Origin of the sequence: Pseudomonas sp. 13B_2.1_Bac1 (genome assembly GCF_025466155.1) — a bacterium.
GTDB lineage: Bacteria > Pseudomonadota > Gammaproteobacteria > Pseudomonadales > Pseudomonadaceae > Aquipseudomonas > Aquipseudomonas aylmerensis.
Window position 1 is genome coordinate 1 of sequence record NZ_JANLOH010000005.1, and the last position, 112,466, is coordinate 112,466.

Consider the following 112,466-nt stretch of genomic DNA (forward strand, 5'->3'; position numbering starts at 1 on the left):
GAGGTGCCGAGTGTTGGGGCAAGAGCCCTTTTGGTTACTTTTGGCTGGGCCGGCATTCCGGGCTTTTCCAAAAGTGACCCGCCGTAAGGGCGGAACCATAGGCGGCCGTTACCCAAATAACGGATATGCCCCCACAACCGATTTGACTCCCCTCCCACCCCCATGCTCTCCTACACACCTTGTTTCGGGTGCCCTTCACAGGGTGAAACGGGAAACCGGTGAGTCATCACATGACGAGTCCGGTGCTGCCCCCGCAACGGTAAGCGAGCGAAGTGTCAGATCCACTGTGCCATGGGCATGGGAAGGCGACGCTTTCAGGACTCCCAAGGAGCCCCCTCGCAAGCCCGGAGACCGGCCCGAAAAAATCAGATAACAAACCCGCGGTGGGCGGGCGCTGTTCAGAACCCTGCGTGCCTGGCTCGCGGGGTTTTCATGCGCTCGTTTCACCCTGACACCCAGAAGGGACGCGCCATGTCGATCATCAGCAGCACCTCGCACACCGCCAGCAGCTCCGCCACCCTGAGCCAACGCCTGACCGCCGCCATCGGCGCATCGATTCTCGGCGCGTGCCTGGTGTATTTCGCCGGTTTCTCGCACATCGAAGCAGTGCACAACGCTGCCCACGATACCCGCCACAGCGCTGCGTTCCCGTGCCACTGAGACCTGCCGACATGATCAAGCGTATTGCGCAAACCGCAGGTTTCACCGGCCTCCTGGCCGCCCTGCTGCTGACCCTGCTGCAAAGTTTCTGGGTAGCTCCGTTGATTTTGCAGGCGGAAACGTTCGAAAACGCCCCGGCCACTACTGAAGTGGCACATCAACATGCCGACGGCGCCGCCGCCCACAGCCACGACGCCGAGGCCTGGGAGCCGGAAGACGGCTGGCAACGGGTGCTCTCCACCACCGGCGGCAACCTGGTTGTTGCCGTGGGTTTTGCCCTGATGCTCGCCGGCCTCTACACCTTGCGCGCGCCTACTCGCACCGCTCAAGGCCTGCTGTGGGGCCTGGCCGGTTATGCGACCTTCGTACTGGCACCGACCCTGGGCCTGCCGCCTGAGCTGCCAGGCACCGCCGCTGCCGATCTCGCACAACGACAGATCTGGTGGATCGGCACCGCGGCCTCGACGGCGGCCGGCATTGCGCTGATCGTGTTCGGTCGCAACTGGCTGCTGAAAATCCTCGGCGTGGCGATCCTGGCGGTGCCACACGTAATCGGCGCACCGCAGCCGGAAGTGCATTCGATGCTGGCCCCGGAAGCCCTGGAAGCGCAGTTCAAGATCGCTTCGCAGCTGACCAACGTGGCGTTCTGGCTGGCCCTGGGTCTGATCAGCGCCTGGCTGTTCCGCCGCAACCGCGACGATCAATACTCGGCATGACCCTGGTGGTCGGCCTGGGCTGCCAGCGCGGCTGTGAGGTTCACACCCTGCTGGACCTGCTGGACAGCGCCCTCGCCGAAGGGGGGATCGAGCGCCAGCGCATCACTGCGCTGGCAAGCATCGACCGCAGGCAGGATGAACCGGGCCTGGTCGCCCTGTCCCGCCTGCTCGAGCTGCCGCTGCAGTGCTTCAGCGCCGACCAACTGGCGGTGTATGAAAACCGGCTGAGCCACAAATCAGCCGTCGCGTTCGCCCACACGGGCTGTCATGGCGTCGCCGAAAGCGCCGCCCTGGCCCTCGCCGAACACCTCGCCAGCGGCCCTGCCCGCCTGCTGATCACCCGCCGAAAAAACGCCCAGGCGACCTTTGCATTGGCCTGCGCAGGCTAAAACCCCGATAATTGCCTGCCCTGAACATGAACAATGTTCATACACGCCCGCTTTTAAACAGGAAATACCATGACCGTCTACTTTATCGGCGCAGGCCCTGGCGATCCGGAATTGATCACCGTCAAAGGCCAGCGGCTGATCCGCAGTTGCCCGGTGATTATCTATGCCGGCTCGCTGGTGCCGGCGGCGGTATTGGAAGGCCATCAGGCGCAGCAGGTGGTCAACAGCGCCGAACTGCACCTGGAACAGATCATCGACCTGATCAAGGCCGCCCATGCCAATGGCCTGGATGTGGCGCGGGTACACTCCGGTGACCCAAGCCTGTATGGCGCGATCGGCGAGCAGATCCGCTATTTGCGCGAACTGGGCATTCCGTTTCAGATCATCCCCGGCGTGACCGCGGTGGCGGCGTGTGCAGCGCTGCTGGAGACCGAATTGACCCTGCCGGACATTGCGCAGAGCGTCATCCTGACCCGCTACGCCGACAAAACCAGCATGCCCGCCGGCGAAGCGTTTGACAGCCTGGCGCAACACGGCACGACCATGGCGATTCACCTGGGGGTCAATCATCTGGAGAAGATCGTCGCGCAACTGCTGCCGCACTATGGCGCCGATTGCCCGATTGCCGTGGTGCACCGGGCGACCTGGCCGGATCAGGATTGGGCGCTGGGAACGTTGAGTGACATTGCAGAAAAGGTCGCCGCCAAGGGCTTCAGGCGTACCGCGTTGATTGTGGTGGGCCGGGTGCTGGCCAGTGATAGTTTCAGCGAGTCGTCGCTGTACCGGGCTGGGCATGCACACCTTTATCGGCCTTAATGCTAAACCTCATAAATCACATATAAGACACTGATTTAACTGAATAAATATAGATAAGAAATGTGGGAGCGGGCTTGCTCGCGAATGCGCTGTGTCAGTCAACTAATTGAGTGACTGGGGCACCGCATTCGCGAGCAAGCCCGCTCCCACTCTTGATCTGATTTGTCAGATATATAGCCTAAACCATTGAATTCAAAGCATAAAAAAACGGCGCTCACGGGGCGCCGTTTTTTTGTTCGCAGTGAACGCCTTACTCAGTAGTAGGCGTTTTCTTTCTGCGTGTGGTCAGTCACGTCGCGTACACCCTTGAGCTCTGGAATACGTTCCAGCAGGGTGCGCTCGATGCCTTCGCGCAGGGTCACGTCCGCCTGGCCGCAGCCCTGGCAGCCGCCGCCGAATTTCAATACGGCGATACCGTCTTCCACTACATCGATCAAGCTGACCTGACCGCCGTGGCTGGCCAGCCCCGGGTTGATCTCGGTCTGCAGGTAGTAGTTGATGCGCTCGTTGACCGGGCTGTCAGCATTGACGTTCGGCACCTTGGCGTTCGGCGCCTTGATAGTCAGCTGGCCGCCCATACGGTCGGTCGCGTAGTCGACCACGGCGTCGTCGAGGAAGGCTTCGCTGAAGGCGTCGATGTACGCGGTGAAGCTTTTCAGCCCCAGCGCGGTGTCTTCAGGTTTCTCTTCCCCAGGCTTGCAGTAGGCAATGCAAGTCTCGGCGTATTGGGTGCCGGGCTGGGTAATAAAGACGCGGATACCGATACCCGGGGTGTTCTGCTTGGACAGCAGGTCGGCCAGGTAATCGTGGGCGGCGTCGGTAATGGTTATGGCAGTCATGGAAACTCCTCACAGGCTTGAGGGCAGTTTACGCCAAATCATTACAGAGGTACAAAGTCCTAGTATTTTTGTCGGGATAAATTTGACCGTTGGTCGCCATCGAACCAGCCCTTGAGCAGGCGATAACTGCCCTTTTCCAGCCAGCGGTAGCTGCCCAGGGCACCCAGGCCGATGATCACCACGCACACCGCCAGCACGGCATACGGGTTCAGGCCGTAGCGCTGGGCGGCGTAACCACCGGCGGACAACACCAGCACGTGCAGCAGATACACCGAATAGGAATAGTCCCCCAGCACTTTAAGCAATCGATTGTCCGCAAAGAAGCGCTCCAGCGCCATGCACGCCACCACCAGCACCGCGCTGGGCAGGCCCCAGGTCAGCGCCCGTGGCGAAGCCGGCCAATGGTAGATAGCCAGCAGCGCGGCGGCGACGCCCAGCAACGGCAGCCACACGCCGGGACGAATCCAGCCCTTGCGGTAGAGCATGCCAATGCCGATGCCCATCAGGAACTCGACCACGATATCCGAGCGGTAGAACTCGCTGATCCAGCCGAATGACGTCCAGGCCTCGCACACCGCGAACAACAGCGCCGCGACCACCAGCAATCGCCACTGCCGACGGAACAGCAGCGCCCAGGCGAACAGCAGGTAGAAGAGCATTTCGTAGTTCAGCGTCCAGCCCACGTTAAGCGTCGGGTACACCCCATAGCCGCCGGGGTTCTCGGAAGGGATAAAGAACAACGACATCAGCACATGGGCCGCATCGACGCTCTGATCCGGCAGCATTGGCCGGGCAACTACCACCAGCAAGGCCATCAGCAAGGTGTAGAACCAATAGGCCGGCACGATGCGCAACAGGCGGTAGAGCAGGAATCGCCAGGGCGGCAGGTCCTTGTCCTGGGTGGACAGGAAGATCACCAGGCCGCTGATCACGAAAAACACGTCCACGCCCGCCGCGCCCTTTTCCACAAACAGCCGGCCCAGGGCGGTGTCCGCCTTGAAGCCGAAGAAAATCTGCATGAAGTGGTGCCCCACCACTGTCCAGGCCGCCAGAGCGCGCAGCGCCTGTACCGAGATCAACATTGTCCGCCACCCTTCCCAACACCGATGCCTGAAGTTGGGACCATGGCGGGCGGACAAAGGTCGATCAAAGATTCTCGTAGCGGTTCATATCCAGCACACCCTCTTCCACCGGCGTGGTTTCGTGGATGTAGCGCGACAGGTCATGGAAGTACTGCCAGAACAACGGATGGCTGCGGCGCACGCCCCAGCGGTCGACAATCTTCTCAAAGCGGTTGGCGTCCTTGGCCCGCTCCATTTCGGCGACGAACTCGGGGACTTCCTGCGCAGGAATGTTAAACATGAAGTTCGGGTAGCTGCTGAGCACGCCGGGGTAGATGGTCACAGTGTCCAGGCCCGGCTGATAGCGGTAGGCCTCACCCAGCAGGAACGCCACGTTACTGTGCGCGCGGTTGCGCAACATGCTGTAGACCACGCGCTTGCCGCGGGTGGTCTCGATCCGCAGCATCGTCGCCTCAGGCAACTGGTCGATGACCTTGAGCCCGGCTGCCGGGCGCGCCGTCAGGCGGCTCAGGGCCTGCTCGGCATCCTGCAGCGCCGGGTCGATCCCGTCACGCGAGCAAAAGGCGCCGTCACAACGGTTGATCGGGTCCGGGCTGGCATTCAGGTCGCCATATCGCGCGAGCAACTGGTTGGCAAAGTCACGCTTGGGGTCCCTGGCATCCAGGTGCAGGCCGGTGGGCGTGTCGTCGTCGATGGCCTCGTAGTCCAGCCACAACTTGAGCTTGCCGCTGTTCTGGTACCAGTCGTCGAGGAAATCCTCGCGACTGTCGGCCGGCATCAGGCGCAGGAAGTTCTGCTCGGCGCCGTTGCGGATCAAGTCGAAGTACAGGCGGGTCTGGGCCTGGTGCGACACATTGCCGAACACATCGAAGTTCACCGCCAATTGGTAATAGGTGCGTTCCAGCAGCGGGTAGTCGAACAGCCACATCGTCTGCGGCACCTCACCGATCAGGCCCTTGGTCACCGAGGCGCTGTCGAAGTGGCGGAAGATACTCAGCAAGGCATTGTCATTGCCGGCCCACAGGCTCGACCAACTCGGCGGCGGCAGATCGGCGTAACTGTCACGGCGCAAGGCCTCGTATTCATTGCGTTTGTCGCGGTAGGCCAGCCACAGGCTCAGCACGCTGCCGACGTCATCGTTCTGCCCCGGCATCGCCAGCAGCGGCGTGGCCTGGCCGCGATAACGCGCATCGGTGATGTACAGGTCGTGCTCAGGGTCCTGGAACAGGGCCCAGAAGTTGTCGCGGATCACGTCCGTGGCGATCTGCCCACGGCACACCGGCCCGCGAATGAAGGTGCGCACGAAGTATTCGGCGTTATCGAGCATGAACTGGTAGCGCGCCTTGGCCGGGATCGCCTCGAAGGTTTCGAACGGGTTGGCACGCCGGCCCGGCCCGTAACCCGGCAAGGCGTCGACCTGCCAGTTGCCGGCGTAGAACAACTCCTTGATCCGCGCCATCTTCGCCGCGCTGAACGGGTAAGTGATGTGGGTTTTATGCACGATCACGCCCTGCACTGGCCACAACCGGTAGTAGACCTGAGTGCCGGGGTCGTCATTCGGGCGGCGCGTGGCGATCAGGTCGATGGGCTGGCCGCTTGGCGTGCGCGAACGCACCCATTGGAAGAAATGCCCCGGCTCGCCGTTCTCGAAATAGATGTGCGCGAGGAACAGATGTTCGAACAACCAGCGCGCCACCAGGCTTTCACGGGCGCCCGGTTGGTTGAAGAGGTTTTCCCACTGCTGCACCTGCAGCGCTTCCCTGGCGCTGGGCGCCAGGCCCTGCTCGTCAATCGGCGCGCCGGAGGCCAGCCAGCGTTGCAGGGTCTGGTATTGCTGGTCGGTCAGGCCGGTGACGGCCAGCGGCATGCCTTCCTTGGGATGGGCGCCGGCATACGCGTTGAACTCGCCAGGCATTGCGCACATGTTCTCGCGGTTCAGGCCCAGCACGATGTCTTCGGGCAACTTGGCATTCGGCTGCAGCGGCGCGTTATGCCCCAGCTCCAGCATGCGCGCCATCAGTGCGGCCTGGCTGCCCTGGGCATCGAGTACCGAATAGAAGCCCTTCTGCTGCCAGGCCTGCTTGCCGAAGGCGTCGTAGAACAATCGGGTCGTCGGCGTGGCCTGGCTGCGTTCGCCGTCGTACACCGGCACTTTGGTAGCCCCGCGCGCCGCGCCCTCGGCGCTGCCCAGGTTCAACTGGCAGGCGGAGTCGTAGCAGGCATGGCAGGCCACGCATTTCTCGGTGAAGATCGGTTGGATGTCGCGGGTATAAGAGATCGCCGGAGCGGGACCTTCTGCCGTGGCAGTACTGGCTATCAAGGCCAGGACGGCGCTGACGATAAGACGAAGTGACATGTATCCGGTCCCGATTCAATGCGTGCGCTGAAAAATTGCAGACCAGTCTACCGATGTCGACGCGCCATCAACGTGAGCGATATTCATGCAAAAACCTTGCATGCTCTAAAAGCGCACAGGTTTGCTATGATCCACGCCCTCCGTAATGCCTGAACTAGAGTAGTCCCATGCCCGATCGTAGCGCTCGCCTGCACGCCCTTCACCAAGCCCTCAAGGAACGCATCCTGATCCTCGACGGCGGCATGGGCACGATGATCCAGAGCTATAAGCTCGAAGAGCAGGACTACCGTGGCAAGCGCTTCGCCGATTGGCCAAGCGACGTCAAGGGCAACAACGACCTGCTGGTGATCACCCGTCCGGACGTGATCGGCGGCATCGAAAAAGCCTACCTGGATGCCGGTGCCGACATCCTCGAAACCAACACCTTCAACGCCACGCGCATTTCCATGGCCGACTACGGCATGGAAGAACTGGCCTACGAATTGAACGTGGAAGGCGCACGCCTGGCGCGCAAGATCGCCGACGCCAAGACCCTGGAAAACCCGGCCAAGCCGCGTTTCGTCGCCGGCGTGCTCGGCCCTACCAGCCGCACCTGCTCGCTGTCGCCGGACGTGAACAACCCCGGCTATCGCAACGTGACCTTCGATGAACTGGTGGAGAACTACACCGAGGCCACCAAGGGCCTGATCGAAGGTGGCGCCGACCTGATCCTGATCGAGACCATCTTCGACACCCTCAACGCCAAGGCCGCGATCTTCGCCGTGCAAGGCGTGTTCGAGGAGTTGAATGTCGAGCTGCCGATCATGATCTCCGGCACCATCACCGACGCCTCCGGCCGTACTCTGTCGGGCCAGACCACCGAAGCGTTCTGGAACTCCGTGGCCCATGCCAAGCCGCTGTCCGTCGGCCTCAACTGCGCCTTGGGTGCCAGCGAGCTGCGCCCGTACCTGGAGGAGCTGTCGAACAAGGCCAACACCCATGTGTCCGCGCACCCCAACGCCGGCCTGCCCAACGAATTCGGCGAGTACGACGAACTGCCGTCGCAAACCGCCAAAGTCATCGAGGAATTCGCCCAGAGCGGCTTCCTGAATATCGTCGGCGGCTGCTGCGGCACCACGCCGGGCCATATCGAAGCCATCGCCAAGGCCGTGGCCGGGTATGCGCCGCGCGTGATCCCGGACATTCCCAAGGCCTGCCGCCTGTCGGGCCTGGAGCCGTTCACGATTGATCGCAGCTCGCTGTTCGTCAACGTCGGCGAGCGGACCAACATCACCGGTTCCGCGCGCTTTGCCCGCCTGATCCGTGAAGACAACTACACCGAGGCCCTGGAAGTCGCCCTGCAGCAGGTCGAAGCCGGCGCCCAGGTGATCGACATCAACATGGACGAAGGCATGCTGGATTCGAAGAAGGCCATGGTGACCTTCCTCAATCTGATTGCCGGCGAACCGGACATTTCCCGCGTACCGATCATGATCGACTCCTCGAAGTGGGAAGTCATCGAGGCTGGCCTCAAGTGCATCCAGGGCAAGGGCATCGTCAACTCGATCAGCATGAAGGAAGGCGTCGAGCAGTTCATTCACCACGCCAAGCTGTGCAAGCGCTACGGCGCGGCAGTGGTGGTGATGGCGTTCGACGAAGCCGGCCAGGCCGACACCGAGGCGCGCAAGAAAGAAATCTGCAAACGCTCCTACGACATCCTGGTGAATGAAGTCGGCTTCCCGCCGGAAGACATCATCTTCGACCCGAACATCTTCGCGGTCGCCACCGGTATCGAGGAGCACAACAACTACGCCGTCGACTTCATCAACGCCTGTGCCTATATCCGCGACGAGCTGCCGTACGCGCTGACCTCCGGCGGCGTGTCCAACGTGTCGTTCTCGTTCCGCGGCAACAACCCGGTGCGCGAGGCAATCCACTCGGTGTTCCTGCTGTATGCGATCCGCAACGGCCTGACCATGGGGATCGTCAACGCCGGCCAGTTGGAGATCTACGACCAGATCCCGACCGAGCTGCGCGACGCCGTGGAAGACGTGGTGCTCAACCGCACCCCGGAAGGCACCGATGCCCTCCTCGCCATTGCCGACAAGTACAAGGGTGACGGCAGCGTCAAGGAAGCCGAGACCGAGGAATGGCGTGGCTGGGACGTCAACAAGCGCCTGGAACACGCACTGGTCAAGGGCATCACCACCCACATCGTCGAAGACACCGAGGAATCTCGCCAGTCGTTCGCGCGCCCCATCGAGGTGATCGAAGGCCCGTTGATGTCCGGCATGAACATCGTCGGCGACCTGTTCGGCGCCGGCAAAATGTTCCTGCCCCAGGTGGTCAAGTCCGCGCGCGTGATGAAGCAGGCCGTGGCCCACCTGATCCCGTTCATCGAGCTGGAAAAAGGCGACAAGCCGGAAGCCAAGGGCAAGATCCTGATGGCGACGGTGAAGGGCGACGTGCACGACATCGGCAAGAACATCGTCGGCGTGGTCCTCGGTTGCAACGGCTATGACATTGTCGACCTGGGCGTGATGGTGCCGGCGGAGAAGATCCTGCAGGTGGCCAAGGAGCAGAAGTGCGACATCATCGGGCTCTCGGGCCTGATCACGCCGTCCCTGGACGAGATGGTCCACGTGGCCCGCGAGATGCAGCGCCAGGACTTCTACCTGCCGCTGATGATCGGCGGCGCGACCACTTCCAAGGCGCACACGGCGGTGAAGATCGAACCCAAGTACAGCAACGATGCGGTGATCTACGTGACCGACGCCTCGCGCGCGGTGGGCGTGGCCACGCAGCTGCTGTCCAAGGAGCTGAAGGCCGGCTTCGTCGAGAAGACCCGCCTGGAATACATCGACGTGCGTGAGCGCACCTCCAACCGCAGCGCGCGCACCGAACGCCTGAGCTACCCGGCAGCCATCGCCAAGAAGCCGCAGTTCGACTGGGCAACCTACACGCCGGTGAAGCCGACCTTTACCGGCTCCAGGGTGCTGGACAATATCGACCTCAAGGTGCTGGCCGAGTACATCGACTGGACCCCTTTCTTTATCTCCTGGGACCTGGCCGGCAAATTCCCGCGCATCCTCGACGATGAAGTGGTCGGCGAAGCCGCCACCGCGCTGTATGCCGATGCCCAGGAAATGCTCAAGAAGCTGATCGACGAAAAGCTCATCAGCGCACGTGCGGTGTTCGGCTTCTGGCCGACCAACCAGGTGCAGGACGATGACCTGGAAGTCTACGGTGATGACGGCCAGCCGATCGCCCGGCTGCACCACCTGCGCCAGCAGATCATCAAGACCGACGGCAAGCCGAACTTCTCCCTGGCCGACTTCGTCGCACCCAAGGACAGCGGCGTCACCGACTACATCGGTGGCTTCATCACCACCGCCGGCATCGGCGCCGAAGAAGTGGCCAAGGCCTACCAGGACGCGGGAGACGACTATAACTCGATCATGGTCAAGGCCCTCGCCGACCGCCTCGCCGAAGCCTGCGCCGAGTGGCTGCACCAGCAGGTGCGTAAAGAGCACTGGGGGTATGCCAAGGACGAGCAACTGGATAACGAGGCGCTGATCAAGGAGCAGTACAGCGGCATCCGCCCTGCCCCCGGCTACCCGGCCTGCCCGGATCACACCGAGAAAGCCCAGCTGTTCCAACTGCTCGACCCCGAGGCCCGCGAAATGCACGCCGGGCGCAGCGGTGTGTTCCTCACCGAGCACTACGCGATGTTCCCGGCGGCGGCGGTCAGCGGTTGGTACTTCGCCCACCCGCAGGCGCAGTATTTTGCCGTGGGCAAGATCGACAAGGACCAGGTCAGCAGCTACACCGCACGCAAAGGCCAGGACCTGGCCGTGACCGAGCGCTGGTTGGCCCCTAACCTGGGCTACGACAACTGACGCCTGGGGGATTGTCTATGCTGTCCCTCACACACCTTGTGTCGAGGGATGTATGGACGATCCAGCCAACAACAAGCCGCCAACCTTCTGGCAGATGCTCCACAGCGTGATGGCGGCCGCCTTTGGCGTGCAGAGCGGCAAGAACCGCGCCCGCGACTTCACCCACGGCAAGCCCAGCCACTTTGTGATCCTGGGCATTCTGTTCACGGCGGTGTTTGCGCTGACGCTGTTTGGCATCGTGCAACTGGTGCTGCACGTGGCGGGCGTGTAAACCCAACCTGTCTGCAGGAGCTGGCAAGCCAGCTCTTACAGGGGTCTGTATCTATTACTACTGGTGGCTGACCCAGAACACGGCAGTGCCAACCACCAGGATTATCAAGAACAGAATGGCCCAGGCGTCCACGGTACTGTCGGGTTTACGGGCTTTTGTCGAATTGCTCATCGCATCGCCTCTTGTCGGTTTTATAGGTGATCACGTTCAGACACGATCACAGTAAAGTCGACTATTGCCCGCATGACAAATGTGGGTATCGCGATAACCGTTCTCATTAGTCATTTTGGTTATTTGCATATACTCAAACATCACTTTTGCGCATAAACGCAAACTGGTATCGTGCGCCGGCTCCGTTGGGAGTGCGCGGCCGTGCGCGCAGATTTGCCGAGAACAGGACCTATATGTACGTATACGACGAATACGATCAGCGCATCATCGAGGACCGCGTCAAGCAGTTCCGTGATCAGACCCGACGCTACCTAGCAGGTGAACTGAGCGAAGAAGAGTTCCGCCCTCTGCGCCTGCAAAATGGCCTTTATGTTCAGCGCTTTGCGCCGATGTTGCGAGTTGCCGTGCCCTACGGCCAGTTGACCTCGCGCCAGATGCGCATGATGGCCAAGATTGCCCGCGACTTCGACAAAGGCTATGCCCACATCAGTACCCGCCAGAACGTGCAGTTCAACTGGCCGGCGCTGGAAGATGTGCCGGACATCCTGGCCGAACTGGCGACCGTGCAGATGCACGCCATTCAGACCAGCGGTAACTGCCTGCGCAACGTGACCACCGACCAGTTTGCCGGCGTTGCCGCCGACGAGCTGATCGACCCACGCCCCTGGTGTGAAATCGTCCGCCAATGGACGACGTTCCACCCAGAATTCGCCTACCTGCCGCGCAAGTTCAAGATCGCCATCAATGGCTCGACTTCGGACCGCGCGGCCATCGAAGTCCACGACATCGGCCTGGAGCCGGTGTACAACACCGCCGGCGAGCTGGGCTTCCGCGTGCTGGTGGGCGGTGGCCTCGGCCGGACCCCGGTGGTCGGTGCGTTCATCAACGAATTCCTGCCGTGGCAGGACCTGTTGAGCTACCTCGACGCGATCCTGCGGGTCTACAACCGCTATGGCCGTCGTGACAACAAGTACAAGGCCCGGATCAAGATCCTGGTCAAGGCGCTGACCCCTGAGGTATTCGCCCAGAAAGTCGACGCCGAGATGGAACACCTGCGCGGCGGCCAGACCACCCTGACCGAAGCCGAAGTACACCGTGTGGCCAAGCACTTCGTCGACCCCGAGTACAAGGCCCTGAGCAATCAGGACGCCGAGCTCGCCGCGCTCGACCAGCAGCACCCAGGCTTTGCCCGCTGGCGCACCCGCAACACCCTGGCGCACAAACGTCCTGGCTATGTAGCCGTGACCCTGTCGCTGAAACCGACCGGCGTTGCCCCGGGCGATATCACCGACAAACAGCTGGACGCCGTCGCCGACCTGGCCGATCGCTACAGCTTCGGTCAGCTGCGTACTTCCCACGAGCAGAACATCATTCTCGCGGACGTTGAACAGAGCCAACTGTTCACCCTGTGGGGCGAGCTGCGCGAAGGCGGTTTCGCCACGCCGAACATCGGCCTGCTGACCGACATCATCTGCTGCCCGGGCGGCGACTTCTGCTCCCTGGCCAACGCCAAGTCGATCCCGATCGCCGAATCGATCCAGCGCCGCTTCGACGACCTGGACTACCTGTTCGACATCGGCGAGCTGGACTTGAACATCTCCGGTTGCATGAACGCCTGTGGTCACCACCACGTCGGCCACATCGGCATCCTGGGCGTGGACAAGAAAGGCGAAGAATTCTACCAAGTGTCCCTGGGTGGCAGCGCCAGCCGCGATGCGAGCCTGGGCAAGATCCTCGGCCCGTCCTTCGCCCAGGAAGCCATGCCCGAGGTGATCGGCAAGCTGATCGACGTGTACATCGAACAGCGCACCGAAGATGAGCGTTTCATCGACACCTACCAGCGCATCGGCATTGACCTGTTCAAGGAGCGCGTCTATGCAGCGAATCATTAAGAACAACGAAGTCGTCGACGAAACCTGGCACCTGCTGCCCAAGGACGCGAGCTTCGATGGCATTTCCAACTGCGACGACCTGATCGTGCCGCTGGCCCTGTGGCGCGAACACGGTCACGCCCTCAAGGCCCGCGACGGCGGCCTGGGTGTGTGGCTGGACGCCGATGAAGAAGCCGAGGAAATCGGCGAAGACGTGGCGCACTTCCAGGTTATCGCCCTGAACTTCCCGGCCTTCACCGATGGTCGCAACTACTCCAATGCCCGCCTGTTGCGTGACCGCTACGGTTACAAGGGCGAGCTGCGGGCGATTGGCGACGTGCTGCGCGACCAGCTGTTCTACCTGCACCGCTGCGGCTTCGATGCCTTCGCCTTGCGCGCCGACAAAGACCCGTACGAAGCACTGGAAAGCCTCAAGGATTTCTCGGTGACGTACCAGGCTGCAACGGATGAACCGCTGCCGCTGTTCCGTCGCCGCTGAGTCTGCACAAATGAAAAAGCCCTGGCATGCCAGGGCTTTTTTTATGCGTTGAGTTTGATCGACGCCAGCACCTGTTTCTGCCCCATCGAACACGGCACACCTTCCGGTTGCGCGCGTACCGCGTCGATCACCCCGAGTAGCTGCGCCTTGCTGTGCGCCAGTTGCGTCTGCATCACTTCAATCTGCTCGACCTTGCGCTCGAGCGCCTTGATCAACTCGTCGCGCTTGTGCTCGCCGGGGGCCGGCATCAGCGCCTTGAGTTCCTGCAAGGTGAAGCCGGCCTGCTGGGCGCTCTGAATCAAGCGCAGCGTCTGCAAGGCCTCCGGTGCATAGCGGCGATAGCCATTGGCCTGGCGCCCCACCTGGCTGATCAGCCCTTCGGCTTCATAGAAACGGATACGCGACGCCGCCAGCCCGCTCTGTTTGGCCAACTCACCAATATTCATCGACACTGCCTGCTTGACATTAAAGTTAACTTTAAGCTTAGCCTGAGGCCTCCCCTGCTCAGGAGTCAACCCATGTCACCCTTTGAACCCTTGCAACTGCCCAACGGCCAAGTCATCGCCAACCGTATCGCCAAGGCCGCGATGGAAGAGAATATGGCGGATGCCCAACAGGCCCCGTCCCGCGAATTGAAGCAGTTGTACAAGACCTGGGCAGACGGCGAACCGGGCCTGCTGCTGACCGGCAACGTGATGATCGACCGCCACGCCATGACTGGCCCCGGCGGCGTGGCCCTCGAAGACGAACAGCACCTGGACAGCTTTCGCGAATGGGCCGATGTGGCCCGCGCCAAGGGCGTGCATTTCTGGGTGCAGCTCAGCCATCCGGGCCGCCAGACCATGGCCAACCTGGGCCAGCAGGCAATAGCGCCTTCCGCCGTCGCCCTTGACCTGGGCGGCTTTTCCAAGATGTTCGCCAAGCCCAGGGCCATGACGGAGGAGGATATCCAGGACGTGATCAAGCGCTTCGCCACCAGCGCCCGCCTGGCTGAAAAAGCCGGCTTTACCGGGGTACAGATTCACGGCGCGCATGGCTACTTGATCAGCCAGTTTCTGTCGCCGCTGAGCAATCGGCGCACCGACCGTTGGGGTGGTTCGCTGGAGAACCGTGCGCGCCTGCTGCTGGAGGTGATCCACGCAGTGCGCGCCAACGTCAGCGCGTCATTTTGCGTAGCAGTCAAACTCAATTCGGCGGACTTCCAGCGCGGCGGCTTCGACGAGGCCGACGCGCGCGCCGTGATCGAGATGCTCAACCCGCTGCCCATCGACCTGCTCGAGCTGTCCGGCGGCAGCTATGAAGCACCGGCCATGCAGGGCGAGGCACGCGACGGCCGCACCCTGGCGCGTGAAGCCTACTTCCTGGCCTTCGCCAGCGAAGTGGCCGCCATCGCCACGATGCCGGTAATGGTCACCGGTGGTATCCGCCGCCTGCCCATCGTGCAACAAGTGCTCGACAGCGGCATCGCCATGGCCGGCATCGCCACCGCGCTGACCCTGGAGCCGCAACTGATCAAGCACTGGCGCGAAGGCCGCGACCTCAACCCGCAACTGCAACCTATCGACTGGAAGCGCAAACCCCTGGCCGCCCTCGCCATCCTCGCCGTGGTGCGCTACCAGATGCGCCGCCTGAGCCGTGGGCACCGGCCCAATCCCAAGGTGATCGCATGGACGGCGCTGGTCCGCGACCAGTGGTTTATCGCGCGGCGTACCCGGCAATACCGTGCGGCCATGACGCAATCTTCACATTAAGCGCGGAGCATTCGCCGTGATCGAACTGTCCCCTATTGATCAGCAATTTTTAACCTCACTGACGATTGGAGTTCTTCATGGCGAAAATCAACCTGGCCCAGCAATTGGCGACCACCCTTGAACAGGCGGGCATCAAGCGCATCTGGGGCCTGACCGGCGACAGCCTCAATGGCCTCACCGACGCCCTGCGCACCATGGACAGCATCGAGTGGATGCACGTGCGCCACGAAGAAGTGGCCGCCTTCGCCGCCGGTGCCGAGGCCGCCGCCACCGGTGAACTGACCGTGTGCGCCGGCAGCTGTGGGCCGGGCAACCTGCACTTGATCAATGGCCTGTTCGACTGCCATCGCAACCATGTGCCGGTACTGGCGATTGCGGCGCAGATCCCTTCGTCCGAGATCGGCCTGAACTACTTCCAGGAAACCCATCCCCAGGAGTTGTTCAAGGAGTGCAGCCACTTCATCGAGCTGGTCACCAACCCCGAGCAGATGCCGCACGTGCTGCACCGCGCCATGCGCTCGGCGATCCTCAATCGCGGCGTGGCGGTGGTGGTGATTCCGGGGGATGTGTCGCTGCTGGAGGTCGAAGACAAACTCAAGCCCTGGCCGGCCCTGCACGCACCGCGCACCCTGCCGGCGGAACAGGACCTGCAGCGCTTGACCGAAATCCTCGAGAGCAGCGAGAAAGTCACCCTGCTGTGCGGCAGTGGCTGCGCCGGTGCCCACGATCAGGTGGTCGCCCTGGCTGACGCCCTGGGTGCCCCAGTGGTGCACGCCCTGCGCGGCAAGGAGCACGTGGAATGGGACAACCCGTTCGACGTGGGCATGACCGGCCTGATCGGCTTCAGCTCCGGTTACCACGCCATGCTCGACTGCGACACGCTGATCATGCTCGGCACCGACTTCCCGTATCGCCAGTTCTACCCGACTGACGCGAAGATCATCCAGGTCGACCGCAACCCGCAGGCGCTGGGCCGTCGTGCCACGCTGGACCTGGGCATCGCCGCCGACGTCAGCGAGACCCTCGACGCGTTGCTGCCACGCCTGACCCGCAAGACCGATCGCAGCTTCCTCGAGACTTCCCTGAAGCACTACGAGAAAGCCCGCCAGGGGCTGGATGACCTCGCGCAACCGTCGAAGGCCAATCGACCGATTCACCCGCAGTACGTCGCGCGCCTGCTCAGTGAACTGGCCGATGACGATGCCATCTTCACCGCCGACGTCGGCTCGCCGACCGTGTGGGCCGCACGCTACTTGAAGATGAACGGCCGGCGCCGGCTGATCGGCTCGTTCAACCATGGTTCCATGGCCAATGCCATGCCCCAGGCCATCGGTGCCCAGGCGGCATTCCCCGGGCGGCAAGTGATTTCGATGTCGGGTGACGGCGGCTTTGCCATGTTGATGGGGGATTTCATCTCGTTGGCACAGCTGCAGTTGCCGGTCAAAGTCATCGTGTTCGATAACTCATCCCTGGGTTTTGTCGCCATGGAAATGAAGGCCGCCGGCTACCTGGATGCCGGCACCGAGTTGAAAAACCCGGACTTCGCGGCGATGTCCAACGCCATGGGCATCCTCGGCATTCGCGTGGAGCAATCCGAAGACCTGGAACCGGCCCTGCGTCGCGCCCTGGCCCATGATGGCCCGGTGCTGGTGGATGTGGTCACCGCGACCCAGGAACTGGTGATGCCGCCAACCATCAAGCTCGAGCAGGCCAAGGGCTTCAGCCTGTATATGCTCAAGGCGGTGATGAGCGGGCGCGGCGATGAAGTGATCGAACTGGCGCGCACCAACTGGCTGCGATAAAGCCGGCTGGGCGGGGAGCGGGCGTGCCCACTCCCCCGTTTGGCTCGGCTTATCGGCTCAGGCTGTCTGTTTTTCTACCCACTGGCCGTAGGCATCAATAAAGGCCTGCAGGAACGGTTTGGTCTTGTCCGAGACCTTGCCGGACTCATCGAACACGCTGCCCGCGCCCCCCAGGTAGGCCTCCGGTTGCTGCATGCACGGCACATTGAGGAACACCAGCGACTGACGCAGGTGGTGGTTGGCGCCAAACCCACCAATCGCACCCGGCGACACGCTGATGATGGCGCCCGGCTTGCCGCTCCAGGCACTTTGGCCGTATGGGCGCGAACCCACGTCAATTGCATTCTTCAACGGGGCGGGCACGGAGCGGTTGTACTCCGGTGTCACAAACAGCACCGCGTCGGATGAGCGTACTTGCTGACGGAAAGTACTGTACGCTGCCGGCGGCGCAGCACCGTCGATGTCTTCGTTGTAGAGCGGCAAATCGCCAATTTCCACAATGTTCAACTTCAGGTTGGCAGGGGCCAGTTCGGCCAATGCCAGGGCGACCTTGCGGTTGATCGAGTCTTTTCTCAAGCTGCCAACCAGGACGGCAATCGTGTAGACCTTGCTCATTGGGGGTTCCCGACGTCTGACTAAAGGAGCTTGTAGTTATAGAGTCTTCGCGGCGTGTTCACCAGAAGGTTTTGATAATCCTCCAGGCGTTTGTCTCGCAGTCCAATGCGTAGGAAGTGTCTGAAAAGGTCAGCGAATAGTATTTTTTTTCCATAGGTAAACTACCCCGCTCTATGACGGTCTACACCACCGCAAATCGAGTGTTTATCTCCAGAGGTTCTAAACAGATGGCAGCAGTACTAGTCGGACAGTTTCATGCCAGAGACGCAGAAGGACGTGTGTACTCGGTGCATGAGTTCCAGGAATCCAACCCGGCGCAAGGCGACCTGGCTGGCTCGGCACCCACCACCACCTACAAGCTGGCCATTGGCGACCGTGTAGAAAAACTGGAAGGCGATGAGTTCAAGCTGATCCAGTCGGGGACCATCATCGTGCGCGAATCGCAGACCACCCTCGCTTCATAAGCCTGATCCCCCGAACGTACCCGCTCAGTCCCGGCCATTGACGGCATTGACTGGGCCGGGCGATCACGGCCGACGGATCTCGGTGATTTCCAGCCCCGGCTCCCCGTCGACCTGCTTGAGCGTCACCATCAACCTCCCCCGCTCGCCCTCCACCGCATACATCAGGCGCGTGTAGCCCGGCGAGTTGTACGCGGGATACGCCACCACCTGCCTGACCAGCGTCATGTCCAGCACCGTACCCACCTGCGCGCCCACCTGTTCCTCGGCACGGATAAACGCCTCCAGGGCAAGGTTTTGCGCGGTGATTTCGTCATGATTGCTGAAGAGATAAGCGGCCACGCCCCCTACGGTCACCAGGACCAGCAGTGGCTTGGCCGTTACCCCGAGGAATATCGAGGGCAAACGCATATGAGACCAGACCTGTTTTTGTTGTGTGTGCCGGTCACCGGCTTTGGTCGTTGTCGATCAGACGAGCCATTCTAATCAGGTCGATGGGTAATGCCAGATGATTTACTGGTCGCCGTAGGTAATATCCTTGTTCTCACCCACGCCGCCCAGTGTGCGGTCCTTGCCGAACGAAAACAGATCGAACGGCGTTCGCGTCTGGGTGGGCGGGAAGTGGTACTGATAGGCAACGCCCCAGGGATCGCTCAGCAGGTCTTCGTCGACATAGGGCCCCTTCCATTTCGTCTCGCCCGCCGGCTGCGCGGCCAGGGCCTCAAGGCCCTCGCTGTCAGTCGGGTAGCGGCCGGTGTCCTGGTGGAACCGCTCGACGGCTTCACCGAGCGTGGCCACCTGGGTCTTGGCCGTGGAAATTTCCGTCAGCGCCACATCGCCGAACAATCGCGGGCCCACGGCAAGTGCGAGCAAGCCAATGATGACGAGTGCCACCAACACCGCCCACCGGGTAAAGCCGTGTTGGCGCTGAAGGGTATAGACCCTGGTACTTCCCGGCATGGTAAGGCTCTCCGTCATCGCGCGATTGAACACTCTTTATACAGCCTGCTGGTTGCAGTTGCGTGCATGATTAACGGTAGTCGACGCCAATCAACGCCCCAGCTCTTTTTTGCCCACCCATTGAATCCCCGTCCTCCTGACCCTAGACTCCGGCCATGCGTTTACGTCATATCGAAGTGATTCAGGCCATCTTGCAGACCGGACACCTCGGCACGGCCGCCGAATGGTTGCAACTGCCTGTGGGCGATGTAGAGGCGACGCTCAAGGATGCCGAGCAGCAAGTGGGTTTCATGTTGTTCGCCAGCGTGCGCGGGCGCTTGCAAGCGACCCGCGAGACCCTGGAGCTGCAGGTCGAAATGGCCCACCTGCAGGAAGCGCTGGAACCGGTGCAACGCCTGGCCAGCCGTTTGAAACACCATCACGCTCCGACCTTGCGCGCCCTCTGCACTCCGCCGCTGGCCAACCAATTGTTGCCACACAGCATTGCAGTGCTGCGCCGACGCTTCCAGGACACACCGTGCAACCTCTCCAGCCAGCCGACGCGGGACATCGTCAGGAGCCTGCTGCTGCATGAAGCCGACGTCGGCTTGAGCCTGCATGACCCGCAGCACCCGCAAATCCACTGCAGCGTGCTGGCCCAAGGCAAGCTGCAACTGCTGGCGCCCCATGGCTGGCTCAAGCCCAAGCAAAAGTACATTGCGCTGCAGGACCTGGCCGGCCAATCGATGATCGGGCTGGAAGGACAAGACCCGCTCAGCCGTCTGCTGGACGCCAAGCTGCAAGCCTTGCGCCCGCTGCCGGTGGTGCAGACACGGGTGCAGACTTACCAGATGATGCGCAGCATGGTGGAAGCCGGCGAAGGCCTGGCGATTGTCGACCCCTTCACCGCGTTCGGTGCGCGCGAGGCCGGGCTGGATGCCTGCCCGGTGTCGCCGCCGATCATGGTCAACCTGTATGCGCTGACCCTCAAGGAGGGCGTGGCCTCACCGGCCCTGAATGCGTTGCTGGAGATCGTCACGCAAAAGGCTGAGGGCCTGCTCGCCAGCGACACCAAACCCCTCGCCCCTACACCTTGAACAACCGATACCAGAAAATCGCCACTTCGCGGGTCTGCGGATCAATGCCGCGATAGCGCAGGTGGTCGATCCCGCCCATCACATAGCCGCAACGCTCATACAAACGGCAGGCCCCCAGGTTGTTGTTCTGGGTTTCGAGCATCATGCCCGGCAGGTTTTTCTTGCGGCTCCAGAACTGCGCCACATCCAGCAACGCCTTGGCCACTCCATGGCGTCGCGCGGGCAACGCCACCGCCAACTCGTCCACGTGGGCAAAGCCGTTCCAGTTGGTACTGATCACGATATGCCCGACCGCCCGATCATCCAGGTACGCCATGAAGATCGCACTGTCCGGCGCATCGCGAAAACTGGCGAATTCCTCCGGGTCGATGCCATAGCACTTGCGGTACGGTACGATGCGCTCCACGGGCCATTGATCGACCCGCTTGCCCATCTGCGGCTCACCGTAGGCAACGACCTCGAAGCTGAAGTCATTGCCCCACACGTAGGCATCAAAGCCTTCGTCGGCGACCCGTACACTGAGCCCCGGATACTTCGGGTTCATTACAGCTTGCATAAACATTCTTAACCCTTGATGCAATCGACGGTGTAACAACGACCACTGCCGTCGTCTTCGTGTTGCAATCCATGAACATCGGCGACAAAACCGGGAAAACTGCTATCGAACGTCCGGGCAAAGGCCAGGTAGTCAATGATCGATCGCGTCGACTCGGTAAAGCGCTCGCCCGGCATGATCAGCGGGATGCCGGGCGGATAAGGCACCAGCATCACCGCGGCTATGCGCCCTGGCAACGCATCGATAGACACCGCTTCCACCTCGCCCCTGACCAGTTGGTCGTAGGCGTGCGCCGGTTTCATCGCGATTTCCGGTAAAACCGTGTACATCCGTTTGAGGTGCTTGGCGGTCGCGTTGCTACGGTAGCAGCTATGCAACTGATCGCACAGGTCGCGCAGGCCGAGGCCCTGATAGCGCAACGTGCCCTGTGCGAACACCGATGGCAAACAACTGGCCAGGCTGGCATTGGCGTCGTAGTTGCGCTTGAACTCCAGCAACTCGGTGAGCAAGGTACTCCATTTACCCTTGGTGATGCCCATCGAAAACAGCACCAGGAAGGAATACAACCCGGTCTTTTCCACCACCAGCCCACGTTCCCAGAGGAATTTACTGACCACCGCCGCAGGAATGCCGCAGTCGCTGAGGGCGCCACCGGTGTTGAGTCCCGGCATCACCAGGGTGACTTTGATCGGGTCCAGCAGCACGTAGTCCTCAGCCACATCGCCGAAGCCGTGCCAATCATCCTGCGGCTGCAACAGCCAATCCGCCGTCGCCACGCGGTCGATACCGGCCACCGAGGGCGGTTGCCAGATGGAAAACCACCAGTCCTCAGCGGCAATGTGCTGGCGCAGATTGGCCAGCGCGCGACGAAAGCTCAGGGCCTCGTCGAACATTTCCTGCAGCAGCGAACGCCCGGCGGGGCCTTCCATCATCGCCGAGGCCACGTCCAGCGAGGCGATGATGCTGTACTGCGGCGAGGTGGAAATATGCATCATGAACGCTTCGTTGAACCGATCACGGTCCAGCTGGCGGGCGCCACCGTCCTGCACATGGATCATCGAGGCCTGGCTGAACGCCGCCAACAGCTTGTGCGTTGAGTGGGTGGTGAACACCAGCGGGCTGTCCGGGGTCCGCGAGGTGCCCATGCCATAGCGGCCGGCGAAGAACTCGTGGAAGGCGGCGTAGGCGTACCAGGCCTCGTCAAAGTGCAGCACCTCGACACTGTTGCCCAATTGCTGCTTGATCAGCTCGGCGTTGTAGCACAGCCCGTCATAGGTGGAGTTGGTCACCACCGCCAGCTTGACCTTCGCCGGTCGACCACGGGCCAACGGGCTGGCCTCGATCTTGGCACGGATCGATTCCGGGCTGAATTCACTCAGGGGGATCGGGCCGATAATCCCCAGTTCGTTGCGTTCCGGGCACAGGTACAGCGGGATGGCACCGGTCATGATGATCGAATGCAACACCGACTTGTGGCAATTGCGGTCCACCAACACCAGGTCGTCACGCCCGACCATGGAGTGCCAGACGATCTTGTTGGCGGTCGACGTGCCGTTGATCACGAAGAACGTGTGATCGGCGCCAAAGTTGCGCGCGGCGCGGGCTTCGGCTTCGGCCAGCGGCCCGGTGTGATCGAGCAGCGAGCCCAGTTCGGGCACCGAGACCGACAAGTCCGAGCGCAGGGTGTTCTCGCCAAAGAACTGATGAAACGCCTGCCCCACCGGGCTCTTGCGATAAGCCACGCCGCCGCCATGACCGGGGGTATGCCAGGAATAATTGGAGTCGGCGGTGTGCTGCACCAGCGCCTTGAAAAACGGCGGCAACAGGCCGTCCAGGTAAGTGCGTGCCGCACGCGCCACTTGGCGGGCGAGAAACGGCACGGTGTCTTCGAACAGGTAAAGAATGCCACGCAGTTGGTTGAGTTCGCTCATGGCATCGGCCGGTGCGTTCTCCAGGGTGACTTGCTCGCCCAGGGCAAAGATCGGCAGGTTCGGCGCACGCACCCGCGCGAGGCGGATCAGCTCGACCATGTTCTGCAGCAGGTGGGTGTTTTCGCCGGCGCCTTCAGCGGCAATCAGCATGCACGCCAGGCCGTGATGGGTAGAGGCCACTAGCCGGCCTTCGGCGTAGTCCACCGCGGAAAAGATACTGAAGCCCTCTTGCTCCAACTCCCCGGCGATGCCTCGAACCCGATCACCGGCAACGGTGTCGGCCTTGATGTCACGGTGCACGATCAGCACTGGGAACTTCAGGTCTTTGTACATGGGTGCGGGCAGTCCTGAGGGCTATGCACTCAGGGTAGAAGCTTGCGGGCAATGGCGCGAATGAAGATTTTGAAAGCGATGCACATCACCTGCAGCCGCCGGCTTGCCGCCGATAGCGTCGAGCCAGCCGCGTTATCCATGGCTGATACATCGCTATCGCCGGCAAGCGGGCTCCCACAGGGGAACCGGTTATTGCTGGGTCAGTTGGGTCCACAACGCCGGCGCGCCCGCCGACTTGGCAATCGCTTCCAGGCGCGCGGCATGCTCGGCCAGGTCTTGCTCGCTGGCGCGGATGATCGTGGTGGGCTTGCGGTCCGCCGGCAGGCGACGGATCTCCGAAGGCCGGTTGCCCGAGCCTTCCGCCGAACCGCTGCCATCGGACGCGTTCCCTGCCAGGGACAGGCTGGTTTGCCCGCCCGTCATGGTCAGGTAAACGTCGGCGAGAATCTCGGAGTCGAGCAAGGCGCCGTGGAGTTCACGGCCGGAGTTGTCGACGCCGTAACGCTTGCACAACGCATCGAGGCTGTTGCGCTGGCCGGGGTGACGCTCGCGGGCCATCATCAAGGTGTCGAGGATCGAGCAGTGCTGGGAAATGTCCGCGCGATCCATCTGCCCCATCAGGGCAAATTCGTTATTGATGAAGCCGACGTCGAACGCCGCGTTATGGATGATCAGCTGGGCGCCGTTGATGAAGTCGAAGAACTCGTCCGCCACTTCGGCGAATCGCGGCTTGCCCTTGAGGAACTCGTCGGTGATGCCGTGGACGCCGATCGCGCCTTCGTCACTGTCGCGATCCGGTTGCAGGTAGACGTGGAAGTGGCGACCGGTAAGGCGGCGACCCATCAGTTCGACACAGCCGATTTCAATGATCCGGTGGCCGTCGGTCACCGGCATGCCGGTGGTTTCGGTATCGAGTACAACAGATCGGATGGCCATCAGGGTTCAGCTCTCAACGGTGTGGTGTGAATCAAAGGGCGCGATGTTAACACGTCAGCCGGCTTCAACTTTGCTTGTAGCCGCGCACTTCATCCACGCCCCGGTTGGCCAGTTGGTCGGCGCGCTCGTTGCCCGGATGGCCGATGTGACCGCGCACCCATTTCCAGGTGATGTCATGGCGGTTGCATTGCTCATCGAGCAGTTGCCACAGGTCGGCATTCTTCACCGGTTCCTTGGCCGCGGTTTTCCAGCCACGCTTCTTCCAGTTGACCATCCACTCGTTGATGCCCTTCATCACGTATTGCGAGTCGGTCACCAGCAGCACGTTGCAGCGGCGCTTGAGTTCTTCGAGGCCGCGAATCGCGCCCATCAGTTCCATGCGGTTGTTGGTGGTGTTGGCTTCGCCGCCCCACAACTCCTTCTCCACGCCCTTGCACACCAGCAACGCGCCCCAGCCGCCAGGGCCGGGGTTGCCCTTGCAGGCACCATCAGTGAAGAGTTCTACGCTATCGGTCATCGGTTGCTCGGTCTGAAATCAAAAAAGTTTTACGGTTCGCTTTGCTTGCGGTTGACCTTGGCCATCGGCATCGGCACCAGCTTGCCCATGGACTGGCGTGGTACCTGGCGCACGGGACGCAGCCCGACCACGATCTTGCGTGCCACCAATAAATAGAAGCCGCCGCCAGACAACTGCCAGGCACCTGCGCGGCGTTCCCAGCCGGCCAGGCGGCCTTGCCACTTGGCGGACGCAAGCGGCGGACGATAGCACCCGAAGCGGCGTTTCTCCAGCGCGAAGCCCAGCAGGTTCAGCCAGTCGCCGACCCGCGACGGCGAGATGCAGCGTGCCTGGCGCAAGCCGTCATGGGCGAACACATGGCGCAGGCCCCAACTGCTCCAGGGGTTGATGCCGACAATCAGCAAATGGCCACCAGGGCGCACACTGCTCGCCGCTTCGCGCAACAAACCGTGGGGCGACAGGCAGAAATCCAGGCCGTGCTGCAACACCACCACATCGGCGGCGTGCTCGCTCAACGGCCAGGCCTGCTCTTCGCAGACGATCTCCACGCCCGGCAACGGCGCCCCCAGGCGCACGTTGCGTTGCACCTGCGGCGCGGCAGGCGGTGTCTGGGCCGACGGGCCGTAGTGCACCAGGTAGCCGCCAAAGAACCGGCCCAACTCGTCTTCGAGCATGCGCCGCTCTTCATCCAGCAGAAATTGCCCGATCGGCCCGGACAGCCATTCGCGGGCGGCGCTGATCAGTGCCAGCCACTCAGGATCGGCCTGGGCGAACGCTTTATCAGTCATTGCATTCTCCAACTCGCCTAGACGTTCTAAGATGCACCAATGTGTTCAGCTTGGCGAATCGAAGAATGATACAGATCAGTGCCCTGCCCGCCTTCACCGATAACTACATCTGGGTGTTACAAGACCCCCAGACCAACCGCTGCGCCGTGGTCGACCCCGGCGATGCCGCGCCCGTGCTGGCCTGGCTCAAGCAGAACCCGGACTGGACCCTCAGCGACATCCTGGTCACCCACCATCACCATGATCATGTCGGCGGTGTCGAGCAACTCAAAAGCGCGACGGGTGCCAAGGTCTACGGCCCGGCGAACGAAAACATCCCGGCGCGCGATGTCGCCCTGCAGGATAACGACCGTATCAACGTGCTCGCCTGGGATTTCGACGTGTACGCCGTGCCCGGCCACACCCTGGGCCATATCGCCTTTTATCACCAGGGCGTGCTGCTGTGTGGCGACACCCTGTTCGCCGCCGGTTGCGGGCGCCTGTTCGAAGGTACGCCGGAGCAGATGCACACTTCGCTGCAACGCTTGGCCGCCCTGCCCGCCGACACGCGGGTGTATTGCACGCACGAATACACACAAAGCAACCTGAAGTTCGCCCAGGCGGTGGAACCGGACAACGCCGATATCGCCAAACGCGTGGAAAACGTCCGCCAACTGCGTGACCGCGGCGAGATGACGCTGCCGTCCAACCTGGCCCTGGAGAAACTCACCAACCCCTTTTTGCGTACCGCTGAAACATCCGTTAAACAAAAAGCGGACGAACGGAATGGCCGCGACAACCGCACTGGGGCCGAGGTGTTTGCTAGCTTGAGGGCTTGGAAAGATAAGTTCTAACGGGATGCAATCTGATACGCAATTTCTGAATGGTTGACCGGAACCAAAGTGCTTTCTAGAATCGCCCGACATTTTTGCCCGGAACTTACTTCCAGCCAATGTCGTCATCTATTCGTAAATCCAACCATTCAGACGCATTGACCCGCCTGGCTCAAGCCGTGGCGGTGGCCGTGTCCGCGACTCTGGCGGGCTGCCAATCGACAAATTTCGCTGCACAATCCACCGTGCAACCCAAACCCAATCTTGCCGCCAAGATCAAGCAAAAACCTATTTGGCTTTCAGAGAAGCCCAGCCCCGAAGTGCCCCAGGATGTATGGGAACGCATGCGCCGGGGCTTTCAATTGCAGGACGGCCTGGGCGTCAACCCGCGCATCGAGCAACAGCGCCTGTGGTTCGCCAGCAACCCGTCCTTCCTGGAGAACGCCGGTGAACGCGGCAGTCTCTACATTCATTACATCGTCGAACGCCTTGAAGAGCGCAACATGCCCCTGGAGCTGGCGCTGCTGCCAGTGATCGAAAGTGCCTACAACCCAATGGCCTATTCGCGCAGCGATGCGGTCGGCCTGTGGCAGTTCATCCCCTCCACCGGTCGCTATTTCAACCTGCGCCAGACCCGCGCCTATGATGGCCGCCGCGATATCACCGCCTCCACCACCGCCGCCCTGGACTATCTGACCCGTCTGCACGATATGTTCAACGGTGACTGGCTGCTGGCGCTGGCCGCCTATAACGCCGGCGAAGGCACGGTCAGCCGGGCCATCGAGCGCAACGAGAAGCTCGGCCTGCCCACCGACTACTGGAACCTGCCCCTGCCCCAGGAAACCAAGGACTACGTGCCCAAGTTCCTGGCGCTGTCCCAGGTGGTACTGGCCCCGGAGGCCTACGGCGTCAACCTGAACCCGATCGCCAACACGCCGTACTTCGAAGTGGTGGAAGTCAAGCAGAGCATGGACCTGTCCCGGGTCGCCGCGCTGGCCGAGATCGACGAAGACGAACTGTTCCAGCTCAACCCGGCACTCAAGCAGCGCACCACCCTGGACGGCCCGCAGCATCTGTTGGTGCCAAGTTCCAAGGCGCAACTGCTCACCAGCAGCCTTTCGGCGATGAAGCCCGAGGAATTGCTGGCGCTGCGTCCGAAGAAGCCGGTGTTCGACGAAGTTGAAACGGCACGGGTGGCCGGGCGTACCCGCAGCTACAAGGTGCGCAGTGGCGACAACCTCACGCTGATCGCCAAGGCGAACAAGGTCGATGTGCATGACCTGCAGCGCTGGAACAAGCTCAACGGCCAGGCCCTCAAGGTCGGCCAGACCCTGGTGATGCAGGACACGCGCAAGCTGGTGGCCAAGGCTGACAGCAAGAAGCCGGTGCAATACAAGGTCAAGAAAGGCGATTCGCTGTATATCGTCGCCAAACGTTTCAACGTCGAGATGCAACATCTCAAGCGCTGGAACCCACGCACTGGCCAGGCGTTGAAGCCGGGGCAGATGCTGGTGGTTTCCGGGCCCCGGTAACCGGCTCACGAGCGGGCGCAGGTGGGAGCTGGCTTGCCGAGGCTGCGAAGGCGGCGGCATTGCTGGCATTTTCTTCGCCTGAGACAGCGCTTTCGCAGCCTCGCTGAAGCTCGACAACTCCCACAGGGGATTGCGGTGTCGCCGTTATTTCAATCCCCTGTGGGATCGCACTATCCAAAGCGACGCAGCCCAAGTGTGGGAGCTGGCTTGCCCTGGCGAGGCTGCGAATGCGGCGGCATTGCTGGCGTTTTCTTCGCCTGGGACAGCGCTTTCGCAGCCTCGCTGAAGCTCGACAACTCCCACAGGGGATTGCGGTGTCGCCCGTATTCCAATCCCCTGTGGGATCGCACTATCCAAAGCGACGCAGCCCAAGTGTGGGAGCTGGCTTGCCTGCGATGCAGACACCTCGGTGTATCGGTGATACCGAGCCGATGCTATCGCAGGCAAGCCAGCTCCCACATTTGTCAGTCATACCGCTCAAGACCTCGCCGGCCCTCAGTCAGCCCCCGCAACAGCCTTTTTCCAACCGGAACAAGCTGTTACTGTACCGATCATAAAGCCCAAGCTGCCTGGATCGGATTCCTGACTTGAAGCGTCCCCTCCTTTTACTAATAAGTCTGGCCTTGAGCTTTGGTGCGAACGCGACGATTACCGAGAGCCACGGTTACACGCAGTTCGGCACGCTCAAGTACCCGGCCAAATTCACCCACTTCGATTGGGTAAACCCTGCAGCGCCGAAAGGCGGGACCTTGCGGGTCATGGCATTTGGCACGTTCGATACGCTCAACCCCTACACCTTCAAGGGCTCCAGCCCGGTTTCCACGCCCAATTTCCTCCAGTACGGCGTCAATGAGCTGAACGAGCCGTTGATGGTCGGCACTGGCCAGTACGCGCCGTCCGGCGATGAACCCACTTCCAGCTACGGGCTGATTGCCCAGTCGGTGGAGTACAGCGAGGACCGCAGCTGGGTGGTGTTCAACCTGCGCCCGGAAGCACGCTTTCACGATGGCAAGCCGATCACCGCGTATGACGTGGCGTTTTCCTATCGCACCCTGCTGACCGAAGGCCACCCGCAGTACCGCACCAACCTGCAGGAAGTCGCGCGGGTCGATATCCTCAACCGGCACCGCATCCGATTTGTGTTCAAGCGCGCCGGCAATCCGCTGCTGATACTGCGCCTGGGCGAGTTGCCGGTGCTGCCCCAGCACTACTGGAAGAATCGCGACTTCAAGGCCACCACCTTCGAACCCCCTTTGGGCAGCGGGCCGTACCGCATCAGCAAGGTCACTCCAGGGCGGCAGTTGGTGTTCGAGCGGGTCAAGGACTACTGGGGCAAGGACCTGCCGGTCAACCAGGGTTTTTATAACTACGACAAGGTCGAAGTGGAGTTCTACCGCGACAGCGACGTGGCCTTCGAAGCATTCAAGGCCGGTGAGTTCGATATCTATATCGAGCACCAGGCCAAGAACTGGGCGAATGGCTACAACTTCCCGGCGGTCAACCGGGGCGACGTGATCAAGGCACAGATCGCCCACCAGATCCCGACCCAGAGCCAGGGCCTGTTCATGAACACGCGCCGGTCGACCTTCAGCCAGACCAAGGTGCGCGAAGGCCTGGGCATGATGTTCGACTTTGAGTGGACCAACCGCACGCTGTTCAGCGGCGCTTATAAACGTACCCTCAGCTATTACCCCAACAGTGAATTCGCCGCCACCGGGGTGCCCACCGGCCATGAATGGCTGATGCTCTCGCCCTACCGCGACCAGTTGCCGCCCAACCTGTTCACGCAGGCCTTCAGCCTGCCCCAGACCGACGGACGCGGCATCCCCCGCGAAACCATGCGCCGCGCCCTCGCCCTGCTCGGCGAAGCCGGCTGGAAGCTGTCGGGGCAACGCCTGCTCGACAAGGACGGGCAACCGCTGCGCTTCGAGATCCTGCTGGTCAACCCGAACCTGGAGCGCATCCTGCAGCCGTACGTCGAGAACCTGATCAGCATCGGCATCGACGCGCGCCTGCGCACGGTTGACCGCGCGCAGTACAAGCAGCGCCTGGACCAGTTCGACTTCGACATGATCCTTATCACCCTCAACCAGACCTTGAGCCCCGGCCTCGAACAGTGGCAGTACTTCCACTCCAGCCAGGCCGCCATCAAGGGCAGCAAGAACTACGCAGGCATCAACAACCCCATCGTCGATCACCTGCTGGAACAACTGCTGGCGGCCAAGACCCGCGAAGAACAACTGGCGGCCGGTCGCGCCCTGGACCGGGTGCTGCTGTGGCAGCACTACAGTATTCCCAACTGGTACCTCAACTATCATCGCTTGGCGTACCGCAACCGGTTCGCCTTTGTCACCACGCCGCCCTATAGCCTGGGCCTGAGCGCGTGGTGGCTGAAAGCTTCGGAGAAAGCCCAATGATGTATTTGCGTACTGCCCTGCTTGGCGGCCTGTTGCTGTGCACCGCGGCCCAGGCCGCCCCGCAACATGCGTTGACGCTCTACAACGAACCGCCGAAATACCCCGCCGACTTCAAGCACTTCGACTACGTCAACCCGGACGCGCCCAAGGGCGGCACCTTCCGCGAGTCGAGCATGGGCGGCTTCGACAGCCTCAACCCGTACATCAGCAAGGGCGTGCCCGCCGACAACCTGGGGCTGATCTACGACACCCTGGCCATGCAGAGCCTGGACGAACCGATCACGGAGTACGGGCTGGTCGCCGGCAAGATCGAAAAGGCCCCGGACAACAGTTGGGTGCGCTTCTACCTGCGCCCCGAAGCGCGCTTCCACGACGGCCACCCGATCCGTGCCGAAGACGTGGTGTTCACCTTCCAGACCCTGCTCAAGGAAGGCTCGCCGATCTACCGCACCTACTATGCCGACGTCGACGAAGTGGTCGCCGAGGACCCACTGCGCGTGCTGTTCAAGTTCAAGCGCACCAACAATCGTGAATTGCCGCTGATCCTCGGGCAACTGCCGGTATTGCCCAAGCACTGGTGGGCCACGCGTGATTTTGCCAAGGGCAATCTGGAAGTGCCGCTGGGCAGCGGGCCGTACCAGGTCGCCGAGGTCAAGGCCGGGCGCATGATCCGCTACGAGCGGGTCAAGGACTACTGGGCCAAGGACCTGCCGATCACTAAAGGTTTCTACAATTTCGATAACCGCATCACCGACTACTACCGCGACAGCACCGTCTCCCTGGAAGCGTTGAAGGCCGGGCAGTTCGATTACTGGCTGGAGTTCAGTGCCAAGAACTGGGCCAACGCCTACAACATTCCGGCAGTAGCTCAGGGCCGGCTGATCAAGGAAGAAATCCCCAACGGCAACCCCACCGGCATGCAGGGCTTTGTGTTCAATACGCGCAAGCCGATGTTCCAGGATGTGCGCGTGCGCAAGGCGATCAGCCTGTTGCTGGACTTCGAATGGAGCAACAAACAGCTGTTCAACGGCGCCTACACCCGTACCCGCAGTTATTTCGAGAACTCCGAAATGGCCGCCACCGGCCTGCCCGGACCGGATGAGCTGAAGATCCTCGAGCCGCTGCGCGACAAGATCCCCGCCGAGGTCTTCACCCAGGCCTTCGAACCGGCCAAAACCGACGGCAGCGGCATGATCCGCACCCAGCAGCGCGAGGCCTATCAACTGCTGCAGGAAGCCGGCTGGCGCATCGTCGACGACAAGATGGTCGACACCACCGGCAAACCGGTGACCATCGAGTTCCTGCTCGCACAGACCGAGTTCGAACGCATCCTGCTGCCGTTCAAGCGCAACCTCGCCGACCTGGGCATCGACCTGGTGATCCGCCGGGTCGACGTCTCGCAGTTCGTCAACCGTATTCGTTCGCGGGACTTCGACATGCTGGTCGGCAGTTTCCCGCAGTCCACCTCACCGGGTAACGAGCAGCGCGAATTCTGGTCGTCGTCCAGCGCCGACAAGCCCGGCAGCCGCAACTACATGGGGCTCAAGGACCCGGCCGTCGACCAACTGGTGGAAGAGCTGATCGACGCCGACTCGCGCCAAAGCCTGGTGGCCCATGCCAAGGCCCTGGACCGTGTGCTGCAGTTCGGTTACTACGTGATCCCCAACTGGCACATCAAGACCTACCGCGTGGCGTACTGGGACCACCTCGGCCACCCGAAGGTCTCACCGCGCTATGACGTCGGCACCGCCACCTGGTGGGCCAAGCCCGATGCCAAGCCGGCGGTAACCGTGGACACCACCCAGACCGCCGATCCGGCGAGCGGAGGCGATTGAATGCTGGCCTATATTATTCGCCGCCTGTTACTGATCATCCCCACGCTGTTCGGCATCCTGCTGATCAACTTTGTGATCATCCAGGCCGCGCCCGGTGGGCCGGTCGAGCAGATGATCGCCAAGCTCGAAGGCTTTGAAGGCGCCACCAGCCGCATTGCCGGCGGCGGTGCTGAAGTCGCGGTGGCCGGCTCCAGCTACCGTGGCGCCCAGGGCCTGGACCCGGCGCTGATCAAAGAAATCGAGAAGATGTACGGCTTCGACAAGTCGGCGCCGGAACGCCTGTGGATCATGGTCAAGAACTACGCCACGCTGGATTTCGGCGACAGCTTCTTCCGCGACGCCAAGGTCATCGACCTGATCAAGGAAAAGATGCCGGTGTCCATCTCCCTCGGGCTGTGGAGCACGCTGATCATGTACCTTGTGTCGATCCCGCTGGGGATCGCCAAGGCCACGCGCCACGGCAGCCATTTCGATGTGTGGACCAGCTCGGCGATCATCGTCGGCTACGCGATCCCTGCGTTCCTGTTTGCGATCCTGTTGATCGTGGTGTTTGCCGGCGGCAGTTATTTCGACTGGTTCCCGTTGCGCGGGCTGACGTCCAACAACTTCGACGAACTGAGTTGGGGCGGCAAGATTCTCGACTACTTCTGGCACCTGGCGCTGCCGATTACCGCGCTGGTGATCGGTAACTTCGCCACCATGACCCTGCTGACCAAGAACAGCTTTCTTGACGAGATCAACAAGCAGTACGTGGTCACCGCCAAGGCCAAGGGATTGACCAACCGCCGCGTGCTCTACGGCCACGTGTTCCGCAATGCAATGTTGCTGGTGATCGCGGGCTTCCCCTCGGCGTTCATCGGCATCTTCTTCACCGGCTCCTTGCTGGTCGAAGTGATCTTCTCCCTCGACGGCCTCGGTCTGATGAGCTTTGAAGCGGCCATCAACCGCGACTACCCGGTGGTGTTCGGCACGCTGTTTATCTTCACCCTGCTGGGGCTGATCGTGAAACTGATCGGCGACCTCACCTACACCCTGGTCGATCCACGCATCGACTTCGCCAGCCGGGAGCATTGAGATGAATCTATCCCCCCTCAATCGCCGCCGGTTCGAGCGGTTCAAGGCCAACAAGCGCGGCTGGTGGTCGCTGTGGCTGTTCCTGATCCTGTTTGTGCTGAGCCTGGGCGCGGAGTTGATCGCCAACGACAAGCCGCTGGCCGTGCACTTCGATGGCGACTGGTATTTCCCGGCGCTCAAGCGCTACCCGGAGACCACCTTTGGCGGCGAATTCCCGCTGGAAGCCAACTACAAGAGCCCGTATATCCAGGAATTGCTCAAGGCCAAGGATGCCTGGACCTTGTGGGCGCCTATCCCGTTCAGCTACCAGAGCATCAACTACGACCTCAAAGTACCGGCGCCGGCGCCACCGTCCGCGGTGAACCTGCTGGGCACCGATGACCAGGGCCGTGACGTGCTCGCGCGGGTGATCTATGGCTTTCGTGTGTCGGTACTGTTCGCCCTGACGCTGACCGTGCTCAGCTCGATCATCGGCGTGATCGCCGGCGCCCTGCAGGGTTTCTATGGCGGCTGGGTCGACCTGGCCGGGCAGCGCTTCCTGGAAATCTGGTCCGGGTTGCCGGTGCTGTACCTGCTGATCATCCTCGCCAGCTTCGTGCAGCCCAACTTCTGGTGGCTGCTGGGGATCATGCTGCTGTTTTCCTGGATGAGCCTGGTGGACGTGGTGCGCGCCGAGTTCCTGCGCGGGCGCAACCTGGAATACGTACGCGCGGCCCGGGCACTGGGCATGCAGAACGGCGCGATCATGTTCCGCCACATCCTGCCCAATGCCATGGTCTCGACCATGACCTTCATGCCGTTCATTCTCACCGGCGCCATCGGCACCCTCACCGCCCTGGACTTCCTCGGCTTCGGCTTGCCGGCGGGCTCACCGTCGCTGGGTGAACTGGTGGCCCAGGGCAAATCCAACCTGCAGGCACCGTGGCTGGGCATGAGCGCGTTTGCCGTGCTGGCGATCATGTTGAGTCTGCTGGTGTTTATCGGCGAGTCCGCTCGCGATGCCTTCGACCCGAGGAAATGAGATGAATCAGGACAATCTGATCGAAATCCGCGACCTCTCTGTCGAGTTCGTCACCGGCGAGCATCACCACCGTGTGGTGAACAACGTCAGCTTCGACATCAAGCGCGGCGAAACCCTGGCGCTGGTCGGCGAAAGCGGCTCCGGCAAATCGGTGACCGCCCACTCGATCCTGCGCCTGCTGCCCTACCCGTTGGCTCGGCATCCGTCGGGCACCATCGAGTACGCCGGGCAAGACCTGTTGACGCTCAAGGAAAAAACCCTGCGGCACATTCGCGGCAACCGCATTGCGATGATCTTCCAGGAGCCGATGACCTCGCTGAACCCGCTGCACAACATCGAGAAGCAGATCAACGAGGTACTCGGCCTGCACAAAGGCCTCACCGGCAAGGTCGCCACCCAGCGCACCCTGGAACTGCTGGAGCTGGTGGGCATCCCCGAGCCGCACAAGCGCCTCAAGGCCCTGCCCCACGAACTCTCCGGCGGCCAGCGCCAGCGGGTGATGATCGCCATGGCGCTGGCCAACGAGCCGGAGTTGTTGATCGCCGATGAGCCGACCACCGCCCTCGACGTCACCGTGCAGTTGAAGATCCTGGAGTTGCTCAAGGAGCTGCAGGCACGCCTGGGTATGGCCTTGCTGCTGATCAGCCACGACCTCAACCTGGTGCGGCGCATCGCCCATCGGGTGTGTGTGATGCAACAGGGCTGCATCGTTGAACAGGCCGATTGCGAGACGCTGTTCCAGGCGCCGCAGCACCCCTACACCCAGGAACTGCTGGCAGCCGAGCCCAGCGGCGGGCCGGCCGGCAACGCTATCGGTCCACCGTTGCTGGAGGTCGATGACCTCAAGGTGTGGTTCCCGATCAAGAAAGGCTTTTTGCGCACCACCGTCGATTACGTCAAGGCGGTGGACGGCATCAACTTCAGCCTGCCGCAGGGGCAGACGCTGGGCATCGTCGGTGAAAGCGGCTCGGGTAAATCCACCCTGGGCCTGGCCATCTTGCGCTTGATCGCCAGCAAGGGCGGGATCCGCTTTGAAGGCCAGCAACTGGACACGCTCAGCCAGCAACAGGTACGCCCGTTGCGCCGCGAAATGCAGGTGGTGTTCCAGGATCCGTTCGGCAGCCTCAGCCCACGCATGTGCGTGAGCGAAATCGTCGGCGAAGGCCTGCGCATCCACAAGATGGGCACACCGGCCGAGCAGGAAGCGGCGATTATCGCCGCGCTCAAAGAGGTCGGCCTCGACCCGGCGTCGCGCAATCGCTACCCCCACGAGTTCTCCGGGGGCCAGCGTCAACGCATCGCCATCGCCCGCGCGCTGGTGCTCAAGCCACGCCTGATCCTGCTCGACGAACCGACCTCGGCGCTGGACCGCACCGTACAGCGCCAGGTGGTGGAATTGCTGCGCAGCCTGCAGGCCAAGTACAACCTGACTTACCTGTTCATCAGCCATGACCTAGCGGTGGTGAAGGCGCTGAGCCACCAGTTGATGGTGGTCAAGCAGGGGCAGGTGGTGGAACAAGGCGACGCCCAGGCGATCTTCGCCAACCCGCAGCACGCCTACACCCGGCAGTTGCTGGAGGCTGCCTTCCTGGTACCGGCCTGACGCACTGCACTGCCAGGTGGGAGCCCGCTCCCACCTAGAAGCAAACCAATATCATTTGCGCACCTTCCCGCCCTTTGCTTTAATCGCGACCAATTCTTATTTACGCCAATTCTTTTGCGCTGGATGGATATTGTGTCGACCTCTTTCACCCACCTCTACGGTTCCCACCACAGCTGGTTACTTGGCCTGTTGCGCCGACGCCTGAACGACCGCTGGGATGCCGCTGACCTGGCTCACGACACCTTTATCCGCATCCTCAGCCGGCCCCCCGCCGAGACCGATCACGTGCGCCAGCGCTCTTACCTGGCCACCATTGCCCGCGGGTTGTGCATCGACCATTGGCGTCGTCGCCAGCTGGAGAAAGCCTGGCTCGACAGCCTGGCGTTGTGCCCGGAGGCGACACAGCCATCGCCGGAACAGCGCGCCATCATCGTCGAGACCCTCTACGAAGTGGATGCCATGCTCGCCCGCCTGCCGAAAAAGGTCAGCCAAGCCTTCCTGCTCGCGCAACTGCATGGCCTGCCCTACAAACAGATCGCGCAACACTTGGGCGTGTGCGAGCGCATGGTCAAGAAGTACATGGCCCAGGCCTTGCTGCATTGCGCGATCCTCGAAGCCGAGCTCGACGGGATGCTGGTGCAATGAGCCCCACCGGCAAACTCAGCCACGCGAGCCTCGAACAGGCCGCGCAGTGGTACGTGCGCCTGCAGGACCCGAACGGCGCCCAGGAGCAGCAACGCTGGCAATCCTGGTTGATGCAGAACCCCGAGCACCTGGCGGCCTGGCACTATGTGGAGCGCGTCAGCCAGCGCTTCGCACCGTTGATGGAGCATTCCCAGGGCGCCGGCCGTGCACTGCGCAGTTCACGGCGCCAGACCCTCAAGACCTTGCTGGTGCTGTGCGCCGGCTCGACGCTGGCCTGGGGCACCTGGCGCAACACCGCCCTGCCCCGGCTGGTGGGCGGCTGGAGCGCCGACTACGCCACTGCCAGCGGCGAAACCCGCGACGCTTTGCTGGCCGATGGCAGCCATGTATGGCTTAACGCCCTGAGCGCGCTGGATGTGCGCTTCGATACGACGCAACGCTTGCTGCGCCTGCGCTTTGGCGAAGTGCTGATCGACACGGCCAAGGACGCCAGCCGCCCATTCCTGGTGGACACCGAATACGGCCGGCTGCAGGCGCTGGGCACCCGCTTCAGCGTGCTGCAGGGCGAGGAGCATACCCAACTCAACGTGTTCGAAGGCCGAGTGCAGGTCAGCACCCTCAACCAGCAGGTGCGCATCATCGAGGCAGGCCAGCAGGTCCGGTTCGCCCGCAACGGTTTCGACCCGACCGCCCCGGCCTCTCCCGCCCGTGAGGCCTGGAGCCGTGGCGTGCTGTTGGCCGACAACCTGGCGCTGGGCGAGTTGGTCGCCGAGCTCAACCGTTATCGTCCCGGCCACCTGGGTTGCGACCCGGCCGTGGCGCAGTTGCCGGTGATGGGTTCATTCCCGCTCAAGGACAGCGACCACGCCCTGCGCCTGCTGCAAGCCGCGTTGCCGATTCGCGTCGACCGGTTGCTGCCGTGGTGGGTCACCGTCAGCCCCCAGTGAAAAAATCTTCAACCGCCAGTGCCCTTTTTCAAAACTCGTTCGGTTAACCCTGCAGACGCTTTCAATTCGCCGATCGATTTGATCCAAAGGGAAACATTCATGCCGCAACCTGCTCGCTTCGCGCTGCGCCCACTGGCGTTGGCCACCTCGCTGTTTTGCCTCGGCGCACCGACGCTGCACGCCGCCGAAACACCATCGACCCAGGAAGCCGCGCGCAGCTACCGTATTGCCGCCGGCTCCCTGGTCAATGTGCTGAACAGCTTTGCCGAGCAGTCGGGTATTTTCATCGCCGGGCACAACAGCCTCGCCGCAGGTAAAACCAGCCCAGGCCTGAACGGCAACTACACCCCGGCCAGCGGCTTGCAGCGCCTGTTGCAGGGCAGCGGCCTGCAAGCCCTGCCCCAAGGCAACAACGGCTACGTACTCGAACCGGTCCCGGCCAACACCGGCGCCCTGGAGCTGGGTGCTACCACCATTTCCGGCCAGGACCTGGGCGCCACCACCGAAGACACCCACGCCTACACCACAGGCTCCATGGCGTCGGCCACCGGCCTGCCGCTGTCGATGCGCGAAACCCCGCAGTCGGTCACCGTGATCACCCGCCAGCAGATGGACGACCAAGGCTCCAACAGCATCGCCGACACCCTGCGCCGCGCCCCGGGCGTCAGCGTGCAGAACTACGACAGCGAGCGTTGGGAGTTCTCCAGCCGCGGCTTGCCGATCACCAATTTCCAGTACGACGGCGTCAACTCCACCTATGACGGCGTGTACGACTACGGCACCACGAGTACCGACATGGCGGTGTACGACCACCTGGAAATCATCAAGGGTTCGGCGGGCCTGTTGAGCGGCTCCGGCGACCCCTCGGCCACGGTCAACCTGATCCGCAAAAAACCCACCCGCGACTTCAAGGCGTCGGTCACCCAGACCTTCGGCTCCTGGGACAATTACCGCACCGAAGGCGACATCTCCGGCCCCCTGACCGAGTCCGGCAATGTGCGCGGGCGCTTTGTCGGCGTGTACCAGGATCGCCAGTCCTACCTGGACCACTACCAGAACACCAAGGACATCGCCTACGGCATCCTCGAAGCGGATCTCACCCCCGACACTCTGCTGACCTTCGGTATCGACCAGCAGGACACCCGCTCGCGCGGCGCCAGCTGGACCGGTTTCCCGATGTACTTCAGCGACGGCTCGCGCACGAACTTTTCGCGATCGTTCAACCCGGCCGCCGACTGGAGCCGTCGCGACTTCCAGAACCAGACGATCTTCGCCTCGGTGCAGCAGAAGCTCGCCTATGACTGGTCGCTCAAAGTCAGCCTCGACCGCAAGCGCAGCCAGCACGACACCCTGCTCGCCTCCGCGAGTGGCGGCAACCCCGACCCGGTCAGCGGCGAGGGCATGTACATGTTCATGGGCAAGTACAAGGGCGACCAGGTGCAGAACACCCTGGACGTCAACCTCAGCGGGCCGTTCAGCCTGTTCGGCCGCGAGCACGAGTTGATCATGGGCTTCATGGCCACCCGCTCGAAACAGGACGTGCCGGTATACGGTTCGATCTACCCACCCGTGGGCGGCAGCATCTTTGACTGGCGCGGCGAATACGCCAAGCCCGACATCCCACGCAGCGGCCAGAACGATATCGTGCAACGCCAGACCGGCGCCTACCTCGCCACTCGCCTGAAACCGACCGATGACCTGGCAGTGATCCTCGGCGCGCGCGTGAGCAATTTCAGCGGCACCGACACCACCGACTTCTTCGACCCCGCCCAGGCCGACAACCGCGCCACCTACCACCAGAGTGGCGTGGTCACGCCCTATGCCGGGGTCGTCTATGACCTGAACGACACCTGGTCGGTGTACACCAGCTATACCCAGATCTATCGCCCGCAAACCAGCAAGGATGCCGATCGCAAGCTGCTCGACCCGGTCGAAGGCCAGACCTATGAAGCGGGGCTCAAGGCTGCGTTCTACGGCGGCCGCCTGAATGCCAGCTTCGCCGCGTTCCGCATCGAACAGGACAACGTGGCCGAGTACGTCTCGGGTTTCGAGAGCGACTCGATCTACCGCCCCATCGCCGGCGCCACCACCAAAGGCTTCGAGGCCGAGCTGTCGGGTGAAGTGCTCGACGGCTGGAATATCTCCGCCGGCTACACCTACCAGCACACCCGCGATGCCAATGACGGCTACGTCTACAGTTCGGTGCTGCAGACCACCACGCCGCAACAAGTCGTACGGCTGTTCAGCGCCTATCGCCTGCCGGGCGCCCTGGACAACATCACCGTGGGCGGCGGTGTGAACTGGCAGAGTGAGTTCTTCGGCAAGGTGTTCCAGCCAGACCCGAATGACACGGTCAACTTCGGCCACGACTCGCGCATCACCCAGGACAGCTACTACCTGGTCGACCTGATGGCACGCTATCGCTTCAACGACCACCTGAGCACCACGCTGAACGTGAAGAACCTCTTCGACAAGAAGTACTACACGGGCCTGGGCAACTTCGGCACCGGCTTCTACGGCGAACCGCGCAGCCTGCAGCTGGCAACCAAGTGGGATTTCTAGGCTGACGCCCCGGGCGGTCTGTGCAATCATCCCTTCACTCGCTCAAGGGATGGAACTGCCGCCATGTCGCTGGACAGCCTTGCTCACCCTTCGCACTCGCCGCGCTTCTGGCGCGACGAGCGCTTGCCGTTCATCGAAGCGCGCACCATCGCCGATGGGCGCAAGGTCACCTACACGCGCCATGCCCACGAGCACTTCTCCATCGGGGTGGTCACCACGGGGCGCAGTTATTACCACTACGGCGCAGAGACGTTCGAGATCAGCGCCGGCACGGTGGTATTGATGAACCCCGGCGATGTGCACGCCTGCAATCCCATCGACAACGAGCGATGGTCCTACAAGATGCTGTACATCGACACGCCGTGGCTGACCGACCTGCAGTACCAGCTGGGGTTCAGCACCGACCAGGGTTATCGGCCATTCAATACGCCCTACACGCGCGATCCGGTGCTGTACGAGGGCTTGCTGGAGCTATACCGGACGCTGGTGGATGAGCAGGCCGAACACCTGCAAAAGCAAAGCGCGCTGGTGAGTTATTTCAGCGAAGTGCAGCAACGCCTGAACCCTTCACCCGCCCCGATGCGCGAGGTCAACCTCAAGCTGGAACGGGCCGCCGACTACATCCGCGAACACTGCACCCAGGCCCTGAAGCTGGAGGACATCTGCCTGGCCGCCGAGCTGTCGCCGTCGTACCTGATCCGCGCCTTCAAACAGTATTACGGGCTGACCCCGCATGCCTTCCTGGTCAACCGGCGCATCCAGTTTGCCCGCACCCAACTGCGCGACGGCAAGCTGATCGCCGATGTCGCCCTGGCCGCAGGCTTTGCCGACCAGGCGCATTTCCAGCGCGCCTTCAAGCAGCATTTCGCGGCCACGCCGGGGCAGTACCGCGACGTCCTCAAGCCATCAGCAAATAACCCACACTGGCCACCAGCAACGCGGCCATCGAGCGGTTGAATACACGCACACCCTGGGGGTTGCCCAGGTAGCGGCGCAGGAACGTGCCGGCATAGGCCCAGCATGCCACCGACAGGTAGCAGATCACCAGGTAAAGGCCGGCAAACAGCCAGACCTGCCGAGCATCGCCGTCCGCCACAAACAGGCCCATGCCCGCCACGCAGGCCAGCCAGGCCTTGGGATTGAGCCACTGCATGATCGCGCCGTAGAGCATCGACGGCGCCGTCGCGCTGCCGTCCGCGTCCAGGCGGCCATCGTCCACCGCGAGTTTCCAGGCCATGTAGAGCAAGAAGGCCACCCCGCCCCACTGGATCAACTGCGTCAGGAGCGGCCAGCGCACCAGCACTTCATGCAGCCCCAGGCCGATCAACACCAGCAACAAGGTGAAGCCGACGGCGGCGCCGAACACGTGTTTCTGGCTGGCGACAAAACCGAAGCGCGCGCCTGAACTCAGGGCCACCACATTGACCGGTCCGGGTGTGATCGAGGTGGCCAATGCGAAGGCGGCCATGGAAATGATCAAGCTCATTGCAGTTCCTTTTTATTCGGGCAGATGACGATGGAGCCACGTTAAAGGGCAAGGCACGCGGGGTATTGAACAAAATCACCCTTGTCGAAGTATTTTGTGTGCGCCCCTGGAGTCGGCCTCGCACTGCTCAAGGCGCGGGACAGACAACGGCGGTGAAACCGCTCTGGCCCGAGCGCTTTAGACGCTTTTATTCCATTGATATAACTGCATTTTTTTCTTTCAGAACGCCGATCTCAATAGGCAAAAATGCGTGTTTCCCACGCCTGGGCCGGTGCTAGAGTTCAGCGCCTACTCACTGCAATCAAAGGAATCGCCATGTCACGTCGCCTGCTGGCAACTGCCTGCCTGTTGCTGTCTTTCTCTGCGGTCCAGGCCGCTGAACGCTGGGAAACCCTGCCGCCGACACCGGCCCCGGTGGCCGGCGCCAAAACCGGCTACGCCGCCGTCAACGGCATCAAGGTCTACTACACCCGCACCGGGCATGGATCGCCGGTGGTGCTGCTGCACGGTGGGCTGTCCAACTCCGATTACTGGGGCAACCAGGTCAAGGCACTGGCGGCCAAGCACACGGTGATCAGCCTCGACAGCCGTGGCCACGGGCGCAGCTCGCGGGACGATAAACCCTACGGCTACGACCTGATGGCCGATGACGTGGTGGCCGTGCTCGACAGCCTGAAGATCCCGCGCGCCGATATTGTCGGCTGGAGCGACGGCGCCATCATCGGCATCGACCTGGCCCTGCGTCACCCGGACCGGATCGGCAAGGTGTTCGCGTTCGCCGCCAACACCCAGACCGCCGGGGTCAAGGACGGCGTAGAGAAAAACCCGACCTTCGCCGCCTTCATCGAACGCGCCGGCAAGGAGTACGCCAGGCTGTCGCCGACGCCTAAAGAGTACGATGCATTCGTCGAGCAGATCAGCCATATGTGGGCCAGCCAACCGAACTGGACCGACGCCCAGCTGGCGAGCATCAAGACGCCAATCCTGATTGCCGACGGCGACCATGACGAAGCGATCAAGCGCGAGCACACCGAGTACATGGCGGCCACCATCCCAGGGGCAGGCTTGCTGATCCTGCCGAACACCAGCCACTTTGCCTTCCTGCAGGACCCGGCGTTGTTCAATGCAGCGCTGCTGGGCTTCCTCGATAGCAAATAGACCCTGCCCCCTGTGGGCGCGCACTCACTGCGCGCCCACAGATCACATAGACGGCAATCGCGCCTAGCTGACCTGCGTGACGATATCGTCGAGGCCCAGCACCCGGCCATCCTCGGCCAGGATCTCGACCTTGCGCAGCGGCTTGAGCGAGCGCGCATCCAGCACGCGCGCGCCGACCTGTTCGGGCTGCGTGTGCGCCTCCCCCCACTGCGCCAGCGTCACCAGCACCGGCATCAGCGCGCGGCCCTTGTCGGTCAGCTGATATTCACTGCGCGCACCGACTTCGCTGGTTTGCAGCAGGCCCTGCTCGACCATGTCCTTGAGGCGCGTGGCAAGGATGTTTTTGGCCACGCCCAGGTGCTTCTGGAAATCACCGAAGCGCGTCACGCCGGCGAATGCATCACGGATGATCAACAGCGTCCACCAGTCGCCCACCACGTCCAGGGCACGGGCAACGGGGCAGCCATCGCCTTCCAGGCATTTGCGTTTCATCGTCGGGCCTCCCGGCATTGAAAAATCTGGTTGCATTATAGGACCAACAGCCTCAGGATAAAAACGGTTTCATTATTAAACCTAATTCGCAGCCTGGAGTTCATCATGGATATTCGTGGAAAAGTGGTATTGGTCAGCGGCGCCAATCGCGGCCTGGGTAAAGCGTTCGTCACCACCCTGCTGGCAGCCGGCGCCGCCAAGGTCTACGCCGGTGCGCGGGATCCGCGCAGCGTGGACATTCCCGGCAGCACCCCGATTGCCCTCGACATCACCGACGCGGCCAGCGTGCAGCACGCCGCCGAGCAGTGCGCGGACGTCAGTGTGGTGATCAACAATGCGGGCTTCCTGAAGTACGGTTCGTTGCTGGCCGAAGACAGTGTCGAAAACCTGCAACAGCACTTTGACGTGAACACCTTCGGCACCCTGCGCCTGAGCCGTGCCTTTGCGCCGATCCTGGCCAAACAGGGCGGCGGCGCGCTGATCAACATCCTCTCGGTGCTGAGCTGGCTGAGCCCGCCGGGCGCCGGTGGCTACAGCACTTCGAAATCCGCCCAGTGGGGCCTGACCAACGGCCTGCGCGGCGAGTTGCGCGAGCAGAACACCCTGGTGATCGGCGTGCACCCGGCCTACATCGACACCGACATGGTCGCTGATGTGCAGGCGCCTAAAAGCACGCCCCAGGAAGTGGTCGCCCTCACCCTGCAAGCCCTGGGCGAAGACCGCGAAGAAGTGTTGATCACCGACATGACCCACGCGGTGAAGGCGTCGCTGTCCACCGACAGCCCGGTCTACCTCAACCGCTGACCAGCGAAAAATGCGCGCCGATCCCCGCGCGCACACCCTCGGCCACGGCCAGCGCCACGGAGCCGGCGGCGAGGGACGCGTCACGTTGCGCAGGCTGCATGTGCTGATCCGTATGGGCCGCCATGAAGAACGCGGCGCTCACCGACGCCTTCGAACAAGCTCAGGCGCTGTTGTTGCAGCGCCTCGGCAAGGTCACCCTGGCGCAGTTGGCCGAGGATTTTGATGAGCGTTATCGCGTGGCGATGCTGCCCTAGCGCTGGGCCGGAATGCGGATTTCACCCTCGCGGCACTGGCTTTTGACACTGCGCGGACAGCCGGCGAAGGCCAGGTCCTTGGTCAGGCACACCCGCACCTCCGACAGCACCTTGCCTTTGCAGATTACCGCCAGACCGTGATTGCCCATGCGCGGGTTGCTCTGGCGAAACAGCGCCTCGATCTCGCGAGCCGGCAACGACGGTGGCGTGTTGAACGGCTGCAATTGGTGTGGAATGGCAACCACGCCCAACGCCGCGTCGGTTTTTTCCAGGTACGCCAGCGGTTCAAGGCCGCTGCAGGTGCCATGCTTGGCCCATTCGTGCTTGAGCAGCGCACGCGTAGGGAACAACGTCGCGCCCTTGTCCATCGCTTCACGACTCAGGTACGACTGCGGCGCACAGCTCGCCGGCCACCCTCCTCGCGCGTACTGCGGCCACAGGCCGTGCAGCACAAACCCGTAGCCCTTGCCCGAGCACTGTTCGTTGTCCGGGTGCGTCAGGCAAAACGTCGGCGACCACGACAATGACAGCACATAGAAATCAAACTCCCCCGGCGTGCCCTGTTCACGCGGGGCCGCCACTGCGCCGGTCGCCAGCACCAGCCACACCACCATCCAGTATTTCATCGGTCTATTCCTTGAAAAAAACCCTTTTTATCGCGACTACCCAGGATGGTGGGGGTTGCGTAATAGCACCTTGTCGAGAATCCGATCGGTCTTCAACGCCTCGATGGCCAGCGAAGGATGCTCGGCCTCGCCGCGGATGTGCGCATTCATCGCCAGTACGTGGTGCCACTGGATATGCGCATGGCACGGTACTTCGAGCACTTCCTGGGTCTCGGCTTCCAGGCGCAGCGGCTGGTCTTCGAACACCGAGAACTGAATGCGACCACGGCTGCCGATCAGCTCGACGCGGTCTTCCTTGCGGTCCGCGACGAAGTTCCAGCAGCCCATGCCCAGGGCGCCCGAGCCAAAGGTCCAGCAGGCCGTCACTGCATCTTCCGCCGCATAGCGCCCGGCCTGGCGCGCGGTAAAGCCCGAGACCTCGACGATATCCCCGGCCAGGTACTGGAACAGGTCAAAGCCGTGACTGGCCAGGTCGGCAAAGTAACCGCCACCGGCAATCAGTGGGTCGGTGCGCCAGTTGGCGGCGCTGGCGTCGTCGGCCCCCGGGGGCTTGCACAAGGTCCAGGTCAGGTGGCGCAGTTGGCCGATGCGTCCCGCCTGCAGCCACTCGCGTACCTGCTGGAAGCGCGGCAGCGAGCGACGGTAGTAGGAGACAAACAGGTGCAGCCCGGCCCGCTCGAACGTGCGCTGCATCAACGCGCTCTGCTCGGCATTCAGCGACATGGGCTTCTCGACACAGCAATGCTTGCCGGCCGCCGCCACCATCAGGCTGTACTCGAGGTGGCTGTCGGGCGGTGTGGCGATATACACCGCGTCCACTTCAGGGTCGTCGATCAGTGCCTGGGCGTCGGTATAGAAACGGGCAATGCCATGGCGCGCTGCATAATCGCGCACGGCTGCCTCGCGGCGCCCCATCACGGCGACCAGCGCCGAACCTGGCGCTTTATAGAAGGCGGGTCCACTCTTCAGTTCAGTGACACTGCCACAGCCGATCATGCCCCAACGTACGGTGTTCATCTGTTGTCCTCGTCCGTTTTCATCAATCAGGCAGTATCCACATCCCCAACCCGGTGCGCCATAACCACTTAGCATGACATTTGCATTACACTTTTATGACACTCATCCCGCTGCGAGGGCACAGACGATGAAAATACGCGCAACGGTTATTTGCGAACACGAGGGACATATCCTCTTCGTGCGCAAGGCCAGGTCAAAATGGGCATTGCCGGGCGGCAAGGTCGAACGGAACGAGCGCCCGGTCGGCGCGGCCGAACGCGAGCTGGAAGAAGAAACCGGGTTGAATGTGGACGGCTTGCTGTACCTGCAGGAGCTCAAGGCCCGGGACACCGTACACCATGTGTTCGAGGCTTCGGTGGTGAACATCGCCGACGCGCGCCCGTGCAACGAAATCATCGATTGCCAGTGGTACGCCTATGGCGCCGTGGATGAACTGGACACCACCGACGCCACCCGGCACATCGTCAAATCCTTTCTACGTCGCCTGTAATTCAGCGCTCTGCCCGCTGGCCTCGAGACCTCGCTTTACCACACCCTTCTCTTTCTGCCGTTCGACAAAGGATCTGACGAACGCGGCAGCGGCTGCATGCGCCACCGGTACTGCCATGGCTTGGCGGATGGTCATGAAGTCATCCTCGACCAGGCGCCATTGCGCGCTCACCCGGGTGCGCAGAAAGTCCCGCACCCCCGCCGCCGCATCCAGCCCTTGCGCGATAAAGCAGTCCACCGCTGCCGCCGACGTAGGCGCCCGTACCAGCTCGGCGTGCGCCACCGTACGGCTCAGGTACAGGTCGTAGGCTGCGCCTTGGCCGACGGCGATGCGTCGACCCGCTGCATCCAATTGGGCGACGTGGGTAAAGGGTGAATCCGTCGCCACGAGGTAGGTGCCCTTGATCGCCACGTAGGGTGCGCTGAACGCGATCTCCTGCTCACGCACCGGCTCGATGGCCAGGAACGCCACGCGCCAGGCATCCTCGGCCAGCGCAGCAAAGACCTTGCCCGCCGCCTCGAAAGTGATCAGCGCCAACTCGACACCCAGCTCTTCAGCCAGGGCCTTGGCCAACGCCACGGACACTCCCTGTGGCTCACCGCCCGCGCCGCGTTGCGCCAGCACCGGGTTGCCGAAGTTGATGGCGGCACGCAGCACGCCATCGGGGGCCAGTTGTTGCAGTACAGCGGGATCAATCATCGAGCGCTCCTGGGCGGGTTCGTTGCACGGTCTTGCGGATCACAAACGGCAGCACGCCGCCGTGCTCAAGGTACCCAAGCTCTTGCAACGAGTCGAGGCGCAGAACCAGCCGGTGCGTGATAACACGGCCATCGGCGCGATCGATCTGCAGGGTGATCGGGTTCTCGCCAACCTGCAGGTGTTCCAGCCCCAGGAACGTCAAGCGCTCGCTGCCATCCAGCGCCAGGTCCTGCACCGTCGTCCCGGCGCAGAACACCAACGGCAACACGCCCATGCCGATCAGGTTACTGCGATGAATGCGCTCGATACTGCGCGCCACCACCGCCTTGATCCCCAACAGGCTCAGCACCTTCGCCGCCCAATCCCGGCTGGAACCGGCGCCGTAGTTGCTCCCGGCAAACAGCACGGTGGGCGTGCCGGCGTAGCTCTGCGCGGCCAAGTACAACGGCTGGTAGTCCGTGTGGTCGGCATTCCACGCCCACACACCTGCGCGTGGTGTTTGTGTCGGGTCCAGCAGGTTGTTCAGGCGCGGGTTGGTAAAGGCCCCACGCACCATCACTTCGTGGTTGCTGCGCCGTGTCGAGTACTGGTTTAAATCCGCCTCGGCCTCTCCCCTTTCGCGCAGCCAGGCACCGGCCAGGCTCTCGGAAGGGATGGTGCCCGCCGGTGAAATATGGTCCGTGGTGACGTTATCACCAAGCACCACCAACGCCCTCGCGTTGCGCACCGACAGGCTCGCCGCCGGCACGGGTGGCACCTGCGCCAGGTACTGCGGGCGGCGCAAATAGGTGGAATCCGGGTTCCAGGCAAATCTCACGCTGGCGTCGGCCTCCAGCGCCTGCCAGTGCGGCGTGCCCTGCCAGAGCAGTTCATTGCGTTGCTGGAACAACACCGGGCGCACCACCCGCGCCACGTGCGCCGCCACCTCGGCATCACTGGGCATCAGCTCCTCCAGGTACACCGGCTTGCCTTGGGCATCCAACGCCAGCGGACTGCTGGACAGGTCGATATCAATGCTCCCGGCAATCGCATAGGCCACGCACAGCGCCGGCGAGGCCAGGTACCCGGCGGGGACTTTGGGGTTGACCCGTCCTTCGAAATTGCGATTGCCCGACAGCACCACCACACCCTTGAGGCCTTGCTCGGCAAAGGCCTCCACATGGGCCTCCAGGCTTCCGGAATTGCCGATACAGGTCATGCAGCCAAAGCCCGCCAGGTCGAAGCCCAGCGCTGCAAAATCCTCCAACAAACCCGCCACATCCAGATAGTCCGCCACCACCCGCGAACCCGGCGACAGCGAAGTCTTCACCCAGGGTTTGCGCCCCACGCCGCGTGCCCGTGCACGCCGTGCCAGCAATCCGGCCTGGATCATCTGCGCCGGGTTGGCCGTGTTGGTGCAACTGGTGATCGCCGCCATTACCACCGCGCCGTGGGTCAACGGCGCTTCAAAGGACGGCTCGAAGAACTGCTGCCCGGCCTCAGCGTGCACATGCTGATGAAACGAGGCGCCCGCCTGCGCCAGCGACTGGCGCTGATGGGGTTGGTGTGGCCCGGCCACACTGGGTTCAATCCGGGCCAAGTCCAGCTCGATCAATTCATCGAACTGCGGCTCGGGCTCGCCGGCCTGGCGCCACAGCGACTGTGCCGCCATATAGGTCGACACCTTGGCCAACAATGGCGCCGGCCGCGCACTCAATTCAAGGTAGGCAAGGGTCTCGTCATCAAACGGGAAAAACACCACCGTCGCGCCATACTCCGGCGCCATGTTCGCCACGGTGCCCCGCGCCGCCCAACTCAACGACGCCAGCCCCGGCCCGGTGAACTCGACAAACTTGCCGACCATGCTGCGCTGGCGCAGCAACTCGGTCACGCTCAATGCCAGGTCCGTCGCCGTCACACCGGCCCGCAAGGCATTGCTGACGCGAATCCCCACGACCTGGGGAAAGGCAATCGGCACCGGCTCACCGAGCATCGCCGCCTGCCCTTCGAGCCCGCCCACGCCCCAGCCCAGCACGCCGATGGCATTGATCATCGGCGTATGGCTGTCGGTGGCAACCATGCAGTCCGGGTGCAGCAGCACGCCACCCTCGGCGGCCGGGCTTTCCCATACCACCTGGGCGATGGATTCCATGTTCATCTGGTGGATGATCCCCGTCCCCGGCGGGATCACCTTGAAGTTGTCCAGGCTGGCCTCGGCCCATTTGATAAACCGGTAGCGCTCGCTATTGCGGCGAAAGTCGATGTCGAGGTTGGCGTCCACCGCGCCGGCTTCGGCGTAGTGCTCGACAATCACCGAGTGGTCGATGGTCAACACGGCCGGGATCGCCGGGTTCACCGCCGTCGGGTCGCCGCCCAGTTCCGCGACCACATCACGCATGCCGGCAAAGTCCGCCAGGGCCGGCAGGCAGGTGGTGTCGTGAAACATCAGGCGGTTGGGCTGGAATGGCACCTCGCAGTCCGGCCCGCTGCCGGTGGCTCGCGCCAGCACCGACGGCAATGAGGCCGGGGCACAGCGGGCGATGTTTTCCACCAGGATGCGCAGGCAATAAGGCAGCCGATGCAGCTGCACCGGGGTCAGCAGTTTATGCAGATCGATATAGGCGTAACGCTGCCCGCCGATGTCCAGATGGTTGAGAACGTCGCTCATAGTTGGCCGAACACCCGCTCGATACGCGCCAGGCCCCAATCCAGTTCCTCACGGGTGATGGACAACGGCGGCGCGATACGCAGCACGTTTTCATGGGTCTCCTTGGTCAGCAGCCCTTCGGCAAGCAGCGCTTCGCAAATCGGCCGTGCATCACGGTCCAGCTCCACCCCCACCCACAAACCGCGACCACGCACCTCACGGACCGCCGGGGAATTCATCCCCCGCAGGCGCTCCACCAGGTAGTGGCCCAATTGCGCGCTGTTATCGATCAAGCCTTCATCTTCCAGCACGTTAAGGGCTTCCAGGCCAACGGCCGCCGCCAAGGGGTTACCGCCAAACGTCGAACCATGGCTGCCGGCATCGAACAGGTCCATGATCGAATGGTCCGCGACAAACGCCGACACCGGCATGATCCCGCCACCCAGCGCCTTGCCAAGGATCAGCGCATCCGGGCGAATGCCTTCGTGCTGGAAGGCAAACCACTTGCCGGTGCGGCCCAGGCCCGACTGGATTTCATCGAGGATCAGCAAGGTGTTGGTGGCGTCGCACAGTGCACGCAGCTCACGCAGGAACCCGGCCGGCGGCACGCGAATACCGGCTTCGCCCTGGATCGGTTCGATCAGCACCGCGCAGGTATCAGCCGTGATGGCCTGGCGAAAACTCTCGATATCGCCAAACCGCGCTTCGGTGAAGCCGTCGCAGAACGGACCGAAGTCCGCCTTGTAGTCCGGCTCGGACGAGAAGCCGACGATGGTCGAGGTGCGCCCATGGAAGTTGTTGTCGGCCACCACGATCTTCGCCTGGTTCGCGGCGATGCCCTTGACCCGATAGCCCCAGCGACGGGCGGCCTTGATCGCGGTCTCCACGGCTTCGGCGCCGCTGTTCATCGGCAATGCCGAATCGAAGCCGCTGATGCGGCACAGCGTCTTGAGGAAGTTGCCCAGTGGCTCACTGTAGAACGCGCGTGACACCACGCTGATCTTGTCGATCTGCGCCACGGCGGCGGCGCGGATACGCGGGTGCACATGGCCATGACTGACAGCTGAATAGGCCGACATCATGTCCAGGTAGTGCTTGCCATCATCGCCAATGGCCCACACGCCCTCGCCCTTGACGATGACCACCGGCAGCGGCGAATAGTTGTGGGCGCAGAATTGGTGTTCGAGGGTGATTGCCGGGTTGGGGTGCATGGAGTGTCCTGCCTGATAAAAATCTAAAAATAGTGAGGATCTACTGCAGGCGCTGGCTTGCCGGCGATGGCGGTACGTCTGACACACCGCTATCGCCGGCAAGCCGGCGCCTACAGTGATCGCCTTTCAATTCACGCACTCAGCAGCTTGCCACTGCGGATCGGCGTGGCGCCGGAAACACGGCCCAAGGGATCGCCCGGCTTCACAAAGCGCACATCGCGGCGCATGTACAACACGCCGGTGGTGTGGCTGTTGATCGTCACGGTCTTGCCACTGTGGGGATCGACGATATCGAACAACGCCTGCCCCGCTTCAATGCGACTGCCCACTGCCGCGCGGTGCACCAGCACCCCGGCGCTCGACGCATAGAACTGCTCGCTGCCCGCCAGCGGCGTCGCCGGGTTACGCAAGGCGGGCAACGGTCGTGGGGTGCCTTCGATGGCGCCCAGGTGGGTCAGGTAATCAATGATCGCCGTGGCGTCATGGTCTGCCAGTTCATACGACACATCACGCTGGCCACGGTGTTCCACGGTCACGGCGATGCTGCTGTCGGGGATCGGGAATCGCTCGCCAAACCGCTCGCGCAGATTCACCCACAGCAGGTAGAGCGCTTCATCAAAGGAATTGGCCTGGGAATCGGTAGCCAGCAGGGTCGCTTCGGCGCCGATGTAGCGCGCCAACGGCTCGATGGTCGGCCACACCGATTCGCCGGTGTAGAGGTGCATGGCCGCTTCGCGTGAGCAGTGCAGGTCCAGCACGATGTCGGCATCGTGGGCCAGCAGCATCAGGGTCTGTTGCAGCGACTGGTATTCGTCCATCGGCTGGGCGGCGCGCAGGCATTCGCCCCAGGCTTGGCGGATCAGTTCACGGTTGGCGTCGATGTCCTGGCTGAGCAGGTGTTCGATCCGGCTGGCGATTTCCGCGTACGGCACCGGGAAACCACGGTTGTAATTGCGCCCACTGCCCAGCTCGAAGCGTCCGCTAGGCGCGCCCATGATGTATTGGCCCAGGCCGGCCGGGTTGGCCACGGCTACTAGCACGATCTGCGCATTCAGGCGGCCGGCATTTTCCAGCGCGGCCAGTTGCCGGCGCAGGTGCGCAGCCACCAGCATCGCTGGGGTTTCATCGGCATGCAGCGCCGCCTGGATATAGATTTTTCGACCCGCACCCACTGCACCGTAATGCTCGCTTTCCACGTGCCTGTGGGTACCTTGTGTCGCTTGCAGCAAGGGGTGTTGATTAAGTTTCATAACGCAGGAGTCTCGATATTCGAGTGATGGTTCTGGAGAAAAGGTGCTGTTGAAAAGAGTATCGAGACCGGGTGATCGCCTGTAAGGGCGGCCGGGGCTATCTTGATCTGCCAAACCGATCAGTTGTGATGCCGATCGGGGACAGTGTGATGAGCGGGCTTGCCCCGCTCATCACAACTAAGCCTCAGACACACGCTTACCAGAGCGCCAGGGTGTAGCCCAGCAGCACGCGGTTCTCGTTGACGTCGTTGTAGAAGTTGCCCTTGGCCAGGGCGTTGCGCCAACGCATCGACACCCCCTTGAACGGGCCGGTCTGCACCACGTAGCTGATGTCCAGATCGCGTTCCCATTCACGGCCTTCGCCGTTGAAGCCGATCACCTCGGCCGAATCACCCTTGGCATACTTGATCCCGAACAGCAGGCCCGGCAGGCCCAGGTCGGCGAAGTTGTAGTCGTAGCGAGCGTGCCAGGCGCGCTCCTTGGTCTGGGTGAAGTTGGTGAACTGGTACTCGGTGAACAGGTAGCTGATCGAACCATCCAGGTAGGTGAACGGCGTGGTGCCGAACTGCCGCTGGAAGCCGCCGCCGATGCTGTGGCCGCCATACTGGTAGGTCAGGCGTGTACTCAAGGCGCGGTTATCGACATCACCCGCGAGGCCAGCGCCGTCCTTGTCGGCCTTGAAGTAGCGCACGTCGGTCTTCAGGCTGCCCGGCCCCAGGCCAAAGCTGTTCTTGAAGCCGCCGTATTGCTGGTGGTAGATGCTGTCGAGCGCGGCGTAGTGGTAGCTGAGCAACGTGTTGGGGGTCAGCGAATAATCGCCGCCGGCGAAGCGGAACTGATCGCTCAGGGCCGTGCTTTTGTAGACCTTGCTGACCGTGGTCAGCTTCATGTCTTCGTAGTTGGTGGAATCGCGGTCCTTGGCCTGGTCCAACTGACCGAGGCTGAGCTTGAGGTTGCTGATGTCGTTGGACACCAGCTGCGTGCCACTGAACGACTGCGGGAACAGGCGACTGGTATTGGGTTGCAGGGTCGGAAGATCCGGCACCAGGTAGCCCACGCGCAGTTCGCTCTTGGCGAAGCGTGCCTTGGCGGTCACGCCGAGCTTGGAGTAGCTGTCGGAAGCGCGCTTGTCGCTGTCACGTTGCAGCAAGCCGGTGCCGGATTTGTCCGGGCTGGAGTCGAGCTTCAAGCCGAGCATGCCCATGGCGTCCAGGCCGAAACCTACCGTGCCCTCGGTAAAGCCGGACTTGATCCCCAGCAAAAAGCCCTGGGCCCATTCGGCGCGCACCGACTGGCTGGCTTCTTCGCGGTAGTCACGGTTGAAGTAGTAGTTCTTCAATTCCAGCGTACCGCTGCTGTCCTTGATGAAATCTGCGTGGGCGGCGAACGGGATCAACCCGCTGCTCACGACGCCCACGCCGGTGATGAGTTGAGTCAGGGATTTTTTCATTTTTTTAAGCTCCTGGCAGTGTCATGGTTGGGGGTTTTTATTGTTCTTCGGGCATGGCTTCGCCGTTCGCGCAAATCGGCGATTTGCGCGGCGGGTGACGTCAGTCCTGGGTTACAGCGCTAGCGGTACAGGGCCCTGGCGAATGCGGTAGCCACCGTTTTCAAGTTTCTCCAAGGGGCTGGCAGCGGCCAGCAGCTTGCGGGTATAGGGGTGCTGCGGGCGGTCGAAGATCTCGTCCCGCGCGCCCATTTCCACCACCCTGCCCTCGCTCATCACCGCGACGCGGTGGGCGATGCGCTCCACCGCCGCCAGGTCGTGGGAGATGAACAGGCAGGCGAAGCCGTACTGCGCCTGCAGGCGTTCGAACAGCTCCAGGATTTGCTTCTGGATGGTCATGTCCAGGGCCGAGATCGGCTCGTCGGCAATCACCAACCGTGGGTGGCGCACCAGCGCGCGGCCAATGGCGACACGCTGGCGCTGGCCACCGGACAACTGATGCGGGAAGCGGTCGACAAACTGCTCGGCCAGGCCGATATCCAGCAGCGTCCTGGTGACGCGCTCACGCTTGTGCTCGGCGCTCATGCCCGGTACATGGCGCAGCGGTTCGGCGAGGATGTCGCCGATCTTCATGCGCGGGTCGAGGGACGAATACGGGTCCTGGAAAATCATCTGGCATTGCAAACGGTGTTCGCGATTGCCGGACTTGAGGATGTCCACGCCCTCAAACTCGATGGCGCCGGCACAGGCTTTGTTCAGGCCAACAATCGCGCGGCCCAGGGTGGTCTTGCCGGAGCCGCTGCCGCCCACCAGCGCCAGGGTTTCGCCCGGTGCGATGCTGAGGTTGGCCGAATGCACCACGCGCTTGAACGGCGTGCGGCCCCACAGGCTGCGCGGGCCAGGGTGTTCGATGCACACATCGCGGACCGTCAGCAGCGGGCCGTCGGCCTGGGGCAAGTCCGCCAACACGCCACGGCGCGGCAAGGCTTCCAGCAGCTGGCGGGTGTATTCGGCCTTGGGCGCCAGCAGGATCTGCTCAATGGTGCCCTGCTCCACCGCACGGCCTTCGCGCATCACCACCACCTTGTCGGCGTAGCGCGCCACCAGGGACAGGTCATGGCTGATAAACAGAATCGCCGTGCCCTGCTCGCGGGTCAGGTCGAGCATCAGCTTCAACACGTCCAGTTGCGCCAAGCAGTCCAGGGCCGTGGTGGGTTCGTCGGCAATCAGCAGCGCCGGGCGCAGCAGCATCACCGAAGCGAGCATGATGCGTTGGCGCATCCCACCGGAGAACTCATGAGGGAACGCCGCCAGGCAACGTTCGGCGTCCTTGATGCCGATATGGCCGAGCATCTCCAGGCTGCGTTCGCGGATCTGCGCATCCGTGAGCTTGGTGTGCAGGCGCAGGCCCTCGGCCATTTGCTCGCCGATGCTCATGGACGGGTTCAACGATACCATGGGTTCCTGGAACACCATGCCGATCTTGGCCCCGCGCAGTTGGCGCAGTTGCTCGGGCTTGAGGCTGTTGAGGTCATGGCCCTGGAACCGCACCTGGCCGCCGCAGTGTTGCAGCGGTGGCGGCAGCAGGCCGATGGCGGCGCGGGCGGCCATGGTCTTGCCGCTGCCGGACTCGCCCACCAACGCGACGATTTCCCCCGGCGCGATGGTGAAGCTCAGGTCGTTGACCGCCAGCGGGCCGTGGGTGCCGACGCGGATTTTCAGGTGATCGACTGCCAGTAATACATCAGTCATGGTCATTTACTCATCCGTGGATCAAGGCGGTCACGCAAGGCATCGCCACACAGGTTGAACGCCAGCAACGCCATGGCGATGCAGACACCGGGAAACAGCCCCAGCCAACTGGCCGTGGCGATATACGGCCGGCTGGCCGCGAGCATGTTGCCCCAGGTCGCCGCCGGTGGCGGCACGCCCAGGCCGAGGAAGCTCAGGGAGCTTTCCGCGAGGATCGCCCAGCCGAACATGCTGGTGGCCAGCACGCACACCGGCGCCACGCAGTTCGGCGCAATATGGCGCAGCATGGTGTACAGCTCGGAATTGCCGATCACCCGCGAGGCCTCGACAAACTCCTTCTCGCGCAGCGACAACACCGTGCCGCGCACCACCCGCACCACCGACGGCGTATAGGCCAGGCTCAAGGCGAAGACGATGCCGTACAGGCTCGGACCGATGATCGCCATCAAGCCCAGGGCCAGCAGGATGCCGGGGAACGCCAGCAGCGCGTCGTTGATCATCATCAGGCCACGGTCGACCCAGCCGCGCAGGAAGCCGGCCAGCAAGCCGAGGAAGGTGCCGGCGATAATCGCCATGCTCACCGTCAGCACACTCACCCACAGGCTGGTGTGCGCGCCGATCATCAAGCGGCTCAAGACATCGCGACCGTATTCATCGGTGCCCAGCCAGTGCGCGGCGGTCGGCGCCTGCAACCGCGCCAGCAGGTTCAGCGCCAGCGGATCATGGGGCGTCCATACCAGGCCGAGCGCGGCCATGATCAATAGCAAGCCCAACAGGAACGCACCGATCAGCGCATTCAACGGCGGCACGCGCCAGGCCCTGGGGGCACGCACCGGTGCAGGCAGTAGCACCTCGGGTGCAACAGGCAGTGGCTTATTCATAACTTAACCCTGGGGTCGAAGAGCGGGTACAGCAGGTCCACCAACAGGTTGACCAGCACATAGACAAAGGTCACCAGCAGCAGGCAGCCCTGCAGCACCGGGTAGTCACGGGCGTAGATGGCATCGACCATCAGGCGGCCGATGCCCGGCAGGGTGAACACGGTTTCCAGCACGGCAATGCCGCTGAGCAGGTTGCCGAGGATCAGGCCGATAAGGGTCAGGGTCGGTGCAAACGAGTTGCGCAACGCATGGCGCCACAGCACCGCACGTTCCGACAGGCCCTTGGCGCGGGCATGGGTGATGTACTCCAGGCGCAACACCTCGATGGCACTGGCCCGCGCCATGCGGGTGATTGCACCCAGCTCCACCAGGGTCAGGGTGACGATCGGCAACACGATGAAACTCAAGGCCTGCCACGGTGACTGGCCGAACGACACGTAACCCACCACCGGCAACCAGCCCAGCTTGATGCCAAACGCATACAGCAACAGCAGGCCGAGCCAGAAACTGGGGATCGACAGCAGCAGCGTGGCGGTCGACACCACGCCAAAGTCCAGTGCACTGTCCTGCTTCCACGCCGACAGCAAGCCGGCCGGCACCGCAATCAAGGCAGCCAGCAACACCGACACCAACACAATCCCGGCACTCACCTGGAAGCGATCGAGGATCAGCGGTAGCACCGCCTCATTGGTGGTGATCGAATGCCCAAGGTCGCCGCTGAGCACCGCCTTCAACCAGATTACAAACTGCACTGGCAGCGGCTGGTCCAGGCCCAGGGACGCACGCGCGACCTCCAGGCTATGGGCGTCGGCCATGTCGCCAAGCATCAGCAGGGCCGGGTCACCAGGCACCAGGCGGATGATCGCGAACACCATCAGCGAGATCAGCAGCAAGGTCGGGACTGACATCGCCAGGCGTTGGGAGATAAAACGAAACATCCTCAATTGCTCCCGGAAGCAGGGACGCTGACGGTCCACAGGCGCGGCTTGGACACCGGCCAAGTGCGCAGGCCCTTGACGTAGTCACGGCTGGCGGCAATCGCGTTGCCGTTGTACATCGGGATCATCGGCACATCCTTGATCATCTGTTGGTGCAGTTGATCGAACAATGCCTGGCGCTTGGTAATGTCGCCTTCGCGCTGGGCTTCACGCAGCCATTCACGGGCCTGGGGGTTGTCCCAGACCTTGCGGGCTTCCTTGTCTTTGTCGCCGGTCATCGAATCGAAACTCAGGGCCGGGTCGAGGCGCTCGGAGTACGGGAACGCCATCATCTGGTAGTTGCCGCTCTGGTAGCGCTCCAGTTGCGTGCCCCACTCCAGAGTCTCCAGCTCCAGGTTGATGCCGCTGGCCTTGGCCATGGCCTGCACGAATACGCCCATGTCGAAAATCGCGGCGTAGCGTTTGTTGACGATCAGTTTGATCGGCTCGCCCTTGTAGCCAGCCTCACGCAACAATTGCGCGGTCTTGGCCGGGTCGAAGGTGTAGCCCTGGTCTTCGATGGCCGTGTGGTAATGGCTGCCGCTGGCGACCATCGAGTTGTTGGCCTTGGAACGCCCGCCGGTGAGGGCTTCGACGATTTGCGCCGAATCCAGGGCATGGGCGATGGCCTGGCGCAGGCGCACATCCTTGAGCAGCGGGTCGCGGGTCTGGAACAGCAAGGCGTTGACCGACATGGTGCCGCTGGAGGTCACGCGCACGCCGGGGTTGGCCGCCAGTTCGGTGGCGTCCAGCGGGGTGACGTCGATCAGCAAGTCGACGTTTTTCGACAGCAAGGCGGCTTTGGCGGCGGCCGGGTCCGGGATCACCAGCAGACGCACGCGGTCGAGGGTGGTGGATTTGTTGCCGGTGTAGCCATCGGGCTGTTGTTCATCGCGGGCGCTGTAGTTGGGGTTACGCAGCAGTTCGACGTATTGACCGGGCTTCCACTCGCCCAGCTTGAACGGGCCGGTGCCGACCGGGGCTTTCCAGCTGCCATCGGCGTTGAGCGAGTCCGCGGACAGGATGCCGCTGCCGCCACACTCCGGCAGTGCGGTACTGGTAAGGAACAGGCCATTGGGCTTGTCGAGGGTGAACACCACGGTGAGTGGGTCCGGGGCGCTCATGTCGACGATCTTGGCGCCACCATGGCCATCGAATTCAGGCGCGCAGCGCCATTGGGTCTTGGGGTCGAGGAAGCGCTTCCAGGTCCACAGCACGTCAGCGGAGGTCAGCGCCTTGCCATTCTGGAACTTCACCCCGTCGCGCAGGTGGAAGGTGTAGCGCAGGCCGTCGTCGGACACCTGCACGTCCTTGGCCAGCAGCGGGCCGACGGTGGCGTCTTCACGAAAGGCCACCAGCCCTTCGGTGAGGTGCATGATCACCGCGTCGGAGTTGGTGTCACGGTTCACACCGGGGTCGGTGCTGCGGATATCGGCGTTGAGCGCCACCTTCAACACACTTTCGGCGTGGGCAGTACCCGCCAGCGCCGCAGACAAAGCGCCTGCCAGGATTAAAGTCTTGTTCATGGATAAATGCACCTTAAATGATCCTTACGCTTGGGGTTCGGACGCTGGCAGGACCCAAAAAGAGGCACGGCCGAACACCTGGATAGTTGTTGTTGTTTTAGTCGCCTTCACGGTCGGCGAATGTTCCTGGACCGATCTTATTCTTCACGCGGCAAGCTTGAGAAGAACGCTCCAGGTGATCAGGCTCGGCTTTTCCGATCACCTTCCGAGCCGTTCACAACCTGCCCCCAGCCTACCGAAAAATCAGGGCCCGGAGCCGTTTGCGCGCGTTCAGAAATATTGAACCTGATCGGCCAAACCGATCTGTGCGCACCTGGAGGCATCAGATAAGCTGGCGGGTATTCAATGGTTCAAATGCTCAAACCCGAGGCCGTCCTTCATGACACTCACCCATCTTCGTGCGTTCTGTGCCGTGGTCGAAAAAGGCAGTTTCCGCTCTGCCGCGCGCCAGTTGGACGTGGCGCAAAGCACCCTGACCCAATCGATCCAGACCCTCGAAAAAGAACTCGGCGTGGTCTTGCTGCAACGCTCGAACCAAGGCATCAACCTGACGTCGGCTGGCGAAGTGTTCCTGGTGCGCGCCCGTTCCATCACCCTCGATTGCGAACGCGCGCTGCTCGACCTGCAACCCTGGAAAGGCGAGCCCGAAGGCCATATCGACCTGGGCGTGACCTCCGAGCCCCTGGCCGAGCTGCTGGTGCCGGTGCTGAGCAACTTCACCCAACGCTTCCCGCGCCTCCAGGTGCACGTGGCCAGCGGCACCACCAAGGGCCTGGTCGAAAAGGTCCGCGATGGTCGCCTGGATTTCGTGCTGTGCCCGCTGGCACCGAATGTCACCGATATCGACCTGTCCATCGACCGTCTCTACAGCTCCAGCGCCGGCATTATCGCGCGCAAGGGCCATCCGTTGGGCCAGGCCAGATCGGTGCGGGAACTGGTGGACTGCCAATGGATCAGCGTGCGCTCCACCGGTGTCATCGGTGGCGCGGAAAACCGCCTGGTCCAGCTGTTCCGCACCCAGGGCCTGGCGCCGCCGAAGATCGCGATTACCACCGACTCGCTGCTGGAAACCCTGCACATCGTCTCGGAAACCGACTACCTGACCATCGAACCGCGCATGCTGCCGGGGATGAAGCTGTTTTCCAGCGCACTCACCACCATCGCCATCGAAGAACCCCTGGCACCCCGTGATGTGTGCCTGATCAGCCGCCGTTCAGCGCCCCTCACCGGGGTCAGCCAGGAACTCACCAGCATGCTGATTTCCTATTCCCGGCTGGTACACCGCAGCCGTTGATCGCCACCCTTGCCGAGCCTTTTCATGCCCCTGACTTCCTACGATGGTCTGCCGCGCGCCAGCGCCAGCAGCCTTGGCATTGACCCCGACCGTTTGATCGCGTTTCTGGATGAGGTCAAGGCCGCCGACCTCGACCTGCACGGCTTCATGCTGCACCGCCACGGCCACGTGGTTGCCGAAGGCTGGACCTGGCCGGTAGATCCCAATGAGCCACGCGTGCTGCACTCCATGGCCAAGAGCTTTACCGGCTGCGCCATCGGCCTGGCCATCCAAGAAGGATTGCTCAATCTCGATGATCGGCTGGTAAGTTTCTTCCCCGATGAAGTCCCCGCGAACGCCGACCCGCGCCTGGCCGACATGACTGTCGAACACCTGCTGACCATGCGCACCGGGCACGCCAGCAACACCTCCGGCTCGGTGTGGCGCAGCATCAGCACCAGTTGGATCGCCGAGTTCTTCAAGATTCCCCTGGCCTACGCGCCGGGCACCGAATACGTGTACACCAGCGCGGCCAGCTACATGCTCTCGGCGCTGATCAACCGCGTCACCGGCCAAACCCTGCACGACTACCTCAAGCCACGCCTGTTCATCCCCTTGGATATTCACAATGAAACCTGGGACATCGGCCCGGACGGTGTGAACCCCGGCGGCAACGGCCTTACCGCCCCCGTGTCGGCGGCGCTGAAACTGGCGGTATTGCATGCCCAGAACGGTGTCTGGGACGGCCGGCAGGTATTGCCGGCGGCGTGGGTCCAGGCCGCTACCCAACCCCAGGGCGGCCCCGACAGCCGCTACGGCTACCACTGGATGATGAAACCGCGCCCAGCCTTCAGTGCGCTGGGGGTGTTCGTGCAGATGGCCGCGGTGTACCGCGAACACAACGCAACCTTGGTGCTGGTAGGCGGGATGAAAAACTCGGCAGAGATCGTGCCGTTTATCGAGCGTTATTTTCCCGCAGCCTTCAGCGAGGATTGCAGCGTGAAACCCGAAGCCGATGCACGGCTGGAGCAACGGCTGGCGAGCATGGCTGAGCAGCCGCTACTGGTTTCAAACTGCCCAGCGCCCGAGGATTCGATACGCGTGTTTGCCGTGGCCGAAAACGGGCTTGGCGTGCGCCAACTGTCGTTCGCGTTTACAGGCCATGTACTCACTTTCGAACTGACCGACAGCCAGGCCACCCATCGCTTGCAGATCGGCATCGACCACTGGCTTACAGGGCTCACCAGCATGCCGGGCCGTGCGTTGCACCATGGTTATGAATTCAACCACGCACAGATCGTGGCCGGTGCCCGCTGGTTGGATCAAAAGACGCTGGAGATGACCTGGATCTATCCGCAGACCGCATTCAGGGATCGGGTAAAATGTGTGTTTGAAGGCAACAGCGTGAGCTTCGCCCGCACGGTGAACGTCAACAGCGCAGAGCGAGAGCAGGAAGTGCTGGTGGGCATACGTCTGTAGGTCAACCCGGTCACCACATAGAATCTTTAGAACCTGGCTGGGCGTAACACCCAGGTGCCGGCATCGCCGGCAAGCCAGCTTCTACAGGTTGACCGTGGTCGCCATGCGAGCCCTTGGGTTACTTTGGGCTGCGCCGGCATTCCGGCTCTTTTCCAAAGTGACTCGCTGTAAGCGCAACCCATGGCAACCGCGAGCGCAGCAACGGATGTGGACTCAAGACCGAGGCTTCTTCCCCCGCTCCTGCCCGCGCAGGTACAACGCCTCCACCAGTTTCTGCCGTTCATCCTGCGGCAAGGTCCCGGCAAACTGCGCCAGGGTGCCATCCACCAACGCCCTTAGCGCCGCATCCGCCTCGCGCGCCTTGGCCAACTCGGCCACCAACACTTCATGGTCCAGCGTGGGTGCCTCCATCTGCTTGATCACCCCCATGCGCGCCTCACGTCCGGCCATGATCAACGGCTGGCTGTCGGCACTGTTCTGTCGCAGCAACTGGCGCAGTTCCCTGCGCCGCTCCGGTGGCAGCTTGATCATGGCCTGGCGCAGGCCGTGCTGGTTGACCAGCACTTGCGCCGGTTTGGCGCTGGCCATCCAGTGGTAAAGGCCACCGCCGACCCCGCCGATCAAAAACACATTGAGCAGCACCGAAACGAACAACCACGGTTTAAGGGATCTGACGGTCATTGCTCGGTTTCCTCAGCGTTGACGGTAAAGACGACTTCGGCGTCGCCCTGGTCGAAGACGCTGGGCAGCACTTCGGATGACAACATGGGCAACGGCACGCTCATGGACGCCACCAGCATCCCGGTGACGATGCCGGCAATCCCCACGCCGACCAGGCCGGCAGGCGATAACCAGCTGGCGTAGCGTGACCAGAATGAGCGTGGCGCGGATTGACGTATCTGCCGCACCAGCGCCGGGTCGGCCAACGCGAGTTGATGGCTGTCCAACTGATGGTCGAGCCAGCGCGCCTGCTGCAGGGCGTCGCGCGCATGCAGATTGCCGCTGTCGAGCAACGCCTGGGCGGCGCGCTGTTCGGTGTCTGGCCAGCGCTGCAGGTCCGCGCCGTACACGTCGGCCAGATAAGCAAAGCGTTCGGGTGTCATGATTTTCCCCTTCCTGGGCGGGCAAGCCCGGGTGTGTCGGCAAGTTGACTGCGCAACTGACGTCGGGCCCGCGACAGCAGGCTCTCCAGTGCCTCGACGCTGATATTCATCAGGGCCGCGGCGTCGATATTCGACAGCTCCTGGTAGTACTGCAGCACGATGGCTTCGCGCTGGCGTTCGGGCAAGGCCGCCAACGCGGCGGCCATGCGGGCACTGCGGTCCAGGGTTTCCAGCTGTTCATCCGGTGGCGGCGCACTGTCCGCCAGTTCCGCCGTGTCCTCGTCGCTCAGCGGGCGCTCCTTGCGCCGGCGCAGGCGGTCGTGACACAGATTGAGCGCGACCCGGTGCAACCAGGTGTCGAAACGCGCCTCGCCACTGCGCCAGTTGGCCGCCTGGCGCCAGATGCGCAGGAAGCTTTCCTGGGCCACGTCCTTGGCCTCATCGGCATCGCCCAGGATCCGACTGGCGAGCGCCAGCAAACGCGGGAGTTTGCGCGTCACCATTTCGTTGACGGCGGCAGGTTCGTTATTGCCGATACGCGCCAGCAGTTCAACGTCCGGATCAGTGTCTTTCAATCGGGTAGTTCTCGGGGCCAAGGGTCAAGTTTCAGCGGATCCAATGCCCTTCGCGCCAGTACCAGTTCGGACCATGGGCTTCCCAGTGGCCGGGCTCCCAACGCGCATTGCGCATCACCGGCTGCCAGTGACCCGGCACCCAACCGTAGCCGCGCCCTTCCCAGCGCCAGTGGCCTCGGTCCCAGGCGTAGCCGGGGCGCTGGGCGGGAATCACTTCCACACGCTGCGGCGGGGGTGCCTGCTGGATGATGATTTCGGTCTGGGCAAAAGTCGGGGTGCTCACAAACGCGGCGAGCGCCAGCGGAGCAAGCAAGGCAAAACGCAATTTGGCCAGGGGTCTCATGGCAACTCCTTCATGCAACCGGCGAAAGTGCGGGTTGCTGATGGGTTGAACGGCGGGTGCGCAAAAAATCCGTCGCGGGCTGCGCGGATTTATTTTCGGGCAGTGCTCGCCAGCAGTATTGCGCAGGGGATGAGAGGGCTTGATGAAATATCTGAAAGCTTCGCGACGGATTTACACGGGTGGCCGCGTTGAAGGATTAACGCAGGTAAAACCAAGAGGAAACACCATGTACCGTCGCCTTACCATGCTGGTTGCCGCCCTGCTGATCGTCAGCCTCAGCGGTTGCGTGATCCTGCCGGAGCACCGCCATTGCTGCTGGCGCTACTACGGCGCGCTCGACACGCCCAGCCACACCGTCGACAGTTAACTGACCGCCGCAAAGCCACGGCGGCCGGCCTTGAGTTCGGTGCGCAGTTCGCCGATCAGGTTTGCGATGGAACGGATGCTGTCCAGACCCTCGGGGGACACGCGCGTCAGCAGCAGATCGACGCGTCCGGACACTGGCTCGAACACGCTGATGCGCAGCGAACCGTCGCTGTTCACCGTGCAATCGCACGCAAGCGGCAGGAAGCCGGAGGCCATGATGCGGTTGAATTCGACGATGGAAATCATGATAAGTCCCCTTCCCTGGGCCTCACCCGGTAGTTGTGATGCAGACAGAGTAGATGAGGTTTTGCAGGGGGTGGGGCTATTCACGCAAAAGTGCCAACCCTGACTCATTTTGCCCCGAAACCGCCGGTTCGCTGGCGTCAGAAAAGCTGTCAACCAGACCTCTCGTCTACTGCCAAAGCCCGGGCTTGACTCCAGGCGTGGATCAAAAGACGCTCTTGGCTTTTGGCCATCATCTCGAGCATTCCAGCATGCGCATCGCCCCTCCGAGCCAGCCCGACAGTGACGTGTACAAGACGCTATTGGAGTCGACCAAGGCCATCCCCTGGCGCATCGATTGGCAGACCATGACCTTCAGCTATATCGGCCCGCAGATCGAGGCATTGCTCGGCTGGACCCCGCAAAGCTGGGTCAGCGTCGATGACTGGGTCGAACGCATGCACCCGGATGACCGCGAATACGTGGTGAATTTCTGCATGTCGCAATCGCGCGCCGGCGTCGACCACGAGGCTGACTACCGCGCGCTGACGGCGAATGGCGACTACGTGTGGATTCGCGACGTAGTGCATGTGGTGCGCAAAGAGGGCGAAGTCGAGGCACTGATTGGCTTCATGTTCGATATCAGCGAGCGCAAGAAGACCGAAGAACACCTGGTGCGCCTGCAGAAACAACTCGAGGAATATTCCTATCAGGACGGCCTCACCGGCATCGCCAACCGGCGCATGTTCGACACCGTGCTGGAGCGCGAATGGGCCAGCGCCCAGCGCAGCCAGTTGCCGCTGTCGTTGATCATCCTGGATATCGATTTTTTCAAGCAGTACAACGACCACTACGGGCATATCAAGGGTGACGAATGCCTGCGCCAGGTGGCACGCACACTGTCGCAGGCGGCCAATCGCCCACGGGATTTCATTGCGCGTATCGGCGGTGAAGAGTTTGTGTGGCTGCTGCCGGAAACCGACGCGGCGTCGGCCCGGCAAGTGGCACAACGCTGCCTGCATCTGATCCGCCAGCAGCAGATCGAACACGGCTTTTCGCCCGTCGCCAACCAACTGACCTTGAGCCTGGGTGTCGGTACGCGGATCGTCACACCCGAGAGTGCGATGCTGGGTTTTGTCGAAGACGTCGACAAGTTGCTGTACCAGGCCAAACGTAATGGACGCATGCGCGCAGAGTTTGCCGAGGGTGAAGTTTGACGCCGAGGTCAAATGACAGGCAAAAAAAATCCCAAGTAGCTGATGGAAACTTGGGATTTAAAAATGCATAAACCGTGGGAGGTGAACGCCCGGCAATATTACCGATTGTAAAAAGCCGTAACAAGATTATTTTAATCCTTTCGTCGGATTAAAAGTGTTGTAAGTCATTCAATAACCACACTTTTTTAAAGGGAGTCAGCGGTATTAATGCCACTTTTTGGTGCAACTTCCGCTTATATATCCACGTATAAGAAAGGGTTATTGATTAATTCGGTGCGCCTCTGCTGATCGACTGTTCGCTCAACTGTTTGCAGCTATCGCGAAGTTCAAGGCTGCCGGACACTGCCACACTGGCAACCCGCTCAACTTGCCGACACAGTGCCAGGCGCTCGGCGGCCTCCTCGCGCTGGCGATCCGCCTTGGCGTTGAGCTGCATGAAATACCCCCCGAGCAGCACCGCCACGCACAGCACCCCGACCGCATAGTAGCGCAGGCTGTTGGACGGCTGCGGCTCAAGGGGCCTCATGGTTTAGTCCACCCTGCTCTTTTCATAACGCACGTCGTCACCCTCGCCCCGGCCCACTACCGACCAGCCCAGGCGTTGGTAGAAACCGTTGGCGCGAATGTCGGCACCACCATCGGTGATCAGGAACAGTCGCTGGTGATGCTTGAACAGCGCCGCCTCGGCCACGGCCATCAACTGGCGTCCGAGGCCAAGGTGCTCATGCGACGGCAAGACGAACATTGCAAACACCTCTCCCTGCGCCAAGTCGACCATGGCAAACGCCACCGGCTGGCCCTCCACCTCGGCAATCCAGGCACAGGGCGCTGCCTGGATAGTGTCGGCCAGCACCTGCGGCGTGATGCCCAGGTCGGCCATCTGCTCGCGGCTCAGGTGGTTCTGCACCACCGAGGTGCGGATGGCAAAAAGCGTGTCGATGTCATCCGTCGTCGCCGCGCGGATACGTGTTTGCATACTGGCCTCCCTGATGAAGTGCGCAATTGTATGCAAATAGAAACACACCGATTGTCGTGGATTTGTAAAACGCCTTAACGGGCAGCGGCAAGCCGGCCGCTATGCAGTGGATTGACGCCTGAATTGCCCCGGCGCCATGCCGTGAGCCTTGCGGAAACAGCGGGAAAAGTACGCCTCATCGGTAAACCCACAGCGATGTGCAATCACGCCAATCATCTGCGTGCCGTTGAGCAACAGCGTGCGCGCCAATTGCATGCGGCGGTCGAGCACCAGTTGCGAGAAAGGCTTGCCGGTTTCCTTGCGCAGCAGGTGGGTCAGGTAGTTGGGCGACAAAAAGGCCGCGGCGGCCGTATCGGTCAGGTTGAGGGTCGGTTCGTGCAAGTGCTCGCGGATATGCGCCTGCACCCGCGCCAGGGCATCCTTGCGCCCGCGTCGGGTGGCGTTGTTGGCAGCGAACGCCTGTAACGGCTCGGCGTATTGCTCGCAGACCAGGCCGATCACCTGGAACAGATAGCCCTTGAGGCGCTCGCGCGCGCCGAAAGTGCGATGGGCATCCAGGTCGCGCATATGCGCCAGCCAGGTTTTGACCTGCTCGAACGTGGCATCGTCGAGGATGAAGTCCAGCTGTTCCTGGAAGCGAAACGGCGACAGTTCCGGCGCCTGGCCGATGGGGATGTCTTCCAGGTCCAGCGGATCGCACGTCAACTGCGGCAGGAAAAACGCCTGGCTGAAGTTGATCAACAAGAACTCGCCATCCTCGGGATGCGGGATCACATGCAGCCGATGCGGCAGGATGAATGCCAGGGCATTACGCGGGAACGGCCGCACCGCGCCGCCGATATGCTGCACGGTGTCGCCGCCAAGGTTGATCTGGATCTGGAAATACTCATGGCGATGAGGACTGGTCAGCGCCGCCCTGCCGCGTTTGTCGCGGATGTAGAAGTCGGGGCGGTCGCTGCGCTGCTCCATGCCGTAAGTGGTGACGCGGGTGCCTGGCATAACGGTCTCTCGGATGTCCTGGGCACCACTGTAGCCTCAACCCTGGCCGAGGGTGAAACGCAACTCGCCAAGGCCGTCGATGCCGGCGCTGAGCACATCACCGCGCTGCACCGCGCCGACACCGGCGGGCGTGCCGGTGAAGATCAGGTCGCCGGGCTTGAGGGCTGCGGATTTGGAGGCGTGGCTGATCACTTCGCTGACGTTCCAGATCAAGTCTGCCAAGTCGCCGACCTGACAGAGCTGACCATTGACCTTGAGCCAGATTTTGCCGCTGGACGGATGCCCGACGGCGCTCACCGGTTGCAACGCGGTGGTCGGTGCGGATTCGTCAAAAGCCTTGGCCCATTCCCACGGACGCGAGAGCTTTTTCGCCTCGGCCTGCAGGTCGCGGCGCGTCAGGTCGATGCCGACGCCATACCCCCAGACGTGGGACAAGGCATCTTCAGGATTGATGTCCACCCCACCCTTGCCGATCGCCACCACCAGTTCGACTTCGTGATGCAGGTCGGCGGTCAGCGGCGGATAGGCGATCACGCCCTCGGCCGGCACCACCGCGTCTGCGGGTTTCATGAAGAAAAAAGGCGGTTCGCGGTCCGGATCGTGCCCCATTTCGCGGGCGTGTTCGCTGTAGTTGCGGCCGACGCAAAAAACCCGGCGCAAGGGGAAGCGCGCGTCGCTGCCCTTGACTGCCAACGAGGGGGTTTGCGCGGGGGTGAAGACATACTCGGTCATGGTCTGTGCCTCTTGGTTTGCCTGGCACCAGTATGGCGAGGGTGCCCGCGACGAAGTTGGACAGGCTTACGCAGATTTTGCACTGGGCGGTGTTTGCTCCTGCGGCGCACTGCCCGGCATCAGTCGATGCCTGCGCAGTCCATGCACTTCAACCTGGGCTGGCGCGCCGCTGTATGCCTGTCCCAGGCGAACCGATGGTTTATCGCCACGGCGAACGTATTTTTCCAGGAAGATGCCGGCTCACCGTAGTCGTTTTAAACCGCCGGAGGTTATTTGCGCGCCACTTTATAGCGCAGGCAATCCTGGTAGAAACTCTGGCGAATCGCCTCGGGCTTGAGCCGTGAACGGCTGTCATAGGTCTGTTCGGTGATGCCCATGGCCATCATGCGCATCCACGATTTGCTGAACTTGATGGTCTGGATCTTCTGCCGCGCGGCATACAGCGACACGCCCGACAGCTTGAGTTCCTGGGCCCTGGCGGCGGTGCCGGCGCCCCAACTGCACATGTACTTGTCACCCTCGCGCAGCTCCCGTGCCTGCACGGCAGCCGCGCCGCCGGCCAATGAGCAGGCGATCAGCATGATTCCAACAGTGCGCATTTGCTTCCTCACCTAACCACCTGAAAATAAAAGTGATTTTGGCGAGGATTTGCCTACAGGGGGGCCATTAAATTGCCTTCTTGCGCAATGTTTCAGGCCGCCGCTGCCGGCGTGGTGCGAAAGGTGACACCAAGGCGGTTAAAGGCGTTCATCAGGGCGATGCCGTAAGTCAGGTCAGCCAGTTCCTTGGCATTGAATTCGGCGGCGGCGGCGGCGTAGTCCGCGTCCGACACATCACTGCGGGTAACGGCTTCAGCGAAGGCCAGGGCGATGCGTTCACGCGCGGTAAACACGTCGCGGGCATCGTGCCACACCGGCACCAGTACCAGTTTATCCACGGCCAGGCCTTGCTTGAGCAGGTCCCGCGCGTGCATGTCGATGCAGAACGCGCAGCCGTTGATCTGCGAAACGCGCAGGTACACCAGGTCGATCAGCGCCTTGGGCAGGCCGCTGTTCTGCAGGTAGACGTAGACGCCGCCGAAAGCCTTGTAACCTTCCGGGGATGCTTGGGTGTAATCGAGGCGAGTGGTCATGGTAAATCCTGTTGCGGTTGAGTGAAGGGGCCATCTTGCGGGGCCATGGCTCACCTCTGAAGAGCCAAGAATGGCGCTGATGCATAGGCCATGATGGCCTGGTCATTTAGTGCAGTTATGGCACTTGGGAATGGGTCATGGCCCCGGTAGAGTGAGATCAGCCACGACCTGGAGCCAGGCCCCATGTACACCCTGCCCCCGCCGGATCTCACCGACGCCGAACCGATCTACCGCCAGCTTTACTGGCGCTTTCGCAGTGCCATTGCCGAAGGGCTGCTCAAGCCGGGCGAGCGCGTACCGGCGGCGCGGGCCCTGGCCAAGGAGCTGGGGCTGGCGCGCGGCACCATCGACAGCACCTACTCATTGCTCACCGCCGAGGGCTACCTGGAGTCGCGCGGCCAGGCCGGAACGGTGGTGGCCCAGGGTATCGAGGCCGCCCTGCCCACGCGCGTGGTGGCCGCGCCCTACCACGCGGTGCGCCGTCAGCAGCCGGTGCTGCCCTTCCAGATGGGCCTGCCCGCGCTGGATGCCTTCCCGCGCAAGATCTGGTCGAAAATCGCCGCCCGCTGCGTGCGCGCCACGCAACTGGCCGACATGGCCAACCCGCCGGTCCAGGGCCTGCCCGCGCTGCGGACCGCCATCGCCAGCTATTTGCAGGTGGCCCGGGGTATCCACTGCACGCCGGAGCAGGTGTTTGTCACCTCGGGCTATCGCAACACCTTGAGCCTGATCACCCACGCATTGCTAAAGCCCGGCGACCGGGTGCTGGTGGAAGACCCGGGCTACCCGCCGACACGCTCCCTGCTCGAGTACCTGCACATCAACACCGTGCCGCTCCCGGTAGACGCCGATGGCCTGTGCGTGCGCCAGGCCGGCGACGCCCGCGCGGCGATCGTCACCCCCGCCCACCAGAGCCCGCTGTGCGTGTCGCTGTCACTGCCGCGTCGCCTGGAGTTGCTGGAGTGGGCCACGCGCCAGCAGGCGTGGATCATCGAAGACGATTATGACGGCGAATACCGTTATGTCAGCCGCCCGCTGCCTGCCCTCAAGAGCCTGGACCGCGAGGGTCGCGTGCTGTACGCCGGCACGTTCAGCAAAGTGCTGTTCCCCGGCATTCGCCTGGCCTACCTGGTGGTGCCCTCCTCCCAGGTTGCGCACTTTGCGCAGGTGAGCCAGAGCTTTCTCGGCCATTGCCCGGAACTGACCCAGGCAATCGTCGCCAGCTTTATCGCCGAGGGGCATTTCGCCCGCCATATCCAGCGCATGCGCAAGCTCTATGGCGAACGCCGCGACGCCACCGCCAACGGCCTGCGCAAGGTGTTGGGCGAGCATATTGGCATCGATGCGCAGCCGGGCGGGATGCACCTGGTCCTGCGGCTCAAGGCTCCACTATCGGACCGTTTGCTGGTGAAGAGACTGGCCGACGCCGGCATTTTTGCCGAGGCCTTGAGCGATTGGAGCATGGTGCAGCAAACCGGCCCCGGCCTGCTGCTGGGCTTTGCCAATATCGACTCCCAGGCCAGCGCCGAGGCCTTGGGTCAGCGTCTCCTCGAATGCCTTACGGGCTAGCGTCCACACGCGCCCTGACAGGCCTTGGCGATGCTGCTCACGTACGTGTTCGCCAAGACCTTTGTTCAGATCACCACTGGTAGGTCGCGCTCGCCTGCACCGTGCGCTGCGAGCCATACCAGCACCACGAGTACGAATAGCAGGAGGCAACGTACTCTTTGTCCGCCAGGTTAGTGGCGTTGAGCGCCAGGCGCAGGTTGTCCTTGAGGTTGGCGATATTCGGGATGTCGTAGTGCACCGCCGCGTCAAACAACGTGTAGCCCGGCACCTTCAGGGTGTTGGCGGTATCGCCCCAGGACGAACCGACATAGCGCGCGCCGGCGCCGACGCCGAAGCCCTTGAGGTGGCCGTCGTGGAAGGTGTAGTCGGCCCACGCCGAAGCGGTGTGGCGCGGTACCGCGTAGGTGGTGGTGCCTTCGGCGTCGATGGCAGGGCCTACGCCGATGTCGCTGATCGGTGCATAGCGCACGGTGCTGTTGGACTTGCTGATGCGGTTATCCAGGTAGGCATAGGCCGCGGTGATATCCAGGTTGTCGTTGAGGCTGGCCTTGCCTTCGAGTTCAAAGCCTCGCGACTGCACTTCGCCGTCCTGGCTCTGGCAGCGACCGGAACCGCACAGGTGGGTCGGATCCGGGTCGGTCGTGAGTACATTGGTCTGGCGCAGGTCGAAAATCGCCGCGGTGATAAAGCTGTTGCTGCCCGGCGGCTGGTACTTGATACCGATTTCGTACTGCTTGCCTTCCGTCGGCTTGAACACCGAACCGCCATACCCGGTGCCCGACTGCGGGTTGAACGACTCCGCATAGCTGGCATATGGCGCCAGGCCATTGTCGAACAGGTAGACCAGGCCGACCCGGCCGGTAAACGCCTTGCTGTCCAGGGAAGACTTGGTCTTGGCACCGGTGCTCAGAGTCTGCGTGCTGTTGTCGGTGCTTGCCCAGTCATAGCGACCACCCAGCAGCAGCACCCACTTGTCCCACTTCATCTGCTCTTGCAGATACACGCCGGTCTGTTCGCTGCGCGAGGTGCCATCCGTGGTGTACGCCGGTACCGGGACGGCCGCGCCATAGACCGGGTCGAAAATGTCGAGGGTCGGCCCGGCGGTGTAAACGCCCGAACCGGACTTGGTGTCGGTGCTGGTGTTCTGGTAATCGAGGCCCATCAACAGCGTGTGCTGCAACGGCCCGGTGTCAAACTTGGCCTGCAGCTGGTTGTCGAGGGTGTAGGCATCCATGTCGACGTCACTGGCGATGGTCGAGCGTCGGATGGTGCGATAGTCCGTCAACAGGTAGTTGCTGTAGAGGCTGCGGTACTGGCCCTCGGTGCGCAGGTAACGCGCGTTCTGGCGCACGGTCCACACATCGTTGAAGTGATGTTCGAACGCATAACCGAGGGAGTAGTACTCGCGGTCGCTTTTTTCGAAATTCTTCTCGCCGTCGTAGAAATCCACATCGATCTTGCGCCCGGTGGGGCTATGCAGCACCGAGCCCCACGCCGGGACCGAACCGTAGGACGCGCCCTTGGGATCCTTCTGGAAATGCCCGAGCAAGGTCAGCGAAGTGTCCTCATCCGGGCGCCAGGTGAATGCGCTGGACAGCGACTGGCGACGAGTCTCGGTGTGTTCGACCTGGCCGTCCGCATCATCGAAAAGGCCGGCGACGCGGTAGGAATACACGCCTTGATCATCGATCGGGCCGCTCAGGTCGAAGGTGGTGCGTTTCTTGTTGAACGTGCCGTATTCAACGCCCACTTCGTGGAACGGCGTGTCCAGCGGGCGCTTGCTGACCATGTTGACCACCCCGCTCGGCGTGCCCTGCCCGTACAGCACCGAGGCCGGGCCGCGCAGCACTTCGACGCGCTCCAGGTCGAACGCATCTTTTTGTGGCAAGGCGTCACGGCTCGATGGCATCCGCAAGCCGTCCAGGTAGGTGGCCGGGGCAAAGCCACGAATGGTCAGTTGGTCCAGGCGTGACGCGGTGGCGCCACGGGTTTCCGGGATCACGGCGGCGCTGTAGCGCAGGATCTGGTTGAGGCTCTCGGCATTCTGCGCGCGCATCTGGTCTTTGGTGACAATCGAGATCGACTGTGGGGTCTCGATCACCGCGGTGTCGGTCTTGGTCCCCGACAAACTGCGCGTCGCGACATAACCGGAGACCGGCCCGGTGGGGCTTTCGCTCTGGTACGCGCCACTGATGGTGGTAGCCTGCAACTCCATGGCGCCGCCGCTCTGTGGGATGGCCTCCAGGCGGTAGCGATCGGCGGAGAGCTTCAGGGCCTGCAGGCCGCTGCCGGCGAGCAACTGGGTCAGCGCCACGTCGATATCGTATTGCCCGCTCAGGCCGTTGCTGTGCTTACCCCGCGTCAGGCTTGCGTCGAATGCCAGCACCAGGCCCGCCTGCTCGGCCAGGCTGTTGAGAGCCTGGCTCAAGTCGCCAGCCGGAATCTGGAAGCCACGCATCGCGCGGCTTTCTTCGGCGAAGGAGGTTTGGACGGTCAGCAACGGCACGGCGGCAAAGGCTATCGCCACTGAAAGGGCCAGTGGATGCAAAGGACGAGCGAGGCGCGACATGGGAAATCCTGTGTAGGAGAGGTTCTATAAACCATGACGGCCATGTCCAGAAATCGGGTAGTAATGAGAGAAGTTTTTATTTGAGATTCATTCTGCCAGCGCAGCTGCAATCAGCTGCGGCGCTTTTTTGTGTGGTTTCGGGGGGTGTTTTTTTTGAGGCTTTTTCCCTCGATAGGTGGGCCTTTTCTGATTTTTTGAACCGCTCATCCAGCGGTTTTTCCTGCGGCAGAATCCGACGCCTTGCCGATAGGCGGCATCTCGATAGAGGTGATCGGGCTGGAGGATCGCAGCTCGACAGTCATTATGTTGAAGGAACATTATGACTTCAGGATAAGAATGGAATACTGGAATGAACTAGAGAGAAATAGATTCTTCGAGAAGCTATTCATCAAACCTGTAGAGATTGGAAAAATCGCATTATTTTCTTGCAGATAGAAAATGATAGACCGTCATTAGGATTCGACACCCCCAACTTCCCAGACACATTACCGACTAAATAGGAGGGCAAAGGCTATAACACTTGCAGAATGGGGATTGATTGCCATGGCATTCGCGACTTGAAAATAAAAAACCTACCCATTCGAAAAGTGTTTTTCTTGAACATCACACGCAATGAGGATCAATTTTACTTTCAAGCAATCAACAAAAACGCATCAATTGAATTCAAGGCCAAATACATTTCACTTTGCGACCCAAATATTTATATAACCGGAGCTGTTGATTATTTTTTTGAGTTCATAAATACATGATGGGCTTCCCATGCCCCGTGGTCAGCCTCCATTCGCCCCCTCACCCAGTTCCACTTTTGATTAAACCACTCCGCGTAAGCCGCTCTAGCATTGGCATTACTCAATGAATTACTCAGAAACAGAGATTAATGAAGCTTTAGAGAAGCCATCGATCAGAAACAGAAAACTTAATATCGATGAACTGAAGGCATTAATAATATCTCTTTGCGAAATTTTTTACGCCGCTGGGTGCGATTTTCCCGACCGATCGAAAACCCCCGACAACTTGAGCGTATTTTATCTGAAACAACGGGATATCCATTTAGGATAACGGACATAAGTTTGTCGTTCTTGGTTTACATGGACGACCATGACTGTGTAAGTTGGGCTTAAACTAACTGAGCCAAGTTCATCCCCACGCCACCACCAACAACCCTACCCCCAACACCAGACACAACGGCGAATAAAAATACGTATCCAGTCGTGCAAACCTCGACCCGCCGACTTTCTTGAAGAACCCCACCAACTCCGAATCCCCAATCGCTCTGGCAAACATCACCACGGCAATCGCGCTGATCCCCCATTGCAACGCCCCATGGGACACCGCCGAGAAGTACAAACCCGCTCGCAGGCACACCAGCAGCGCAATCGCCACCAGCCCCATCGCGACCAGAAAGGTCCCCAGCGCCGAGGGTTTGAACGCCGGGCGTGGGCCGCTGGCGAATTCACCGGGTAGTTGGGGGATGGCGGCGAGACTGCCGAGTTTGCCGCCGGCGGCCCAGTACAGGTGCACCATGCTGATGCAGGTGAATACGCCGACGATCCATCGTGCGATGACAAAGCTCATGATGGTTCTCCCTGAAAAGATGCGAGACAGGATAGTCGCCCTGAGATTTTTTGCAGGCATTTCGTCGGCGGCTGATGGTAAAGTGCCGCCCCATGAAAATCGCCCGTGCCGACCGCTCGCTCATTGCCTGGATGCTGTATTGCTGCGTCCTGTTCAATGTGTTCGCCTGCAGTATTGGTCATGGGCAGATGGTCGGGATGCAACTCAACGGCATCGGCGGGCAGTTCTGTACCGTCGATCCGCGTACCCAGGCACCCAAGCCGTCCAACTCCGCCGATGAGCAGTTGCCGACGCTGTCCAAGGCATTTGGTTGCCCGTTGTGCTCGACCGGCGGCATGGGCCCGGCGCTCAATTCCAGCCTGAATGTGGCGGTGTTGCCGCAACCGCATGCGCCACCGCCGGCGATCGTTGCTGCCGCTGACATCCCTGCCCGTTTCACCTGGCCCACGGCCCATCCGCGTGCGCCACCCGCCCTCGCCTGATCCTTCGCGTTCCGATCTGCACTGACCACCGTTTCCGCAAGGAAGGACGGGCGGCCGTGCGTTGTTTTCGAGCCAAGTTTTTCAGGATTCGACATGAAACATTTACCTCTGTTGGCGGGCCTTTTCGGCTGCCTGCCTGTCTGCACCTGGGCCATTGAACTGGCGCCTACCACCGTTGATGGCGAGCAAACCGCCGAGCCCGGCCTTGCCCTGGACCAATCCAGCGGCGTCGCTTCGCGGCTGGGCTTGAGCGTGCGGGAAACCCCGGCGTCGGTGGCGATTGCCAATCGCAACGATATCGAGCGCCATGGGGCGAAGACCTTCCGCGATGCGGCCAACACCCTGCCCGGCGTCAACGCCAGCGCGCCGCCGGGGTTTGGCGGGTTTGTGTCGTATCGTGGCTTCACCAGCAACCAGATCACCCAGATGTTCAATGGCATCAACGTCGCCACGGGCCTGGCCCGACCGGTGGATGCCTGGATTTATGACCGGGTGGAATTGGTCGGCGGCCCCTCCTCCCTGATCAACGGCGCCGGCTCCGTGGGGGGTTCGCTCAACTACGTGACCAAGTTGGCCACGCGTGAGGAACAGGCCGCCGAGGGCCAACTGACCTATGGTAGCTACGACACCGTCGGCATGGCCTTGGGGGTCAACCACGCTCTCACCGACCCCGGTGCCGACGTCCAGCACTACGCGCGCCTGGATGTGAGCCGCAATACCAACCACAGCTACATCGATCGCGACCAGCGCGACGCCTGGAGCCTGGCGTTTTCCCTGCTCAGTGATCTCACTCCCAACCTTTCGCATACGCTGGCCGTGGAATATCAGGATGAACACGAGGACAGCCCCTATTGGGGCACGCCGGTGCTCAACCCCAAGGCCGGCGAGCTGAAGATCGACAAGCACAACCGTTTCAACAACTACAACGTCGCCGATGGCCGTTACGAGCAACGCACGATCTGGGCGCGCTCGATCATCGACTACCGTATCAACGACAGCACCACCCTGAAGAACACGCTCTACCACCTGGACAGTCAGCGCGATTACCGCAACCTGGAAACCTACCAGTACAACGCCGACAACAGCGCGGTGAACCGCTCCACTGCCTATCAGGTGCGTCATCAGGGTGAACAGCACGGCAACCAGTTCGAACTGCGCCACGAAGACAGCCTCTTTGGCTTGTCGACCACCTGGTCCGGCGGCTTTGAGTACAAGGTCAACAGCACCACCAACACCCCGCTGAATGTGCCGGGCAACAGCACCGTGGATCCGAACAATTTCGATCCAGGGCACTTCTACGACATCCCGCGCACCCGGGAAAGCTTCGGCAAGGACAAGACCAGCGAAGTCACCACCAAGGCGCTATTCGTGGAGAATCGCCTGGGTCTGACTGACAAATTGTCGCTGCTGACCGGTCTGCGTTATGACGCCATCGACCTGGATGTCACCAACCACCGCGCGGTTACCGCCAGCAACCCATGGCATTTCACCCGCACCTGGGAGCCGGTGACCGGCCGTGTGGGCTTGACGTACCAGTTCATCCCCTCGGCCAATGTCTATGTGCAATACAGCACCGCTGCCGAGCAACCGAGTACCACCACGCAAGTGTTCGATGTATCGACGGGCAAACAGTGGGAAGTGGGCAGCAAGTTCGATTATCTGGACGGCCGGGGCTCGGCCACCGTGGCGGCCTACACAATCGAGCGCAAGGACTTTGCCGTCACCGATCCGCAGGACCCCACCAGCAGCATTCCGGTCGGCGCGCAGTCGTCCAGAGGCATCGAACTGGCCAGCTCCTTGCGCATCACGCCAAGGCTGCTGGCAGAAGGCAACTTCGCCTGGGTAGATGCCGAGTACGACGAGTTCAACGAAAAAGTCGCGAGCGGCGCGGTGGTCTCGCGCAAGGGCAATACGCCCACCAACGTGCCCAAGCGCGTGGGTAATGTGTGGCTGACGTATGATTTTGCCGAGGATTGGCAAGGCGGCGTGGATGCACGGTACGTGGCGCAGGTGTACGCGGATAACGCCAATACGCAGACAGTGCCGGCTTACACGCTTTTCGGGACGTTCCTGCGCTACAAGGTCGACGCACATACCTCGATCACCGGTCGCGTGCGTAACCTGACAAATGAAGTCTATGCCGAGTTTGCCCATGTCTCCCCGGCGTACTACCTGGGCGCCCCGCGCACGTTTGAGCTGGCGGTACAGACCAAGTTCTAGCCTTGGAATACACCCCAAATGTGGGAGCGGGCTTGCTCGCGAAGGCGGTGGGTCAGTTAGCCTCTCCAGCGACTGACACACCGCTTTCGCGGGCAAGCCCGCTCCCACAGTTTTGATCGTTGTTCGGGCCTGGGGGCGCGGTGCTGCACCGGCATTTGAGCAGTCGGATCAACCCGGTTCCAACCTTGGAATACAACCCAAATGTGGGAGCTGGCTTGCCTGCGATAGTGGTGAATCAGCCATTACCTTCAGTGACTGACACACCGCTTTCGCGAGCAAGCCCGCTCCCACAGTTTTGATCGTTGTTCGGGCCTGGGGTCGCGGTGCTGCACCGGCATTTGAGCGGTCGGTACAACCCGGTTCCCACCTTGGAATACAACCCAAATGTGTGGCTTGCCTGCGAAGGCGGTGGATCAGTTAGCATATTCATCAACTGACACACCGCTTTCGCGGGCAAGCCCGCTCCCACAGTTTTGATCGTTGTTCGGGCTTGGGAGTCGCGGTGCTTCACCGGCATTTGAGCAGTCGGATCAACCCGGTTCCAACCTTGGAACACTTGCAAAATGTGGGAGCTGGCTTGCCTGCGATAGCGGTGGGTCAGCCACTACCTTCAGCGACTGACACACCGCTTTCGCGGGCAAGCCCGCTCCCACAGTTTTGATCGTTGTTTGGGCTTGGGGCTAGCGGTGCTGCACCGGCATTTGAGCAGTCGGATCAACCCGGTTCCAACCTTGGAATACAACCCAAATGTGGGAGCTGGCTTGCCTGCGAAGACGGTGGATCAGCCACTACATTCAGCGCCTGACACACCCCCTTCGCAAGCAACCCCGCTCCCACAGCTTTGATCATTCTCCGGAATTGATGCCCAAGGTCTACTTGACGCTAGCCTCGACCTTCTGTGCCACATCCTCGGGCAGCCACGCCTTCCACACTTCCGGGTGTTCCTTGAGGAACACCTGCGCAACTTCTCGAGGCGCGGTGTGATTTTCGCTCATGGTTGCCAGGGCTTTGTTCAGCGGGTCAATCGGGAACTCGACCTTTTCGAAAAAGCTGGCAATCTGCGGATGTTCCTTCTGGAACGGCGTGGACACGCCGATACTCAATTTGGAAGCCAGCGAGCGAGTCGGTTTGGGATCAGGGTTGTCCGCATCCGTCAGCGTCTTCCACGCCTCGGCGTCAAACGGTGGTTCTTCCAACTGGATCAGCTTGTAGCGCCCCATCAACGGCGTCGGTGACCAGTAGTAGAACAGCACCGGCTTGCCACGACGAATAGACGAGGCAATCTCGGCATCCAGCGCTGCGCCGGAGCCGCTGCGGAAGTTCACGTAGCTGTCATCCAGGCCGTAGGCCTTGAGTTTCTGCTTGTTGACCACTTCCGAGGTCCAGCCGATGGGGCTGTTGAGAAAGCGTCCCTTGCCCGGGGATTCCGGGTCCTTGAACACGTCCTTGTATTGCGCCAGGTCCTTCACGCTCTTGAGGCCCGGCGCCAGCGGCTTGATGCCCTTGGCCGGGTCGCCCTTGACCACGTATTCCGGCACCCACCAGCCTTCGGTGGCTCCTTTGACCGTATCGCCCAGGCCCACCACTTTGCCTTCGGCCTCGGCCTTGACCCACACCGGGCTGCGGCCGGCCCACTCTTCGCCGATGACCTGGATATCATTCTTGGCCAGCGCGGTTTCCAGAGTGATAGTCGTGCCGGGCAAGGTGTCAGTGGGCAAGTCGTAGCCCTTTTCGACAATCACCCGCAGTACTTCGGTAATCAGGCTGCCGCTTTCCCAGTTCAGGTCGGCGAAATGTATCGGCGCCTCGGCTGCGGACACCGGCAACGCCGCCACGGACAGGCCGAGGGTCGTCAGGGATGCAGCCAACAACGTTTTCAATCCTTTCATGCCTTCGCACCTCGCGATAATGCAGCAACCAGCGGGCGGCTTTGCTGACTATGCGCGAAGCCTCTGAATAGTTAAGTCAACTCAACTGTAGTAGAGGTTCCGGGAGACAACGGATGTTCGTGGTATGGGCGGATTACTCGCTGGCCTTGAAGGTCACCAGTTCACCCTTGCGCCACTTGGCGGCCTTGCCGGTCACGGCCTTCAGGGTTTTGGTCAGGCCTTCCTGCAGTTGCTCATTCGCGGCAAACACCAGCATCACGCTGTGGCCTTCCTTGAAGACGATGCCCTGGCCGTCGGCCGAAGAAACAAAGGCATAGTCGCCCAGGCCATACACCGTCAACTTGATGTCGCGAAACTTCAATTCAAACTTGCCGCCTTCACGACTGGGCAATACCGCCGCACGGAAATGATCACCCACTTTGAGTTCCAGGCGGGGTTTGTCATCCACCACCATCGCCGCTTCGGTATCGATTTCGGCGATGTAGATGCCTTCCGGCGTCTGTTCAGTGATGTAGACAAAACGGGATTGAAACTGCTTGACCAACTTTGCGCGCAAATCACCCAGCACAAATAACGCGTGCATATCCAGATTACTGACTGCCAAGGAAACGCCCCCACATCGAAAAGAGCGCTGTCCGCCAGAGCGGGCAGCACAAAAAAACGGCCATCACGGCGCGTGCATACAACACATTCACATTGAAAAAACTGAAGAAGATCCCGCTGTCGCGCCATAAGACTAGTACAGACGTACGCGATGGACCTTGTGCAAGGTCATCAGGCACCACAGGAGATCACAGGTTCCACGGTCCGAGAATACGGACCGACCAACTTCAGAAGATAACCCAGTTAAAAATGCAGTTTTCCGACACCCAACACAAAAATACATACCTGGCATGGAACCGCGCGCCAGCTGCCGACGACAATACTAAAACAGCTGCACCGATCAAAACTACTCAAAACGCTGCAGATGGGTCAACCGAATTGATCGAAAGGAACAGTCCATGCAACGACCAACCTACGACACTCTGTCCTCGAACACTCGTTCATCATGCCAGGACGAGGCGCAATACTACCGCTTGCGCGGCTACGACGGGTACTCGGATTCAGTTCTTTACCAAGTGGTTCCGGCCGGCCGCAACTTCTTTCATATCCGAGAAGTGCTCAGCGGTCGAATCAGAGGCTTTCGCAGCAACCATATCAAGGCGTGCGAACTGGCCAAAGAGCTCGAGGCCGTCCTGCATCAGCCGCATGGCGGCATCGTTTCGTCACCTTGATGACTTTACTGCGCCGCCGACCCGCAACAACTGCCATACTGGCCCGTCCACTGAACTTTGTCCCTCCGGGCCAGGTTTCACCAGTGCAGTTATCTCCAAGGGAAGGCTATACGTGACGGAATTTGATATCGGCGAATTTTTCATCCATGGCGATGCACGAGAGGTAGACGGTGAGTTTCAAGCGGTGATCGTGATGCGGGCCAAGCCACCGCTGACCACTGTCACCACCCACCAGGTGGAAAAAGACCGCTGGTTCAAAACCGTGGACGCCGCCGCCATTGCTGCCAAGGACGCCGCCAAGGCGCTCAAGAGCGCAGTCGATGCCGGTGCGCTCAACTCCTGAGCAACAAATTCGAACTCCGCCGCGCCACGAACCTCCCATGCATAACGACCACCCTGCATGGAGAACGATATGGACGCGCCAATCCCAACACTTGAAACCCTGTTTGATCAACTGGGCCTGGATTCATCCCCAGAAGCCATCGACACGTTCATTGCCAGCAACCCGTTGCCCGAGGACGTGAAACTGATCGATGCTCCCTTCTGGACACCCCAGCAGGCGGCGTTCCTCAAGGAAGAGCTGCGCGATGACGCCGAATGGGCGATCGCGGTGGATGAGCTGAATCAACGCCTGCATCAACCTCACTAAGCGCAGATCAATGCAGGCTGTCGGACTGCTCCAGGCGCAACAGCGCCTGCCAGGCCGCCCTGCATTCCTCGGCTTCATCACGGCTGGCGAACGCCGTGCCGCGCTGCTCACCGTTGAGCAATACGACCCAGCAGGCTTTCTGGCCCAGTGCCCGCAGGGTCGGCGGAACGCCACTGCCAATCATCACGGCGACATCGACTTTGGTTTGCATGGAGTTTCTCCGCAACATTAGTTAGCTGCCTAACAATGTTGGCCATGCTACGGTTTTCTTCCAGTAGGAAAAAGCTATCCCCGGAATAGCTCCCTTGCATAAACCGCAATAATCCTCAACGCCCGCCCTTCACGCCCTCGGGTTTATAGCCCAGGCGCAAGCCGCCCCAATGCCGGCCCTTGACCATGATCGGCACCGACAGGTCATGCATCAGCTCACCGGTATCGCGGGTGTAAGTCTGCAGCAAGACCGCCTGCTGATGGCTGCCGCAGCGAATCCCGGTGCGGTCCTCGAATTTACGCTTGGTGCGATTCTGCACCGCATCGACTTGGACATCGCCGGTCAGCGCCTGGGAAAACGCCTTGTTGTGCGTCGGCACATAGCCTTGCGGCGTGCACGCAATGGCGAATACCAGGCCTTCATGACGTGGCAGCAACGCCTCCTGGATTGCTGGCAACACTTGGTCGGTGTAGCCATCGAAACGGCTGTGGTACTTGCTTGGCTGGGTGTTGGGGATCAGCGTGTAGCTGCGGTCGAACAGGTCATCCAGGCTGATACGGTTCTGCTGCACATCAGCCTCGAATTGCGCGGCAATCCGGCTGGCGCCTTCGCGCGCCAGGTCGTAGATGCGCTGGTGATAGTCATCCAGCCCGACTTCCGCCAGGCGTTCGCTGATGGTTTCGGCCTGGCCTTCCATCTGCACGGCGGCCTCGGCCAGTTGACGGGTTTGCTGGTCGCTCACGGCCAGGTCGCTGCGCATCTGCTCCACGGCATGGAACAGGCTGTCGAGCTGGGTGCGGTTGGTATCGGTGCCCTGGGCGATTTCATTGACCTGGCCTTCGACACTGGCGGCCAGGCTGGCAATGTTGTGCAAGTGCTCGCCAGCATGCTCCACCTGCTCGACGCCGGTGTGCAAATCCGCCGACAGCTGGCGAATCTGTTCTACCACCTGGGCCGTGCGTTGCTGGATATCCGCCACCATCACCCCGACCTCATCAGTCGCCGTCGCCGTGCGACCGGCGAGCCCGCGCACTTCATCGGCCACCACCGCGAACCCGCGCCCATGTTCACCGGCCCGAGCGGCTTCGATGGCCGCGTTGAGCGCCAGCAGATTGGTCTGGCTGGCGATGGACTGAATCACCAGGGTCACCCGCTGGATTTCCTCGCTGCGCTGGCTCAAGGCTTCGATCAGCTCGCGGCTGGCATTCGCGCGCTGGCTGAGCTGGTGCATGCGGGTGATCGACTCGGCCAATACTTCCCGGCCTTCAGTGCTGCGTTGATGGGCCTGGCTGGCCGCCCCGAGGGCTTCGCGGCTGAGTTGCGAAGTGAGCTTTTCGGTGCCGATCATCACTTCGGCACTGCTGACAATCTGCTTGGCCGCGCCCAGTTGCGACTGCAGGCGCGCCGCCAGTTGCTTGACCGAATAGGCCACGCCGGCTGCGGAGAGTGCGTTATGGCTGGTGGTGTAGGACAGGTCGCGTGTCAGCTCGCCCGTTGCATCGATGGCGTCGGCCGTTGCCACCTGAGGTGTCCGTTTTTTCAGGCTCGGCAGCCAGATCACCAGCAGCGCCAATGCCAGGCAGAGGTAGATCGGCAGGCTGGCGAACGTCAGGCCCAGCAGTACCAGCACCAGGGCGGCGCTCTGCAAAAGTGGCGTCAGCCAGCCGGGCAACCCGCGCACCACCGTGTGGGGTGGCACTGCTGCGCCCATCAGAGATCCGTCTCCAGCCATCTTCGTTACCCCACTGCTTGTCGTTATTGTCGCTGCATTAAACGCCACTATCGGGCCATTATCCATGGGCCTTTAGTGGGGTGGCTTGCAGCAGATCAATAGACGGGGCGTAACGGGTCTTTCTCCGGGGAACCGCGCAGGCGATCCCCCGCTTCAACGCATCAGGCTTGGCGCTGGTGCTTGTCGATCTGCTCGTGGCGCTCTTGCGCTTCGATGCAGTACTTGGTGGTCGGGCTGATCAGCAGGCGCTTGAGGCCGATAGGCTCGCCGCTGTCATCACACCAGCCGAAGGAATCTTCCTTGATGCGTTCCAGGGCACGCTCAAGCTGCGGCAGCATGCGCTGGTCGCGGTCAATGGCGTTTACCAGCCAGGTACGCTCTTCTTCTACAGAAGCGGCGTCAGCCGGGTCGGCCGGGGTGTCCAGGCTTTCAATGGCGATACGGTTCTGTTCAATGCGCTCGTGGTGTTCCACTTTCATGTCTTGCAGCAGCTGCTCGAAAAAAGCGTGCTGTTCGGCATTCATGTAGTCATCCGCCGGCATGGCCAGCAACTTTTCCTTTGTCATTGATTTCTCTATAAAAAATACGTGCATTAAGGCGAATAAGGGAGCGTTCCGGAAGGCCTGTGCAGGTCTCGGAAAGGCGCCGTCCATTTCAAGCGCCACCCGGCACTCAATTTACGAGGGGCGGCAGTCTAAGGCCGACTTGAGGGCTCAGCAACTGAAATGACAGGCATTTTTTCCGATATAACCCCAAAAGGCACCAGGACGGGCTTGGCGAATGGTTATCGGAGTGCGTTTATAGCAGGAAATTTCATAAAGCAGCTATAAGCCGCAAGCTGCAAGCGACAAGCTGTAAGGCTCATTCAACTGGCAGCGTGCGACTTATCGCTGGTAAGCGCCGTTCAGCGTTTGAGTTTGCGCTTGTTGCGGTACTGGTCGATCACCACCGCGACCACGATGATCAGGCCCTTGATGATGTCCTGGATGTACGCGTCCACCCCGACAAAGGTAAACCCGCTGGCCATCACCCCGAGGATCAGCGCGCCGATCACGGTGCCGGTGATGCGCCCTACCCCGCCCGCCAGGCTGGTGCCGCCGATCACCGCGGCGGCGATCGCATCCAGCTCATAGGACATGCCCATGCCGGCCTGGCCGGTGGCGGCGCGCGCCGAGGCGACCACGCCAGCCAGGCCTGCGAGCAACCCGGCAATGCTGTAGACGATGATCAGGTGGCGCTTGACGTTGATCCCCGAGGTGCGCGCCGCCTGCATGTTGCCGCCGATGGCGTAGGTGTACTTGCCGTACTTGGTGTAGCGCAGGGCGATATGGAAAATCACCGCCACCACCAGAAAGATAATCACCGGCATCGCCCCATGACCAATGGCCGTGTACGAATCCGAGAGCATGCTCACCGGCTGGCCTTCGGTGTAGTAACGCGCCAGACCACGGGCCGAGACCATCATGCCGAGGGTGGCAATAAAGGGCGGGATACCGGTGACGGCAATGATGCTGCCGTTGATCGCACCCGCCAGCAGCCCCACGCCCAGGCCCATTGCCACCGGAATCCACACCGGCAAATCGGTCAGCGAAGGGAACACCGCGCGGGAAAAGTCGGAAGTCTGCGCCAAACTGGCGGCAATCATCGCCGACAGCGCCAGCACCGAGCCCGAGGACAAGTCGATCCCCGTGGTGATGATCACCTGGGTCACGCCAATCGCGAGCAGACCGATGATCGATACCTGCAGGATCATCAGCACCAGGCGCTGGGAGTTCATCAGGAAGCTTTGGTCACGCACGATCCAGCCGAACAGTTCAAACACCAGGCCGATACCAATCAGCACCAGGAAGATGCTCAGTTCGGTCGGCAGCCGCCGACGATGCTTGGTCGGGACCGTCGCAGGCTTGTTATCTGTTATCGCGTTCATCACCCATCACCTTCTTATTCTGTGGCACGGGCCAACCGCAGGCCCGCGCTGGCTATGCTTCAGTGGACCGCCGTCATACCGGAGGCCAGCTGCATGACTTTTTCCTGAGTCGCTTCGGCGCGGTCCAGGGTGCCCATCAGTTCACCTTCGTGCATCACCATCACCCGGTCGCTCATGCCCAGCACTTCAGGCAGCTCGGAGGAAATCATGATCACCGCCATGCCTTCGCTGGCGAGGAAAGAGATCAGGCGATAAATCTCGGCCTTGGCACCGACGTCGATGCCGCGGGTCGGCTCGTCGAGGATCAACAGCCGTGGGTTGGTCATCAGCCAGCGCGCCAGCAAGGCTTTCTGCTGGTTGCCGCCCGACAGCGTGTCGATGCACTGCTCCAGGGACGGCGTCTTCACCCGCAGCTTCTTGCACATGTCTTCGCACAGCGCACGCAGGGCTTTCTGCTGGATAAAACCGTTGCCCGAATAATGTGGCAGCACGGCCATTTCCATGTTCTCCAGCACCGACAGGCACGGGAACAGGCCACTGAGCTTGCGGTCCTCGGTCAACAGCGCGAAGCCTTTTTCGATGGCCATGTGCGGGTCGCTGATGCGCACCGGCTTGCCGTCGAGTTCAATCTGCCCGCCGTCGCTTGGGGTGATGCCGAAAATGGTTTCCGCCACATTGGTGCGGCCCGAGCCCATCAGCCCGGCGATGCCGAGAATCTCGCCGGCATGCAAGTCGAAGGACACGTCCTTGAACACGCCATCCAGGCGCAGGTCGCGCACCGACAGCAGCAGCTCGCCGATGGGCGTCTCGCGCACCGGGAACAGCTGGCTCAGCTCGCGCCCCACCATCATCGAGATCAGGCTGTCGCTGTTCATGCTGTCGGCGCGTTGCAGGCCGATGTACTGGCCGTCGCGGAACACCGCGACTTCATCGGCGATGGCGAACACTTCATTCATTTTATGCGTGATGTAGACGATGCCTTTGCCCTGTGACTTGAGGTCGGCAATGATCGAAAACAGGTGGGCCACTTCCTTTTCGGTAATGGCTGAAGTCGGTTCATCCATGATCAGGATGTCGGAGTCATAGGACACGGCTTTGGCAATCTCGACCATCTGCCGTTCGGCGATGCTCAGGTTGCCCACCTGCTCCTCAGGGTCCAGGTTGATGCGCAGTCGCGCCAGCAACTCGGCGGTGCAGCGATGCATTTCGCGGTGGTTGACCATGTGCAGGCTGTTGAGCTGCTCGCGGCCGATCCAGATATTTTCGGCGATGCTCATGTGCGGCATCAGGTTGAGTTCCTGGTGGATCATCGCGATCCCCGCCTTCTGTGCCGCCAGCGGCGTTTCAAACACAATCGGCTTGCCACGCAGGCGGATTTCCCCGGCGTCGGGCTGATAGATGCCGGCGATGATCTTCATCAACGTCGACTTGCCCGCACCGTTCTCGCCCATCAGCGCCAGCACCGAACCTGGGCGGACGCGCAATTGCACATCGGCCAGGGCCACGACGCCGGGAAAGCCTTTGCTGATATTGAGGATTTCCAGCAGGTAGGGTTCTTCCGGCAGCAGGGGCTGGAGACCGGGCGGCTGCACGACAGTGGCTTGAGCAAGCATAGGGAGGTACTCCATCTGCAGGGCGGCCAACGCCGCCCTGCCGGCTTATTGTTGTTATGTCAGGGCTACTTGAAGTCTTTGACGTTGTCCGGGGTAATCAGCTGGAACGGGATCACCACGTTCTGCTCGATCGGCTCGTTCCTGGCCATCTTGCGCGCCGTCTCCACCGACTTGTCCGCCTGGCCCTTGGCATCCTGGAAGGCCGACACGGTCATGTCACCCTTGGTGATCGCATTCAAACCGTCCGGCGTGCCGTCGACACCGGCGATCAACACGCCCTTCTTACCCGCCGACTTCAAGGCCATGGCGGCGCCGATGGCCATCTCATCGTTGTTCGACAGCACCGCCTGGAAGTCGCGACCCTGGGTCAGCCAGTCGTTGACCAGGGTCATGCCCTTGTCACGCAGCCAGATCCCGGTCTGCTCCTGTTCGACCTTGATGCCCGGGTACTTGGTCAGGACTTCCTTCACGCCCTTGGTACGGTTGGTGGTGGAGTTGTTCGCCAGGTCACCCAGCAGGATCACGATGTTGCCCTTGCCGCCGAGTTTTTCCGCGATGTACTGCATCTGCAGCTTGCCGGCCTCGACGTCGTCGGAGGTCACTGCCGCGACACCTGGGGCCAACGTTGGGCTGTCAGGGCGGCGGTTGACGAACACCAGCGGGATTTTCGCCGCCGTGGCGGCCTTGATGATGTTGCCGGTCGACGCGGTGTCGACCGGGTTGACGATGATCGCGTCGACTTTCTGGCTGATAAAGTTCTCGACCTGGCTCAGTTGCTTGACCACGTCGGCACGGGCGTCTTCGAATTGCAGCTGCACGCCGTCACCCTTGGGGTAGGACTTGGCTTGCTTGTCCATGTCCTCGCGCAGGTACGTCAGGAAGGTGTCATCGAACGCCGACATGCTCACGCCCACCTTGATATCGGCAGCGCTGGCGAAACCACTGGCGAGCAGCATGGACAAGGCCAGCGCGGTATAACGGATCGGGGTCTTCATGAACGGTCTGTCTCCACTTTCTTGTTGGTTTTTTGGACGTTGCGTTTATCAGAGCGAGGATGACGGCAATCGAACGATCGGTGCACCCGGAATGCAGCAGACCAGCGCGCCTTTGTTCTCGACGCACAGCACATTGAGGAAGGAGAAGTAAAACGGCCGGGCGCGGGGCAGGCCGCGTGGCGTGTGGGCAGGGCGTAAAACTCGCAGTACAGCGTTGAAGATTTTCATCTGACGGTACCTGGTTGTTTTTGATCTTGTTTTTGTCGAGTCGTCCGAAGCGGGTTCGGGACGTACTTTATGCAACCTGGAAAAGACTTTATTGGAAAATAATTTCCATATCAACCTGTTTTAGAATTTTATTCTATTTTTGTTGAAACCACCTGCTGGCGCTCGGCGCTCAGGCGTGCAGCGTCCAATATACGGGTGGTTTCCAGCGCGTCATAGGCATCCACCGGCAATGGCCCCTGCCCTTGCACGGCAGCTTGCAACTGGCGATAGAACTGGGTCCAGCAGCCCTTCTCCGAGGGCACGCGCTCGCGCTCCTCACCCTGCTCGAACCAGCCCCAGCGCCGATGCTCCTCAGCGCCCCAGTGCTCGCCTTCGGTCTTCGGCGATTTGCCCGCCATCAGCGCTTCTTCCTGGCCGTCCAGGCCTTCGACGGTGTAGCAGCCCAGCGTCCCGCTGACGCGAAAGCGTGGGGCCTGGCTGTTTTGCAGGGCGTTGCCCCACAGGTGGGAAACCACGCCATTGGCATGGGTCAGGGACACGAAGAAACCGTGGTCGAGGCTGGGATATTCCGGGCTGAACTGCAATTGCGCGAAGACCCGGTCCACCGGGCCGAACAACTGCAATGCCTGGTCCACCAGATGGCTGCCGAGGTCGCGCAGCCAGCCGCCCCCGCTGGCGTTGCCGACTGCCTGCGGGCTGTAGCGTTCGACGCGGGACTCGAAGCGGGTGATCGCGCCCAGGGCGCCGGCGTCGATCAGCTTGCGCAAGGTCAGGTAGTCCGAATCCCAACGCCGGTTCTGATAGACGCTGAGCAGCACGCCCTGGCGCTCGGCGGCGGTGATCAGCGCCTGGGCCTGTTCGGCATTGCTGGCAAAGGGTTTGTCGCTGACCACCGCGACACCGTGTTCGATGGCTTCGAGCACCAGCGCCGGGCGGCCTTTGAGGGTGGTGGAAATCACCAGCGCGTCGACACCGGCTTCGACGATCTGGCCGATGCTGTCGAAGGCCTTCACACCTGGAAGGTCAGTGCTCAATTGCTGGCGGCGCTCGGGTGAGCGCGTCACCACGCCGACAAAGGTAGCGCCTGGCAGCGTGGCAATCAGCGGCGCATGAAAGAAGCGCCCTCCATGGCCGTAGCCGACTAGTCCGATTCGCATGATCAACTCCTTGATTGAAGTGCAAACCCAATCAACTGTGGGAGGGGGCTTGCCCCCTCCCACATTGACCGAGTGTTAGCCGTAGAACGCAGGGCGATCCGGCAGGCTGACCTTCACAATCTGCTCACTGCCCTGGGCCTCGATACACGCATCCGCCGCCACGGCGGCAGCAAAACCATCCCACGCCGACGGCCCGCCGACGTGCCCCGCCCGCACGCTGTCGATGAAGGCCTGCAACTCGACGTCATACGCACCGATAAACCGGTCCTTCCAATCCATCAGAATCGCATTCGACAGCTTGGCGCCACTGCGCAGTTGTACCTGGGACGGCTCCGGCAATTTGGCGATACCGGTCTCCCCCACCACTTCGCACTGGATGTCGTAGCCGTACTGGCAGTTCACAAACACTTCGACGTCGATACGGGTGCCCTTGGCGGTTTCCAGCAACACGATCTGCGGATCGCGCAGGTGGGCCAGGGCCTTGCTGGTCTTGCGTGGGAACACCACTTGGACCGACACGTAGTCGTCGTTGAGCAACCAGCGCAACACATCCAGCTCATGGATCAAGGTGTCGGTAATCGCCATGTCGGTCTTGTAGTTCTCGCCCACCGTCGGGTTGCGGTGCGCGCAATGCAGCATCAACGGCTCGCCGATCTGGCCGCTGTCGATCACGGCTTTAAGGGCGCGGTAGCCTTCGTCATACGGGCGCATGAAGCCGACTTGCACCAAGCGTTTACCGTAGGCGACCTCGGCATCGACGATCTTGCGGCAGCCTTCGGCAGTCACCGCCAGCGGTTTTTCGCAGAACACCGGCTTGCCGGCGGCGATGGCGGCGAGCACAAACGCTTCGTGGCTCGGGCCCCAGGAGGTCACCAGCACCGCCTCGACCTGCGGCGAGTTGATCAACGCAAGGCCGTCCGGGTACACCTCGGCGGTAAGCTTCAGCTCCGCGACCACCTTGGCGGCCTGCTCCAGGTTGATGTCGGTCACCGCCACCACCTGGCTATTGAGCAGGGTCTGGCTGCAACGGCGAATATGGTCGCGGCCAATGGCGCCGGTACCGATCACTCCAAGCTTCAAAGACATGCAAACACTCCTCTTGTTATTAGTACTGCCGGGCCTTCGCCAGGTGTTCATTGAGTTTTTTCGCCGCCGCGTTCGTGCGTTCGCTGGTCGACACCTGCGCCACGCCGACGCGCCACCACGACAGGTAGCCGTGGACCATGGTCTTGGGCAGGACCTTGATATCGATCAGTGTCGACACGCTCTGCGTGCGGGCATCGGCCAGGGCCGCTTCCAGTTGTTCGACGCTGCTGACCTTGTAGGTCTTGCAGCCATAGGCCGCCGCGCTCATGGCGAAATCCACCGGCACCAGGCCTCCATCGAGCTTGCCGCTCTCGGGGTTGCGGTAGCGGAATTCGGTGCCGAAACTGTCCATGCCATTGCCGATCTGCAGGTTGTTGATGCACCCGAACGCCATGTTGTCGAGCAGCACCACATTGATCTTGCGCCGCTCCTGAATCGAGGTGGCCAACTCCGAGTGCAGCATCATGTAGGAGCCATCGCCGACCAGCGCATACACCTCCTTGCTCGGCTCGGCCAGTTTCACCCCCAGGGCCGCGTTGATCTCGTAGCCCATGCACGAGTAGCCGTATTCGACGTGATAGGTGTTCACACCCTTGCTGCGCCAGGCGCGCTGCAGGTCACCGGGCAGGCTGCCGGCGGCGGCGACGATGATCGCGTCGTCGGCCAGGTGCTGGTTGAGCACGCCGAGCACGCGGCTCTGGGTCAGGCATGAGCCGGTCAGCTCGATAAACTCGCGCAGCACGGCGCGGTCCAGGTGGTCATCCACTTCGGGCACGAAGTCGTCGCCCTGGTATTCGACCTGGTGCACACGATCGACTTCGGCGTCCAGCTGGGCCTTGGCGTCGCGCACCTGCTCGCCCCAACCGGAACGGTAATCACCGAGGGCCTGGGCCAGGGCTTCGAGGCCGACCTTGGCGTCGGCCAGCACTTGCACGCCGTCGAGTTTCACCGCGTCGCAGGGGCTGATATTGAGGTTGAGAAACTTCACGTCGGCGTGCTTGAACAGCGACTTCGACGAGGTGGTGAAGTCGGTGTAACGGGTGCCGATACCGATGATCAGGTCCGCCTCGGGCGCCAGCAGGTTGGCGGCCAGACAGCCGGTTTCACCGATGCCGCCGACGTTCAGCGGATGGCTGGAGACCACCGCGCTCTTGCCGGCCTGGGTTTCGGCGAAGGGAATGTCAAAGCGTTCGGCAAACGCCTGCAGCGCGGCATTCGCGCCGGAATACTTGACCCCGCCACCGCAGATGATCAGCGGTTTGCGTTTGCCCCGGAAAGCCGCCAGCGCATCGCCGATCATCGCCGTAGTCGCCGGACGGCGGTCGATACGGTGCACGCGTTTCTGCAGGAAATAATCCGGATAATCCCAGGCTTCAGCCTGCACATCCTGCGGCAAGGCCAGGGTTACCGCGCCGGTTTCCGCCGGGTCGGTGAGCACACGCATGGCGTGGATCGCCGCGGTCATGAGCTGCTCGGGGCGGTTGATGCGGTCCCAGTATTTGCTCACCGAACGAAAGGCATCGTTGGTGCTGATGCTCAGGTCGTGGAATTGCTCGATCTGTTGCAGCACCGGGTCGGGCTGGCGGCTGGCGTAGACATCGCCGGGCAACAGCAGCAGCGGGATGCGGTTGGCCGTGGCGGTCGCGGCAGCGGTCAGCATGTTTGCCGCGCCCGGCCCGACGGACGCGGTGCACGCGTAGATCTTGCGGCGCAGGTGCTGCTTGGCGAACCCGATGGCGGCGTGGGCCATGCCTTGCTCGTTGCGGCCCTGGTGCACCACCAGGTCACCGCTGTCCTGCTCCAGCGCCTGGCCGAGGCCCAGCACATTGCCGTGGCCGAAAATCGTGAACACGCCGGCCACGAACTTGCTCTGCACGCCATCGACTTCGATGTATTGGTTATCCAGAAACTTCACCAGGGCCTGGGCCATGGTCAATCGTGTTGTACTCATGTTCGCACCTTGTATGAATGCAAATCTGTCGATCAACAGTGATCCAATGTGGGAGCGGGCTTGCTCGTGAATGCGGTGTGTCAGATACACAATCTTTGACTGATACACCGCGTTCGCGAGCAAGCCCGCTCCCACCGTTCTGTCGGCGTCAGGTCCGGGAACCTTGCAAGTGCGCGATGCTCGCGCCCAGCGCCTGCTGGATATCCGCCAATGCATGCACGCTTTCGGCAAACGGCTCGAACGACAGGTAGCCGCTGTAACCGCTGCTGAGCAAGGTGTCGATCTGCGCTGCATTGCCGAGGATGTCGCCCTCGCCCACCAGCACGCGGTGGCCGTCACGGATCGAATTCAGCGGGGCCTCGGCATCCTCCACCCCGGAGATATGCACCAGGCCGGTCAACTGCGGGAAGAATTCCTGCTCACTCGCCAGGTGATGGTGAAAGGTGTCGTGCACCAGGCGGAATACATCCAGCCCGCCGATGGACTGGATCGCGTCGACCGCCACGCGTTTGCGGCGCAGCGCACACTCTTCAAAACCCAGCGGTTCGATAAAACCGAGGATGCCGTACTCACGCAGGATCGGCGCCAGTTCGCTCAATGCGGTGCGCAACCCGGCAGCGCGCTGGGCGTCGTTGCGGGTATCGCCGCGCTCATTCAATGGGCACATCACCAGGCCCTGGGCGCCGCATTCACGGGCATAGGTGGCGAGCGTGATCGCCTGGGCGCGGCGCTCGTCGTTCCACACATCAAAGGGGTACAGCGCGTTGATCGACAGCACGGTGATGCCCTGCACCGCGCAGAGTTCACGCACGCGACTGGCCGGGGTGCCGTATTCGATGTCGTGGCCCTTGAGGTCGTTGCGGATCTCGATGGCATCGCATTTGAGGGACGCCGCCAACTGGATGAAATCCGGCAGGGACAGGTTGGGCGCAACCATGCGATTCAGGGCAAAACGTAGAGGCGACTTCATTATTGTTGTTCTCCGCTCAAACCGATTAGAGATCCAGCAGCCAGCTGTGCTGCGGGTCGTTATGGAAATGCCAGGCGCGCTTGGGGCCGGCCATCACGTTCAGGTAATAGGATTCATAGCCATACGGCACGCTGACCGGGTGATACCCCTTGGGCACCACCACCAGGTCGCTGTTTTCCACGGCCATGGCCTGGTCGATGCTGCGATCGTCGGTGTACACGCGCTGGAACACAAAGCCCTGGGGCGGGTTGATCTGGTGGTAGTAGGTTTCTTCCAGGAAGCTCTGGTGCGGCAGGTCATCGGTGTCGTGCTTGTGCGGCGGGTAGCTCGACGAGTGCCCGGACGGCGTACGCACTTCCACCACCAGCAGCGAATGGGCCGGCTCGCTGTCCGGCAGGATGTCGCACACATAGCGAGTATTGGCAGCCTTGCCGCGCACGCTGCGCTTGCAGTCTTCAGGCCGGATCAGGCGCGGGGTGTAGCCGCTGGCACCCGGCGCGGCGCACACCGCAATCTGCACATCGCTCAGGGCGGTGACCTGGGCGTCGGTGCCCGGCGGCAGGTAGGCGGCGAACGGGGACTTGTCTTCGAACACCGATTGGCGATCGCCGAGGTTCTGCCAGCTGAAGCCCTCGCCTTCGATGTTCACCCGCCCGCTGAGCAGCACCAGGCACAACTCCTGGTCGCCGGCGGTGACCGGCAGGGTTTCGCCCAGGCTCAGGCGGTAGGCGGCAAAGCCCACGTACTCCAGGCGGCCCTCTTCCAGGGCAACCATGGTTTGTCCGCGTTTACTGCTTTTGACCAGCAAGCTCATGGTGCAGTCCTCTCGCTCAGAAGTGCGCGCAAGGTGTCGTAACCCTTTTTCGCATAGATATAGCTGGGTGCCACGGCCGGGTCCTGCTCGGCCTCCACCACCAGCCAGCCCGCGTACTTCGCGGCCAGCAGCTCATCGAGCAATGGCGCGAAGTCGATATCACCGTCGCCGGGCACAGTGAAGGTGCCGTTGACGATGCAGTCGGGGAAGCTCCACATCTGGTTGCGTGCCAGTTGCACCACGGGTTTGCGCACATCCTTGAAGTGCACGTGGCAGACGCGGTCGATGTGCTTGCGCAGCACCTCAAGGGGTTCGCCGCCGCCCATGTAGCAGTGCCCCGAATCGAACAACAGGCCGACTTCCGGGCCGGTGCGCTGCATCAATTGGTCGATGTCTTCCGGGGACTCGACGTAGGCGCCCATATGATGGTGGTAGGCCAGGCGCACGCCCTGGGACAGGGTAAAGCGCGCCAGCTCGGTGAGTTTGTCGGCATAGTCCTGCCAGGCCTGCTCGCTGTGAAAACGCGGGCGTTCGATCAGGCGGATGCGTGAGCCCTGGATCGAGTCGGCGACTTCACCGTACACCAGCACCTTGGCGCCATTGAGTTTGAGCAACTCGACATGCCCGGCGATGGCTTCGATTTCCTCGGCCACCGAGCGGCGGGCCAGGCGGCTGGAGTACCAGCCGGAGACCAGCGCCAGGTCGTAGGGGCGCAGCACATCGCCAACGCCCTTGGCATCCTTGGGGAATTTGCCGTTGAGTTCAAAACCTTCGTAGCCGATGTCCTTGCCTTCGCTCAAGGCGGTGCTCAGGGGCGTTTCTCCGCCCAGGGCCGGCAGGTCGTCGTTACTCCAGGAGATCGGGTTGATGCCAATTCGGATTGCGGGCATGGCTGCACCTTTATTATTTTCAGGTATCACTGAGATCTGCTTAATGTGGGAGCTGGCTTGCCGGCGATACAGGCAACTCGGGCCTTCAAATACACCGAGTTGATGCCTTCGCAGGCCAGCCAGCCCCCACACTGGACTGCATTTCAAATGGGCGGCTGGGTTCAGCCCCTGGCACTGCGCCAGGCGTTGATCAGTTGTTCGAAGGTGGCCTGCACTTGTTGGATCAGCGTTTCATCGTCGATCTCCCCCGCCATCCACGCGCGGCTTGGCTCCTGGAAGATCGTGCGACCCACGGCGAAACCCCGGCAGGTGGTGCTGTGGCTGGCTTGCTGGAAGCCATCGGCGAGAAACTCGGCCGAAGCGTTCAGGCCCAGCAGCACTACACCACGGCAGTACGGGTCACGCTCCTGGATCAGTTCGTCGAGCTTTTTCCAGGTCGCGGCCGACTGCGCCTCGATCTTCCACCACGCCGGGTAGATCCCCAGGTTATACAGGCGCTTGAGGCTGCGGTAGAGCACATCCGGGTACGTGGACGGGTGATCCTTGGGCGGGATGACTTCCAGCAGCAGTTCATGCCCACTGACCAGCGAAGCCTCGTACACCGCCTTGAGTTGCGCCTCCTGTTCCAGGCGCAGCAGCGGCTCGTCGTCGGGGTGGAATTGCACCAGGCACTTGATGATCTGTTCCTGCGGCCAGGCGATCAGGTTGCTGCCGACCGAACGGCCATGCTCGAACGCCAGCGGGCGCGAGTTCTGCACTTCCACCGGGCGTGCGATCCACCAGCCACGGCCGCTGGCGGCGTTGAGCGCGTCCTGGCCGAAACGCTGGTCGGCCAGCAGGCCCACATCGGCCTCGATACCTTGCTCGGCAAGCTTGTGTTCAACGCGTTCAATGGCCTGGATAAACAGCTGCTTGATGTCACTGATCCGGCTCGGGTCCTGGCCACCGCGTTGCGCCAGGTCCACCAGTTGCCAGCGGTGGTCGAAGGCAAACACGAACAGTTGCTTCCAGGTCTTGCGCGGCACGCTGACACGGTGCAGGCGTTGCAGGGTCACGTCCTGGTCCGGGCGGGTAATCGGCACCGGGCTGTTGAACAGGTATTCCAGCTCCGCCGGGGTCGGCATTGCCGGGGCGCAGGCGTGCCGGGACACCACCAGGCCACCGCAGGCATTGGCCAACTGGCTGCAGCGTTCATCGCTGGCATCCTTCAGCCAACCGCTGAGAAAGCCGGACATAAAGGCATCGCCGGCGCCGAGCACGTTGAGCACTTCAACGCGCACGCCGGGGTAAATCGCACCGTCTTCCAGGCGCGCGGGGATGGCGCCGTGGATCACCGTGCAACCCTGCGGACCGAGCTTGACCACCAGGGTCGCCGGGGTCAGTTCACGTACGGTACGCAATGCCGTGAGCAGGTCTTCACTGCCGCCGGCGATGAGGAATTCTTCTTCGGTGCCGACGATCAGGTCAAAACGCGGCAGGATTTTCTGCACGTGCTGGCTGACATTCTGGTCGGCGACAAACCGGGTCTCGCCATCGGCCTTGCCCGCCAGGCCCCACAGCACCGGGCGGTAGTCGATATCCAGCACGCGCTTGACGTTGTGCTTGGCTGCATAGTCGAGGGCCTGGATGCTGGCCTTGTAGACACCGTCGGTGGAGAAATGCGTGCCGGTAATCAGCAAGGCCTTGCTGGAGGCGATGAAGGCTTCGTTGATGTCTTCGGCACGCAACGCCATGTCGGCGCAATTTTCGCGGTAGAACACCAGGGGGAAGGTTTCGCGGTCCTTGAGGCCGAGCAGCACCAGGGCGGTGAGGCGTTCCGGGTCGACCTTGATGCCGCTGACATCGCAGCCTTCGCGGGCCAGGGATTCCACCAGGAAGCGGCCCATGTGGTCGTCCCCGACCCGGCTCAGCATCGCTGACTTGAGCCCAAGCCTGGCAGTGCCGAAGGCGATGTTGGCGGAGGAACCGCCGAGGTATTTGGCAAAGCTGGACACGTCCTCAAGCCGTGCACCGACTTGCTGTGCATAGAGGTCGACGCCCAGGCGCCCGAGGCAAATCAGATCCAATTGACGCCCACTGGCAAAACGAGTCTGGCCCATGCTGGCTCCTGTTATTTTTATCAGCCTGCGTTGTGCCGCCGTGGCGACGGCAAACGCTCTTGGTGGGAGCAGACTAGAACGTCCGGCGGCCGCAATCAATATTTATTCCATAATTATTTTTAGTGGAATATTTTTTCCAATACGCCAGCATAGGGGCACGCCAGCCCCCGTGCATCGTTTCAGCAGGCCACCGGGGCCGTGATGCCGGGGTATTTTTTTGCGCCTACCCTGTAGACTTGCGCCACCCATCAGCGCATCAGAAGAACACGCCAGAAGGATTGCCCATGTCCCGCACCGATCCCGAGACCACCCTGGAAGGAACCATCGCCAGCCCTCCGATCAATGCCGAACGCCTGTTGCAGCTGATCACCGACGAATACGAAAGCCTGCCGCGCCAGCTCAAGCGCATCGCCAGCTACATGAGCCAGCAGAGCGACCGGATCATGGTCGACCGCATCAGTGATATCGCCCGTGAATGCGAAGTGCATCCGTCGGCCATCGTGCGGTTTTCCCAGCGTTTCGGCTTCAGCGGGTTCAGTGAGATGCAGGCGCTGTTTCGCGAGGCCTACACCCACAAGACCACGCCGGTACAGAACTACCAGCAGCGCATCCGCAGCATGATCGCCAACAAGTCGCAGAAGGCCAGCGGCGGCGACCTGGCGCGTGAATGCGTGAATGCCACGCTGTCGGGCATCGAGCGCCTCGGGCTGGAGCTGGATGACACGGCCTTCGAGAAAGCCGTGGACCTGGTGGTCAACGCCGACAATATCTACGTGGTTGGCGTGCGCCGCTCCTTTGCGGTCGCCGACTACCTGGTCTACAACCTGCAGCACACCAACAAGCGCATCCACTTGATCTCCGGGCTGGGCGGCAGTTACCGCGAGCAGATGCGCAGCGTGCGCGCCAATGACCTGGTGATTGCGATCAGCTTCACGCCCTACGGCAAAGAGACCCAGCACTGCCTGCGCATTGCTCAGCATCACCAGGCCAAGACCCTGATCATCACGGACAGCAACCTGTCGCCGCTGGCCAAGCGCGCGAACGCGGTACTGTTGGTGAATGAGGGGTCGTCGTTTGCGTTCCGCTCGTTGAGCGCCACCTTGTGCCTGTGCCAGGCCTTGTTTATTGCAGTGGCGTACCGGTTGGAATTGAAGGTGGATGAGATCCACGAGCAGGTCGGGTTTGATGACTGAGTGGCGACACTGACGTTCCCCTGTGGGAGCTGGCTTGCCAGCTCCCACAGTTGGGTTCAGCGCCGGGCCTGGGAGCGGCGCATCAGGCGGAACGCCGCAGGAATGACTAACAGCGAGAGCAACGGCGCAGTGAGCATGCCGCCGATCATCGGCGCGGCGATGCGGCTCATGACTTCGCTGCCGGTGCCGCCGCCGAGCAGAATCGGCAATAGCCCGGCGATGATGACCGCCACAGTCATGGCCTTGGGGCGCACGCGCATGACCGCGCCTTCGGTGATCGCGGCCAGCAGGTCATGGTCCTGGCGCTCGGCCCAGGCGTTTTTCAGGTACAGCAGCATGATCACGCCGAACTCCGCCGACACCCCCGCCAATGCGATAAATCCCACCCCGGTAGCCACCGAGAGGTTGTAGCCCAGCGCATACAGCAACCACACGCCGCCGGTCAGCGCGAAGGGCAAGGTGGCGATGATCAGGAGCGCCTCGTCGATCCGCCGGAACGTCAGGTACAGCAACACGAAGATGATCAGCAGCGTGGCCGGCACTACCAATTTCAGGCGTTGGTTGGCGCGCTCGAGAAATTCGAACTGCCCCGAGTAGCTCAGGCTCATCCCCGGCTGTAGCTGCACCTGCTGGTCGATTGCCGCACGCAGGTCCTTGACCACCGACGCCAGGTCGCGGTCACGCACGTCGATGTAGACCCAGCCCGAAGGCCGCGCGTTCTCGCTCTTGAGCATCGGCGGGCCATCGCTCACCTTGACCTGCGCGACAGTGCCGAGCGTGATCTGGCTGCCTAACGGCGTGTAGATCGGCAGGTTGCGCAACGCCTCCAGCGAGTCACGCCATGCCTTCGGATAGCGCAGGCTGATCGGGAAGCGCGCCAGGCCTTCCACGGTTTCGCCGATGGTCTCGCCGCCCACTGCGCCGGACACGATCGCCTGCACATCCGCAATATTCAGCCCATATTGCGCCGCGGCCACGCGGTCGATGTCCACGTCGATATAACGCCCGCCGGTCAAGCGCTCAGCCAGGGCCGAACTGACGCCGGGCAGCGTTTTCGCGACCTTCTCCACCGCCTGGGTCACCGCATCGATCTGCATCAGGCTGGTGCCCGCGACCTTGACGCCAATCGGGCTTTTGACCCCGGTGGCGAGCATGTCGATGCGGTTGCGGATCGGCGCAATCCAGATATTGGTCAGCCCCGGCACCTGCACCACGCGGTCCAGCTCCTTGACCAGTGCGTCCGGGGTCATGCCGGGGCGCCATTGATCCCTGGGCTTGAACTCGATGGTGGTCTCGAACATCTCCAGGGGGGCCGGGTCGGTGGCGGTTTCGGCGCGTCCGGCCTTGCCGAACACATGGGCGACCTCCGGCACACTCTTGATCAGGCGGTCGGTGCGTTGCAGCAAATCGCCAGCGGTTTGCGTCGACAGTCCCGGCAGGGCCGAGGGCATGTAGAGCAGGTCGCCTTCATCCAGCGGTGGCAGGAATTCGCCGCCAAGCCTCGACAGCGGCCACAACGCACTGGCCACCACCAGCAAGGCCACCAGCAGGGTCAGGCGCGGCCGGTGCAGCACTGCATCGAGGGCCGGTTGGTAGAGCTTGATCAGCCCGCGATTGAGCGGGTTGCGCTGTTCATCGGGAATGCGCCCGCGAATCCAGTAGCCCATCAGCACCGGGATCAACGTCACCGACAACCCGGCCGCCGCCGCCATGGCGTAGGTCTTGGTGTAGGCCAGCGGGCCGAACAGGCGACCTTCCTGGGCTTGCAGGGTGAACACCGGGATAAACGACAACGTGATGATCAGCAGGCAGAAAAACAGCGCCGGCCCGACCTCCACGGCGGCCTCGGTCATGACCTGCCAATGCTCCTCGCCCTTGAGCACCCGTCCGGGATGGGCGTGGTGCCAGGCCTCGATCTTCTTGTGGGCGTTCTCGATCATCACCACCGCCGCATCCACCATCGCACCAATGGCAATCGCAATGCCGCCCAGGGACATGATGTTGGCGTTGATTCCCTGCACCTGCATGACGATAAAAGCGATCAATACCCCCACCGGCAGCGAGATGATCGCCACCAGCGACGAGCGCAGGTGCCAGAGGAATATCCCGCACACCAGCGCCACCACCAGGAACTCCTCCAGCAGCTTGTGACTGAGGTTGTCCACGGCGCGGTCGATCAATTTGCTGCGGTCGTACGTGGTGACGATCTCCACACCGGGCGGCAGGCTGCTTTTCAGTTGCTCCAGCTTGGTCTTGACGGCGGCGATGGCTTCGCGAGCATTCTTGCCGCTGCGCAGGATCACCACGCCGCCCACCGCTTCGCCCTCGCCGTCCAGTTCACTGACGCCGCGGCGCAGGTCCGGGCCGAGTTGAATGCTCGCCACGTCGCCGAGGGTCACCGGTACGTTGTCGGTGCCCAGGCGCAACGGAATCGCGCGAAAATCCGCCAGGCTTTTCAGGTAGCCGGAGGCGCGGACCATGTATTCGGACTCGCCCATGTTCAGCACCGAGCCGCCGGTTTCCTGGTTGGCCTTGCCGATCGCCTCCGTGACCTGTGCCTGGGTGATGCCGCGATTGGCCAGGGCCAGCGGATCGAGCTGCACCTGGTACTGCTTGACCTGGCCGCCGATGGTCGCGACTTCCGCGACATTGGGCAGGGTCTTGAGTTCGAACTTGAGGAACCAGTCCTGCAGCGCGCGCAGTTGTGCCAGGTCGTGCCGACCGCTGCGATCCACCAGCGCGTACTGGTAGATCCACCCCACGCCGGTGGCGTCCGGGCCCAACGCGGGCTTGGCCGACGCCGGCAAGCGTGCCTGCAATTGGCTGAGGTATTCCAGCACCCGCGAACGCGCCCAGTACAGGTCGGTGCCTTCGTCAAACAACACATACACGTAGCTGTCGCCGAAAAACGAAAAGCCGCGCACGGTCCTCGCACCCGGCACCGAAAGCATCGTCGTGGTCATCGGGTAAGTGACCTGGTTCTCGACGATCTGCGGCGCCTGGCCCGGGTACGGCGTGCGGATGATCACCTGCACATCCGAGAGGTCCGGCAGTGCATCCACCGGCGTGTTCTGCACCGCCCACAGGCCCCACGCGGTGACAAACAGCGTGGCGAGCAGGACCAGGAAACGGTTGGCCACCGACCAGCGAATCAACCGCGCGATCATGGCTGGCTCCCCGGTTGCAGGCTCATGTCAGAAGGGCCGGACGAGGGGGCACTTATCCCACGCAAGCTGGCCTCGGAATCCAGCAGGAATTGACCGGAAGCGACCACCTGCTGGCCTTCCTGCAATCCGCTGATAATGACGCTCTGGTCCTGGCTTTCTGAGCCGACCTCGACCTCGACCGGTCGATAGTGCCCGCCCTCCTCGGCCAGCATCACCAACACGTGCTTGCCGGTGCGGATCAACGCCTCGCTCGGCACGCGCAACACCGATTGTGTGGAAGATTGCGCCAGGCGCACCTGCGCGGTCATGCCTGGGCGCAACGCGCCGTCGGGGTTGCGCAGCTCGACGCGCACCTGCACGGTACGGCTGTCTGCGGCGGTGGCTGGCAGGATCGCGCTGACGCTGCCGTTGAAGGTCTTGCCGGGCCACCCGACAAATCGACTCTGCACGGGTTGTCCCACCGCCACTCCCGCCGCCTGGGCCTGCGGCACCGCGACTTGCAGCCAGACCGGGTCCACGCCGTTGATGCGTGCCAGGGTCTGCCCGGCCGCGACCGTCATGCCTTCGCGCACCTCCAGGGTCTGCAACGCACCGGCCAACGGGCTGGTGATGGTCAACACCGATTGCACCCGGCCGCTGCGTTCCATGCGTGTGATCACGTCGGCGGGCATGCCGCTCAGGCGCAGGCGCTGGCGAGCAGCAGCCAACCAGCTGGCATCACCACTGCGGCGTACGGCCAGGAACTCCTCCTGGGCAGCCACCCACTCGGGGATCAGCAGATCCGCCAACGGCGCGCCGGCCTCGAGTACATCACCCGGCGCGCGGGCGTAAACGCGCTCGACAAAACCCGCCGCGCGCGCCTGCACTACGGCCACGTCACGCTCGTTGAACGCGAGGATGGCGGACAGCTCCAGCGTCGGCGTGAGCACGCCCCGACTCACCGTCGCCAGGCGCACACCGAGGTTCTGTGCCACCTGCGGGTCAATCTGCACGGCATGGTTGTCGGCGGTGCTCTCGGCGTAGCGCGGCACCAACTGCATGTCCATGAAGGGCGACTTGCCGGGCTTGTCGAATTTCTGCTGCGGGTACATCGGGTCATACCAGTACAGCGCGGCTTTATCCGGCAGGGCGGCGGCAGGTTTCTGCGCCAGCCAATAGCCCGCCCCCACACCTGCGGCCAGCAGCACCACAGCGAGCAATCGATTAATCATTGGCGGGTTCCCCATAGGCAAAATACAACTGCGCACCCACCAGGGCACGCTGTTCGATGGCATCGATCTGCTTGAAACGCGCGTCGACCAGTTCGCGACGGGCACTGACCAGCGCCATCAACTCGGTCTTGCCGGCGCGATAGCCGGCCAGGCTCAAGGCGACCTTCTCCTCGGCCAGCGGCACCAGGCTGTCCTGGCTACGCTGCACGGCGCGGTCGAGGCGCTGATAGGTGGCCAGGTCGTCGTCGAGCACCTGGGTGTGTTCGCGGGTGGCGGCTTCGCGTTCGGCATCCAGTTGGTCCAGCTCGGCCTGCCGGGCGGCAATCCCGGGGTTTTGCCGGCGGCCGGGGAAAATCGGCAGGTCGAAGCTCAATTGCAGGCTGACCATGTCGCCGTACTCGCGACCGCGATGCTGGTAATCCACTTCCCAACTCCAGTCCGAGGTCTTTTGCGCCTTGGCTTCGCGCAGCCGCGCCTCGGCCTCGCGGGTGCGCGGCGCAAAGGCTTGCAGTTCGGGGTGCTGGTGCAGGTTGTAGGGATGGGCGAGTGGCCAATTCGGCCATTGCCCGCTGGGGGCTTCGCTCGCCGCTGCACCGATCCAGCGCTTGAGGGCGGCGCGGGCCTGGGTGCGCTGTTCGGTCAACGCGTCCTCGCGCTCGGCCAGTTCAGCCGCTTCCTGGCGCGGGATGACTACATCCGAGGGCTGGCCACGGCCGCCGGCCAACTGGGCGCGGACGCTGTCGTGCAGCAGGCGATTCTGTCGGTAGAAGTCCTGGAACAAGGCGTCCTTGCGCTCCACCGCATAGGCGCGAATCCACGCCTGGGCAGTGGCCTGGCGCACATTGAGGCGCTCGACGCGCCCTTCGGCCGCCGTGCGCGCCACGGTCGCGTCGGCTAGTTCGACCCGCGCCTTGCGCTTGTCACGGCTGGGCACCTGTTGCTGGATACCGACCATTTGCTCGGTCATGTCATCGCCATACAACGTGCCGCGATCGGGCCCGCCGATGGGGAAGTTTTGCAGGCCTACGACGAGTTTCGGGTCGGGCAATTCACCGGCCGGAATCGCCGCCTGCGTCGCCGCCTGCAGCTTGGCCGACTCGGCCGCGAGCGACGGCGCGGTGGTTTGCGCCAGGCGCAGGGCGTCATCCAGGGTCAGCGCGGACGCCAGCAGCGGCCACGCCAGCACGCCCACCGCCAGGGCGCGCATGTAGAGGGAATTCATGCTGAAGATTCCTGTTCTGTTCCACTGCGCGCCGGGTTATGCGGCGCACAGCAAGGCCATCCCGAAGGCGGGATGAGACTTCAGGTGCAACAGGAATCAGTAGCGGGGTGGGCGCCAGACGCCGGACGGCGTGCGGTCGGGGATAAAGTCCGAGGTGGTGCTGAAAAGCTGCGCCGACGCCAGGCTCACAGGCGCCTTGAGCAGCGGCACCGACAGTTGCAACAGGCCGCCGGTCTTGCACTCCTGGCCGGGCTTGCAGGCCTTGCCATGATCCACGCCGTCCTGGCAGCAGTCCGGGGTCATGTCGGTCATCATCGGCATGTCCGTCATCTTCATCGGGCAAGGCTCGGTGCTCGACGGCACGCCCGCCATCCCGGTCAGGGGAAGCGTGAGGCTTAACAGCAGGACCAGGATCAAACGCAGAAGGCGGCTCATGGGGCGCGAGTCTAGCCAAGCGGGCGTTAAGCCGCCATTAACAATTTCGCCAACGCGCGGCCATGGAAGCGGATCTGCGCGAGGGTCAACGCGGTGTAGCCGATGATCACCGCCGGCGGCAGGCGCGCGTCCCGGCAGAACGTGCCCAAGGGCTGCAAGGTCAGGCCGACAGCGGCGGCACGGGTGCAGAAATCTGGCTCTTCGACCCCCGTCGGCAACCACAGTACAAAGTGCAGGCCCGCCTGCTGGCCGCTGACCCTGAACTGCCCGCCCAGGCATTCCAACAGCGCATCGCGCCGCGCCTGGTAAGCCTGGCGCGACGCCCGCAAGTGACGCACGAACGCGCCGCTGCCGAGGAACTCTACCAACCCCGACTGATCGCCCGCCCCCACCGAATGCCCGGTGAGTTGCAGCGTGCGCAGCAGCGCTGGGCGCAGCGCCTTGGGCACCACCATGAAGCCCACGCGCAGGCCGGGGAACAGGTTCTTGTTGAAGCTGCCGCAGTAGATCACCCGGTCGCTGGAGTCCAGGGACTTGAGCGCGGCCAAGGGCGCGGCGTTGTAGTTGTACTCGCTGTCGTAATCGTCTTCGACCACCCACGCCTGGGCACGGGCGGCCCAGTCCAGCAGTGCCAGGCGGCGCGACACCGACAGGGTCATGCCCAGCGGGGCCTGGTGCGCCGGGGTCACATAGGCCAGGCGCGCCGTGTCGGGGAGTTGGTCGGTGTCGAGGCCTTCGGCGGTCACCGGCACCGCGTGGATATGCGCACCTGCCAGGCTGAACAGGCGGCGTGCCGGCGGGTAGCCAGGATCCTCGACACAGGCGGTGTCGCCGGATTTGAGCAGCGTGCGGGCGATCAGGTCGAGCGCATGCCGAATGCCGGTGGTGACGATCACCTCGTCGGCCTCGCACTGCAGGCCACGGTAGCTGCGCAGGTAATCGGCGATCTGCGCGCGCAGCTGCGGCAGGCCCGCAGGGTGCGCGGCCTCAAGCACGCCAGGGCCCACAGACAGCAGCCCACGGGAAATACAGCGGGCCCAGGTTTTCAGGTCGAACAGGCTCGCGTCCGGTCGCCGCGCGACAAAAGGCACGTGGCTCTGCACGCCGGCGTCCGGCTGATCCGGCACCACGGTGCGACGCGGCGCCTGCGCCACCGTCGGCGCGGCCATGAATTGTTCGGGGATCACCGCGCAGACCCGCGTGCCGGAGCCGGCCACCCGCTGTACATAGCCTTCGCTGTGCAGGCGTTCGAATGCCGCTTCCAGGGTGCCACGCGACACCTGCCAGCGCTCGGCCAGGCTGCGCGTGGACGGCAAGCGACTGCCTGCCGGCAACTGCCGATTGAGGATCGCACCCCGCAACGCCGCGTAGGCGCCTTGTTGCTTGCTGGCATCGAGGCCATCGGGACGGGGCAGGTCCAGGGCGGAAGCAGCTTTTCCTCGGCTCATAGTGGTCCACTCTTCCCAGGCATAAATGGCCCACAGGATTAAACCACAAAGCCGCTAGAGTTCGGGCTCTACTCATTGCAAAGAAGCGTGCCATGACCCAACGCGCCCTCTCCTCCTGGTTCTGGCTGGTGTTGCTCACCGTGCTGATCGGCCTGCCCCGCATCACCCTCGACATGCACCTGCCGGCCCTGCCCGCCATGGCCGACTATTTCCACACCCGCGACAGCCAGTTGCAGCTGATCCTCACCCTGTACACCCTTGGCTCGGCGATTTCCCTGCTGGTCAGCGGCCCACTGACCGATCGCTTCGGCCGCCGCCCGGTGTTGCTGGCGGGCTTGTTCACGTACGTGGTCGCCACCGTCGCGTGTGCGCTGGCCGACAGCCTCGGCGTGCTGATCATTGCGCGGTTGTTCCAGGCCCTGGGCGGGTGCTGCACCACGGTCATTGGCCGGGTGATCGTGCGCGACTACTTCGACCGCCATGAACAGGCGCGGCTGCTGGGCCTGATCTCGATGGCCATGGCCGTCTCGCCGATGGCCGCGCCGGTGCTGGGCAGCCTGCTGTTGCCGCTGGTGAATTGGCGCGGGCTATTCGTGCTGCTCGGCCTCATCGGCGCGGTGCTGTACCTGGTGGTGTATCGCCGCCTGCCCGAAACCCGCCCGCCGGAGGTGGCCACCGCGCCGCCGAGCAACCTGCTGCGGATTTATGCCCAACTGTTGCGCGATCGCTACTTCCTGCGCTATTCCCTGGCGATCGGCTGCGTGTACAGCACCTATTTCCCCTTCATCAGCGAGTCGTCGGCGCTGCTGCAACGTGGCTTTCACCTGACGGCGACCGCCTATGCGCTGGTGTTCGCCGCCACCATCAGCGGCTACATGCTCGGAGCCAACCTGTTCCGTCGGCTGGTGCAGCGATTCGAACCGGATCGCCTGATCAACGCGGCGATCGCCCTGAATGTACTGGGCAGCCTGCTGCTCGCACTCGCCACCTTGGCGTTGCCACAGCAATGGCTGGCGATTGTGCTGCCGATGGTGGTGATCATGGTGTCGGTGGGGATGGTCATTCCGGCGTGCCAGCTGTCGGTGCTGCAGCCCTACGGCGCAATCGCCGGGACGGCGTCAGGCCTGTTCTTCTTTACCCAGATGTTCCTGACGGCGCTGAGCAGCTGGGTTACCGGCCTGCTGTCCAACGGCACCTCGCGGCCCCTGATCATCATGACCGCGCTGGCGAGCGGCTTGCTGGTGACCAGTTGGCTGGCCCTGCGCACAAACAAACGTGGGAGCGGGCTTGCCGGCGAAAACGTTGTGTCAGTCAACTCATGAGTCACTGATACCGCGCATTCGCCAACAAGCCCGCTCCCACGTATTTACCGATTAAGACGGCAATCAGTGCATAAAGATCGCGATCAGGATGATCACCGGAATAGGCACACCGAGGAACCAAAGCAGTAATGAGCGCATGTTGTTCTCCTTGAATTAACGAACGAAGTGTTCAGTTTCGACATACACCACCGCATCCCGGCGACGACCGCCGAAGGTTGCAGCGAAGCTGGCGAAAAACGCACCGATCAGCAGGGCCACGAACATCCACAGCGACGTCCAGGCAGCGACTTTGGCGGCGGTGTCAGCAGCTTGCTTGGCTTTGAGCTTGGCGTCTTCGAGGGCTTTACGGGCGTCACCGTAGACCTTGTCGATGCGCGCCTCGGCGTCAGCCTGGCTGAGGTTGGTGCGCTGGCTGATCAACTGGGCCAGGTAGGCACGGTCTTCAGGGGTCAGTTGGCCGTCGTTGCTGAGCGTGCGGGCAAAGATGCGCGCAACCACGCCGTGGACGGCGTCATCACTGACGGCGGCTGGGCGGTCGTCACGGAACAGGCTGTCGACGTAGTAGCCGAAGTCCTGGCCGTTGGCACCTTTGGCCGCACTGCCGGCGGCCTGGGTGACACCGCTGGCAGCACCGGACGCCACACTGGCACCTGCTTGCACGCCACCGCTGACCACGCTGCTGACCGAGCCGACCACCAGGGTCGCGGTAATCAACGTGGCCACGGCCCAGGCCAGGAAGCCATGGGCGGTGTCGCGAAAGTACACCTCATCGCCGTGCATATTGGCCCATTTCACGCGCAACCGGCCGGCGATGTAACCGCCCAGGCCGGACGCGACGATCTGGGTAAACGCCAGCCAGACAATGGTGGAAATGCCAAGCCCCTTGGCGCTGATGCCGCTATCGGCCCACGGCGACACCGCCGAAAAGCCCAGGCCGAAACCCAGCAGTACCAGAATCAGTGACAGTGCAGCCGCGGCTGCGGCCCCGGCAAAAATCGCCCCCCAGGAAACCCCGGAGAGCGCGCTCGACTCTTGCAGCGTGGATGAGGATGTGATCATTGTTGTTTTGCTCCCGGCAGGAAAAATAGTGTTACAACTCTCAAAAGGGACAGTGCAGGCAGCGTGCCAGTCGAGCGAAAATTTAAAATCCTTATATTTCAACAAGTTAACTAAATTGAACTAATTTGAACCATGCAACTTGCAAGAAATGACCGAACAAGGCGGGCTTTATGCAATCCCAGGCTGAGCACTCAGCTATAGGCGCCGGCTTGCCAGCGATAGCGAGATTCCCGGCGCCAACAGCGCTGACGGACACACCCCTATCGCCAGCAAGACGGCGCCAGCGGGATCGCGTGCCAAGTGATGAAATTTTTGTCAGTTTTGCCAACATGACGTTTTATTTAGGAAGCGTTCAGCCATTTATTGGCAAAATGCTCCCACTTCTGTAGGCGCCGGCTTGCCGGCGATTGCGGTTTTCCTGTGTGAAAGGTAATCCCATGACCCGTATTTTGACCATCGAGGATGACGCCGTAACGGCCCGCGAGATCGTCGCCGAGCTGAGTAGCCATGGACTGGACGTAGATTGGGTGGACAACGGCCGCGAAGGCCTGGTCCGTGCCGTGAGCGGTGATTACGATCTGATCACCCTCGACCGCATGCTGCCCGAACTCGATGGCCTGGCCATCGTCACCACCCTGCGCACCATCGGCGTGTCCACGCCGATCCTGATGATCAGCGCCCTCTCCGACGTCGACGAGCGCGTGCGCGGCCTGCGCGCCGGTGGCGATGACTACCTGACCAAGCCCTTCGCCTCGGATGAAATGGCCGCCCGCGTCGAAGTGCTGCTGCGGCGTAAAAGCACGGTCAAGGAATTCGAGACCGCCCTGCGCGTGGCCGACCTGGAACTCAACCTGATCAGCCGCGAAGCCAGCCGTGCCGAACAGCCGCTGAGCCTGCTGCCGACCGAATACAAACTGCTCGAATTCCTGATGCGCAACACCGGGCAGATCCTGTCGCGGATGATGATCTTCGAGGAAGTCTGGGGGTATCACTTCGACCCGGGCACCAACCTCATCGACGTGCACATCGGTCGCCTGCGCAAGAAAATCGATCCACCGGGCCTCACGCCGCTGATCCGCACGGTACGAGGTTCCGGTTATGTCATTGCTGAACCCCTCTAAGGGCTGGCGCTCCTCCAGCAGCCGCCTGCTGGCGCTGTACAGCTCGTTGTTCGTGGCCTGGAGCTGCATCCTCATGGGGGTGCTGTACTACGAAGTGTCGGGTTACCTGGGTGATCTGTCGCGCCATTCGCTGATGCAGCGCCAACATTTGTTCCAGCGTTTCGACGGCGAGGAACTGGTGGAAGCCCTGACCACCAGCATGACCTTCGACATGAAGGGTGTGGACGCCTACGGCCTGTTCGACGAGCAGTTTCGCCCCTTGAGCGGGCCGATCCGCGCGATTCCGCCCGATTTGCCGCTGGACGGCAAGATCCACGCGCTGGCCAACTGCGTCGATTCCGACGACCCCAAACTGCCCAAGGACAGCTGCGACGCCGTGGCCACCCACACCGACGACGGCCGCTGGCTGGTGCTGGTGCGGGCCAACGGCTCGTTGTTTGGCGTGACGCGGATCATCTGGCACGCGCTGTTGTGGGCGCTGTCGCTGACGATCATTCCCGGCGCCGCTGGCTGGCATTTGCTGCGCCGCCGCCCGTTGCGCCGGATCCGTGGGATCCAGGCCAGCGCCGAAGCCATCGTCGCCGGCGACCTCACTCACCGCCTGCCGCTGTCCAACCGTCGTGATGAGCTGGACATGCTCGCGGCCATCGTCAACGCCATGCTCGACCGCATCGAGAAGCTGATGAACGAGGTCAAGGGCGTGTGCGACAACATCGCCCACGACTTGCGCACGCCGCTGACCCGCCTGCGGGCGCAGCTCTACCGCATCCGCCAGGAAGCGGAGGCCGACTCGCACTACGCGGTAAAACTCGACGATGCGATTACCGAGACTGACACCCTGATGGCACGCTTTCGCGGGCTGCTGCGGATCTCGGAATTGGAGGACCACCAGCGCCGCTCAGGCTTCCTGGTGATGGACCCGCTGCCACTGTTGCGCGAATTGCATGACTTCTACCTGCCCCTGGCAGAAGAAGGCGAATTGCAGCTGCGCCTTGAAGTCCCCGAGTCCTTGCCGTGGATCACCGGCGACCGCGCACTGTTGTTCGAAGCATTGGCCAACCTGCTGAGCAACTCGATCAAGTTTTCCCCACCGGGTGGCGAGGTGATCCTGCGGGGTCTCAACGATGCCGGCAGCACGCGCATCGAAGTCCACGACTCCGGCCCGGGCATCCCGGCCGCCGAACGTGATGCAGTGTTCCAGCGCTTCTACCGCGTGGATGAAGGCGACCAGCAAGGCGGGTTTGGCTTGGGCTTGTCGATTGTGGCGGCGATCATCAACCTGCACGGGTTCAAGCTCGAAGTCGGCAGCAGCGAGCAAGGCGGCGCCCGCCTGATTCTCGAATGCCGCCAGCAACTGATGCCGGAAGCCTGAGGACGGCCGCCAGGCTTGTGTGGGAGCTGGCTTGCCTGCGATAGCATCGCCTGGGTATGACTGATACACCGAGCTGCCTGCATCGCGGGCAAGCCCGGCTCCCACACAGAGCCCCCTCCACAGTGAGGCGTTGATCAGGCCGGGAAATTGGCCCGCAGCGCCTCAAGCCCGCCGCTGTACACCCCGGCAAACAGCTCTTCCACCACCGCGTCCGTGGTTCCCGCCGCCGGCGTGAACACGCCGGACCAGGTCACTTTCGCCGACGATTCGCCAAGCGCCTCGACCTGCAAGGTCGCGAGGTAAGCACTCACCGGAAACGGCGATTGCTCAATGGTGTAGCTATAAGTGCGCCCGACGTTATCGAAAGCCTGCAGGCGCTCGACCACCACGCCGCCGTCGGCAGTTTGCAGGTGCCGCACGCGGCCGCCATCGCTGGGCTCGCTCTTGACGATGAACGGCAGCCAGTCCGGCAGGCTGTTGAAGCCGCCCACCAATTGCCAGACCTGATCGGCCGACACCGGAATTTCAATCACAGAAGACGCTGTTGCCACGATAAATACTCCAGAAGGTAAAAAATTCAGATCGCCATGCTGTCGACGACACCACCATCGACCCGCAACGCGGCACCGGTGGTCGCGGAGGACAGGGGTGAAGCAATGTACGCCACCAGGTTCGCCACTTCATCCACATTCGCTGCGCGCTGGATGATCGAGGTGGGTCGCGCGTTTCGCACAAACACATCGGCCTCGTCCCGTGCACTGCGCCCGGACTTCGCGGTGGCGTCCTTGAGCATCTGCTCCAGGCCGTCGGTGAAAGTCGGGCCCGGCAGCACCGCGTTGACGGTCACCCCAGTGCCGGCCAGGCGCTTGGCCAAGCCGTGGGAAACGGCCAGGTTGGCGCTCTTGGTCACGCCGTAGTTGATCATGTCCGCCGGCGTTGCCACCCCGGATTCCGAGGACAGGAAAATCACCCGCCCCCAGCCCTGCTCGACCATGCCCGGCACGTAGTGCCGCGCCAGGCGCACACCGGAGATCACGTTGACCTCGTAGAAGCGTGTCCATTCGCTGTCCGGCGCTTCGAAAAAATCCACATCGTTGAAGATGCCCAGGTTGTTGACCAGGATGTCGGCACGCGGTTCGGCGGCGAACAGTGTGTCGGCGCCCTCAGCGGTGCCCAGGTCCGCCACCAGCCCGCGCAGGTTGGCGCCGGGCACCGCCTGGCGAATGCTCGCCAGTGCGTCATCGACCTTGCCCGCGTCGCGCCCGATCACCACCACGGTGGCGCCGGACGCTGCCAGGGCCTGGCTGATACCCAGGCCGATGCCTGCCGTGCTGCCGCTGACGATGGCTACTTTGCCGCTTACATCAATCTTCATGCTTGAATCCTCGTATTAGAGCGGCAGTGGTGCGCGGTCCGAGACCAAGTGGGCATCGCGCAGGGCCTGCCAGAAGGCTGCCGGAATCTTCTCTGACAACGCCGCGACGTCTTCGGCAATCCGCCCCGGACGACTGGCGCCCGGAATGACCGCCGCCACGGCAGGATGCGCCAGGGAGAACTGCAGCGCCGCCGCCTTCACACTCACGCCAAAGGCCTGGGCAATCGCCTTGATCTGCTCGACCTTGTGGATGATCGCCGGGCTCGCCGGCTGGTATTCGAAGTGCGCGCCCCCGGCGAGGATCCCCGAGCTGTACGGGCCACCGACGACGATTTCGACCTGCTGCGCCAGGGCGGCGTCCATCAAGCGCTGCAGGGCGCGGTCGTGGTCCAGCAAGGTGTAGCGGCCGGCCAGCAGGAAACCGTCGGGTTGGGCTTCGGCAAGGTCCAGGGTCAGCTCGCAAGGCTCGACGCGATTCACGCCCAGGCCCCAGGCCTTGATCACGCCCTCTTCACGCAGGCGGGTCAGCACCTTGAAAGCGCCGGTGCGGGCCTGGTTGAAGTAGTCCAGCCACTGGTCACCGTAGAAGTCCTGGGCGATGTCGTGAATCCAGACGATATCCAGGCGATCGGTCTGCAGGCGGTTCAGGCTGTCTTCGATGGAGCGCAAGGTGGCATCGGCGCTGTAGTCGTTGACCATCTTGTTCGGGCGACCGTGTTCGAACACGCCGCTTTTTTCACCGAGATCACGCGCGTTTTCTTCGACTTCGTCGAGGATCAGACGGCCGACCTTGGTGCTGAGCACGA

General features: G+C 62.3%; 105 protein-coding genes, 2 pseudogenes and 1 riboswitch (1 of these 108 running past the window's edge). Of the genes and pseudogenes, 42 read left to right on the forward strand and 65 right to left on the reverse strand.

The window, feature by feature from the left end:
* Positions 1 to 169 precede the first annotated feature (169 nt).
* Positions 170 to 375: riboswitch (cobalamin riboswitch) on the forward strand.
* Between the two features lie 96 nt (positions 376 to 471).
* The 4 genes from NTD80_RS00570 (at position 472) to cobM (ending at position 2,581) form a co-directional block, all read left to right on the forward strand.
* Positions 472 to 660 carry a CbtB-domain containing protein gene (locus NTD80_RS00570; RefSeq protein ID WP_027606475.1) on the forward strand — a complete coding sequence of 63 codons (189 nt, stop codon included), beginning with the start codon at positions 472 to 474 and terminating at the stop codon, positions 658 to 660.
* Between the two features lie 11 nt (positions 661 to 671).
* Positions 672 to 1,376 (forward strand): CbtA family protein, encoded by a 705-nt coding sequence (locus NTD80_RS00575; protein ID WP_065906443.1) that lies wholly within the window; start codon positions 672 to 674, stop codon positions 1,374 to 1,376.
* A complete protein-coding gene (locus NTD80_RS00580) occupies positions 1,373 to 1,765 on the forward strand; it encodes a cobalamin biosynthesis protein (protein ID WP_262131685.1) in 393 nt (130 codons plus the stop codon). The genes NTD80_RS00575 and NTD80_RS00580 overlap by 4 nt, the downstream gene beginning before the upstream one ends.
* Before the next feature lie 69 nt (positions 1,766 to 1,834).
* Positions 1,835 to 2,581, forward strand: coding sequence for a precorrin-4 C(11)-methyltransferase (gene cobM, locus NTD80_RS00585; protein WP_262131686.1), 747 nt, complete (start codon positions 1,835 to 1,837; stop codon positions 2,579 to 2,581).
* 254 nt (positions 2,582 to 2,835) lie between these two features.
* On the opposite strand, the gene nfuA is transcribed toward cobM, so the two are convergent.
* The 3 genes from nfuA to NTD80_RS00600 all read right to left on the reverse strand — a co-directional run bounded on the left by nfuA (position 2,836) and on the right by NTD80_RS00600 (position 6,858).
* Positions 2,836 to 3,420, reverse strand: a complete 585-nt coding sequence (gene nfuA / locus NTD80_RS00590) for a Fe-S biogenesis protein NfuA (protein ID WP_003173594.1) — start codon at positions 3,418 to 3,420, stop codon at positions 2,836 to 2,838.
* Between the two features lie 59 nt (positions 3,421 to 3,479).
* Positions 3,480 to 4,502, reverse strand: a complete 1,023-nt coding sequence (locus tag NTD80_RS00595; protein WP_262131687.1) for an acyltransferase family protein — start codon at positions 4,500 to 4,502, stop codon at positions 3,480 to 3,482.
* A gap of 64 nt (positions 4,503 to 4,566) precedes the next feature.
* Complete coding sequence (locus NTD80_RS00600) at positions 4,567 to 6,858, reverse strand: fatty acid cis/trans isomerase (protein WP_262131688.1); 2,292 nt, start codon at positions 6,856 to 6,858, stop codon at positions 4,567 to 4,569.
* Between the two features lie 167 nt (positions 6,859 to 7,025).
* On the opposite strand from NTD80_RS00600, the gene metH reads away from it, so the two are divergent.
* From metH to NTD80_RS00620, 4 genes are all read left to right on the forward strand, one after another.
* Complete coding sequence (gene metH, locus NTD80_RS00605; protein ID WP_262131689.1) at positions 7,026 to 10,736, forward strand: methionine synthase; 3,711 nt, start codon at positions 7,026 to 7,028, stop codon at positions 10,734 to 10,736.
* A 52-nt stretch (positions 10,737 to 10,788) separates the two neighbouring features.
* The gene (locus NTD80_RS00610; protein WP_065906428.1) at positions 10,789 to 11,007 is read left to right on the forward strand and encodes a DUF2970 domain-containing protein; all 219 of its coding nucleotides are present in this window, start codon (positions 10,789 to 10,791) and stop codon (positions 11,005 to 11,007) included.
* Between the two features lie 404 nt (positions 11,008 to 11,411).
* Positions 11,412 to 13,070 (forward strand): nitrite/sulfite reductase, encoded by a 1,659-nt coding sequence (locus tag NTD80_RS00615; protein WP_262131690.1) that lies wholly within the window; start codon positions 11,412 to 11,414, stop codon positions 13,068 to 13,070.
* Positions 13,054 to 13,548 carry a DUF934 domain-containing protein gene (locus NTD80_RS00620; protein WP_065906424.1) on the forward strand — a complete coding sequence of 165 codons (495 nt, stop codon included), beginning with the start codon at positions 13,054 to 13,056 and terminating at the stop codon, positions 13,546 to 13,548. The genes NTD80_RS00615 and NTD80_RS00620 overlap by 17 nt, the downstream gene beginning before the upstream one ends.
* A 41-nt stretch (positions 13,549 to 13,589) precedes the next feature.
* Here the strand turns inward: NTD80_RS00620 and NTD80_RS00625 are convergent, their stop codons facing one another.
* The gene (locus NTD80_RS00625; RefSeq protein ID WP_262131691.1) at positions 13,590 to 13,994 is read right to left on the reverse strand and encodes a MerR family transcriptional regulator; all 405 of its coding nucleotides are present in this window, start codon (positions 13,992 to 13,994) and stop codon (positions 13,590 to 13,592) included.
* Positions 13,995 to 14,066: 72 nt separating this feature from the next.
* Between NTD80_RS00625 and NTD80_RS00630 the strand changes: the two genes are divergently transcribed.
* Together NTD80_RS00630 and poxB are read left to right on the forward strand one after the other, a co-directional pair.
* The gene (locus NTD80_RS00630; protein WP_106804182.1) at positions 14,067 to 15,299 is read left to right on the forward strand and encodes an NADH:flavin oxidoreductase/NADH oxidase family protein; all 1,233 of its coding nucleotides are present in this window, start codon (positions 14,067 to 14,069) and stop codon (positions 15,297 to 15,299) included.
* A gap of 77 nt (positions 15,300 to 15,376) precedes the next feature.
* The gene (gene poxB, locus NTD80_RS00635; protein WP_201144160.1) at positions 15,377 to 17,101 is read left to right on the forward strand and encodes a ubiquinone-dependent pyruvate dehydrogenase; all 1,725 of its coding nucleotides are present in this window, start codon (positions 15,377 to 15,379) and stop codon (positions 17,099 to 17,101) included.
* A 57-nt stretch (positions 17,102 to 17,158) separates the two neighbouring features.
* Here the strand turns inward: poxB and NTD80_RS00640 are convergent, their stop codons facing one another.
* Positions 17,159 to 17,716 carry an NADPH-dependent FMN reductase gene (locus NTD80_RS00640; protein WP_106804184.1) on the reverse strand — a complete coding sequence of 186 codons (558 nt, stop codon included), beginning with the start codon at positions 17,714 to 17,716 and terminating at the stop codon, positions 17,159 to 17,161.
* Positions 17,717 to 17,943: 227 nt separating this feature from the next.
* Here NTD80_RS00640 and NTD80_RS00645 point away from each other — a divergent pair, with 227 nt between their 5' ends.
* Positions 17,944 to 18,180 (forward strand): hypothetical protein, encoded by a 237-nt coding sequence (locus NTD80_RS00645; RefSeq protein ID WP_027606489.1) that lies wholly within the window; start codon positions 17,944 to 17,946, stop codon positions 18,178 to 18,180.
* Between the two features lie 63 nt (positions 18,181 to 18,243).
* Here the strand turns inward: NTD80_RS00645 and NTD80_RS00650 are convergent, their stop codons facing one another.
* The gene (locus NTD80_RS00650) at positions 18,244 to 18,588 is read right to left on the reverse strand and encodes a hypothetical protein (protein ID WP_262131693.1); all 345 of its coding nucleotides are present in this window, start codon (positions 18,586 to 18,588) and stop codon (positions 18,244 to 18,246) included.
* A 102-nt stretch (positions 18,589 to 18,690) separates the two neighbouring features.
* Positions 18,691 to 19,137 carry a type II secretion system major pseudopilin GspG gene (gene gspG, locus NTD80_RS00655; protein ID WP_262131694.1) on the reverse strand — a complete coding sequence of 149 codons (447 nt, stop codon included), beginning with the start codon at positions 19,135 to 19,137 and terminating at the stop codon, positions 18,691 to 18,693.
* A gap of 155 nt (positions 19,138 to 19,292) precedes the next feature.
* On the opposite strand from gspG, the gene NTD80_RS00660 reads away from it, so the two are divergent.
* The gene (locus tag NTD80_RS00660; protein WP_262131696.1) at positions 19,293 to 20,213 is read left to right on the forward strand and encodes a LysR substrate-binding domain-containing protein; all 921 of its coding nucleotides are present in this window, start codon (positions 19,293 to 19,295) and stop codon (positions 20,211 to 20,213) included.
* On the opposite strand, the gene NTD80_RS00665 is transcribed toward NTD80_RS00660, so the two are convergent.
* From NTD80_RS00665 to NTD80_RS00685, 5 genes are all read right to left on the reverse strand, one after another.
* Positions 20,203 to 20,769: a GNAT family N-acetyltransferase gene (locus NTD80_RS00665; RefSeq protein WP_083221450.1), complete on the reverse strand. Its 567-nt coding sequence runs from the start codon at positions 20,767 to 20,769 to the stop codon at positions 20,203 to 20,205. The two genes, NTD80_RS00660 and NTD80_RS00665, sit on opposite strands and share 11 nt — an antisense overlap.
* Positions 20,770 to 20,777: 8 nt before the next feature.
* A complete protein-coding gene (locus tag NTD80_RS00670; protein ID WP_262131698.1) occupies positions 20,778 to 23,033 on the reverse strand; it encodes an Orn/Lys/Arg decarboxylase N-terminal domain-containing protein in 2,256 nt (751 codons plus the stop codon).
* Positions 23,034 to 23,222: 189 nt separating this feature from the next.
* Positions 23,223 to 23,963, reverse strand: a complete 741-nt coding sequence (dnaQ, locus tag NTD80_RS00675; RefSeq protein WP_262131783.1) for a DNA polymerase III subunit epsilon — start codon at positions 23,961 to 23,963, stop codon at positions 23,223 to 23,225.
* A 70-nt stretch (positions 23,964 to 24,033) separates the two neighbouring features.
* Positions 24,034 to 24,486, reverse strand: coding sequence for a ribonuclease HI (gene rnhA, locus NTD80_RS00680; protein ID WP_003173571.1), 453 nt, complete (start codon positions 24,484 to 24,486; stop codon positions 24,034 to 24,036).
* A 29-nt stretch (positions 24,487 to 24,515) separates the two neighbouring features.
* A complete protein-coding gene (locus NTD80_RS00685; protein WP_201144156.1) occupies positions 24,516 to 25,274 on the reverse strand; it encodes a class I SAM-dependent methyltransferase in 759 nt (252 codons plus the stop codon).
* A 65-nt stretch (positions 25,275 to 25,339) separates the two neighbouring features.
* On the opposite strand from NTD80_RS00685, the gene gloB reads away from it, so the two are divergent.
* From gloB to NTD80_RS00740, 11 genes are all read left to right on the forward strand, one after another.
* Positions 25,340 to 26,107: a hydroxyacylglutathione hydrolase gene (gloB, locus tag NTD80_RS00690; protein ID WP_262131699.1), complete on the forward strand. Its 768-nt coding sequence runs from the start codon at positions 25,340 to 25,342 to the stop codon at positions 26,105 to 26,107.
* Positions 26,108 to 26,205: 98 nt separating this feature from the next.
* Positions 26,206 to 27,618, forward strand: a complete 1,413-nt coding sequence (locus NTD80_RS00695) for a lytic transglycosylase domain-containing protein (RefSeq protein WP_065906399.1) — start codon at positions 26,206 to 26,208, stop codon at positions 27,616 to 27,618.
* 587 nt (positions 27,619 to 28,205) lie between these two features.
* On the forward strand, positions 28,206 to 30,035 hold the full coding sequence (locus tag NTD80_RS00700) for an extracellular solute-binding protein (protein WP_262131701.1): 1,830 nt from the start codon (positions 28,206 to 28,208) through the stop codon (positions 30,033 to 30,035).
* Entirely contained in the window at positions 30,032 to 31,870 is a 1,839-nt protein-coding gene (locus tag NTD80_RS00705) for an extracellular solute-binding protein (protein WP_065906394.1), read from the forward strand. Before NTD80_RS00700 ends, NTD80_RS00705 begins: the two co-directional genes overlap by 4 nt.
* Positions 31,871 to 32,944 carry a microcin C ABC transporter permease YejB gene (locus NTD80_RS00710; protein ID WP_065906392.1) on the forward strand — a complete coding sequence of 358 codons (1,074 nt, stop codon included), beginning with the start codon at positions 31,871 to 31,873 and terminating at the stop codon, positions 32,942 to 32,944.
* 1 nt (position 32,945) lies between these two features.
* Positions 32,946 to 33,965, forward strand: coding sequence for an ABC transporter permease (locus NTD80_RS00715; protein WP_065906391.1), 1,020 nt, complete (start codon positions 32,946 to 32,948; stop codon positions 33,963 to 33,965).
* 1 nt (position 33,966) lies between these two features.
* Entirely contained in the window at positions 33,967 to 35,568 is a 1,602-nt protein-coding gene (locus tag NTD80_RS00720; RefSeq protein WP_262131702.1) for an ABC transporter ATP-binding protein, read from the forward strand.
* 123 nt (positions 35,569 to 35,691) lie between these two features.
* Positions 35,692 to 36,213: a sigma-70 family RNA polymerase sigma factor gene (locus tag NTD80_RS00725; protein WP_262131703.1), complete on the forward strand. Its 522-nt coding sequence runs from the start codon at positions 35,692 to 35,694 to the stop codon at positions 36,211 to 36,213.
* Positions 36,210 to 37,160: a FecR domain-containing protein gene (locus NTD80_RS00730; RefSeq protein ID WP_262131704.1), complete on the forward strand. Its 951-nt coding sequence runs from the start codon at positions 36,210 to 36,212 to the stop codon at positions 37,158 to 37,160. Before NTD80_RS00725 ends, NTD80_RS00730 begins: the two co-directional genes overlap by 4 nt.
* Before the next feature lie 99 nt (positions 37,161 to 37,259).
* On the forward strand, positions 37,260 to 39,722 hold the full coding sequence (locus NTD80_RS00735; RefSeq protein ID WP_262131705.1) for a TonB-dependent siderophore receptor: 2,463 nt from the start codon (positions 37,260 to 37,262) through the stop codon (positions 39,720 to 39,722).
* Positions 39,723 to 39,785: 63 nt separating this feature from the next.
* Complete coding sequence (locus tag NTD80_RS00740) at positions 39,786 to 40,679, forward strand: AraC family transcriptional regulator (RefSeq protein ID WP_262131707.1); 894 nt, start codon at positions 39,786 to 39,788, stop codon at positions 40,677 to 40,679.
* Here NTD80_RS00740 and NTD80_RS00745 read toward each other — a convergent pair.
* A complete protein-coding gene (locus tag NTD80_RS00745) occupies positions 40,621 to 41,208 on the reverse strand; it encodes a LysE family translocator (RefSeq protein WP_106804195.1) in 588 nt (195 codons plus the stop codon). The genes NTD80_RS00740 and NTD80_RS00745 overlap by 59 nt on opposite strands.
* Before the next feature lie 315 nt (positions 41,209 to 41,523).
* Between NTD80_RS00745 and NTD80_RS00750 the strand changes: the two genes are divergently transcribed.
* Positions 41,524 to 42,366 carry an alpha/beta fold hydrolase gene (locus NTD80_RS00750; RefSeq protein ID WP_262131708.1) on the forward strand — a complete coding sequence of 281 codons (843 nt, stop codon included), beginning with the start codon at positions 41,524 to 41,526 and terminating at the stop codon, positions 42,364 to 42,366.
* A 63-nt stretch (positions 42,367 to 42,429) separates the two neighbouring features.
* On the opposite strand, the gene NTD80_RS00755 is transcribed toward NTD80_RS00750, so the two are convergent.
* The gene (locus NTD80_RS00755; RefSeq protein ID WP_262131709.1) at positions 42,430 to 42,858 is read right to left on the reverse strand and encodes a winged helix-turn-helix transcriptional regulator; all 429 of its coding nucleotides are present in this window, start codon (positions 42,856 to 42,858) and stop codon (positions 42,430 to 42,432) included.
* Positions 42,859 to 42,963: 105 nt separating this feature from the next.
* On the opposite strand from NTD80_RS00755, the gene NTD80_RS00760 reads away from it, so the two are divergent.
* On the forward strand, positions 42,964 to 43,662 hold the full coding sequence (locus NTD80_RS00760; RefSeq protein ID WP_262131711.1) for an SDR family oxidoreductase: 699 nt from the start codon (positions 42,964 to 42,966) through the stop codon (positions 43,660 to 43,662).
* Here NTD80_RS00760 and NTD80_RS31270 read toward each other — a convergent pair.
* A pseudogene (locus NTD80_RS31270) lies at positions 43,652 to 43,744 on the reverse strand (thioredoxin reductase); the annotation flags it as partial. The gene NTD80_RS00760 and the pseudogene NTD80_RS31270 sit on opposite strands and share 11 nt — an antisense overlap.
* A gap of 46 nt (positions 43,745 to 43,790) precedes the next feature.
* Here NTD80_RS31270 and NTD80_RS00765 point away from each other — a divergent pair.
* A pseudogene (locus tag NTD80_RS00765) lies at positions 43,791 to 43,916 on the forward strand (transcriptional regulator); the annotation flags it as partial.
* Here NTD80_RS00765 and NTD80_RS00770 read toward each other — a convergent pair.
* Positions 43,913 to 44,542, reverse strand: a complete 630-nt coding sequence (locus NTD80_RS00770) for a ribonuclease T2 (RefSeq protein WP_262131712.1) — start codon at positions 44,540 to 44,542, stop codon at positions 43,913 to 43,915. The pseudogene NTD80_RS00765 and the gene NTD80_RS00770 sit on opposite strands and share 4 nt — an antisense overlap.
* A gap of 36 nt (positions 44,543 to 44,578) precedes the next feature.
* Entirely contained in the window at positions 44,579 to 45,559 is a 981-nt protein-coding gene (locus NTD80_RS00775; protein ID WP_065906370.1) for a Gfo/Idh/MocA family protein, read from the reverse strand.
* Positions 45,560 to 45,686: 127 nt separating this feature from the next.
* On the opposite strand from NTD80_RS00775, the gene NTD80_RS00780 reads away from it, so the two are divergent.
* Positions 45,687 to 46,049, forward strand: a complete 363-nt coding sequence (locus NTD80_RS00780; protein WP_065906369.1) for an NUDIX hydrolase — start codon at positions 45,687 to 45,689, stop codon at positions 46,047 to 46,049.
* Here the strand turns inward: NTD80_RS00780 and NTD80_RS00785 are convergent.
* The 9 genes from NTD80_RS00785 to NTD80_RS00825 all read right to left on the reverse strand — a co-directional run bounded on the left by NTD80_RS00785 (position 46,035) and on the right by NTD80_RS00825 (position 58,418).
* Positions 46,035 to 46,748 carry a transporter substrate-binding domain-containing protein gene (locus tag NTD80_RS00785; RefSeq protein ID WP_262131714.1) on the reverse strand — a complete coding sequence of 238 codons (714 nt, stop codon included), beginning with the start codon at positions 46,746 to 46,748 and terminating at the stop codon, positions 46,035 to 46,037. The two genes, NTD80_RS00780 and NTD80_RS00785, sit on opposite strands and share 15 nt — an antisense overlap.
* A complete protein-coding gene (acnA, locus tag NTD80_RS00790; RefSeq protein ID WP_262131715.1) occupies positions 46,741 to 49,395 on the reverse strand; it encodes an aconitate hydratase AcnA in 2,655 nt (884 codons plus the stop codon). The genes NTD80_RS00785 and acnA overlap by 8 nt, the downstream gene beginning before the upstream one ends.
* Positions 49,392 to 50,585, reverse strand: coding sequence for an ornithine--oxo-acid transaminase (gene rocD, locus NTD80_RS00795; RefSeq protein WP_262131716.1), 1,194 nt, complete (start codon positions 50,583 to 50,585; stop codon positions 49,392 to 49,394). The genes acnA and rocD overlap by 4 nt, the downstream gene beginning before the upstream one ends.
* A gap of 131 nt (positions 50,586 to 50,716) precedes the next feature.
* Positions 50,717 to 51,835 (reverse strand): succinylglutamate desuccinylase/aspartoacylase family protein, encoded by a 1,119-nt coding sequence (locus NTD80_RS00800; RefSeq protein WP_213550723.1) that lies wholly within the window; start codon positions 51,833 to 51,835, stop codon positions 50,717 to 50,719.
* A 196-nt stretch (positions 51,836 to 52,031) separates the two neighbouring features.
* A complete protein-coding gene (locus tag NTD80_RS00805) occupies positions 52,032 to 53,285 on the reverse strand; it encodes an OprD family porin (protein WP_065906358.1) in 1,254 nt (417 codons plus the stop codon).
* A 111-nt stretch (positions 53,286 to 53,396) separates the two neighbouring features.
* Positions 53,397 to 55,040 (reverse strand): ABC transporter ATP-binding protein, encoded by a 1,644-nt coding sequence (locus NTD80_RS00810; protein ID WP_106804203.1) that lies wholly within the window; start codon positions 55,038 to 55,040, stop codon positions 53,397 to 53,399.
* On the reverse strand, positions 55,037 to 55,915 hold the full coding sequence (locus tag NTD80_RS00815; protein WP_016977188.1) for an ABC transporter permease: 879 nt from the start codon (positions 55,913 to 55,915) through the stop codon (positions 55,037 to 55,039). Before NTD80_RS00815 ends, NTD80_RS00810 begins: the two co-directional genes overlap by 4 nt.
* On the reverse strand, positions 55,912 to 56,853 hold the full coding sequence (locus NTD80_RS00820; protein WP_065906353.1) for an ABC transporter permease: 942 nt from the start codon (positions 56,851 to 56,853) through the stop codon (positions 55,912 to 55,914). The genes NTD80_RS00815 and NTD80_RS00820 overlap by 4 nt, the downstream gene beginning before the upstream one ends.
* Positions 56,854 to 56,855: 2 nt before the next feature.
* A complete protein-coding gene (locus tag NTD80_RS00825; protein WP_262131720.1) occupies positions 56,856 to 58,418 on the reverse strand; it encodes an ABC transporter substrate-binding protein in 1,563 nt (520 codons plus the stop codon).
* Positions 58,419 to 58,797: 379 nt separating this feature from the next.
* Here NTD80_RS00825 and NTD80_RS00830 point away from each other — a divergent pair, with 379 nt between their 5' ends.
* Positions 58,798 to 59,712 (forward strand): LysR substrate-binding domain-containing protein, encoded by a 915-nt coding sequence (locus tag NTD80_RS00830; protein WP_262131722.1) that lies wholly within the window; start codon positions 58,798 to 58,800, stop codon positions 59,710 to 59,712.
* A gap of 24 nt (positions 59,713 to 59,736) precedes the next feature.
* Positions 59,737 to 61,170, forward strand: coding sequence for a serine hydrolase domain-containing protein (locus NTD80_RS00835; RefSeq protein ID WP_262131724.1), 1,434 nt, complete (start codon positions 59,737 to 59,739; stop codon positions 61,168 to 61,170).
* A 213-nt stretch (positions 61,171 to 61,383) separates the two neighbouring features.
* Here NTD80_RS00835 and NTD80_RS00840 read toward each other — a convergent pair whose 3' ends face one another.
* The 4 genes from NTD80_RS00840 to NTD80_RS00855 are packed head-to-tail and all read right to left on the reverse strand — an operon-like array spanning position 61,384 to position 63,191.
* A complete protein-coding gene (locus tag NTD80_RS00840) occupies positions 61,384 to 61,851 on the reverse strand; it encodes a periplasmic heavy metal sensor (RefSeq protein WP_262131726.1) in 468 nt (155 codons plus the stop codon).
* Positions 61,848 to 62,273, reverse strand: coding sequence for a hypothetical protein (locus tag NTD80_RS00845; RefSeq protein ID WP_106804207.1), 426 nt, complete (start codon positions 62,271 to 62,273; stop codon positions 61,848 to 61,850). Before NTD80_RS00845 ends, NTD80_RS00840 begins: the two co-directional genes overlap by 4 nt.
* Positions 62,270 to 62,848: an RNA polymerase sigma factor gene (locus NTD80_RS00850; RefSeq protein ID WP_201144142.1), complete on the reverse strand. Its 579-nt coding sequence runs from the start codon at positions 62,846 to 62,848 to the stop codon at positions 62,270 to 62,272. The genes NTD80_RS00845 and NTD80_RS00850 overlap by 4 nt, the downstream gene beginning before the upstream one ends.
* A 31-nt stretch (positions 62,849 to 62,879) precedes the next feature.
* Positions 62,880 to 63,191 carry a YXWGXW repeat-containing protein gene (locus NTD80_RS00855; protein WP_106804209.1) on the reverse strand — a complete coding sequence of 104 codons (312 nt, stop codon included), beginning with the start codon at positions 63,189 to 63,191 and terminating at the stop codon, positions 62,880 to 62,882.
* Between the two features lie 226 nt (positions 63,192 to 63,417).
* On the opposite strand from NTD80_RS00855, the gene NTD80_RS00860 reads away from it, so the two are divergent.
* Positions 63,418 to 63,558 (forward strand): hypothetical protein, encoded by a 141-nt coding sequence (locus tag NTD80_RS00860; RefSeq protein ID WP_162946075.1) that lies wholly within the window; start codon positions 63,418 to 63,420, stop codon positions 63,556 to 63,558.
* Here NTD80_RS00860 and NTD80_RS00865 read toward each other — a convergent pair.
* Entirely contained in the window at positions 63,555 to 63,803 is a 249-nt protein-coding gene (locus NTD80_RS00865; protein WP_065906338.1) for a DUF1652 domain-containing protein, read from the reverse strand. The two genes, NTD80_RS00860 and NTD80_RS00865, sit on opposite strands and share 4 nt — an antisense overlap.
* Before the next feature lie 248 nt (positions 63,804 to 64,051).
* Between NTD80_RS00865 and NTD80_RS00870 the strand changes: the two genes are divergently transcribed.
* Positions 64,052 to 64,996: a GGDEF domain-containing protein gene (locus NTD80_RS00870; RefSeq protein ID WP_262131733.1), complete on the forward strand. Its 945-nt coding sequence runs from the start codon at positions 64,052 to 64,054 to the stop codon at positions 64,994 to 64,996.
* 265 nt (positions 64,997 to 65,261) lie between these two features.
* Here the strand turns inward: NTD80_RS00870 and NTD80_RS00875 are convergent, their stop codons facing one another.
* From NTD80_RS00875 to NTD80_RS00890, 4 genes are all read right to left on the reverse strand, one after another.
* Positions 65,262 to 65,522 (reverse strand): hypothetical protein, encoded by a 261-nt coding sequence (locus NTD80_RS00875; protein WP_065906336.1) that lies wholly within the window; start codon positions 65,520 to 65,522, stop codon positions 65,262 to 65,264.
* Between the two features lie 3 nt (positions 65,523 to 65,525).
* Positions 65,526 to 65,972: a GNAT family N-acetyltransferase gene (locus tag NTD80_RS00880; RefSeq protein ID WP_262131734.1), complete on the reverse strand. Its 447-nt coding sequence runs from the start codon at positions 65,970 to 65,972 to the stop codon at positions 65,526 to 65,528.
* Positions 65,973 to 66,071: 99 nt separating this feature from the next.
* Positions 66,072 to 66,971, reverse strand: coding sequence for a helix-turn-helix transcriptional regulator (locus tag NTD80_RS00885; protein ID WP_262131735.1), 900 nt, complete (start codon positions 66,969 to 66,971; stop codon positions 66,072 to 66,074).
* A 36-nt stretch (positions 66,972 to 67,007) separates the two neighbouring features.
* Complete coding sequence (locus NTD80_RS00890) at positions 67,008 to 67,703, reverse strand: fumarylacetoacetate hydrolase family protein (protein ID WP_262131737.1); 696 nt, start codon at positions 67,701 to 67,703, stop codon at positions 67,008 to 67,010.
* Positions 67,704 to 67,829: 126 nt separating this feature from the next.
* Between NTD80_RS00890 and NTD80_RS00895 the strand changes: the two genes are divergently transcribed.
* On the forward strand, positions 67,830 to 67,952 hold the full coding sequence (locus tag NTD80_RS00895) for a hypothetical protein (RefSeq protein WP_262131738.1): 123 nt from the start codon (positions 67,830 to 67,832) through the stop codon (positions 67,950 to 67,952).
* 20 nt (positions 67,953 to 67,972) lie between these two features.
* On the opposite strand, the gene NTD80_RS00900 is transcribed toward NTD80_RS00895, so the two are convergent.
* Together NTD80_RS00900 and NTD80_RS00905 are read right to left on the reverse strand one after the other, a co-directional pair.
* Entirely contained in the window at positions 67,973 to 68,302 is a 330-nt protein-coding gene (locus NTD80_RS00900) for a hypothetical protein (RefSeq protein ID WP_065906328.1), read from the reverse strand.
* Between the two features lie 92 nt (positions 68,303 to 68,394).
* Positions 68,395 to 68,835 carry a carboxymuconolactone decarboxylase family protein gene (locus tag NTD80_RS00905; RefSeq protein WP_262131740.1) on the reverse strand — a complete coding sequence of 147 codons (441 nt, stop codon included), beginning with the start codon at positions 68,833 to 68,835 and terminating at the stop codon, positions 68,395 to 68,397.
* Positions 68,836 to 69,018: 183 nt separating this feature from the next.
* On the opposite strand from NTD80_RS00905, the gene NTD80_RS00910 reads away from it, so the two are divergent.
* Complete coding sequence (locus tag NTD80_RS00910; RefSeq protein WP_262131741.1) at positions 69,019 to 70,404, forward strand: PLP-dependent aminotransferase family protein; 1,386 nt, start codon at positions 69,019 to 69,021, stop codon at positions 70,402 to 70,404.
* Between the two features lie 70 nt (positions 70,405 to 70,474).
* Here the strand turns inward: NTD80_RS00910 and NTD80_RS00915 are convergent, their stop codons facing one another.
* From NTD80_RS00915 to NTD80_RS00925, 3 genes are all read right to left on the reverse strand, one after another.
* Complete coding sequence (locus tag NTD80_RS00915; RefSeq protein WP_262131742.1) at positions 70,475 to 72,973, reverse strand: TonB-dependent siderophore receptor; 2,499 nt, start codon at positions 72,971 to 72,973, stop codon at positions 70,475 to 70,477.
* Positions 72,974 to 73,060: 87 nt separating this feature from the next.
* Complete coding sequence (locus NTD80_RS00920) at positions 73,061 to 73,291, reverse strand: hypothetical protein (protein WP_262131743.1); 231 nt, start codon at positions 73,289 to 73,291, stop codon at positions 73,061 to 73,063.
* Between the two features lie 819 nt (positions 73,292 to 74,110).
* Positions 74,111 to 74,548, reverse strand: coding sequence for a DUF3995 domain-containing protein (locus NTD80_RS00925; RefSeq protein ID WP_065906320.1), 438 nt, complete (start codon positions 74,546 to 74,548; stop codon positions 74,111 to 74,113).
* Between the two features lie 92 nt (positions 74,549 to 74,640).
* On the opposite strand from NTD80_RS00925, the gene NTD80_RS00930 reads away from it, so the two are divergent.
* Together NTD80_RS00930 and NTD80_RS00935 are read left to right on the forward strand one after the other, a co-directional pair.
* Positions 74,641 to 75,030 (forward strand): DUF2946 domain-containing protein, encoded by a 390-nt coding sequence (locus NTD80_RS00930; protein WP_065906318.1) that lies wholly within the window; start codon positions 74,641 to 74,643, stop codon positions 75,028 to 75,030.
* A gap of 93 nt (positions 75,031 to 75,123) precedes the next feature.
* Positions 75,124 to 77,250 (forward strand): TonB-dependent receptor, encoded by a 2,127-nt coding sequence (locus NTD80_RS00935; protein WP_262131744.1) that lies wholly within the window; start codon positions 75,124 to 75,126, stop codon positions 77,248 to 77,250.
* Positions 77,251 to 78,122: 872 nt separating this feature from the next.
* On the opposite strand, the gene NTD80_RS00940 is transcribed toward NTD80_RS00935, so the two are convergent.
* Positions 78,123 to 79,139 carry an ABC transporter substrate-binding protein gene (locus tag NTD80_RS00940; protein WP_262131746.1) on the reverse strand — a complete coding sequence of 339 codons (1,017 nt, stop codon included), beginning with the start codon at positions 79,137 to 79,139 and terminating at the stop codon, positions 78,123 to 78,125.
* A 133-nt stretch (positions 79,140 to 79,272) separates the two neighbouring features.
* A complete protein-coding gene (locus NTD80_RS00945; protein WP_065906313.1) occupies positions 79,273 to 79,722 on the reverse strand; it encodes a hypothetical protein in 450 nt (149 codons plus the stop codon).
* A 418-nt stretch (positions 79,723 to 80,140) separates the two neighbouring features.
* Between NTD80_RS00945 and NTD80_RS00950 the strand changes: the two genes are divergently transcribed.
* The 3 genes from NTD80_RS00950 (at position 80,141) to NTD80_RS00960 (ending at position 81,062) form a co-directional block, all read left to right on the forward strand.
* A complete protein-coding gene (locus NTD80_RS00950) occupies positions 80,141 to 80,413 on the forward strand; it encodes a hypothetical protein (RefSeq protein ID WP_083221447.1) in 273 nt (90 codons plus the stop codon).
* Positions 80,414 to 80,525: 112 nt separating this feature from the next.
* Entirely contained in the window at positions 80,526 to 80,756 is a 231-nt protein-coding gene (locus NTD80_RS00955) for a hypothetical protein (RefSeq protein ID WP_034104424.1), read from the forward strand.
* Positions 80,757 to 80,825: 69 nt separating this feature from the next.
* Positions 80,826 to 81,062, forward strand: a complete 237-nt coding sequence (locus tag NTD80_RS00960) for a DUF2789 domain-containing protein (protein WP_065906311.1) — start codon at positions 80,826 to 80,828, stop codon at positions 81,060 to 81,062.
* 7 nt (positions 81,063 to 81,069) lie between these two features.
* Here NTD80_RS00960 and NTD80_RS00965 read toward each other — a convergent pair whose 3' ends face one another.
* From NTD80_RS00965 to iolC, 14 genes are all read right to left on the reverse strand, one after another.
* Positions 81,070 to 81,273 (reverse strand): hypothetical protein, encoded by a 204-nt coding sequence (locus NTD80_RS00965; protein ID WP_065906309.1) that lies wholly within the window; start codon positions 81,271 to 81,273, stop codon positions 81,070 to 81,072.
* A gap of 115 nt (positions 81,274 to 81,388) precedes the next feature.
* Entirely contained in the window at positions 81,389 to 83,071 is a 1,683-nt protein-coding gene (locus NTD80_RS00970; RefSeq protein ID WP_410017401.1) for a methyl-accepting chemotaxis protein, read from the reverse strand.
* 95 nt (positions 83,072 to 83,166) lie between these two features.
* Positions 83,167 to 83,571, reverse strand: coding sequence for a TraR/DksA family transcriptional regulator (locus tag NTD80_RS00975; RefSeq protein ID WP_010564800.1), 405 nt, complete (start codon positions 83,569 to 83,571; stop codon positions 83,167 to 83,169).
* Positions 83,572 to 83,909: 338 nt separating this feature from the next.
* Entirely contained in the window at positions 83,910 to 84,932 is a 1,023-nt protein-coding gene (locus NTD80_RS00980) for an ABC transporter permease (RefSeq protein WP_065906306.1), read from the reverse strand.
* Positions 84,933 to 84,991: 59 nt separating this feature from the next.
* Positions 84,992 to 86,545, reverse strand: coding sequence for a sugar ABC transporter ATP-binding protein (locus NTD80_RS00985; protein ID WP_065906305.1), 1,554 nt, complete (start codon positions 86,543 to 86,545; stop codon positions 84,992 to 84,994).
* A gap of 65 nt (positions 86,546 to 86,610) precedes the next feature.
* A complete protein-coding gene (locus NTD80_RS00990) occupies positions 86,611 to 87,540 on the reverse strand; it encodes a sugar ABC transporter substrate-binding protein (protein WP_065906304.1) in 930 nt (309 codons plus the stop codon).
* A 48-nt stretch (positions 87,541 to 87,588) separates the two neighbouring features.
* On the reverse strand, positions 87,589 to 87,768 hold the full coding sequence (locus NTD80_RS00995) for a hypothetical protein (RefSeq protein WP_083221446.1): 180 nt from the start codon (positions 87,766 to 87,768) through the stop codon (positions 87,589 to 87,591).
* Between the two features lie 128 nt (positions 87,769 to 87,896).
* Positions 87,897 to 88,925 (reverse strand): Gfo/Idh/MocA family oxidoreductase, encoded by a 1,029-nt coding sequence (locus NTD80_RS01000; protein WP_213550750.1) that lies wholly within the window; start codon positions 88,923 to 88,925, stop codon positions 87,897 to 87,899.
* A 75-nt stretch (positions 88,926 to 89,000) separates the two neighbouring features.
* On the reverse strand, positions 89,001 to 90,011 hold the full coding sequence (locus NTD80_RS01005) for a Gfo/Idh/MocA family protein (protein WP_262131753.1): 1,011 nt from the start codon (positions 90,009 to 90,011) through the stop codon (positions 89,001 to 89,003).
* A gap of 19 nt (positions 90,012 to 90,030) precedes the next feature.
* Positions 90,031 to 91,962, reverse strand: coding sequence for a 3D-(3,5/4)-trihydroxycyclohexane-1,2-dione acylhydrolase (decyclizing) (iolD, locus tag NTD80_RS01010; RefSeq protein WP_213550752.1), 1,932 nt, complete (start codon positions 91,960 to 91,962; stop codon positions 90,031 to 90,033).
* Positions 91,963 to 92,110: 148 nt separating this feature from the next.
* Positions 92,111 to 92,932 carry a TIM barrel protein gene (locus tag NTD80_RS01015; RefSeq protein ID WP_120448328.1) on the reverse strand — a complete coding sequence of 274 codons (822 nt, stop codon included), beginning with the start codon at positions 92,930 to 92,932 and terminating at the stop codon, positions 92,111 to 92,113.
* Positions 92,933 to 92,957: 25 nt separating this feature from the next.
* Positions 92,958 to 93,746 carry a 5-deoxy-glucuronate isomerase gene (iolB, locus tag NTD80_RS01020; RefSeq protein WP_065906288.1) on the reverse strand — a complete coding sequence of 263 codons (789 nt, stop codon included), beginning with the start codon at positions 93,744 to 93,746 and terminating at the stop codon, positions 92,958 to 92,960.
* Entirely contained in the window at positions 93,743 to 94,636 is an 894-nt protein-coding gene (iolE, locus tag NTD80_RS01025; protein ID WP_262131756.1) for a myo-inosose-2 dehydratase, read from the reverse strand. The genes iolB and iolE overlap by 4 nt, the downstream gene beginning before the upstream one ends.
* Before the next feature lie 161 nt (positions 94,637 to 94,797).
* A complete protein-coding gene (iolC, locus tag NTD80_RS01030) occupies positions 94,798 to 96,735 on the reverse strand; it encodes a bifunctional 5-dehydro-2-deoxygluconokinase/5-dehydro-2-deoxyphosphogluconate aldolase (RefSeq protein WP_262131758.1) in 1,938 nt (645 codons plus the stop codon).
* Between the two features lie 284 nt (positions 96,736 to 97,019).
* Between iolC and NTD80_RS01035 the strand changes: the two genes are divergently transcribed.
* Positions 97,020 to 97,928: a MurR/RpiR family transcriptional regulator gene (locus NTD80_RS01035; protein WP_065906283.1), complete on the forward strand. Its 909-nt coding sequence runs from the start codon at positions 97,020 to 97,022 to the stop codon at positions 97,926 to 97,928.
* Positions 97,929 to 97,984: 56 nt separating this feature from the next.
* On the opposite strand, the gene NTD80_RS01040 is transcribed toward NTD80_RS01035, so the two are convergent.
* The 5 genes from NTD80_RS01040 to NTD80_RS01060 form a co-directional block, all read right to left on the reverse strand.
* On the reverse strand, positions 97,985 to 101,095 hold the full coding sequence (locus NTD80_RS01040; RefSeq protein WP_262131761.1) for an efflux RND transporter permease subunit: 3,111 nt from the start codon (positions 101,093 to 101,095) through the stop codon (positions 97,985 to 97,987).
* Complete coding sequence (locus NTD80_RS01045) at positions 101,092 to 102,306, reverse strand: efflux RND transporter periplasmic adaptor subunit (protein ID WP_262131763.1); 1,215 nt, start codon at positions 102,304 to 102,306, stop codon at positions 101,092 to 101,094. Before NTD80_RS01045 ends, NTD80_RS01040 begins: the two co-directional genes overlap by 4 nt.
* Positions 102,299 to 103,528: a TolC family protein gene (locus NTD80_RS01050; RefSeq protein WP_262131765.1), complete on the reverse strand. Its 1,230-nt coding sequence runs from the start codon at positions 103,526 to 103,528 to the stop codon at positions 102,299 to 102,301. The genes NTD80_RS01045 and NTD80_RS01050 overlap by 8 nt, the downstream gene beginning before the upstream one ends.
* 96 nt (positions 103,529 to 103,624) lie before the next feature.
* Complete coding sequence (locus NTD80_RS01055; RefSeq protein WP_262131766.1) at positions 103,625 to 103,963, reverse strand: hypothetical protein; 339 nt, start codon at positions 103,961 to 103,963, stop codon at positions 103,625 to 103,627.
* A 26-nt stretch (positions 103,964 to 103,989) separates the two neighbouring features.
* The gene (locus NTD80_RS01060; protein WP_262131767.1) at positions 103,990 to 105,411 is read right to left on the reverse strand and encodes a PLP-dependent aminotransferase family protein; all 1,422 of its coding nucleotides are present in this window, start codon (positions 105,409 to 105,411) and stop codon (positions 103,990 to 103,992) included.
* Between the two features lie 92 nt (positions 105,412 to 105,503).
* Here NTD80_RS01060 and NTD80_RS01065 point away from each other — a divergent pair, with 92 nt between their 5' ends.
* Positions 105,504 to 106,733: a multidrug effflux MFS transporter gene (locus NTD80_RS01065; RefSeq protein WP_262131768.1), complete on the forward strand. Its 1,230-nt coding sequence runs from the start codon at positions 105,504 to 105,506 to the stop codon at positions 106,731 to 106,733.
* A 153-nt stretch (positions 106,734 to 106,886) separates the two neighbouring features.
* Here the strand turns inward: NTD80_RS01065 and NTD80_RS01070 are convergent, their stop codons facing one another.
* Positions 106,887 to 107,792, reverse strand: a complete 906-nt coding sequence (locus NTD80_RS01070; RefSeq protein WP_262131769.1) for a hypothetical protein — start codon at positions 107,790 to 107,792, stop codon at positions 106,887 to 106,889.
* Between the two features lie 437 nt (positions 107,793 to 108,229).
* Here NTD80_RS01070 and NTD80_RS01075 point away from each other — a divergent pair, with 437 nt between their 5' ends.
* Together NTD80_RS01075 and NTD80_RS01080 are read left to right on the forward strand one after the other, a co-directional pair.
* The gene (locus NTD80_RS01075; protein ID WP_003219726.1) at positions 108,230 to 108,913 is read left to right on the forward strand and encodes a response regulator transcription factor; all 684 of its coding nucleotides are present in this window, start codon (positions 108,230 to 108,232) and stop codon (positions 108,911 to 108,913) included.
* Positions 108,891 to 110,285: a sensor histidine kinase gene (locus NTD80_RS01080; protein WP_065906264.1), complete on the forward strand. Its 1,395-nt coding sequence runs from the start codon at positions 108,891 to 108,893 to the stop codon at positions 110,283 to 110,285. Before NTD80_RS01075 ends, NTD80_RS01080 begins: the two co-directional genes overlap by 23 nt.
* A 134-nt stretch (positions 110,286 to 110,419) precedes the next feature.
* Here NTD80_RS01080 and NTD80_RS01085 read toward each other — a convergent pair whose 3' ends face one another.
* The 3 genes in view from NTD80_RS01085 to NTD80_RS01095 are tightly spaced (at most 26 nt apart) and all read right to left on the reverse strand, a layout consistent with a single transcriptional unit that may run on beyond the window.
* Positions 110,420 to 110,836, reverse strand: coding sequence for an SRPBCC family protein (locus NTD80_RS01085; protein WP_262131772.1), 417 nt, complete (start codon positions 110,834 to 110,836; stop codon positions 110,420 to 110,422).
* Positions 110,837 to 110,862: 26 nt separating this feature from the next.
* Positions 110,863 to 111,660: an SDR family NAD(P)-dependent oxidoreductase gene (locus NTD80_RS01090; RefSeq protein ID WP_262131774.1), complete on the reverse strand. Its 798-nt coding sequence runs from the start codon at positions 111,658 to 111,660 to the stop codon at positions 110,863 to 110,865.
* Positions 111,661 to 111,675: 15 nt separating this feature from the next.
* A protein-coding gene (locus NTD80_RS01095; protein WP_262131776.1) for an aldo/keto reductase crosses the window boundary here: on the reverse strand, positions 111,676 to 112,466 show its 3' portion. 214 nt of this gene lie beyond the right edge of the window; only the last 791 of its 1,005 coding nucleotides appear in the window; the start codon falls outside the window, past its right edge; the stop codon is at positions 111,676 to 111,678.

Excerpts from the sequence above, each read along its gene's own strand:
- NTD80_RS00570 (WP_027606475.1), top strand. The coding sequence starts at position 472 with ATGTCGATCATCAGCAGCACCTCGCACACCGCCAGCAGCTCCGCCACC.
- NTD80_RS00575 (WP_065906443.1), top strand. The coding sequence starts at position 672 with ATGATCAAGCGTATTGCGCAAACCGCAGGTTTCACCGGCCTCCTGGCC.
- NTD80_RS00580 (WP_262131685.1), top strand. The coding sequence starts at position 1,373 with ATGACCCTGGTGGTCGGCCTGGGCTGCCAGCGCGGCTGTGAGGTTCAC.
- cobM (WP_262131686.1), top strand. The coding sequence starts at position 1,835 with ATGACCGTCTACTTTATCGGCGCAGGCCCTGGCGATCCGGAATTGATC.
- nfuA (WP_003173594.1), bottom strand. The coding sequence starts at position 3,420 with ATGACTGCCATAACCATTACCGACGCCGCCCACGATTACCTGGCCGAC.
- NTD80_RS00595 (WP_262131687.1), bottom strand. The coding sequence starts at position 4,502 with ATGTTGATCTCGGTACAGGCGCTGCGCGCTCTGGCGGCCTGGACAGTG.
- NTD80_RS00600 (WP_262131688.1), bottom strand. The coding sequence starts at position 6,858 with ATGTCACTTCGTCTTATCGTCAGCGCCGTCCTGGCCTTGATAGCCAGT.
- metH (WP_262131689.1), top strand. The coding sequence starts at position 7,026 with ATGCCCGATCGTAGCGCTCGCCTGCACGCCCTTCACCAAGCCCTCAAG.
- NTD80_RS00610 (WP_065906428.1), top strand. The coding sequence starts at position 10,789 with ATGGACGATCCAGCCAACAACAAGCCGCCAACCTTCTGGCAGATGCTC.
- NTD80_RS00615 (WP_262131690.1), top strand. The coding sequence starts at position 11,412 with ATGTACGTATACGACGAATACGATCAGCGCATCATCGAGGACCGCGTC.
- NTD80_RS00620 (WP_065906424.1), top strand. The coding sequence starts at position 13,054 with ATGCAGCGAATCATTAAGAACAACGAAGTCGTCGACGAAACCTGGCAC.
- NTD80_RS00625 (WP_262131691.1), bottom strand. The coding sequence starts at position 13,994 with ATGAATATTGGTGAGTTGGCCAAACAGAGCGGGCTGGCGGCGTCGCGT.
- NTD80_RS00630 (WP_106804182.1), top strand. The coding sequence starts at position 14,067 with ATGTCACCCTTTGAACCCTTGCAACTGCCCAACGGCCAAGTCATCGCC.
- poxB (WP_201144160.1), top strand. The coding sequence starts at position 15,377 with ATGGCGAAAATCAACCTGGCCCAGCAATTGGCGACCACCCTTGAACAG.
- NTD80_RS00640 (WP_106804184.1), bottom strand. The coding sequence starts at position 17,716 with ATGAGCAAGGTCTACACGATTGCCGTCCTGGTTGGCAGCTTGAGAAAA.
- NTD80_RS00645 (WP_027606489.1), top strand. The coding sequence starts at position 17,944 with ATGGCAGCAGTACTAGTCGGACAGTTTCATGCCAGAGACGCAGAAGGA.
- NTD80_RS00650 (WP_262131693.1), bottom strand. The coding sequence starts at position 18,588 with ATGCGTTTGCCCTCGATATTCCTCGGGGTAACGGCCAAGCCACTGCTG.
- gspG (WP_262131694.1), bottom strand. The coding sequence starts at position 19,137 with ATGCCGGGAAGTACCAGGGTCTATACCCTTCAGCGCCAACACGGCTTT.
- NTD80_RS00660 (WP_262131696.1), top strand. The coding sequence starts at position 19,293 with ATGCGTTTACGTCATATCGAAGTGATTCAGGCCATCTTGCAGACCGGA.
- NTD80_RS00665 (WP_083221450.1), bottom strand. The coding sequence starts at position 20,769 with ATGCAAGCTGTAATGAACCCGAAGTATCCGGGGCTCAGTGTACGGGTC.
- NTD80_RS00670 (WP_262131698.1), bottom strand. The coding sequence starts at position 23,033 with ATGTACAAAGACCTGAAGTTCCCAGTGCTGATCGTGCACCGTGACATC.
- rnhA (WP_003173571.1), bottom strand. The coding sequence starts at position 24,486 with ATGACCGATAGCGTAGAACTCTTCACTGATGGTGCCTGCAAGGGCAAC.
- NTD80_RS00685 (WP_201144156.1), bottom strand. The coding sequence starts at position 25,274 with ATGACTGATAAAGCGTTCGCCCAGGCCGATCCTGAGTGGCTGGCACTG.
- gloB (WP_262131699.1), top strand. The coding sequence starts at position 25,340 with ATGATACAGATCAGTGCCCTGCCCGCCTTCACCGATAACTACATCTGG.
- NTD80_RS00695 (WP_065906399.1), top strand. The coding sequence starts at position 26,206 with ATGTCGTCATCTATTCGTAAATCCAACCATTCAGACGCATTGACCCGC.
- NTD80_RS00705 (WP_065906394.1), top strand. The coding sequence starts at position 30,032 with ATGATGTATTTGCGTACTGCCCTGCTTGGCGGCCTGTTGCTGTGCACC.
- NTD80_RS00710 (WP_065906392.1), top strand. The coding sequence starts at position 31,871 with ATGCTGGCCTATATTATTCGCCGCCTGTTACTGATCATCCCCACGCTG.
- NTD80_RS00715 (WP_065906391.1), top strand. The coding sequence starts at position 32,946 with ATGAATCTATCCCCCCTCAATCGCCGCCGGTTCGAGCGGTTCAAGGCC.
- NTD80_RS00720 (WP_262131702.1), top strand. The coding sequence starts at position 33,967 with ATGAATCAGGACAATCTGATCGAAATCCGCGACCTCTCTGTCGAGTTC.
- NTD80_RS00725 (WP_262131703.1), top strand. The coding sequence starts at position 35,692 with ATGGATATTGTGTCGACCTCTTTCACCCACCTCTACGGTTCCCACCAC.
- NTD80_RS00730 (WP_262131704.1), top strand. The coding sequence starts at position 36,210 with ATGAGCCCCACCGGCAAACTCAGCCACGCGAGCCTCGAACAGGCCGCG.
- NTD80_RS00735 (WP_262131705.1), top strand. The coding sequence starts at position 37,260 with ATGCCGCAACCTGCTCGCTTCGCGCTGCGCCCACTGGCGTTGGCCACC.
- NTD80_RS00740 (WP_262131707.1), top strand. The coding sequence starts at position 39,786 with ATGTCGCTGGACAGCCTTGCTCACCCTTCGCACTCGCCGCGCTTCTGG.
- NTD80_RS00745 (WP_106804195.1), bottom strand. The coding sequence starts at position 41,208 with ATGAGCTTGATCATTTCCATGGCCGCCTTCGCATTGGCCACCTCGATC.
- NTD80_RS00750 (WP_262131708.1), top strand. The coding sequence starts at position 41,524 with ATGTCACGTCGCCTGCTGGCAACTGCCTGCCTGTTGCTGTCTTTCTCT.
- NTD80_RS00755 (WP_262131709.1), bottom strand. The coding sequence starts at position 42,858 with ATGAAACGCAAATGCCTGGAAGGCGATGGCTGCCCCGTTGCCCGTGCC.
- NTD80_RS00760 (WP_262131711.1), top strand. The coding sequence starts at position 42,964 with ATGGATATTCGTGGAAAAGTGGTATTGGTCAGCGGCGCCAATCGCGGC.
- NTD80_RS00770 (WP_262131712.1), bottom strand. The coding sequence starts at position 44,542 with ATGAAATACTGGATGGTGGTGTGGCTGGTGCTGGCGACCGGCGCAGTG.
- NTD80_RS00775 (WP_065906370.1), bottom strand. The coding sequence starts at position 45,559 with ATGAACACCGTACGTTGGGGCATGATCGGCTGTGGCAGTGTCACTGAA.
- NTD80_RS00780 (WP_065906369.1), top strand. The coding sequence starts at position 45,687 with ATGAAAATACGCGCAACGGTTATTTGCGAACACGAGGGACATATCCTC.
- NTD80_RS00785 (WP_262131714.1), bottom strand. The coding sequence starts at position 46,748 with ATGATTGATCCCGCTGTACTGCAACAACTGGCCCCCGATGGCGTGCTG.
- acnA (WP_262131715.1), bottom strand. The coding sequence starts at position 49,395 with ATGAGCGACGTTCTCAACCATCTGGACATCGGCGGGCAGCGTTACGCC.
- rocD (WP_262131716.1), bottom strand. The coding sequence starts at position 50,585 with ATGCACCCCAACCCGGCAATCACCCTCGAACACCAATTCTGCGCCCAC.
- NTD80_RS00800 (WP_213550723.1), bottom strand. The coding sequence starts at position 51,835 with ATGAAACTTAATCAACACCCCTTGCTGCAAGCGACACAAGGTACCCAC.
- NTD80_RS00805 (WP_065906358.1), bottom strand. The coding sequence starts at position 53,285 with ATGAAAAAATCCCTGACTCAACTCATCACCGGCGTGGGCGTCGTGAGC.
- NTD80_RS00810 (WP_106804203.1), bottom strand. The coding sequence starts at position 55,040 with ATGACCATGACTGATGTATTACTGGCAGTCGATCACCTGAAAATCCGC.
- NTD80_RS00815 (WP_016977188.1), bottom strand. The coding sequence starts at position 55,915 with ATGAATAAGCCACTGCCTGTTGCACCCGAGGTGCTACTGCCTGCACCG.
- NTD80_RS00820 (WP_065906353.1), bottom strand. The coding sequence starts at position 56,853 with ATGTTTCGTTTTATCTCCCAACGCCTGGCGATGTCAGTCCCGACCTTG.
- NTD80_RS00825 (WP_262131720.1), bottom strand. The coding sequence starts at position 58,418 with ATGAACAAGACTTTAATCCTGGCAGGCGCTTTGTCTGCGGCGCTGGCG.
- NTD80_RS00830 (WP_262131722.1), top strand. The coding sequence starts at position 58,798 with ATGACACTCACCCATCTTCGTGCGTTCTGTGCCGTGGTCGAAAAAGGC.
- NTD80_RS00835 (WP_262131724.1), top strand. The coding sequence starts at position 59,737 with ATGCCCCTGACTTCCTACGATGGTCTGCCGCGCGCCAGCGCCAGCAGC.
- NTD80_RS00840 (WP_262131726.1), bottom strand. The coding sequence starts at position 61,851 with ATGACCGTCAGATCCCTTAAACCGTGGTTGTTCGTTTCGGTGCTGCTC.
- NTD80_RS00845 (WP_106804207.1), bottom strand. The coding sequence starts at position 62,273 with ATGACACCCGAACGCTTTGCTTATCTGGCCGACGTGTACGGCGCGGAC.
- NTD80_RS00855 (WP_106804209.1), bottom strand. The coding sequence starts at position 63,191 with ATGAGACCCCTGGCCAAATTGCGTTTTGCCTTGCTTGCTCCGCTGGCG.
- NTD80_RS00860 (WP_162946075.1), top strand. The coding sequence starts at position 63,418 with ATGTACCGTCGCCTTACCATGCTGGTTGCCGCCCTGCTGATCGTCAGC.
- NTD80_RS00865 (WP_065906338.1), bottom strand. The coding sequence starts at position 63,803 with ATGATTTCCATCGTCGAATTCAACCGCATCATGGCCTCCGGCTTCCTG.
- NTD80_RS00870 (WP_262131733.1), top strand. The coding sequence starts at position 64,052 with ATGCGCATCGCCCCTCCGAGCCAGCCCGACAGTGACGTGTACAAGACG.
- NTD80_RS00875 (WP_065906336.1), bottom strand. The coding sequence starts at position 65,522 with ATGAGGCCCCTTGAGCCGCAGCCGTCCAACAGCCTGCGCTACTATGCG.
- NTD80_RS00880 (WP_262131734.1), bottom strand. The coding sequence starts at position 65,972 with ATGCAAACACGTATCCGCGCGGCGACGACGGATGACATCGACACGCTT.
- NTD80_RS00885 (WP_262131735.1), bottom strand. The coding sequence starts at position 66,971 with ATGCCAGGCACCCGCGTCACCACTTACGGCATGGAGCAGCGCAGCGAC.
- NTD80_RS00890 (WP_262131737.1), bottom strand. The coding sequence starts at position 67,703 with ATGACCGAGTATGTCTTCACCCCCGCGCAAACCCCCTCGTTGGCAGTC.
- NTD80_RS00895 (WP_262131738.1), top strand. The coding sequence starts at position 67,830 with ATGCCTGCGCAGTCCATGCACTTCAACCTGGGCTGGCGCGCCGCTGTA.
- NTD80_RS00900 (WP_065906328.1), bottom strand. The coding sequence starts at position 68,302 with ATGCGCACTGTTGGAATCATGCTGATCGCCTGCTCATTGGCCGGCGGC.
- NTD80_RS00905 (WP_262131740.1), bottom strand. The coding sequence starts at position 68,835 with ATGACCACTCGCCTCGATTACACCCAAGCATCCCCGGAAGGTTACAAG.
- NTD80_RS00910 (WP_262131741.1), top strand. The coding sequence starts at position 69,019 with ATGTACACCCTGCCCCCGCCGGATCTCACCGACGCCGAACCGATCTAC.
- NTD80_RS00915 (WP_262131742.1), bottom strand. The coding sequence starts at position 72,973 with ATGTCGCGCCTCGCTCGTCCTTTGCATCCACTGGCCCTTTCAGTGGCG.
- NTD80_RS00920 (WP_262131743.1), bottom strand. The coding sequence starts at position 73,291 with ATGTTCCTTCAACATAATGACTGTCGAGCTGCGATCCTCCAGCCCGAT.
- NTD80_RS00925 (WP_065906320.1), bottom strand. The coding sequence starts at position 74,548 with ATGAGCTTTGTCATCGCACGATGGATCGTCGGCGTATTCACCTGCATC.
- NTD80_RS00930 (WP_065906318.1), top strand. The coding sequence starts at position 74,641 with ATGAAAATCGCCCGTGCCGACCGCTCGCTCATTGCCTGGATGCTGTAT.
- NTD80_RS00935 (WP_262131744.1), top strand. The coding sequence starts at position 75,124 with ATGAAACATTTACCTCTGTTGGCGGGCCTTTTCGGCTGCCTGCCTGTC.
- NTD80_RS00940 (WP_262131746.1), bottom strand. The coding sequence starts at position 79,139 with ATGAAAGGATTGAAAACGTTGTTGGCTGCATCCCTGACGACCCTCGGC.
- NTD80_RS00945 (WP_065906313.1), bottom strand. The coding sequence starts at position 79,722 with ATGCACGCGTTATTTGTGCTGGGTGATTTGCGCGCAAAGTTGGTCAAG.
- NTD80_RS00950 (WP_083221447.1), top strand. The coding sequence starts at position 80,141 with ATGCAACGACCAACCTACGACACTCTGTCCTCGAACACTCGTTCATCA.
- NTD80_RS00960 (WP_065906311.1), top strand. The coding sequence starts at position 80,826 with ATGGACGCGCCAATCCCAACACTTGAAACCCTGTTTGATCAACTGGGC.
- NTD80_RS00965 (WP_065906309.1), bottom strand. The coding sequence starts at position 81,273 with ATGCAAACCAAAGTCGATGTCGCCGTGATGATTGGCAGTGGCGTTCCG.
- NTD80_RS00970 (WP_410017401.1), bottom strand. The coding sequence starts at position 83,071 with ATGGATAATGGCCCGATAGTGGCGTTTAATGCAGCGACAATAACGACA.
- NTD80_RS00975 (WP_010564800.1), bottom strand. The coding sequence starts at position 83,571 with ATGACAAAGGAAAAGTTGCTGGCCATGCCGGCGGATGACTACATGAAT.
- NTD80_RS00980 (WP_065906306.1), bottom strand. The coding sequence starts at position 84,932 with ATGAACGCGATAACAGATAACAAGCCTGCGACGGTCCCGACCAAGCAT.
- NTD80_RS00985 (WP_065906305.1), bottom strand. The coding sequence starts at position 86,545 with ATGCTTGCTCAAGCCACTGTCGTGCAGCCGCCCGGTCTCCAGCCCCTG.
- NTD80_RS00990 (WP_065906304.1), bottom strand. The coding sequence starts at position 87,540 with ATGAAGACCCCGATCCGTTATACCGCGCTGGCCTTGTCCATGCTGCTC.
- NTD80_RS00995 (WP_083221446.1), bottom strand. The coding sequence starts at position 87,768 with ATGAAAATCTTCAACGCTGTACTGCGAGTTTTACGCCCTGCCCACACG.
- NTD80_RS01000 (WP_213550750.1), bottom strand. The coding sequence starts at position 88,925 with ATGCGAATCGGACTAGTCGGCTACGGCCATGGAGGGCGCTTCTTTCAT.
- NTD80_RS01005 (WP_262131753.1), bottom strand. The coding sequence starts at position 90,011 with ATGTCTTTGAAGCTTGGAGTGATCGGTACCGGCGCCATTGGCCGCGAC.
- iolD (WP_213550752.1), bottom strand. The coding sequence starts at position 91,962 with ATGAGTACAACACGATTGACCATGGCCCAGGCCCTGGTGAAGTTTCTG.
- NTD80_RS01015 (WP_120448328.1), bottom strand. The coding sequence starts at position 92,932 with ATGAAGTCGCCTCTACGTTTTGCCCTGAATCGCATGGTTGCGCCCAAC.
- iolB (WP_065906288.1), bottom strand. The coding sequence starts at position 93,746 with ATGAGCTTGCTGGTCAAAAGCAGTAAACGCGGACAAACCATGGTTGCC.
- iolE (WP_262131756.1), bottom strand. The coding sequence starts at position 94,636 with ATGCCCGCAATCCGAATTGGCATCAACCCGATCTCCTGGAGTAACGAC.
- iolC (WP_262131758.1), bottom strand. The coding sequence starts at position 96,735 with ATGGGCCAGACTCGTTTTGCCAGTGGGCGTCAATTGGATCTGATTTGC.
- NTD80_RS01035 (WP_065906283.1), top strand. The coding sequence starts at position 97,020 with ATGTCCCGCACCGATCCCGAGACCACCCTGGAAGGAACCATCGCCAGC.
- NTD80_RS01040 (WP_262131761.1), bottom strand. The coding sequence starts at position 101,095 with ATGATCGCGCGGTTGATTCGCTGGTCGGTGGCCAACCGTTTCCTGGTC.
- NTD80_RS01045 (WP_262131763.1), bottom strand. The coding sequence starts at position 102,306 with ATGATTAATCGATTGCTCGCTGTGGTGCTGCTGGCCGCAGGTGTGGGG.
- NTD80_RS01050 (WP_262131765.1), bottom strand. The coding sequence starts at position 103,528 with ATGAATTCCCTCTACATGCGCGCCCTGGCGGTGGGCGTGCTGGCGTGG.
- NTD80_RS01055 (WP_262131766.1), bottom strand. The coding sequence starts at position 103,963 with ATGAGCCGCCTTCTGCGTTTGATCCTGGTCCTGCTGTTAAGCCTCACG.
- NTD80_RS01060 (WP_262131767.1), bottom strand. The coding sequence starts at position 105,411 with ATGAGCCGAGGAAAAGCTGCTTCCGCCCTGGACCTGCCCCGTCCCGAT.
- NTD80_RS01065 (WP_262131768.1), top strand. The coding sequence starts at position 105,504 with ATGACCCAACGCGCCCTCTCCTCCTGGTTCTGGCTGGTGTTGCTCACC.
- NTD80_RS01070 (WP_262131769.1), bottom strand. The coding sequence starts at position 107,792 with ATGATCACATCCTCATCCACGCTGCAAGAGTCGAGCGCGCTCTCCGGG.
- NTD80_RS01075 (WP_003219726.1), top strand. The coding sequence starts at position 108,230 with ATGACCCGTATTTTGACCATCGAGGATGACGCCGTAACGGCCCGCGAG.
- NTD80_RS01080 (WP_065906264.1), top strand. The coding sequence starts at position 108,891 with ATGTCATTGCTGAACCCCTCTAAGGGCTGGCGCTCCTCCAGCAGCCGC.
- NTD80_RS01090 (WP_262131774.1), bottom strand. The coding sequence starts at position 111,660 with ATGAAGATTGATGTAAGCGGCAAAGTAGCCATCGTCAGCGGCAGCACG.